Raw genomic sequence first — 112,882 nt, 5'->3', positions numbered from 1 at the left:
ACGGCAAGCTGCGCGGCGCCGCACCAGCGCTGTTCGGTTCGGCCATCGGCGATCATTCCGCACCCGGCGTCGCCAAGCTTGCCCTGAGCGCGATTCCCGGCCACGACCGCACCACGCCTGCGGGCCGCTTCATTGGTGCCTATGGCCCCTCCGACGATGCCGGGCGCGTGCTGTGGGTGGACTACGATTCCGCCGTGTCGATGCATCCGCTGCCGCCGGGCAGCCCGAAGGAAAAGCGTGCCGAACGACTGGCAACGCCGACGCCGGACGACAATCGCGTCACCCACGGCTGCATCAACGTCTCGCCGGCGTTCTACGAGCAGATTGTGCACTCCACGTTCGAGAAGGGCGGCGTGTTCTACATCCTGCCGGACAAGGATTCGATCGCGAAGACGTTCCCGGCGTTCGCGCAGAGCCGTGCCGCCGCGGATGGCGACGAAAAGAAGACCGCACAGCACGCTGGCGAGTAGTGCGTTTGTGCGTCCGCTCTGGGCGTTGTGGGCACATGCCTGGGCCATGCCCGGCCGCCGGGGCGGCTGCGATGCACAGTCCGCTCGTGGAAAGCCGCCTGCCTATGAGACCGGGTGCCCCCCGAGGCGCGGCGCGCTGGCATACTGCGCCCGTTGATGATCCTGCGAGGCAATGCCTGCCTCGTCCAAGAGGCCGCCGGTGGACCCACTCTTCCAGTTTCTGCTGAGCACGATGGGTGGCGTATTCGTCTTCCTGTTCTTCGTGGCGCGCGAGTACCTGCGTGGCCTGGGATGGCTGCTCGGTTCCTGGGATCCGAACATGGGGCACGCGACCGAAGATGAGCTCATTTCGAAGGCCAATCGCAGCGCCTTGCTGATTGCGGCGGTGCTTCTGGCGTGGGCCTTCATGGGCCCTTCTCCCTACCGCCGCAACTGGGAAATCGAAGTAATGGGCATCGGCACCGGCATGTTGCTGGCTTATGTGGTGATCATCCGCCTTGCAGCTTCAAGGGTGAAGAGGCTGCTTGGGTGAGCGTGCCTCACATCGGCACCAATGAGGATCAGGAAGCCGTAGCCTCTGCAGCCCGCGCCAATGCCGCGGCGTGCGCGTCGCCCTTCCGCTCGCTGTAGCGGTCTACCAGGTAGTCCGACCGGCCCCGCGTCAGCAGCGTGAACTTCACCAGCTCTTCCATCACATCCACCACCCGATCGTAGTACGGCGAGGGTTTCATCCGGCCGTCGTCATCGAATTCCTGCCAGGCCTTGGCCACCGACGACTGGTTGGGGATGGTCAGCATGCGCATCCAGCGGCCGAGCACGCGCAACGTGTTGACCGTATTGAACGACTGCGAGCCGCCACTCACCTGCATCACCGCCAGCGTCCTGCCCTGCGTGGGCCGCACGCTGCCATCTTCCAGCGGCAACCAATCGATCTGGTTCTTGAACACGCCGGTGACCGTGCCATGCCGCTCGGGGCTGACCCAGACCTGCCCTTCCGACCACTGCGACCAGGCGCGCAGCCGCTGCACTTCGGGATGACTCGAATCCACGCTGTCCAGCATCGGCAGCGCATGCGGATCGAACACCCGGGTTTCGCACCCCAGGTGGCGCAGCAGCCGCTCGGCTTCCAGCACCAGCTTGCGGCTGAACGACTGGGGCCGCAGCGAGCCGTAGAGCAGGAGAATGCGTGGCGGCCCCAGATCTGCCGCGGCGAGCTGGTGATGATCGGGCTGGGGCAATGACGATTCCGCCAGGTTGGGCAGGTCCGGGCTTGTGATTGGCGAATTCATTCGACTATTCTAGAAATATGGAAACGTCGAATGCAATCACCGCCCTGACCGCCCTCGGCCATGCCACCCGCCTGGCCGCCTTCCGCCTGCTGGTGGAGGCGGGCCCGGCAGGGCGCATGGCGGGCGACATCGCCACGGCCCTGCAGGTGCCTCCAGCCACGCTCAGCTTCCACCTGAAGGAGCTGGTGCAGGCCGGGCTGGTGGAGAGCGAAAGCCAAGGTCGCCACGTCTGCTACCGCGCCAACTTCGATGCGATGAACGGCTTGATCCAGTACCTGACGCACAACTGCTGCGCGGGCTCCCCGGATGCGCGGTGCGCGGTGAGCGAACCGGCATGCAGGTGCTGAGATGAAACCCGACCCGGTGATTCGTGCAGGCACGCGCGACGACGTGTGCTCCATCCGCGACCTTCTGCAGCAGGCGCAGTTGCCCGTGGCCGATCTGGAAAGCAGCGAGGTGGCGTTTCTCGTCGCAGACCTCGACGGCGTTCCGGTGGGTGCCGTTGGATTGCAGATCTTCGGCGCGTCGGCCCTGCTTCGCTCCCTGGTGGTGTCCGATGACCGACGCAATACCGGCCTTGGGCGCGCGTTGCTGTCAGCGGCCGAGGACATGGCCCGCCGCATGCAGGTCTGGGAACTGGTGTTGCTGACAACGTCGGCAGGCCCGTGGTTCGCGCGGCACGGCTATGCCGGATGCGATCGCGCGCAGATAGCCGAGGCGATCCGCAGCTCTGCCGAGTTCACTTGTCTCTGCCCGGCCAGCGCGCTGTGCATGTCCAAGCCACTCACTGACCACGGAAGCCACATGACCCGCAATGTCCTGTTCCTCTGCACCGGCAACAGCGCGCGCAGCGTGCTGGCTGAAGCCACCCTGCGCGCCTGGGGCGGCGATCGCTTCAGGGCTTTCAGTGCGGGCAGCCAGCCCACTGGCCAGATCAATCCCTTCGCGCTCGCCCAGTTGCACGCCGAAGGAATGCCCATTGAGAGTCTGCGCAGCAAGTCGTGGGATGAGTTCGTGGATGCAGCCCCGATGGACCTGGTGATCACCGTGTGTGACGCGGCCGCTGCCGAAGCCTGCCCTGTGGTGTTCGGTGACTTCATCCGCAGCCACTGGGGCCTGCCCGATCCGGCCGCCGTGGAAGGCACCGGTGCCGACAAGGCCGCAGCCTTCGCACTGGCCCATGCCATCGTGAAAACCCGCCTGCGTGCGCTGCTCGCACTGCCCGAATCGGTGTGGTCCGAACGCGAAGCGCTGCAGCACGCGCTGGACCGGATCGGCCAGCTGCTGCCGACCGACGGCGCGCAGTGACGGTGCCACTGCCATGAGTCTGTTCGAGCGCCACCTGACGCTGTGGGTTGTGCTGTGCATTGCGATGGGCACGCTGCTGGGCCACGTCCTGCCTGGTGCTTTCGCGGCGCTGGCCTCCGCCGAAGTGGCCAAGGTCAACCTGCCGGTTGCCGCGCTGATCTGGCTGATGATCATCCCGATGCTGCTGAAGGTCGACTTCACTGCGATGCGCCAGTTGCAGCAGCACTGGAAGGGTATCGGGGTGACGCTGTTCATCAACTGGGCCGTGAAGCCGTTCTCGATGGCGCTGCTGGGCTGGCTGTTCCTGCGCCATGCTTTCGCCGTCTGGTTGCCCGCAGCACAGATCGACAGCTACATCGCCGGGCTGATCCTGCTGGCAGCCGCGCCCTGCACCGCCATGGTGTTCGTGTGGAGCAACCTGTGCCGTGGCGATGCGAATTTCACCCTGAGCCAGGTGGCGTTGAACGACGCGATCATGGTGGTCGCTTACGCACCGGTGGTTGCACTGCTGCTCGGCCTGTCGGCGATCACCGTGCCGTGGGACACCCTGCTGTTGTCGGTTGGCCTCTACATCGTGGTGCCGGTGCTGGTGGCCGCGTTGCTGCGGCCCTGGATCCTTTCGCGTGGCGGCGAGGCGAGGCTGCAGCGTGCGCTTCGACGGCTGGGCCCGCTGTCGCTGTCCGCCCTGCTGCTGACGCTGGTGCTGCTGTTCGGGTTCCAGGGCCAGCAGATCGTGAAGCAACCGCTGGTGATCGCGCTGATCGCCGTGCCGATCCTGATCCAGGTCTATTTCACTTCGGGCCTGGCCTACCTGCTCAACCGCCGCCTGGGCGTGGCACATTGCGTGGCGGGCCCGTCAGCACTGATTGGCGCCAGCAACTTCTTCGAACTGGCGGTGGCGACTGCGGTGGGACTGTTCGGCGTGCATTCGGGTGCTGCGCTGGCGACGGTGGTGGGCGTGCTGATCGAGGTGCCGGTCATGCTGTCTGTGGTGCGGATCGTGAATCGTACTCAGGCTTGGTACGAAAGACCCGGAGAGCGCTGACAGCCAGAGTGGGCGAGTTCGATCTACGTTCTTCGCTCCGCACTGTCGTCATCGGCTTGATGAGGTACCCACATCCCTTGTCATCAAGTTCGAACCATGTCGCATATTCCCCATGCTGCTACGGACGTTGCGGCACCTGCGTCCGCGACGGCTTAACAGCATGCAAGAATGCTGAAAGCGTCTTCGATCAAACGCTGTTTGCAACTTGTCTGATTGGCGTTTCGCAGCGACAGCGGTACAGATGGCGGGCCACCGGAAGATGGGTGGCCGGGCCTCGAAAACCCGTGGCAATGCGTACGTTGTATGCGCCTGCCCGTCGGCGTCACCTAGTGTGGCGCCGGCGGGCAATTCGTCTGCCGACTATGGCGGGCGGAGCGTGGAGGCCTTGTGCCTGCCGGCCTTGTACGCACTGTCCCGGTTTTCGAGCCACGTCTCCGCCCGCCACCTTTGCGTGGCGGCTGCCGTCTGTCCTGCACGGAGCACTGCCATGACATCACCGGACTTCCCCCGCCTGCATCCGCATCGCACATCCGCCACTGACGGTGAGCCATCAGAGCACGCGCCTGCGACCGATCCGAATGCCTTCATCGCCACGCTTCGCCGCATCGGCAAAGGCGCGGCCGCCGATGGCCAACCCTGGCCGGAGCGTCACCAGATGCCGGGCCGTTGCATGGCGCTGGCCGATGCGGACTGTGCGCTGGCCGGCCAACGCGTGACGCTGGAGCTGCTGCTGGCGGCCGAGCGCGTGCGTCAGAACGGCACGGAGGCCGAGTACGTGGGCGACCGGGTGATGGAAGGGCTGATCCTGGCGTGCCTGACCATGAACGCACAGGCCAGCGCGCGCATGCAGCCGGAAGGATGACGCGGGCGCCACATCACTCGCAGAGTGCGCTGTCTTCCTTCAACGCGGCATCCTGCAGTGGCTGGCGTTGTTCGATCTGCGCACGCTGTTCCGCCGTCGGCTCACCCAGCCACCACACACGACAACGCGCGGTCAGACGGCCGACCATCTTCGCCTCCGTCGGCGAATACAGCATCGCCAAGGCGGTGCCGGGGCAGTCGTGGGCCTGGCAGGCGGTATAGAACCACCACGGCTCGCCCTGCAGCACCACCAGCTCGCCAGGTCCGCTGGGCCCGCTCAACAGGCGTTCGCGCAGCGTGGGAATCTCCTTGTCGCTGGATTCGGCTGCCGCGGTGTCCTTCATCAGCGCGTTGAAGGCGGCCAGCACCTTCGGGTCCTTGCGGCCGCAGTCGTCCACGGTGTTACCGCCCACCAGGGTGAAGAAATGCGTCGCCAGCGGATTGTCCGCGCAGGTGAGTTCGCCGCCGGCGCCCGGGTCTTCCGGCTCGCCTTCGTTGTCCCACACTGCGGGGTCCACACCGTCTTCGACGGACGGTTCCTTTTCGACCACCGTCGCCGCGGTGGCCGGTGCTTCGGTGGTCGGCGCTGGCGCCACAGCAGGTGCAGTCTCGCCAGTGTTCTCCGGTGCCTGTCCGCAGGCTGCCAGCAGCGCGGCCATCATCGCCATCCCTGTGATTCGCATCTTCATTCCGTGTCCTTGTCTGATCTGCGCCGCGTCCACCGAATCGGCGGCCGCGTGATTCTAAACAGCGGCGCGGCGCTAGGATGCGTCTGAAGCCTTCCCATCATCGCCAGGGCCTGGACGCATGCGCCGCACACGACTCGCCATGATCTTCTGCGGTGCCCTGCTGATGGCATCGCCGGCAATTGCCCACGATGCAGAAAGCGCGAAGCCTGCACAACCTCTCCCGGATGCAGCCCTGCCCGCGCCGCTGGACCGTGTACTGCGCGACTACGAGCAGGCGTGGCGCACGGGTGATGCCAGGGCACTGGCTGCGCTGTTCGCCGAGGATGGCTTTGTGCTGCAGAGCAACCAGCCGCCGGTGCGCGGCCGCAGTGCGATCGAGGCCGCGTATGACGGCCAGGGCAGCAGTCCGTTGCGGCTGCGTGCCTTGGCGTATTCGATGGAGGGCAACACGGGCTGCATCATTGGTGCGTACGGCTACGGCAACACCGTGGGCGATACCGGCAAGTTCACGCTCACGTTGAGGCGCGCGGGTGATGGGCCGTGGCTGATCTTTTCGGACATGGACAACACCAGCGCGCCGCCACGGGCGCGGTGATGGATTCCGCCGGGCATGGCCCGGCGTTACCGGGCGCCAACCAAGGTTGGCAGCTACCAGAAGCAGGCTCCGTCGTAGATCCACGCCATGTGTGGATGGCACGCGCACAAAAAAAAACCCGGCACGTGGCCGGGGTTTTTCGATTCACTTGAACAGCGTGTCCGGATACTCCGGTTTCTGTTCCCGCGCCAGCAGTGCGCGCAGGCCTTCTTCCGGGGTCTGCTCGCCATGCAGCACGGCACGCACACCGTCGGAGATCGGCAGGTCGATGCCATGACGGCGCGCCTGTCGCATCACTTCATCGGCGGTCTGCACCGACTCGACCACCTGGCCGATTTCGCGCACCGCATCCTGCAGCGTCTGGCCGCGGCCCAGGGCCAGGCCCAGGCGGCGGTTGCGCGACAGGTCGCCGGTACAGGTCAGCACCAGATCGCCCAGGCCGGCCAGGCCCATCAACGTTTCCGGCTTGGCGCCGATCGCAGCGGCCAGGCGCAGCATCTCGTTGAGGCCACGGGTGATCAGGCCGGCACGGGCGTTGAGGCCCAGCTGCATGCCATCGGCCACGCCGGTGGCCACGGCCAGCACGTTCTTCATCGCGCCGCCCAGCTCGGCACCGACCATGTCGTCGCCGGTGTAGGCGCGGAACGCCGGGCCATGCATCGCCTCGGCCACCGTCTGCGCGAACTCGGGTATGTCGCCGTGCACGGTGATCGCGGTCGGCAGGCCCTGGGTGACTTCCTTGGCGAACGACGGCCCGGTGACAACGGCCAGCGGCACATCCTCACCCAGCACTTCGCGCGCCACTTCATGCAGGAAACGGCCCGAACCGGGTTCGAAGCCCTTGGTGGCCCAGGCCACGCCGGCACCGGCCGGCCGCAGCGGCGCCAACGCACGCACGGTCTCGCCGAACGCGTGCGACGGCGTCACCACCAGGATCCAGGCCGCGCCCTGCACCGCCGACGCCAGGTCGGTGGTAGCCCGCAGGCTGTCCGGCAGCGGGATGCCCGGCAGGTAACGCGGGTTCTCGTGGCGCTGGTCGATGGCGTCGACCACGGCAGCATCGCGCCCCCACAGCACGGTCGGGTGACCGTGCCGTGCGAGCAGGCTGGCCAGCGCGGTTCCCCAGGAGCCGGCGCCCAGCACGGCGATCTTGTCAGCGGGAGTGCTCATCCGTGACGTCGCGGCAGGAATCAGGCGTTGCCGGCCGGCTCGGAGTCAGCCAGCGACGGTGCGTCGCCCTGCTCCTGGCGCTGGCGCAGGGTTTCTGCGTACAGGCCTTCGAAGTTGATCGGCTGCAGGAAGAACGGCGGGAAGCCGCCGGCCTGGATCAGGTCGCTGATCAGCTGGCGCACGTACGGGAACAGGATGTTCGGGCACTGGGTGCCGAGCAGCACGTCGATCGACTGCGGGTCCAGGCCGACCAGGCCGAACACGCCGGCCTGCTTCACTTCGGCCACGTAGGCGGTGCGCTCACCGGCCTGGCAGGTCAGGGTCACGGCCAGCACGACTTCGAAGGCGTTCTCACCCAGGCGCTGCACCTGCTGGTTCAGGTTCAGCTGCAGCTCCGGCTGCACCTGGTCATTGAAGATGGTCGGCGCGTTCGGCGACTCGAAGGAGACGTCCTTGACGTAGATCTTCTCGACGGTGAAAGCGGGGCCGGTAGCGGCATCGACCGGCGCAGCGGCGCCGTTGGTGATCTCTTCGGACATTTCCAGTAACTCCAGGTGAATGCAATGAAAACGATGGTCGAACTACTGCGATGGGGGCGGGACCAGGCCCAGACAAGGCCGGATCCGCCACCTGCGACAATCAGTTGCGGCCCTTGACCAGCGGCAGTTCGGCCTGCTGCCAGGCGGGAATGCCGCCATCGAGCACGTAGACCTTTTCGAAGCCGGCCTTCTTCAGCGCCTTGGCGGCGGTTTCCGAAGCGTTGCCGCTGCGGCACACCAGCACCACCGGCGACTGCTTGGCATTGGCCACCAGCTTGTTTTCCGGGCCGAAGGCACTGGCCTGGGCATTGCGGCTGCCGGCAATGTGGCCCTTTTCGAAGTCACCGCTGGCCGACAGGTCGACCACCACCGTGCCGCCCGCGTTGATCAGCTGGGTCAGTTCGGCGGGCTTGATGCCCTTGAAGCCCCGGAACAGGCGGCGGATCTCGGTGACGATGATGGCCACGGTCAGGCCGACCAGGGCCGCGGACAGCATCGGGTTTCGGCCTGCAAAGGCCAGCAACTCTTCGTAATTCACTCAGGTCACGGGTCGATTAAGCGGGCACCGATTGTCGCACAAGCCGGACGCGGCCCGTCACTGCCCCTTCCACAGGTCCGGCAGGCCGGCGGTCTGCCACCAGCGCTTGGCCTCCGGGTCCCAGCGCCAGCGCTCGACCACGACCACGGTGCGCTCGGCCTGGGTGTTCTGGTTGATCACCCCGATCTCAACCCGGCGCTCGACCAGGCCACCGTCCAGCGAGGCGCTGCTGCGCTCGCGATAGGACGACACGCGCAGCTGCGCGTAACGGTTGAGCTCGAACTCGGTGGGCGGCTTTTCCTTGCGCAGCTTGGGGTCGAGATAGCCGATGGCATCGTCCATGCTGCCCCAGCGGATGGTCGCGCCGTAGGCGATCTGGGTCTCTTCCAGCAACTTGCGCTGCTTGCGGCTGAGGTCGTCGGCCGAGGCCACGGTGCTGACCAGCAGCAGGGAACAGATCAGGAACTGGATGAGGCGGCGCATCGGTGGTTTCCCCAGGACGTCAGCCTGCCATCCTACCCTTTGGCGAAGGCAACAAAGCGACCGCTGAACTCGGCGGCAGGCCGGCCATCGGCGCCGGGCTGGGTGGCGATGATGCTGATGCGGGCCTTGCGGCGCTGCCGGAAGGTGTTCAGGAAGGCGTCCCAGCCGGTGGCCTCGGCCGCTTCGGCGTGGGCGTGCAGGTCTTCGTAGACCGGGGCCAGGTAGCGCAGGTTGCTGTCGGCCACGTAGACCTCGGCATCGTGGCCGGCCAGGCGCAGGCGCAGGCTGACCAAGGCCCAGCCGGACAGGGTCAGCACCGAGGCCAGGCTGCCGCCGAAGGCGTTGCCCTTGTCGTTGACGTTGGCAGCGAGCGGCGCGGTGATGCGCAGCACGCCATCGGCATAGCCATCCAGGCGGATCTGCATGGCGCGCACTGCCGGCATGCAGTCCAGCACGTCCTGCAGGGCGGCCAACGAGGAAGTCAGGGCATCAACGGACATCGGAGCAGCGACCACGACAACGAAGGGCCCGCATAATGCAGGCAATGGTCGACCATACGATACCCACTGGCGCCACCCGTTCCGGCGCGCGCTGGACCCTGATCTCGCTGCGCCCGCGGGGCCAGAACGTGGCGCTGCGCCGCGCCGTTGCCGGGCTGGGCGGGAATGTCCTGGCCCTGGCGCCCTGGCGCCTGCAGCGCCTGCATGGCACGGCTGTGGTGCGCCAGCTGCAACGCGCGCTGAACTGCGACCGGGTGGTGTTCACCAGCCCGGCCGCTGTCGCCGCAGCGGCATCGCTGCTGCCGTTGGCCGAAGCGCAGTGCAGCCCGTGGCTGACCGTGGGCGACGGCACTGCGCGTGCCCTGCAGGCACTGGGCGTCGACGAGGTGCATGCGCCGCAGCGGATGGACAGCGAGGGGCTGCTGGCGATGCCGGTGCTGGCCGACGTACGCGGCCTGCGCATCGGCCTGGTGACCGCCCCCGGCGGGCGAGGCCTGATCGCTGCGCAGCTGCACGCAGCCGGCGCCACGATCGAACGGGCCGACGTCTACCAGCGTCGCCTGCTGCGACTGCCCCCGCGAACGCTGGCTCGATTGGCGCATTCAGCGCAGCCGTGGGTGCTGGCCGTGAGCAGTGGCGAAGCGCTGCAGCATTTCTGGCAACAGCTTCCGCCGGCCGGGCAGCAGCGCCTGCGGGCGTCTGCCCGCGTGGTGGTTGCCAGTGACCGCCTCGGCGAACAGGCGCAGGCGCTCGGCCTGCAGCGCATCACACGCAGCGCCGGCCCCACCGCTGCGCAGCTGGCGGCCGCTGCACACGCGACGCTCACCGTCCCGGCAGCGACCTGAACAGGGACGTGGATCACGCTTGCCGCTGCCGTCGGCAACGGTGATGCTGTGCACAACGCAGCCTGCCGGCACCCCGACCGGCGACGTTGCCGACAAGGAAGCCCGATGAACGATACTCCGCCCGCAACCCCACCCCATCGACCCGTGCGCTGGCTGCTGCCGCTGGCCGCCGTGGTCGTGCTCGGCGCGGGCGGTTATGCCGGCTGGTACGTCTGGCAGCAGCAACAGCGCGAACAGCAAGCGCAGGCACAGACCACGGCCGTACAGCTGAAGGGCCTGGAGGCCACGCTGGATGCGCTGCGCCGTGACCAGCGTGCGACCAGCCAGCGCCTGCAGGACGCGGCGACCACCAACCGCGTGCTGCGCGACGAGATGCTGGGGCTCTCGCAGCGCAGCGCTTTGCTGGAAGAGAACCTGGCCAAGCTGGCCGACAGCGCCAACCAGGGTCGCCAGGCGGTGCAGCGCGACGAGGCCGAGCTGCTGCTGACCCAGGCCGCACAGCGCCTGAACTACGCCGACGACGTGGACGGCGCACGCCGCCTGTATGCACAGGCCGCCACCGCGCTGGCCGAACTGCCCGACACTGAGGGACTGAACCTGCGCCAGGCGCTGGTGCAGGAGCGCGAGGCACTGGATGCGCTCGGCAGCGGCCCGCGCGTGCAGTCGCTGCAGCGCCTGGATGCTGTGGCCCGGGCGCTGCAGGGCCTGCCCTCGCAGATCACCGGCACGACCGGCAGCAGCACCGCCAAGCCCTGGTGGCAGGCCACGCTGGCACCGTTCGTGGACATCACCCCGAGCCGCCAGAACGGCCCACTGACTGCCGCCGAACAGCGCAACGCCGACGATGCGCTGCAGCTGGAACTGACCTTGGCGCGCGCCGCGATCGAGCGCGGCGACCGCGCGGGCCGCAACACCGCATTGGACCGCGTGGAACAGTGGGCACAGCAGCGCTGGCCGGATTCACCGGCCCTGCGCGCACAACGTGCTGAACTGAAGGCCCTGCGTGAACTTCCGCTGCAGGCCAGCGACGCTGTTCTTGGCAGCACCCTGCAGCAACTGCGCACCCAGACCGACCGGAGGTAAGCCCGCATGAAACCCCTGCAATCCCTGGTCGTGCTGTTGCTGGCCGTGGCCATCGGCGTAGTCGCCGCGCAATGGCTCGGCGCCGATGACCTTAACCGCTTCGGCGAGGTGACCCTGCGCTACGGCGGCTACGACTATCACAGCAACCTGCCGAAGGTAGCGCTGCTGGCGGTGATCACGGTGCTGGTGCTGTGGTTGCTGTGGAGCCTGATCGCTGCACCGTTCCGTGCCTGGGGCCGCTACCGCCGCAAGCAGGGCCGGGTGCGCCTGATCGACGGCCTGCAGGCCTACGAGCATGGCCAGTGGCAGCGCGCGGAAAAACTGCTGGACGGCGCCGCCAGGGACCCGGAAGTGAGCGCGGTGGCACTGGCCACCGCCGTGCGCAGCGCGCAGGCACGGGCCGACGGCCCCGCCGGAGAGGCGCTGCTGCAGCGCCTGGGCGAAAGTGACGCCACCCTGCAGGCGCTGCTGCGCGCCGAACAGCTGCTGGCGCGCGATCTGCCAGTCGATGCGATCAACGCGCTGGACGTAGCGGCGATCCAGCCGCTGCCGCCACGCGGCCTGTGGCTGCGTACGGAAGCGCTGGCACAGGCCGGCCGCGCCCACGAAGCGTATGGCCAGCTGGGTGCGCTGCGCCAGAGCAAGGTGCTGCCGGCCGACGCGAACAGCGAACTGGAAGCACGACTGGCCGCACAGGCGCTGCTGGAAGCGGCCGACGTCAACGCACTGGCCGCGCAATGGGAAGCCACGCCGAAGGCGCTGCGCCCGACCCCGGACGTGGTGGGCGCCTATGCCAGCCGCGCCGTGGCGCTGGACTGGGACGAGCCTGCGCTGCTGGCGCTGGAACAGGCCCTGGACCAGCGCTGGGATGACGAACTGGTGGCGCTGTATGGCCGCCTGCCGGCCGAGCGCCTGGCCACCCGCCAGGCCAACCTCGCTCGCTGGCGCAACGTACATGACGGCTCGGCCGCGCTGCGCCTGGCGCAGGGCCGCGTGGCCCTGGCCCAGCAGCAGTGGGAGGCCGCCGATGCGTTCCTGCACGAGGCCATCGCCGCGGGTGCCGGTGCACCAGCGTGGGAAGCGCTGGGTGAACTGTTCGCCCAGCGTGGCGAACACGCGCTGGCCGCACAGTGCCTGGCCAATGCCCTGCGCCTGCAGCGTGGCGAGGACAGCGTGGCGCTGGTGCGCGGCAGCGAAGCGCCGCTGCGTGCCACGGTGGAAGAGCAGCCGATCGCGGTGCAGCCGCCAGTGTATGACGCCAACGAAGAGCGCGACGAATTCGGCAATCCGCGGTTGCCGTGAAGCGTGCCGACCAACGGTCGGCACCCACCGATGCAAAAAAAAACGCCGCCCATTGGGCGGCGTTTTCGTACCAGCGCTGCCGGCCAGCGGCCGGCACTACCGTGATGCTCAGCGTTCGACGATCGCCACCACGCCCATGCCGCCGGCGGTGCAGATCGACACCAGTGCGCGGCCACCGCCGCGTTCGGCCAGCTGCTTGGCTGCCGTGGCGATCACGCGGGCGCCGGTAGCAGCGAACGGATGGCCAGTGGCCAGCGACGAGCCCAGCAGGTTGATCTTGTCCGGGTCGATGCGGCCCAGCGGCGCGTCCAGGCCCAGGCGGTTGCGGCAGTAATCCTCGCTCTCCCACGCACGCAGGGTGCACAACACCTGCGCGGCAAAGGCTTCGTGGATCTCGTAGATGTCGAAGTCCTGCAGGGTCAGGCCGTTGCGCTTGAGCATTTCCGGCACCGCGATGGTCGGTGCCATCAGCAGGCCTTCGCCATGCACGAAGTCCACCGCGGCCACGTGCGCGTCACGCAGGTAAGCCTGGGGTTCATGGCCATGCGCGCGTGCCCACTCTTCGCTGGCCAGCAGTACTGCAGCGGCACCGTCGGTCAGCGGGGTGGAGTTGGCGGCGGTGAGCGTGCCACGCCCGGAAACCTTGTCGAACGCCGGCTTCAGCGTCGCCAGCTTTTCCAGCGAGGTATCCGGGCGCAGGATGTTGTCACGCTCGACGCCACGGAACGGTGCGATCAGGTCGTTGAAGAAGCCACGCTCGTAGGCGGCGGCCAGCTTCTTGTGCGACGACACCGCCCACTCGTCCTGCGAGTCGCGCGAGATGTTCCACTCCTTGGCCATGTCCTCGCAGTGGTCGCCCATGCTCTTGCCGGTGCGCGGCTCGGCCACGCCCGGGAACTCGGGCTTGAGCTCGGAGAACTTGAAGCCAGCGGTGAGCGCGCGGATCTTGTCGCCGGTGCTCTTGGCGCGGTTGGCCGCCAGCAGGCGTGCACGCAGCTTCTTGCCGTAAACGATCGGCACGTCGGAGGTGGTGTCCGAACCGCCACCGATGCCCGATTCGATCTGCCCCAGTGCGATCTTGTTGGCAACGGTGATGATGCTGTCCAGCGAGGTGCCGCAGGCACGCTGCAGGGTGATGCCCGGGGTCAGCGGCGACAGGCCGGACGACAGCGTCGCTTCGCGGCCCAGGTTCCAGTCGCTGGAATGCTTGATCACCGCGCCCATCGCCACTTCACCCAGTTGCTGGCCATGCAGGCCGAACCGTTCGACCAGCGCGCCCAGCGTACGGACCGACATGCCGAGGTTGCCGACATCCGAATACGCGGTGTTCTGGCGGCAGAACGGAATGCGGACGCCACCGAGGATGGCGACGGGACGAGCGTTGGGCATGGAGATACCTGGCATGGATGAGGGTGTCTGCAACATGGCCTGCACGACGGAGCAGGCATAATGGAGCCAAGTGTAGCTGCCGCCCTGTGATGGGCCAACCGTGGAACCATGAGCAAACCCGACCCCGCGATGAATGCCCTTGGCGTGCTGGCCCTGGAACTGGCCGGCGGCGAAATCCCCCGCCAGGCGGTGCTCAGCGCTGAACAGGCCGGTGAACTGGCCGAACGCGTCGGCCGTGACCTGGCCAAGCTGGTGCCGCAGGTCGCCGAGCTGGACCTGGTGTTCGCCGCCGCGCATTTCGACCCGGCCGAAGTGCTGCGTCCGGGCTGGCCGATCCATCGCCGCCTGGAAGAGCTGCAGATGCGTGCCCCGGGCCGCAACCAGGGCCCGCGCCTGCTGGCCTTCGGTACCGATGCCGAGGGTGACGTGCCACTGCCGTTCCAGGCCGATGCCACGCTGGTGGGCGGTGGCCTGCGCGTGGTGCCGTTCCTGCTGACCGGCAGCGATGTAGCCACCACCAACGCGGTCGCCGATGCGCTGGAAGAAACCTTGCTGGCCAACGGCATGGCGCATGCCGACACCGCGCTGATGGCGCAGAACACCTTCGGTGCCCGCATCGAGCACGCGCGCTATTTCACCGTGAACGACCTGGCCGCGATGATGTCGATGCAGTACGACAACCAGGGCCTGGCCGCACTGTGGCCGCTGATCGAGACCGCGATCATGGCGCCGGGCGAGGACGAGTGGCTCAATGCCGCGCCCGAGCCGCTGCTGCGCTATACGCATGGCGAAGCACGCATGGCGCTGTTCGACCCGGCCGGGTGGTGCGCGCACTACAGCCACAGCAAGAACGACTGCGATCGCCTGCAGGGCATCTACGAGCAGTTCCTGATGCGCCAGCGACAGATGGCTGCGGTGCTGGAAGCACACGGCGTGCCGGTACTGTTCGTGCACTGCGAGGCCGGGCAGGACGCGCGCGAACTGCTGGCGCGCTGATCCGGGTGATCTGTGGGTAGTGCCGGCCGCTGGCCGGCACCTCCGGATCTGTGATTGCCGGCCAGCGGCCGGCACTACCCATCAGGAAAAACGCCGGCTTGCGCCGGCGTTCTTTGTTTCTTACGGGGCCTTCTGGATCACCGCACAGGCCAGGCGCGCGCCGGCGTTGCCGGTTGGCTGGGTCTTGTAGTCGTCCGCATCGGCGTGGACGATCAGGCCACGGCCGATGATGTCGAAGTCATCACCCTTGCCGATGTTGACGTTGCTCGACACCGGGCCGTCGATGGTGGCCACGCCCTTGTCGTCGGCCTTGATGTTTGGCATGTCGCCGCCGTGGTGCGGATCGGTGGCGACGTTGCCGTGATCCTGCTTGCCCGGGTTGAAGTGGCCGCCGGCGCTCATGCCGTCCGGCGCGCTGCAGTCGCCCTTCTCGTGAATGTGGAAGCCATGTTCGCTGCCTGGCTTCAGGCCGGTGATCTGGCCGGTCACGTGGACCTTGCCATCAACCACCTTGAAGGTGACGCTGCCCTTGGTCTCGTTGCCCTGGGTCGGTACCAGCTCGGCCGTTGCCGAAGCATCGGCCGCCGGTGCCGCAGCCGGTTCAGGAGTTGCAGCCGGCTCGGTGGTGGCGCCGTCAGCCGGCGCGGCCGGCGGAGTTTCAGTCTGCGGCGCGGCGGGCTGCTGGTTACAGGCCGCCAGGCCCAGCGCGGCGATGGCCGCAAACAGCGAAGTGTGGATCAGACGCATTGGAATCTCTCCCTCGATGATGCCTGCAGTGATCAGCGGACGACCCGGATCACGCCACAGGCGATGCGGACGCCGGCATTGCCGGCGGGCTGGCTGCGATAGTCGTCGGCGTTGGCATGCACGACCAGTGCGCGTCCGGCGATATCGGTGGCGGCGCCTCCGCCAAGGGTAACCCCCTTGAGGTGGATATCGACGTTGGCGCGGCCCTGGGCATCGGCACGCAGATTGTCCATGTCGCCCAGGTGGTGCTTGCCGGTGCCGGCGCGGCCATGCGCAGCGCCACCGGGATTGAAGTGATTGCCGGCACTGCTGGCATCCACCGCACTGCAGTCGCCGCGCTCATGGATGTGGAAGCCGGCCTGCTGCATCGGCTGCAGGCCACCGACCAGGCCGGTGATGTGGATGCCACCGGGTTCCACCATCAGCGCGATGCGGCCACTGACGATGCTGGCCGAGGCCGGCGCGAGATTGGCCTCGCCCTGCTTCGCAGCACTGACCACGGTCGGCGGAGGCGGCGTGGGCTCAGCCTTCTTCGGCGCACTGCCACAGGCAGACAGCAGCACGGCGGCGGACAACGGGAGGATGGCAAAGGACAGACGCATCGAAGACTCCTTGCAGGTGACACTAAGCATTGCATCGTCCATGAACGATCAACGGTTCGGCAAGCGGGCGCGAGGATCGCGTGCAGGGACCGTTCAATGGCCCCCGCGGCGGCGCCCGGCGCCCAGCTTGCGGGTAAGCGTATTGCGGCCCAGGCCCAGGCGGGCAGCGGCTTCGGCGCGGCGGCCATGGGTAATCTGAAGCGCCGCCTCCAGCAGCGCATGGTCGACCCGCTCGCGCACCTGCGCATGCAGCCCTTCCACGCCTTCGGCCAGCTGGCGGCGCGCCCATTCGGCCAGCAGCGCTTCCCACTGGCCTGGATCGGCAGCGCTGATGCTGCCGCGACGGCCCCGCGTACGGTTCAGCGCGGTATCGACGTCGGCCACGCCGATGGTGTCAGCGGCGGCCAGCGCGGCCATCCGCCAGCACACGTTTTCCAGTTCGCGCACGTTGCCGGGCCAGTCGTGTTCGCGCAGCGCCTGCAGGGCCGCGGCGGTGAGGCGCTTCGGTGGCGTGTCCAGCCTGCGTGCGGCGGCGGCCAGGAAGGTGCTGGCCAGCTGCGCGATGTCCTCGCGGCGCTCGCGCAGCGGCGGCAGCTGCAGGCGCACCACGTCCAGGCGATGCAGCAGGTCGGCACGGAACTTCCCCTGTGCGACCAGCCCTTCCAGGTCCTGGTGGGTGGCGGCGACCACGCGCACATCGACGCGGATCAGTTCGCGGCCGCCGACGCGGAAGAACTCGCCCTGCGCCAGCACGCGCAGCAACCGGGTCTGCAACGGCAGCGGCATGTCGCCGATCTCATCAAGGAACAGCGTGCCCCCGTTGGCCTGCTCGAAGCGGCCAATATGGCGGCGCTGCGCACCGGTGAAGGCACCGGCCTCGTGGCCGAACAACTCGCTTTCCAGCAGCTCGGATGGGATTGCAGCGGTGTTGAGCGCGACGAACGGACCCTGCGCGCGCGGCGATTCGCGATGCAACGCATTGGCCACCAGCTCCTTGCCGGTGCCGGTCTCGCCGGTGATCAGCACCGCCAGCGGTGCCTGCGCCAGGCGACCGATGGCGCGGAACAGCGCGCGCATCGGCGGTGTATCACCGACCAGCTGCGGCGGCTGGTCGCTGCCGGTTTCGAGCGCAGGGGTGGGCGCTGCCATGGCCGGTGCAACCGCCGGCAGCACGCGTTGCGCCAACGCCACCGCATCGTCCAGGTCGAACGGCTTGGACAGGAATTCATGCGCGCCGCCGCGGAACGCGCCGGCCGTGCTGGCGACATCCGTGTAGGCCGACATCACCACCACCGGCAGCTGCGGCAGCGCGGCCTTGAGCTTGTCCAGCAGCACCAGGCCATCGTCGCCGGGCATGCGCACATCGGTGAACAGCAGGGCCGGCGGCGGGCCCTCGCTCAACGCCTGCAGGGCCGGGGCGGCGCTGTCGAAATCGACGACCTGGTAACCCGCCTCGCGCAGCGCGGTGCACAGCACGAAGCGCACGGCACGGTCATCGTCGACCACCCAGATGCGCTGCGCGGTGGTGGGGGACTCAGACATCGCGCGGGGCCTCCTCGGCCGGAGCGGCGCCGTTGCCGATCGGCAACAGCAGGGTGAACACGGTATGGCCCGGACGCGAGCGGTAGGTCAGCGTGCCGCGATGCTCGCGTGCCACCTGCTGGGCCAATGCCAGGCCGAGTCCAGTGCCTTCGGCACGGCCACTGACCAGCGGCAGGAACAGGTGTTCGGCCAGTTCCTCGGGCACGCCACGGCCGTCGTCAGCGATTTCCAGGCGCAAGGCCAACGTGTGCAGGTGTTCGGCGATGCGCACGCCATGCTCCACGCGGGTGCGCAGGGTGATGCTGCCGGCACCGGCCTGGATCGCGTTGCGCACCAGGTTCCACACCGCCTGGGTGAGGCGGTCGACGTCGCCATGGAACTCGGGAATGCTGGGGTCGTAGTCGCGCTGCAGGCGTACCGCCCAGCCGGCCTCGTTCTCGGCCAGGCGCAGCACGCGCTCGAGCGCGGCATGGATGTTCAGTTCGGCGTGGGGTGCGGCCGGGGCCGGCGACAGCAGCTGGTCGAGCAGGCCGTTGAGACGTTCGATCTCCGAGCCGATCAGCTCGATCAGTTCGCGTTCGCTGGCATCGCGCTGTGCGGCCCGGCGGGCCAGCAGCTGGGCCGCGCCCTTCAACCCGGCCAGCGGGTTGCGCAGCTCATGGGCCAGCCCCTTCAGCGCTGCACTGAGCGCGCTGGGCAGGGCCTGGGTCGGGTCGAGCCCGGGGAATTCATCGACCGGATGCGCCTCCAGCAACCAGCCGCCATCGTCGCGCCGGCTCATCCAGCCCTCGGCGAAGCGCGGCGCCTCGCCGGGCACCGCCAGCGCCAGCCGGTTCAGGCGCAGACTGTCGCGCTCATCGCGTGCCAGGAAGTGGGCCAGGGCTTCGCCCTGCACTTCCAGTGCGGCCAGTGGCTGGCCCAGCAGGCGGCGACCGCTGACGCCCAGCCAGCGCCCGAAGGCCGGGTTGCAGCCGATGATGCGGCCATCGGCCCCGGCCCAGGCCAGCGGCGTGCCCAGGGCATCGAGGGACGGCGGGGGTGCGGGGTCGGACATTGCACCAATGTAGTGCAAAACGCGGGGTTCGGGGTCAGAGCCCTTTCCTCGCGGAAAGGGATCTGACCGCAGGCGCTGCGGGGTCCGGGGTCGGATCCCTTTCCGCCTGGAAAGGGCTCTGACCCCTGCCGCAGGTCGAGCAAGCTCGACCACTACCAGATGCGTGGCCGGTTACAGCTTCATGTTGAGGCCGACGAACACGCTGCGACCCGGGGCCGGCGAGAACATCGGGCGGGCGCTGTCCCAGAAGAAGCTGTCGTACCAGGCGTAGGCGTACTCGCGGCCGGTAACGTTCTTCAGCTGCAGGTCCACGCTGAAACGCGGGGTGAGTTGGTAGGCCGCGCTGAGGTCGAGCACGGCGAAGCCTCCGAACTTGCCGGCCACGTTGCGCTCTTCCAGGTAGTAATCACCCTGTGCACGCGCCTGCAGGCCCAGCCGCAGCGCATCCGTGGCGCGGTAGTCCACGCCCAGATTGCTGATGTGGCGCGGGGTGGCGGCCACTTCCCGGCCCTGCAGGGAAATGCTGGCATCGCGGTCGTCGCGGGTGATCTTCGCTTCCTGGTAGGCGTGCGACGCCCATACCGTCCAGTCGTCGCCCAGTTGCAGGCTCAGCTGCGCATCCACGCCGCGCCGGCGGGTCTTGCCCAGGGTGACCGTGGTGCCGGTGGCCGGCATGTTGGACACCTCGTTTTCCGCGTCCTGCTGCCACACCGCGAGGCGTGCCTGGCTGCCGGCAAACGGCTGGAATTTCAGGCCCAGCTCCATGCCGGTGTTGGTGGACGGCTGCATCGGTGCCTGTCCCGGGGTGAGGTAGGCCGGTGCGGTAGACCCGGTCAGCACCTGGAAGGTGCGGCCCCAGTTCGCGTAGACGTGAGTGGTCTGGCCCAGGCTGTGGATGATGCTCAGCTTGGGCTGGCCGATGCTGCCGTAATCCTGCAGCCGAGCGGTGATGCCGTTCATCAGGTGCGTGCGGCCACTGAAACGGTCGACGCGGTAGGCCGGCACGATCTTCCAGGCCTCGACCGGCTGGTAGATGGCCTGTACGTAGGCACCCCAGTTGTCGAAGCTGTGGCGATCGTTGTTCTGCACCCGCGCCGGGGGCTGGCCGAAATCAGTGGGTTCGGCGTAGGCGTAGCGCTCGCGGAGGTAGCCGTTGTCCTGCTGCTCGTAGTTCAGGCCGCCCTCGACAGTAAGCGTGGGGCTGGCCTGCCAGGTCAGCGTGCTGAGCAGGCCATGCTGCCGCTCGTCCCACACGCGGCGCTGGCGCGGCAGGTTGCCGGTGGGCAGGTCGCTGAAGGTCACGCGGCGGTCGTCTTCATAGCGGTTGTAGTACAGCCGCGTGCCGAAGGTGAGCGCGTCGGACAGCTTCAGGTCGAGGTGCACGGCGATCTGGCGCATGTCGCGGTCATCGCCATCGTTGCCGTTGCGCAGGTCGCTGCCACGGCGATGCGTGCGCAGCTCGTCGGCGGTCATGAAGCCGGGTTCGTCGGCTTCGTGGTGGTACGCGCGCGCGGTCAGTCCCACGCGCAGGCCGTCGTCCAGCGAGCCGTAGAACCACTTGCCGCCCAGCGAATATTTCTTCGAGGTGTCGTGGTCGCGGTAGCCGTCGCTGGCCTGGGTGCCGACGAAATAGTTCTGCGCGAAGCCATTGGCTTCACGGCCGACTGCCAGCTGCGCATCGCGGGTGTTATAGCTGCCGTAGGCCAGCCGCGCATCGGTGTAGCTGCCGCCCTGGCGCGTGCCGAAGTTCACGTTGCCGCCGATGTTGTGCAGGCCGTAGCGCGGGTCGTTGGTACCACGCACCACTTCGATGTAGCTGATGTCCAGCGGAAACAGCATGTCGATGAAGCGCTGGTTGCCGCTGTTGACGTTGCTGGGGATGCCGTCGATCAGCGTCTTGATGGCGTTGAGGTAGCCCTCGCCGTTGAAGGCGCGGAAGCTGACCTTGCCCGATTCGGCGCCCTGCCGGGTTTCGGTGAGCTGGATGCCGGGCATCTGCCCGAGCAGTTCCCAGCTGTGCGAGACGTTGCGGCTTTCGATCTGGTCTGCACCCAGCACGTCCACCGAGGTCAACACCTGGTGCGCGCTGAGCTGGCCTTCGCCGTGCTGATGTACCTGCACCTTGCCGAGGGTGAGCGCGGCGTCGGCAGACTGTGCGAGTGCTTCAGGGGCGAACGGTGCGGCCGCGAGGGCGGCCACCAGGGTGGGAGTCTTCATGGGAAGGGGCGGTTACGGTGAAATGTAATCATATAACATTTCACACGCCCGCTTTTGCAGCGTCGAGCAAGGCTCGGCGCTGCAAGGGCGGGTGCCGGGGGGATTACACCGGGTAGCCGGTGGCTTCCCGGGCCTTCTTCCAGGCGCTTTCGAATTCGCGCGCGGAGATTTCGTCGTCCTCGTCGAAATCCAGGAACGACACCGGCTGGTCGGCCAGCAGGAAGCGGTCGTCGCTGTGGGCATGCTCGTCGGCCCAGACCATCTTGGTGCCGTAGATTTCCACCTGCCGCACGATCTTCTCGCCGCGCGCTTCCATCAGCACGTTGCCCTTGCCCAGGCCCGATTCGGCCCAGTGCTTGTAGTACTTCTTTGCGGCGGATTTCGCGCCGGATCTTGCGTTGTGCTTTGCGTAGGTCATTGCAGGAGCCCTGGCCGCAGGCGCGGCCGGAAAGTACGGAATGGCGCCATTATCAGGCATCCGGGGTCAGAGCCCTTCCCTTTGGAAGGGATCCGACCCCTGCTGCTTCAGTTCGGCAGGGGCACGCCCTTCGGCCACAGCATCCAGATGTTGCCCTTCTGCTTCATGTCGCCAGCCAGCTTGCCGGCGGCATCGCCGCTGCCCCAGTACAGGTCGGCGCGCACTTCGCCGGCAATGGCGCCGCCGGTGTCCTGCGCGGCCACCGGGCGCACCACCGGGCTGCCGTCCGGGCGCGTGGTGGACAGCCACAGCAGGCTGCCCAGTGGCACCACGGTACGATCAACCGCCACGCTGTAGCCGGCGGTGAGCGGCACGTTCAGCGAACCGCGCGGGCCCTCCGGGCTGTCCGGGTTGCGCACGAAGAACACGTAGCTGGGGTTGCTGCGCAGCAGCTCAGGCACCCGCGCGGGATTGGCCCGGGCCCAGCTGCGGATCGCGTCCATGGTGACGTCTTCCTTCTTCAGCTGACCCTGGTCCACCAGCCAGCGACCGATGGCGCGGTAGGGGTGTCCGTTCTGCTCTGCGTAGGCCAGCCGAATCTGCGTGCCGTCGCCCAGGCGCACGCGGCCGGACCCCTGGATCTGCAGCAGCTGCAGGTCCATCGGGTCGGTCAGCCAGGCCAGTACCGGCGCCTTGGCGCCCTTGCTGGCGATGGTGCCGGCATCGTCATAGGGCTTGAGCACCTTGCCTTCGACGCGCCCGCGCAGGCGCTTGCCCTTCAGTTCCGGGTAGAGGCTGTCCAGCTGCACCACGATCAGATCATCGGGCGTGCCGTAGACCGGTACCGTCGCCTTGTCGGTGCGGGTCAGGCTGCCGGGGTAGATCGGCTCGTAGTAGCCGGTAATCAACCCGTCGGCCTGATGGCCACCGGCACGCAGCGCGTAGGCATCGAGGTCGCGCTGCAGGAACTGGCGGATCGCGGCCGGGTCCTTGTCTGATACCGCGGCGGCGGTGGCGCAGGGTTTGGCCCAGACCGCGTCGTTTTTCAGGCGGGCGCAGCTGCTGCGCCAAGCCACGAAGCCGGCCTGCAGATCGCTGTCGGAGACCGCTGGCAGGGCTTTCCAGTCGACCTTGGCGTAGGTGGCCGCCGGCGGCGAGGTCGGCGTGGGCGCTTCGGAGCCCGTGCGGGGAGCGGTGGTGGCGCAACCGGCGAGCACCGCCGCTGCCAACAGGGTCCAGTGCTTGCGCTTGAAGAACGTAGCGGAATCGATCATGCCGCCATGGTGGAGTGCCGGCCGCTGGGCGGCAACCCAGCGCGGGGTCAAGCGTTCATGCGCGGGGTCACGGTATCTGCAGCAGCAACGAATGCAGGATGCGCGCGTCCTCGGCATCCAGTGTCTTCGGCAGGTCGTCGCGGCCACGGAAGCGGCGATGGAACGCGGCGACGGTGGCCTCGCGGTTGCCGAGCGGGTAACCGAAGCGCGCCAGCGCATTCCACGCGTCGAAACCCTCCGGTGCCGCGCCGTCGGCCGCGCGCGGCCAGACGCCGAAGCCGGCCTCGGCCAACTGCTGCCAGGGGAAGAAGCGGCTCGGATCCTGCTTGCGCGTCGGCGCCAGATCGGCGTGGCCAATCACCTGGCGCGGTGGGATGTTCAGGCGGGTGGTGAGGTCGCGCAGCAGCAGGACCAGTGATTCGATCTGTGCCGCACTGAACGGGCTGCGGCCATCGTTGTCGAGCTCGATACCGATCGAAGCCGAGTTGAGATCGGTGATGGTGCCCCAGCGCCCGGCGCCAGCGTGCCAGGCGCGGCGCTCATCGGCCACCAGCTGGTAACGATGGCCATCGGCGCCGATCAGGTAGTGCGCACTGACCGGCCCACCGCTGTTGGCCGTGCGCAACGTATGCAGGCTCTGCTGCACCGATTTCTGCTCGGTGTGGTGGATGACGATGATGACCGGCGTGCGCGCGTTCTGGTTGGGTGACGGCACCCAGGTGGCGAGCGGGTTGCGCGTCTCTCGTGGCGTGAAAGCGCAGGCGGCCAGCAGCAGGCAGGCCGAGAGCATCACAGTGGTGCGGATCGGTTGCATGGCCTGATTGTGCGCGATTGCGCTTGATGATGCATACCAGGGTGCCGACCAACGGTCGGCACCCACCACGTCAGTACGCCGCTACCTCAGGCCTCGTAGGCAGACTCGCCGTGCGAAGTCACATCCAGGCCGGTGCGTTCGGCCTCTTCGGTCACGCGCAGGCCGACCACGACCTTGACCATCAGCAGGATGACCGCGGTCACCACCGCCGACCACAGTACGGTCAGGCCGACGCTGACCACCTGCACCCACACCTGGTGGGCAATATCCAGATCGGCCTTGGTACCGCCCAGCGACTGTGCACTGAACACGCCGGTGAGGATCGCGCCGACGATGCCGCCGACACCATGCACACCGAACACGTCGGCCGTGTCGTCCACTTTCAGCAGGCGCTTGAGACCGGTCACGCCCCACACGCAGACCACGCCGGCGACGAAGCCGATCACGATCGCGCCAAGCGGCCCGACGGTGCCACAGGCCGGGGTGATGCCGACCAGGCCGGCCACCGCACCCGACGCCGCACCCAGTGCCGACGGCTTGCCCTTGCCGATCGCTTCCACCAGGGTCCAGCCGAGCACGGCGGCGGCGGTGGCCAGCACGGTATTGAGGAAGGCCAGCGAGGCCACCGTATCGGCCGCAGCGGCGGAACCGGCATTGAAGCCGAACCAGCCCACCCACAGCAGCATGGCGCCGATGTAGGTAAACGGTACGTTGTGCGGCTTCAGCGCGGTCTGGCCGTAGCCCAGGCGCTTGCCGACGAACCACGCGCCAACCAGGCCGGCCACGCCCGCGTTGATGTGGACCACGGTGCCACCGGCGAAGTCGATCGCGCCCAGTTCACCCAGGTAGCCGCCGCCCCAGACGATGTGTGCCATCGGGATGTAGCTGAGGGTGAACCACAGCGCCGAGAACAGCAGCACCGCGCGGAACTTGATGCGCTCGGCGAATGCGCCGACGATCAGCGCGGTGGTGATGCCGGCGAAGGTCGACTGGAAGGCGACGAACAGGTAGTCCGGCAGGCCCTTGATCGGCGTGTTGCCCACCGAGTCGGGCGTGAAGCCCTTGAGGAAGGCGAATTCGGTGAACGAACCGAAGAATGGATTGCCCGCGCTGAACACCGCGCTGTAGCCGTAGGACACCCACAGCAGCAGCACCAGCGAGAACACCACCAGGATCTGGCTGAGCACCGACAGCACATTCTTCGAACGCACCAGTCCGCCGTAGAACAGGGCCAGGCCCGGCACCACCATCAGCAGCACCAGCAACGTGGAGGTGAGCATCCAGGCGACGTCGCCACGATCGTAGGCGGCGGCCGCTTCGGCCACGGCCGGCGCAGCGGCGCTGGCGGCCGGATCGTGCAGCGGCTCGACCGCAACGGTTTCGCTCGGCAGCGGCGACACCTGTGCCTGGGCATGGGCGCTGCCCGGCCACGCACCTGCAGCCAGCGCGCTGAGCAGCATCAACAGGCACACCAGGTGGAACCGGGCCTGCCACCCGGTGAGAAGGCGCATCTTCATTGGGGAGTCTCCGGAAGGGGGTTACAGCGCGTCGGCACCGATTTCGCCGGTGCGGATGCGGATGACCTGTTCGACGGCGGTGACGAAGATCTTGCCGTCACCGATCTTGCCGGTGCCTGCCGACGACTGGATCGCTTCGATCACCGCGTCGGCACGCTCGTCGGTGACCACCGTTTCGATCTTGATCTTGGGCAGGAAATCGACGACGTACTCGGCGCCGCGATACAGCTCGGTGTGGCCCTTCTGGCGACCGAAACCTTTCACTTCGGTCACGGTGATGCCCGACACGCCTGCATCGGACAGGGCCTCGCGGACCTCGTCGAGCTTGAACGGTCGGATGATGGCGGAGATCAGTTTCATGCGCATGTCCCGATGGTGGATGGGGCCAGCGCGCCAGCGCGCGTTGGCATCAGGCAACCACAGGTCATCAGGGTGATGACCGTGGCTGTTGCACCGGACACGTACAGGGCCGGGACGGCCGTGCCTCTCTCCTTGCACGACCGACGCGGGAGGGAGGGCGGCCCTGGTCGCGTATCCGGTCTCTCTCTTGCCCCTGGGGTGGGGTCAGAGCCCTTTCGCGGCGCGAAACGGATCTGACCCCCTACAACCGCGGCTCCCCAGCCGCGAAAACGGAAGCGATGGCGGCGGGTGGGAGGGGGAACCCACCGCCATCGCGTCCGGTCAGCTGGCGTAGTACAGTTGGTATTCCAGCGGGTGGGTGGCCGCGCGGAACTTGGTCACTTCCTGCATCTTCAGCGCGATGTAGCCGTCGATGAAGTCATCGCTCATCACGCCGCCGGCCTTGAGGAACTCGCGGTCCTTGTCCAGCGCTTCCAGCGCCTGGTCCAGCGAGGAGCAGACCTGCGGGATCAGCTTCTCTTCTTCCGGCGGCAGGTCGTACAGGTCCTTGTCGCTCGGTGCACCCGGGTCGATCTGGTTCTTGATGCCGTCCAGGCCGGCCATCATCAGCGCGGTGAAGGTCAGGTAGCCGGACTGGATCGGATCCGGGAAGCGCATTTCGATGCGGCGCGCCTTCGGGTTGGAGACCCACGGAATACGGCACGACGCCGAACGGTTGCGGGCCGAATAGGCCAGCATCACCGGCGCCTCGAAGCCCGGCACCAGGCGCTTGTAGCTGTTGGTGCCCGAGTTGGCGAAGGCATTGATGGCCTTGGCATGCTTGAAGATGCCGCCGATGTACCACAGCGCCAGCTGGCTCAGGCCACCGTAGCCGTCACCGGAGAACAGGTTGGTGCCGCCCTTGGACAGCGACTGGTGCACATGCATGCCGCTGCCGTTGTCGCCGACGATCGGCTTGGGCATGAAGGTGACGGTCTTGCCGTTGCGGTGCGCGACGTTCTTGATGACGTACTTCATGCGCAGCAGCTCGTCGGCCTTCTGCACCAGGGTGCTGAACTTGGTGCCGATCTCGCACTGGCCGGCGGTGGCCACTTCGTGGTGCTGCACTTCCACTTCGATGCCGACCTGTTCCAGGGTCTTGCACATCTCGGCGCGCAGGTCGTGCAGGGTGTCGGTCGGCGGAACCGGGAAGTAGCCGCCCTTCACGCCGGGACGGTAGCCGCTGTTGGCGCCGTCATACTTGGCGCCGCTGTTCCACGCCGCTTCTTCCGAGTCGACCTTGAAGAAGGTGTTGCCCATTTCGTTGGCGAAACGGACCGAGTCGAAGATGAAGAATTCCGGCTCCGGGCCGAAGAACGCGGTTTCGGCGATGCCGGAGGACTTCAGGTAGGCCTCGGCACGCTTGGCGATGCCGCGCGGGCAGCGGCCATAGGCCTGCATGGTGGCCGGATCGAGGATGTCACAGCTGATCACCAGGGTCGGATCGGCGTAGAACGGATCAACGTAGGCGCTGGACGGGTCCGGCAGCAGCACCATGTCCGATTCGTTGATGCCCTTCCAGCCGGCGATCGAGCTGCCGTCGAACATCTTGCCTTCTTCGAACAGCGACGGTTCGACGATGCTGACCGGGAAGGTGACGTGCTGCTCGACGCCACGCATGTCCACGAAACGCAGATCGACGAACTCGATCTGGTTGTCCTTGATCAGCTTCTCAACGTTTTCCACGGACATCGGTACGACCTCGGATGGGGATGAATGCCTGCTGAGGTACAGCAATGACCGTGCCAACTTTTCGAAGGCCGCAAGTCATTGATTTTTGGCCGAGCGCCCCGTACCGGTGCATTGCCCCGCGCACCAAACGGGTGCACTTGCCAACAGACGCACCCGTTTGGTGCAGCAGGGATCGTCTATCCTCTCGACCTTCTTCCTTCCTGCCGCGCGTGCCCGCACCGTCCATGTCCGACCTGCTCTCCGCCCTGCTGCTGGGCATCCTCGAAGGCTTGACCGAATTCCTGCCGATCTCCAGCACCGGCCACCTGCTCATCGCCCAACACTGGCTGGGTGCCCGCTCGGACTTCTTCAACATCGTCATCCAGGCCGGCGCGATCGTGGCCGTGGTGCTGGTGTTCCGCCAGCGCCTGCTGCAGCTGGCCACCGGCTTCAACCAGCGCGAGAACCGTGAGTACGTGTTCAAGCTGGGCGCTGCGTTCCTGGTTACCGCCGTGGTCGGCCTGGTGGTGCGCAAGGCCGGCTGGTCGCTGCCGGAGACGGTCAGCCCGGTGGCCTGGGCACTGATCATCGGTGGCGTCTGGATGCTGCTGGTGGAGGCCTACACCGCGCGGCTGCCCGATCGCGACCAGGTGACCTGGACAGTGGCGATCGGCGTGGGCCTGGCACAGGTCGTGGCCGGCGTGTTCCCCGGAACCTCGCGCTCGGCCTCGGCGATCTTCCTGGCCATGCTGCTGGGCCTGAGCCGTCGCGCCGCTGCCGCCGAGTTCGTGTTCCTGGTCGGCATTCCCACCATGTTCGCCGCCAGCGCCTACACCTTCCTGGAACTGGCCAGGGACGGGCAGCTGGGCAGCGAGAACTGGACCGAGGTGGGCGTGGCCTTCCTTGCCGCGGCCATCACCGGCTTCGTCGTAGTGAAGTGGCTGATGGGCTACATCAAGTCGCACAGGTTCACGGCCTTCGCCCTCTACCGCATCGCGCTGGGCGCGGCGCTGCTGCTGTGGCTGCCCTCTGGCAGCTGAACAGCACTGGGGCACGGTAACCCCATGGCCGGCCCCACCCCGTTTCCCCCACGGTTCCCCAAGGAGAATCACCATGAACCGCAAGCTCACCCTGCTCCTCCCGCTGGCCCTGATGGCCGCCTGCAGCCAGACCCCGGCCCCGGCCGGCACCGGCGGCGACGACGTGGCCCCGGCCGCAGCCAAGGCAGCAGATCAGCAGACGCTGGCGCACCTGGATGCGCAGCGCCTGCAGAGCCAGCACTGGCTGCTGCAGCAGGCCACCGGCGCCGACGGCAAGCGCATCGACGCGCTGTTCGCCCGCGAAGGCAAGCCGGTCACTCTGGACTTCGCTGACGGCCGCCTGTCGGTCAGCAACACCTGCAACCGCATGGGCGGCGGCTACACCCTGGCCGACGGCAAGCTGACGGTCAGTGCGATGGCCTCGACCATGATGGCCTGCACCGACAAGGCGCTGATGGCGCTGGACGAAGCCGTGTCGAGCCGCCTGCAGGGCGAACTGAAGGCCGAGCAGGATGCCGATGGCAAGCTGACCCTGACCAACGCCAAGGGCGACGTGCTGGTGTTCAACCCGGAACCGACCGCTGAAACCCGCTACGGCGGCGCCGGCGAAACCGTGTTCCTGGAAGTGGCCGCGAAGACGCAGAAGTGCTCGCACCCGCTGATTCCGGACTACCAGTGCCTGCAGGTGCGCGAAGTGAAGTTCGACGACAAGGGCCTGAAGCAGGGTGAGCCGGGCAAGTTCGAGAACTTCTACGGCAACATCGAGGGCTACACCCATGAAGACGGCGTGCGCAACGTGGTGCGCGTGAAGCGCTACGAAGTGAAGAATCCGCCGGCCGATGCGCCGTCGCAGGCGTATGTGCTGGACATGGTGGTCGAGTCGGCCATCGAGAAGTGATGCAGAGCCGACTGTCAGTCGGCTGATGGGTGGAGGGCGGCCGCAAGGCCGCCCTTCTTCGTTGTGGGTAGAGCCGGCCGCTGGCCGGCTGCCATGCGCGGATCCGGCAGCACACGGGCGTTGCCGGCCAGCGGCCGGCACGACCCGTTATGCCGCCTCAGCCCAGCGCCGGATTCAACGTGTAGGTGCCGTGCAGTGCCGCCTCGGCCAGCACGTGGCCGTGCATGGCGCGGTAGGCGTCGGCGGCGGTGAAGCGTGCCGGCAGCTGCAGCGACGCCACGTCCAGCGCGAACACGCGGAAGAAGTAGCGGTGCACGCGCTCGTCGTTGAACGGCGGGTAGGGGCCGTCGTAGCCCAGGTAGTCACCGGCCATGTCCGGGTTGCCGGCGAACCAGCCGGTGAAGTCGTTCAGGCCCTGGCGGCTGCCGGCCGGCCCGGCCGGCGTGGTCTTGCCCTTCACCACGAAGCCGTCGCTGCAGCTGCCTGCGGCGATCTCCTGCACCGAGGCCGGGATATCGGCCATCACCCAGTGCACGAAATCGCAGCGTGGCTGGTCGCGTGGCACGCTCATGTCGGTGCGGCCGACCGTCTCCGGCACGGTCGGCACGTCCGGATCGACGCATACCAGCAGGAACGAACGGGTGCCCTCCGGCACATCGCTCCAGGCCAGGTGCGGATTGCGGTCCGGTGCGAAGCCTGCGGCATCGCCGGCGGCGAATTCGCGGTCGATCGGTGCACCGTTGGTCAGGCTGTGGCTGCTCAGTTGCATCGGCGTGTCCTCACTCTTCCGGGTAACCCAGGCGCACCGCGATCGGGGTGAGCTTGGCGAAGGCGGCGCTCATCACGTCGCGGTAGTTGCGCCAGTGGCCCGGCGGGAAGCGCGGCGCGCCCAGCTGCGCGGCCGGCGGCATCGGCCGCTCGAACAGGCGGCCCAGCAGATCGGCCATCGCCTGCGGATCGTTGCCGATCTGGTCGATGCGCAGCAGCACCTGCGGGTACAGATCATCCTCGTGCAAAGCGGCGACCTGGGCCAGTGCGCGCGTCAGCCATTCGCTGGCTTCGGCCAGCGAGGTCATCGCCAGCGGCGCGGCCGCACCGTAGGCCACCCAGTCCAGCAGCATGTCGCGCGGGTCGCGCAGCACCACCAGCAGGCGGCCCTGCGGCAACTGCGGGCGCAGCGCCCACAGCAGCGCGTTGTCCCACCACAGCAGCCAGTCGATGATCGCGTCGTCCTGCACGCCGCGCGACGGCAGCTGTTCGCGCCAGCGCTGCACCAGCCGCTCCGGCGTCAGCACGCCCGAAGCGAGGTCCTGCAGCGTGTGGTAGTTCTGGAACGCGTCGTCGGGTGCGTTGGAGGTATAGCGGTCGCTGCGCAGCACCGGGCTGGCCGCGGCCAGGCCGGTCGCCACGCGCTCCACACCCGACCCCGGCGCCCCCCACAGGAAGATCGGCGCGGAAGTGGCATCACCGTCGATCTCGCCCTTGTCCGGCCAGCTCGGCGGTGCCTTGGCCTGCGGCGGCAGCGGCAGGCGCTGCGGGGCCTGGTCGGCCTGCAGGGCCAGCCAGGTCTGCAGTGCGTCTTCGTGCTGCCCGGCGCGATCCTGGATCTCGCCCAGCCAGGTGCGCAGGTCGGCGCGGTGGCCTTCCGGCGCCATGCCGATCAGCGCCTGCACGCGGGCGATGGCGGCCGCCGGATCGCGCTGCAGCAGGCCTTCGACCAGGCGGGTCTCGCCGCTGACGCGGCCCGGCTCGAGGCTGACGATACGCTCGGCGATCGCTTCGGCCTGCGCGTGTTCGCCCACCATGTCGTGCAGCCGCAGGCGCGCTTCCAGCGCCGGCAGGTGGCCCGGCATCGCGTCCATCCAGCGCTCGACCGTAGCGGCGGCGGTGGCACTGCCGACCTCCTCCACCGCCAGGCGTGCCAGCCACAGGTCGTGCAGCTGCGGGTGCTGCTCCAGGGCGGCATCCAGGCGTGCGCGGGCCTCGTCTTCGCGGCCCAGGCGCTGCCAGGACATCAGCAGCAGCTGCAACACATCGCGGTCGCCGGGCGCCGATTCCAGCAACGGCAGCAGGTGTTCCAGCGCCTGCAGCGGCTGGCCGCTGCGCAGCGCCAGTTCGCCGGCCAGGCGGCGCATCGACGGCGTATCCAGGCCTTTCTGCTGCAGCGCGATCTGCATCGCCTCCGCCGCAGCTTCCAGGTTGCCCTGGCGCATGGCCAGCTGCACCACCAGGCCATGCAACGAGGCGATGGTCGGGTTCAGTTCCAGCACGCGGCGGAACGCCTGCTCGGCGAAGGCCAGCATGTTCTTGCCCAGGTAGGCGAAGCCCAGTGCGTAAAGCACGCGGATGTCGTTGGGCAGGGCCTGGTTGGCGGCCGACAGCAGCGTCAGCGCGCGATCGGCATCATCGCGGCGCAGCGCGATCATGCCATCGATGGTCAGCAGCTCCGGGTGGTCCGGTTCGACGCGCGAGGCCAGCGTGGACAGGCGCTGCGCTTCATCGAAATCGTTGCGACCGATCGCCAGGTGGGCCTGCATCAGGTACGCGGCGAATGCGTTCGGGTCCAGCCCGGTGGTGCGCGTCAGTGCTTCGCCTGCGCCGTCGAACTGGCGCAGGGCCAGCAGCAGGCCGGCGTGCTGCAGGTGCAGCTGGGCATTGTCCGGGGCCAGCTGCAGCGCCTGCTGCAGGGCCTCCATCGCGTCCTCGGCCTTGCCCTGCTGCTGCAGCGCAAGCGCCAGCCAGCGGTGGGCCTCGGCCTGGCCGGGTTCATCACGGGTCCACGCCTGGGCCAGCTGCACGGCCTGGTCGGCCTCGTTCTGGCGCAACGCTTGGATGATCTGGTCTTGCATGGCGGTCCGGTTCAAGGGCAAACCCGCATTGTAGCGGCCTGCGCGCCCGTGCCGGTTCAGCCTTGCAGCACGCGCTGCAGGCGCTGCGCCACCCAGCGCTCGGAGAAGCCGTCACCGCGCCAGTTTTCCAGGAAGCCACAGTGTCCGCCCCAGCTGGCGGTTTCCAGGTGCGCCTGGTGCGGCAGCTGCCAGTCGCTGAAGGTCGCGTAGGGGATCACCGGGTCGTCCTGCGCCATCAGGATGTCGGCCGGCACCTGCAACGTGGACAGCCGATCGCCGGCAATCGAGTAGCCATCGAAATAGGCCTGCAACGAACCGAAACTGGTGTGGCGCTCGACCAGCCAGGCGGTCAGCGCGCGGATGTCCAGTTTCAGTACGCGGTCGTCGCAGTCGCTCAGTTCGGGGAACAGGTCGCGCTTGCGCCGCAGCGAACCGGCCCACTTGCGGCGGAAGTACCAGTCGTACATCGCCGGACCGTTCTCGATGTTCTCCATGGTCAAGCCTGGGTCCAGCACCGGGCATACCGACGCCACGCGCAGCAGCGGCACGCCGGCCGCCGGCGCGCGCAGGGCCAGGCGCAGCACGAAGTTGCCGCCCAGCGAGTAACCGGCGGCCACCAGCGGCAACTGCGGCCAGCGCTGGGCGATATCGCCCGCGGCATGCACCACTTCGTCGATCAGGTTGGAGTGGAAGATGCCGGGGTTGAGATGATGGGTATTGCCGTGGTCGCGGAAGTTCAGCCGCACCACGTCGAAGCCCTGTTCGAGCATGCGCGCGGCCGCCATGCGCATGTAGCTGGATTCGGCGCTGCCTTCCCAGCCGTGCAGCAGCAGGGCCATGCCCTTGGGTTCGCGGCCTTCGATGTGGCTGTGCCAGCCTTGCAGGCGCACGCCATCACCGCCGTCGAGGATCAGTTCTTCGCTGATCGCGCCGGTCGCGGCCAGCAGCAGCAGGCCGCGCTGCAGGCGCATGCGGCTGGAGCTGAGCATCGATTGCAGGTGCGGGTTGCGCAGCCAGCGCGGCGGCTGGTAGTCAGCCGCGTGCAACGTCGGCGTGCCGGCGTCCAGGACGGGTGGCGGGATCAGGGCCACCGCACCCTCACCCGGTGCTCATGGCCGCCACGATGCGCGCGCGCGACGTCTCCGCGATGCGCCGACGGCCTTCCAGGTCCTGCGCACCGATCGGTGCCAGGAAGTGCACTTCTGCACGCCGCGCCGGCTCACCGAGCAGGCGCAGGAAATTGGCGAAGAAGCTCTCACCGGGGCCGAACGCGACAATGGTCTGCGCATCGCCCTTGAGCCCGTACACCAGCGCCACCGGCTGCACCGGCACGCCGGTTTCAACCGCGGCCTGGAAGATGCGGGCATGGAACGGGCCTACTTCGTGGCCGCCGCGGGTGCGCCCTTCCGGGAACACGCCCACCGCCTTGCCTTCGCGCAGGCGGTCAGCCATCACCTGCATCACGCCACCGAGCGATTCGGTGTTGCCGCGCTGGTGGAAGATGGTCTGGCCACGCGCGGCCAGCCAGCCGACCAGCGGCCAGCTGGCGATCTCGCGCTTGGCGACAAAGCCCATCATGCGCTGGCTGTGCAGGATGCAGATGTCGACCCAGCTGACGTGGTTGGCGACGAACAGCACGGCGCCGGGCAGCGGCGTGCCAATCTGCACCAGGCGGAAGCCGAAGATCCACATCAGCCCCCCCTGCCACCAGTTGACCACTTTGGCCCCCAGGGTCGCCTCGCCCACGCGCAGTTCGCCCCACGGCCGAAGCATGCCGATCAGGATGAGCGGCAGGAACACGATGATGTGGACCAACAGCAGCGGTACGCGGTACAGGTAACGGCACACACGCGCCACGCCGCCGCGGGGGGCCGGAGTGGGGGAAGTCATCCGCGCACGATACCGGAGGGCCGTCATCGCTGCCAGCCGATTTAGGCCATAACACCCATCGACCGGGGCAATCGGCGGGGAACGCTGGGTTCCGCTGCCGTCACCGGCCGTCCGGGGCTCAGCCGTGGCCGGCCGCCACCACCGCCAGGGTCAGCCGCGAGATGCACACCAGGCGGCCCTGCTCGTCCTCGATGCGGATCTCCCACAGCTGGGTGCTGCGGCCGACGTGCAGTGCGCGTGCGGTGCCGGTCACGGTGCCCGAGCGCACGGCGCGTACATGGTTGGCGTTGATCTCCAGCCCTACGCAGATCTGTTTGGCAGTATCCACGCACAGGTTGCCGGCGCTGCTGCCCAGGGTCTCGGCCAGCACCACCGACGCGCCGCCATGCAGGATGCCGTAGGGCTGGCGGGTGCGCTCGTCCACCGGCATGGTGGCCTGCAGCCAGTCATCACCGGCCGCGCTGAAGACGATGCCCAGCGACTCGATCGCGGTGTTGCGGCTGAGCGTGTTGAGCTGCTCGAGGGAAACGGCTTCGCGGAACACCAGGGTCATGCGGGCACCTTCAGAGGATGGGAACGAGGCCGGCGCCGAATGCGGTCAGCATGCGTACCAGCAGCCATTTCGGGCCGACATTGACTTCGGGGAAATCGCCCACGGCGACATAGCAGCGGTGGAAGTCCGGGTCCTGCCGGGGCAGCGGCCGCGGGCAGTCCGGGCCGGGCTTGAACTCGTAGTCGGTGGCATAGCGCCACGGCCAGAAGTCGAGGATCGGCAGTGCTTCGGAGGCCTTGCCGACGCTGTAGTTGAGCCCGGACAGCACCGGCGGCTTGGCCCGCGGCGCCACCGTCCACGAATTCTGCGGGTGGGTGTCGCGCAGGATGCTCTCGGCCAGCTGCTCGGCGAAGGCCGGGTCATCGATGATCACCGCACCTTCGGTGTTGTAGTTCTCGCTGCGCGGATCGAAGTTGTGGGTGCCGACCACGCCGATGCGGCGATCGACCACCAGCGACTTGGCATGCAGGCCCATGCGCGCGCCCTTGCGGGTGACCGGCAACGGCTTGTTGACCGCCTTGCTGCCCAGGAAGGAGGGCCGGGTCTCGGTGCGCAGCAGGCGGGTCTCGACCTCGCTGCCGGCCGCGCGGCGGCGCTCGCGTGCGTTCTGGTAGGCACTGCCGGTGCGCGGGTGGTTCACCGCCCCCTGCTTGCCGGCGGGTGCCGGGTGCTCATCGCGATCGCGGCTGTCGCCGGCATTGCTGCCCGCGGCGCTGCCGCCGATCAGCGGATTGCGCCCGCCGTCGTCGTCACCCCCGGGCGCGGCGATCGGATCAGGCAACAGGTTGCGGTAGTCGACCGGTGCATCCAGCGGGAACGGCTTGTACTCGAAGATGTTGAAGCCCAGTTCGCGCATGTTGCGCCGCTTGTACTTGTACGACAGCGCATACACGATCGGGTTGTCGGTGGCCGCCAGGCTGTTGCTGGACACCACTACCCGCGGCGGCTGCGGGCGCTTGCGCAGCTCGCGGAACAGCTTCTGCGCCGGCTTGGACAGCACCAGGTACGGGGTCTGCAGGATCACTTCCTCCTGCGCGCCGGCGATCAGCGCATCCAGCTGCGGCTCGGTCACGTGCTGGCCCGCCAGTGGCGCATCGGCCTTCTCGCGCCGGTGCTTGCGCGGCAGGTCGGCGACATAGCGCACCGAGGCCACCGGCAAGGCGGTATCGACGAAGGAACGGCTGACGAAGTCGATGTCATTGGCTTCGGCGCTGACCCGCTGCACCCGCTCGGGGCGGCGGAAGCTGGCCGGCGGCAGGGTCGGCACGCCCTCGCGCAGCAGGGTGCGGCCGACATCGTTCAGGCGCTCGGCCGGCACGCTGCGCCTGGCATGCCAGAAGGCATCGAAGTTGGCGGCCATCGCCCGCGCCTCCGGGCCGGCGATCAGCACGTCGCGGTCGCGGAAGTTGTACTCGCGGTCCCAGTCGTAATAGTCGTCCTGGTAGTTGCGGCCACCGACCACGCCGATCGCATCGTCGATCACCAGCAGCTTGTTGTGCATGCGCTGGTTGAAGCGGCGGAAGCAGCACAGCACGCTGCCGGCATAGTCGAAGTAGTTCAGCCGGGCCTTGCCGAAGGTCGGGTTGTAGACCCGCAGCTGGAAGTTCTGGTGCGCGCCGGACAGCGCGCCGAGGATCTGCAGGTCGGAGATCGCCGAGAGCTGGTCGATCAGCACGCGCACCTTCACCCCGCGCCGCGATGCAGCCAGCAGCTCGTCGATGACCAGCCGGGCGCTGTCGTCCTTGTCGAAGATGTAGGTCTGCAGGTCGATGCTGCGGGTAGCGCTGCGCAGCAGGTTCAGGCGCGCCACCAGCGCACCTTCGCCCTCGTCGAGCAGGGTGGCGTAGTGGCGCGGCTGTTCGGGGGTGGATTCGGTGAACGCCCGGCCGGCCAGCGCTCGCAGCGGTGAGTCCTGCGCGCAGCGGTCGGCGCGCTGGCAGCCGACCACGGTCGAGCGCGCCTGCACGGCGATCGCTTCGGCACGATCGCGCTCGGCATGCGAAAGCGATGCACAACCGCTGCCCAGCAACACCGTTGCCAGCGCCAGTAAACGCAGCAGGAGGTTCACGGTTTCGGCGCCTCGCTCAGGCGCGCACGTAATACGAAGGTCACTCGGTCACTCAGGGCTAGCTGCCAGCTGTCCATTCCATACCGGCCTCGCTGCACGGTACCGCGGCTGACGACATCGCAATCATAGCCGGGTCGGGCGCACTCCGCCTTCTCGACCCGCAGCGACTCGGGGTGGCTGACGCCGCGCAGGGTCAGCCGGCCGTTGATGTCGCCGCCCTGTTCCACCGTCTCCGGCCAGTACGGCAGCGAGTCGAACTCGACCACCGGATGGCGCCCGGCATCGAAGAACTCTTCGCCGCGCATCCAGCCGGTGTAGCGCGCCTTGCCAGGGATCTCCACCGAACGGGTGAACATCTTCAGGTGCACCTGGTGGCGCCCGTCGGACAGGATCTCGATGCGCCCCTCGAAGTGCGGGAACACGCCTTCGATGCGCTGGCCGAAACGGGTCCGCACCTCGAAACCGATCCGCGAGCGCTGGGTATCCAGGCGCAGTACCCGCGGCGCTTCGGCGGACACCGGCGGCAACGGGGTAGGTGGGGGCACAGCGGCCCAGGCCGGGCCAAGCGCCAGCAACGCGGGCAGCAGAAAGCGGCTGCGCCGCGCCTGGCTCATCGGATCACGGCCACCAGAACGCGTTCAGGCTGGCCACGCCCGGTTCGATCGAGACCTCGCGCGGGAAGCCGAGGACCGCCACGCCGCCCGGCGGCATGCCGCGGTAGTCGCTGCTGGTGCCGTCGGTCATCAGGGCCACCAGCTGCTCCAGGCCCGGGTTGTGGCCCACGATCAGCACCCGGTCCAGGTCGCGACGCTCGTCCACCAGCGCCGCCAGGGTGCCCGGGGTGGCTTCGTAGATCCGGTCTTCCAGGCGCTTCTCAACATAGCCGATGGCCGTCATCACCGCTTCCAGGGTCTCACGGGTACGTCGCGACGGCGAGCACAGCACGCAGTCCGGCAACAGGTTGTTTTCCTTCAACCACTTGCCGGCGGCTTCAGCTTCGGCCAGCCCTACCGGCGACAGCGGCCGGTCGAGGTCGGCCTGGCCGGAAACGGCGGGTTCGGCATGGGCATGGCGCAGCAGGATCAGTTCACGCATCGCGGGTTTCCATGGAGAAGAGGATGCAGCAGGAGAAGTGAGGCAGGCATCAAAGCTTGAGCCAGGACAGCAGCGGTTCCCAGTCGGCCTGGTGTTCACGCACCTGGGCGGAGCGATAGTCGAACAGGCTGCGGCCCAGGCCGGTCATGACCACGTAGCTCTGGCTGTCACGCAGCTGCGCGACCACCGGGTACGGCCATTCGGCCAGCATCTGCAATGCCTGCTGCGAGGTCTGCGTCCAGGGTTTGGTGCGGTTGAGGACCAGCCCCACCGGCAGCTTGCGGCTGTGCACGCGCGGGTTCTGGGCCAGGCTGTTGAGGAAGCCGACGATGGCTTCGATATCCAGCGCCGAGGGCAATACCGGCACCACCACGGCATCGGCCGCGTCCAGGAAATGGGGGATATCGTCGGCCAGCGCACCGGCTGGTGCATCGATGATGACGGTATCGGTACCGTCGGGCAGCTTCTGCGCCCACTGCTTCTTCCGATACACATCGACGGGGAGCACCGCGCTTTCCAGCCCGGCACGCCGTTGTGCCCAGCGGGTGCTGGAGCCCTGCGGGTCGGCATCGGCGATCACCGTGGCCTTGCCCTGCAATGCCGCGTACGCGGCCAGGTGGGTGGCGACGGTGGTCTTGCCCACCCCGCCCTTGGAACCGGCCACCAGGATCGTCTTCATGCCAGCCTCGCTTCCGGGTACGTGCCCCGAGCGTACACCGGCGGTGGTGACGGGAGGTAGCGCCGTGCTGAACCAGTGGCCATCGCCTTTGCTATCGTGGCGCCCCCGAAGGATCGAACCGGCATGAGCGAACTGCAGGACCTGAGCGCACTGATCCGCGCCAATACCCCCCTGATCGTGATCGAGACCCAGGATGAGGGGCGCATCGTCGAACTGTTCCGGCAGACGCTGATGCACGTGTGGCGGGCCCTGCACCGCTGGTCCATCACCGAGGGCCTGCGCCGCATCGACCTGGACCGCGAGGATCCTCCTGTCGGCCCGCCCGATGCCAGCGCCGCGCTGCAGATGATCCGCCAGGCCGACCAGCGCGGTGTCTACCTGCTGCTCGATTTCCACCCCTACCTGGGCTATGCCAGCCACCAGCGCGCACTGCGCGACCTGATCCAGCGCCGCCACAGCGAACCGCACGTGCTGGTGCTGATCGGCGCCAAGGTCGAGCTGCCGGCCGAGCTGGAAGCACTGGCGGTGCGCTTCAACCCGCGCCTGCCCGATGCCAACGCCCTGCTGAAGATGCTGCGCGAGGAGGCCGATGCCTATGCGCGCGAACACGGCGGCCGCCGTGTCGAGGTCGACAGCGAGGCGGTGAAGAAGATCCTGAAGAACCTGCAGGGCCTGAGCCTGGTCGATGCCCGCCGCATCGCCCGCCAGCTGATCTACGCCGATGGCGCGCTGCGCGACGACGACCTGCCGCAGCTGGCACGGCTGAAGTTCGAGCTGCTCAACCGCAGCGGCCACCTGTTCTTCGAGCACGACAGCGCGCGCTTCGGCGACGTGGCCGGCGCCAACCGGCTCAAGCGCTGGATCAGCCAGCGCCGGGTGGCCTTCATCGCCGGCTCGGCACCGGCCGGCCTGGACCCGCCGCGCGGCATGCTGCTGCTGGGCGTGCAGGGCTGCGGCAAATCAATGCTGGCCAAGGCCACCGCCGCCGGCTTCGGTGTACCGCTGCTGCGCCTGGACGTGGGTGCGCTGTACAACAAGTATCACGGCGAGACCGAGGCCAACCTGCGCCAGGCGCTGGCCTCGGCCGAGCAGCTGGCGCCCTGCGTGCTGTGGATGGACGAGATCGAGAAGGGCCTGGCCAGTGGTGGCGAGGACGGTGGCGTATCACGCCGTGTACTCGGCTACCTGCTGACCTGGATGGCCGAACGCAAGGCGCCGGTGTTCATCGTTGCCACGGCCAACCAGGTGCACGAGCTGCCGGCCGAACTGCTGCGCAAGGGCCGTTTCGACGAGATCTTCTTCGTTGACCTGCCCACGCCGGAGGTGCGCGTGGAACTGCTGCGGCTGCACCTGGGCCGGCGCCAGCTCAATGGTGACGACTTCGCGCTGCCGGCGTTGGCGGCCGCGGCGAATGGTTTCTCCGGCGCGGAGATCGAGCAGGCGATCGTGGCCGGGCTGTATGCAGCGCACGCCGAAGGCCGGCCGCTGGACACCGAGCTGCTGATGAATGAGATCCGCGCGACCCGACCGCTGTCGGTGCTGATGGCCGAGCAGGTAGAGGCACTGCGGGCATGGGCGTCGGGGCGGACGGTTTCCGCAGACGATTGAGGGGTTTCCAGCGAACGGCGCAGCCCCTCGTGGCGGCTGGTTGGCTGTGAACATCAAAAGCCGCGCTTGGCCGGGCGGGGTGGATTCGCGTTGGCTGGCCGCTCTTGAGCGCATGGGGTCAGATCCGTTTTCCTCTGGAAAACGGATCTGACCCCAGTTCGATTTCTATCCCGGGCAGATCAGTGAGCCGCATGGATGCGGCGACCAAGCCCCCATGGATGGGTTTACGGCGGCCCCGCAAACCCACAGTGCCCCGCCATCCCTCAGGAAACCCGCTTTGGCTTTGGCTTTGGCTTTGGCTTTGGCTCCAGCCCTTGCTTCTGCGGGTGCCGGGTGCAACCCGGCCCCCCCTTCCCTCAGGGCCAGGCCGGCGGGGCGGCCGCCCAGGCCTGCTGCACTTCCGCCAGCGAAGCACGCTCGTCGTCGCGCCACAACGGCAACAACTGCGCATAGCGGCTGCTGTCGCTCCATTGCGTCGGCTCGGTACGCACTGCGGCGGCATACCACTGCACCGCCTCCTGCTTCCGCCCGGCCCGCCACAGCGCCAGCGCATAGGTCGGTGGCAACCAGCCCGGCTTGCTCAGCGAACCACCGGCAGCCGCCTGCCATTGCTCCAGGGCGGCTTCGGGCTGGCCCTGACGCAGCAGGTCCCACCCGTAGTTCCAGCGCACGCCACGGCCCAAGCTGCCCTGCACCGGCGCATCCTTCAGCGCTTCGCGATACAGCTGTTCACCCAGTTCGGTACGGCCCTGGGCAATGGCCACCGACGCCAGCTGCACGGTGGCCTCCACGGTCCGCCGGCCGCGCTCGCGCTGCTTGAGCAGCTGCGCCACCAGCGCATCCCCGTCGGACTGGACCACGATCATGGGCACGGCGGCCGCATCGCTGTCGAAGTAGAACTCCTGTGGTGCCGGCACCGCCGGCGCGGCCCACACCGGGGCCGCTCCCGAGACCAGCAGCATGCTGCCCAGGATCTTTCCTGCAACTGACATCCCTTCTCCCCAGGCCGCAACTGCAGCCTCCCTCTCTCTCTCCCCGATCCTAACCCCAGCATGGCCGCCGGCGCGAGTGCCGGGGCGGCCGGGCCTCGCTGCTACAATTCGCGCCTTTCCCGCCGCGTGCCTGCACGCGGCCGGTGCCAGCCGATCCTGACCGGGCCAGCCATGACCAGTACCGCGCAACTCACGTCGCCCTCCTCCACCGACCTGATCGACCGTGACTACACGCTCGACCACAAGTACACCCGCAACGAGGGGCGGATCTATCTGAGTGGCGTGCAGGCGCTGGTGAAGCTGCCGCTGATGCAGCGGCTGCGCGACGCGCACCAGGGCATCGACAGCGCCGGCTTCGTCAGTGGCTACCGTGGCAGCCCGCTGGGCGGCTTCGACCTGGAGCTGTGGCGCGCACGCAAACACCTCGACGCCGCCAAGGTGAAGTTCACCCCCGGCCTGAACGAGGACCTGGGCGCCACCATGGTGTGGGGCACCCAGCAGACCAACCTGTTCCCCGGCGCCAACGTGCAGGGCGTGTTCGGCATGTGGTACGGCAAGGGCCCGGGCGTGGACCGCTGCGGCGACGTGTTCAAGCACGCCAATGCCGCTGGCACCTCGCGCTACGGCGGGGTGCTGGCACTGGCCGCCGATGACCATGCCTGCCGCAGCTCGACCCTGCCGCATGGCAGCGAGGACGAGTTCGTCAGCGCGATGATGCCGGTACTGAATCCGGCCGGTGTGCAGGACATCCTCGACATGGGCCTGCTGGGCTGGGCGATGAGCCGCTATACCGGGCGCTGGGTCGGCTTCAAGACGATCGCCGAGACAGTCGAATCATCGGCCTCGGTCGAGGTCGACCCGATGGCGCGCCGCATCGTGCTGCCGGAGGACTTCGAGATGCCTTCGGGCGGTCTCAACATCCGCTGGCCGGACCCGCCGCTGGACCAGGAAATGCGCCTGCACCGCTATGCGGTGAAGGCCGCACAGGCGTTCGCCCGCGTCAACGGCATCGACAAGGTGGTGATGGACGCGCCGCGCGCGCGGCTGGGCATCGTCACCACCGGCAAGAGCTACCTGGACGTTCTGCAGGCGCTGGAATACCTGGGCCTGGACGAAGCCGCCTGCGCCGACATCGGCATCCGCGTGTACAAGGTCGGCATGACCTGGCCGCTGGAGCCGCAGGGCATCGCGCGCTTCGCGCAGGGCCTGGAAGACATCATCGTGGTGGAGGAAAAGCGTGCCTTCATCGAGCGCCAGATGAAGGAACAGTTCTTCAACTGGCCGGCCAGCTGGGGCCAGCGCCCGTCCATCGTCGGCAAGTATGACGAGAGCGGCGAATGGATCCTGCCGTCCACCGGCGAGCTGACCCCGGCCACCATCGCCGGCGTGATCGGCCGCCGCATCCAGAAGTTCTTCAACAACGCATCGATCGAGCAGCGGCTGCAGTGGATGCAGGAAAAGGAAGCCGAGCTGGCCCTGCCGCGCGCCAGCTTCCCGCGCGTGCCGCACTACTGCTCGGGCTGCCCGCACAACACGTCCACCAACGTGCCGGAAGGCTCGCGTGCGCTGGCCGGCATCGGTTGCCATTACATGGTGACCTGGATGGACCGCAGCACCGACACCTTCACCCACATGGGCGGCGAAGGCGTGACCTGGGCCGGGCAGGCGCCGTTCACCGACACCCCGCACGTGTTCCAGAACCTGGGCGACGGTACCTATTTCCACAGCGGCTCGCTGGCGATCCGCCAGGCGGTGGCTGCCGGGGTGAACATCACCTACAAGATCCTCTACAACGATGCGGTGGCGATGACCGGCGGACAGCCGGTGGACGGCCCGTTGAGCGTGCCGGACATTGCGCGGCAGATGCGCGCCGAAGGCATCCACACCATCGTGGTGCTGTCGGACAACATCGGCAAGTGGACCGCCCAGCGCGAACACTTCCCCAGCGATGTCGAGTTCCACGACCGCAGCGAACTGGATGAGGTGCAGAAGCGCCTGCGCGAGGTGAAGGGTGTTTCGATCCTGATCTACGAACAGACCTGTGCCACCGAGAAGCGCCGTCGCCGCAAGCGCGGCAAGCTGGAAGATCCGCAGAAGCGGGTGATGATCAACTCGCTGGTCTGCGAAGGTTGCGGCGACTGCGGCAAGAAGAGCTTCTGCGTGTCGGTGCTGCCGAAGGAAACCGAGTTCGGGCGCAAGCGCGAGATCGACCAGTCCAACTGCAACAAGGACTATTCCTGCGTGAACGGGTTCTGCCCGAGCTTCGTCACCGTGCACGGCGGCCAGCCGCGCAAGGGCAGCAAGCGCGATGCCTCCACGCTGCTGGACAACCTGCCGGCACCGACTCTCCGCGGCAGCCTGGAACAGCCCTGGAACATCCTGATCACCGGCGTCGGCGGTACCGGCGTGGTGACCATCGGTGCGCTGCTGGGCATGGCCGGCCACCTGGAAGGCAAGGGTGCGACCGTGCTCGACCAGACCGGCCTGGCGCAGAAGGGCGGCGCGGTGACCACGCATATCCGCATTGCCCGTCGCCCTGAGGACATCCATGCCGTGCGTATCGCCGCTGGCGAGGCCGACCTGGTGCTGGGCTGCGACATGGTGGTGGTCAACGACTACTGGGCGCTTTCGAAGGTGCGCGCCGGCCGTTCGCAGGTGGTGCTGAACACCTACGAAGCGATGCCGGGCACCTTCACCACCCGCCCGGACATGCAGTTCCCCGCCGCCGACATCATCGCCGGCGTGCGCGTGGCACTGGGCGGCCAGGAGCCGCTGCTGCTCGATGCCACCCAGCTGGCCACCGCGCTGCTGGGCGATGCCATTGCCGCGAACCTGTTCATCCTCGGCTACGCCTGGCAGCAGGGCCTGGTGCCGCTGTCGTTCGACTCACTGATGCGCGCCATCGAGCTCAATGGCGCCGCCGTGGCGATGAACCAGCAGGCCTTTGCCTGGGGCCGCCTGGCCGTGGTCGATCCGCAGGCCGTGCAGCAGGCGGCCGGCCTGGTGCGCAACCGCCATACCGATACCGAATCCACCCCGGGCCCGCTGCATCCGCTGCCGCCGGGCGAGTGGGAGGGCAATGAATGGGGTGCCACTGCGGCACCGCGCAACACCGGCGACGAGCGCGAACTGCGTGGCCTGCCCTCGCACGGTGGCGACGTGGCGTTCCTGCCGCTGGACGACGCCCGCCTGTCGCGCTCGCTGGATGAAATGATCGAGCGCCGCGCCGCGTTCCTGGTCGAGTACCAGGATGCCGCCTACGCCAAGCGCTACCGTGACCTGGTAGCGCGCGTGCGCGCCACCGAAGCCGACCGCATCGGCGGTTCCACTGCGCTGACCGAGACCGTGGCGCGCTACCTGTTCAAGCTGATGGCCTACAAGGACGAGTACGAAGTGGCGCGCCTGTACACCAGCGGCGACTTCCAGCGCCGCTTGCAGCAGCAGTTCGAGGGCGACTACCAGCTGCGCTTCCATCTGGCACCGCCGCTGTTTGCGAAGAAGGACGAGCAGGGCCGGCTGCTGAAGAAGGAATACGGCCCGTGGATGTTCAAGGCCTTCGGTCTGTTGGCGAAACTGAAGTTCCTGCGTGGCGGCCGCTTCGATGTGTTCGGACGCACCGAGGAGCGCCGCATGGAGCGCAAGCTGATTGCTGATTACGAGGCGACGGTGCAGGTGCTGCTGGACGGGCTGGAGGATGACCGTCTGTCGCTGGCGGTGGAGATCGCCAGTATTCCCGAGCACATCCGCGGCTTCGGCCATGTCAAGGAAGCCCACCTCGAACAGGCCAAGGCACGCGAAGCGGCCCTGCTGGCGCAGTGGCGCAACCCGAAGGCGCTGCATATCGTGCAGGTGGCTTGAGGCCGCGGAACAGGTAATGCCGGCCGCTGGCCGGCATCCGTCCTGGCAATCGGTGCCGGCCAGCGGCGGCACTACCGGCGATTCAGCCCAGCCGCCACAGCAGCAACCGGTTGTTGGCCGGCATCGCCACGTCACCCAACCGGGTAAACCCGTTGTCCGCCGCCAGCGCCTGCACCGCTTCGCTGTCGCGGATACCGCTGCGCGGGTCGCGCGCCTTCAGCCAGGCATCGAACTGCGCGTTGCTGTCGCTGGTGTAGCGACCGCCGTAGTTGAACGGGCCATACACCGCCAGCAGCGCGCCATGACGCAGTACCGCAGGCAGTGCGGCGAACAGTGCCTGCACGTGCGCCCAGCTCATGATGTGCAGGGTGTTGGCGCTGAATGCGGCGTCGAACGCGCTGCTTCCTGGAAGGTCCAGGTCCGTTGCAGGTGGCAGCTCCACCTGCAGCGCCACCGCCGGCAGCAGGTTCAGCAGCGCGGCCTCTGCACGCCAGGCCTCGATGCCGGGCAGATGGTCCGGATGGTCGCTGGGCTGCCAGCGCAGCCACGGCCAGCGCTCGGCGAAGAAGGCTGCGTGCTGGCCGGTACCACTGCCGATCTCCAGCACCCGATGGCGGTCGCCCATCCACGGGTCGAGTGCGGTGGCGATGGGTTCGCGGTTGCGCTCGCAGGCTTCTGAATACGGCTTGCTCGACATCAGGACGGTGTCCAGGCGGGGTCGGCCCCATTGTGCACGAGGGGGGTGCCTGCAGGGCTTGCAGCCCTGCACCCGCAGGAGCAACGGCAAAGGCCGAAGCAACGTCAAAAGCGGACTTGCTGTGGGTTGGCGGGGTGGGTCCGATTGCGGGGGACGCCGTAAATACGTCCCTGTAGGCTCGGTCGCGGCATCCATGGCGCTCACGCCCCCGCAACCGGACCCACCCCGCCTTCGACAGATTTCCGCCATCTGTCGGAAGTGCTCTTGGGGTCAGATCCGTTTTCCACAGGAAAACGGATCTGACCCCGGATTCATTTCGATACCTGACAGATGTGTCGACCAAGGTCGACACCTACCAACAGCCGCAGGAATCTGTCAGAGGTGGGGCGGTGTCGGATTGCGGGGTGTCAGCCGCATGGATGCGGCTGCCAAGCCTCCATGGACGGATTCACGGCGTCCCCGCAATCCGACGCCGCCCCGCCCACCCACGGAATGCCGCTCTGGCTCTGGCTCTGGCTTTGGCCGTTGCCGTTGCCGTTGCCGTTGCATTGAGCAGGTGCAGGGCGCAGCCCTGCCGAAACCCTCCCCAACCATGACTGCAGTCACTTGCCCGGTTGCGCCGCGCTGGCGAAAGTCGAGGAGTTGACGTGATCGGTCCGGCGCGTTGCCGACCGCACGCAAGCGAGAGAGAGAAACGCTGTGCAACGACGTGAGTTCCTGGCTTTTTCCGGTCTGGGCCTGGCCGGCCTGCTGCTGCCGCATTCCCGTGCCATCGCCGCCGAGCAGCTGCTGGCGCCGGTCGATACCGCCCAGCGCCGGCGCTTGGCCGAGGTCGCGCTGGCCACCGCGCGCTCGGCCAAGGCCAGCTACTGCGATGTGCGCATCGGCCGCTACCTCAACCAGTCGGTGATCACCCGCGAGCACCAGGTCGGCAATGTGACCAACCGAGAATCGTCCGGCGTGGGCGTGCGGGTGATCGTCAACGGTGCCTGGGGCTTTGCTGCAACCCACCAGCAGACCGAGGCCGCCGTGCGCGCGGCAGTCGAGCAGGCGGCGGCAATCGCCCGCGCCAACGCCAGCATCCAGACCCGCCCGGTGCAACTGGCACCCACGCCATCCGTTGGTGAAGTGCGCTGGCAGACGCCCATCCGCAGGAACGCGATGGCGGTGCCGATCCAGGACAAGGTCGAGCTGCTGCTGGCCCTCAATGCCGCTGCGCTGGATGCGGGCGCCGACTACATCAATTCCACCCTGTTCCTGGTCAACGAACAGAAGTACTTCGCCTCCAGCGACGGCTCGTTCATCGACCAGGACATCCACCGCATCTGGTTGCCGTTCACCGCCACCGCCATCGACAAGGCCAGCGGCAAATTCCGCACCCGCGCCGGCCTGTCCTCGCCGATGGGCATGGGCTATGAGTTCCTCGATGGCGATGCGCGCGGCAAGGTGCAGCTGCCCGGCGGCATCACTGCCTACCGCGATTCCTACGACCCGGTCGAGGACGCCATTGCGGCCGCCCGCCACGCACGCGAGAAACTGAAGGCGCCGTCGGTGAAGCCCGGCAAGTATGACCTGGTGCTGGACCCGTCCAACCTGTTCCTGACCATTCACGAGAACGTCGGCCACCCGCTGGAGCTGGACCGCGTGCTCGGTTACGAAGCCAACTACGCCGGCACCAGCTTCGCCACGCTGGACAAGCGCGATGCGGGTTTCCGCTGGGGCAGCGACATCGTCACCTTCTTCGCCGACAAGACCCAGCCCGGCAGCCTGGGTGCGGTCGGCTACGACGACGAAGGCGTAAAGACACAGCGCTGGGACCTGGTGCGCGACGGCATCCTGGTCGACTACCAGGCCACCCGCGATGAAGCCCACATCCTCGGCCGCGATGCATCGCATGGCTGCAGCTATGCCGATTCCTGGTCCAGCGTGCAGTTCCAGCGCATGGCCAATGTCTCGCTGGCGCCGGGCAAGCAACCGCTCAGCGTCGAGGACATGATCAAGGACGTGGAGAACGGCATCTACATCCACGGCCGCGGTTCGTATTCGATCGACCAGCAGCGCTACAACGCGCAGTTCGGCGGCCAGCTGTACTACCAGATCAAGGACGGAAAGATCGCCGGCATGGTTGAGGATGCGGCCTACCAGATCCGCACGCCGGAATTCTGGAACGCCTGCACCGCCATCTGCGATGAACGCGACTTCCGGCTGGGCGGTTCGTTCTTCGATGGCAAGGGCCAGCCCGGACAGGTCTCGGCGGTCTCGCACGGTTCGTCCACCACCCGCTTCAACGGCATCAACATCATCAACACCGCGCGCAGTCTCGGCGCTTGAGCCACCCATCCTTCGACATGGAGAGCAGCCTTGCAAAGACGTGACTTCCTGGCCCTGACCGGGCTTACCGCGGGCGGGCTGATCGTGCCCTCCTTCTTCGGCAAGGTGATCGCCGCCGAGCAGCTGCAGAGCACGCTGGACCTGGGGCTGAAGAAGCGCCTGGCCGATGCGGCGCTGGCCGCCGCCCGCCAGGCCGGTGCCACCTACTGCGACGTGCGCATCGGCCGCTACCTGCGGCAGTTCGTGATCACCCGCGAGGACAAGGTGCAGAACGTGGTGAACACCGAGTCCACCGGCGTCGGCATCCGCGTGATCGTCAATGGTGCGTGGGGCTTTGCCGCCACCAACGCGCTGGGCACCGCCGACGTGGCCAAGGCAGCGCAGCAGGCGGCCGCGATCGCCAAGGCCAACGCCGGCGTGCAGACCGCGCCGGTGCAGCTGGCCAAGGCGCCGGGCGTGGGTGAGGTGAGCTGGCGCACGCCGATCCGCAAGAATGCGATGGAGGTGCCGATCAAGGACAAGGTCGGCCTGCTGCTGGACGTCAACGCCGCCGCAATGGGCGCCGGTGCCAGCTTCGTCAACTCGATGCTGTTCCTGGTCAACGAGCAGAAGTACTTCGCCTCCACCGACGGCTCCTACATCGACCAGGACGTGCATCGCATCTGGGCGCCGATGACGGTCACCGCCATCGACAAGGCCAGCGGCAAGTTCCGCACCCGTTCGGGCCTGTCCTCGCCGATGGGCCTGGGCTACGAGTACCTGGACGGTGCCGCCGCGGGCAAGGTGGTCAGCCCCAATGGCGTGGTCAACTACAGTTCTTCCTACGACATGAAGGAAGACGCCATCGCCGCCGCCCGGCAGGCGCAGGAAAAGCTGAAGGCACCGTCGGTGAAGCCGGGCAAGTACGACCTGGTGCTCGATCCGTCGCACACCTGGCTGACCATCCACGAGTCGATCGGCCACCCGCTGGAACTGGACCGCGTGCTCGGCTACGAAGCCAACTACGCCGGCACCAGCTTCGCCACCCTGGACAAGCGCGAACAGCGTTTCCAGTACGGCAGCGAGCTGGTCAACATCTTCGCCGACAAGACCCAGCCGGGCAGCCTCGGCGCCGTGGCATACGACGATGAAGGCGTGAAGTGCAAGCGCTGGGACCTGATCAGCAACGGCAAGCTGGTGGACTACCAGACCATCCGCGACCAGGCCCACATCCTCGGCAAGACCGAGTCCGACGGCTGCTGCTATGCCGACTCGTGGTCCAGCGTGCAGTTCCAGCGCATGGCCAACGTGTCGATGGCACCGGGCAAGAAGCCGCTGAGCGTGCCGGACCTGATCAAGGACGTGGAGAACGGCATCTACATCATCGGTGATGGTTCGTTCTCTATCGACCAGCAGCGCTACAACGCGCAGTTCGGCGGTCAGCTGTTCTACGAGATCAAGAACGGCCAGATCACCCGCATGCTGGAAGACGTGGCCTACCAGATCCGCACGCCGGAATTCTGGAACGCCTGTACCGCCGTGGCCGACGAGCGCGACTACCGCCTGGGCGGCTCGTTCTTCGACGGCAAGGGCCAGCCGGGCCAGGTCTCGGCGGTCTCGCACGGCTCGTCCACCGCGCGCTTCAACGGCATCAACGTCATCAACACCGCACGCAGCCTCGGCTGACCGGTCAGGAGCCCTTACACATGAGTATCTTCACCGAAGCCCAGGCCAAGGCCATCCTCGACAAGGTCATCGCCCTGTCCAAGGCCGACGAGTGCACCGCCGTGCTGGCCGGTGCGATCAGCGGCAACATCCGTTTCGCGCTGAACAATGTCTCCACCAGCGGCATCGTCGACAACACCGAGCTGGCGGTCACCGTCGCCTTCGGCAAGCGCGTGGGCACCGCCTCGATCAACGAGTTCGACGACGCCGCGCTGGAACGCGTGGTACGCCGTGCCGAAGACCTGGCCCGCCTGGCCCCGGAGAACCCGGAGTTCATGCCGGCCATCGGCAAGCAGAGCTACCGCGCCAGCCCGACCTTCAGCGAATCCACCGCCGCGATCGATCCAGCCTTCCGTGCCAAGGTCGCTGCCGATTCGATCGCCCCGTGCCGCGGCCACGGCCTGATCGCCGCCGGCTTCCTGGAGGACGGCCAGGGCTTCCAGGCCACCGCCAACAGCAACGGCAACTTCGCTTACCAGCGCACCACCAACTTCGACTACACCTGCACCGTGCGTACCGAAGATGGCCGCGGTTCGGGCTGGGTCGGCCGCAACCTGAAGGATGCTGCCGACTTCAAGGCCGACCAGGACATCCGCATCGCCATGCGCAAGGCCACCGAGTCGGCCGAAGCCAAGGCGCTGGAACCGGGCAAGTACACGGTGATCCTGGAGCCGGCCGCGGCGGCGGGCCTGATCAGCTTCATGATGAACTTCTTCAGTGCACGCTCGGCCGATGAAGGCCGCAGCTTCCTGTCGAAGAAGGGCGGCGGCAACAAGCTGGGCGAGCAGGTCTACGACCCGCGCGTGACCATGATCGCCGACCCGTGGCATCCGGAGGCGCCGGTGCTGCCGTGGGACAACGAGGGCCTGCCGCGCGAGCGCATGGCGATCATCGAGAACGGCAGGATCGCCAACCTGGACTACTCGCGCTTCTGGGCGCAGAAGCAGGGCAAGACCGCCAAGGCCTCGCCGGGCAACCTGCTGATGAGCGGTGGCGACAAGAGCACCGCCGAGCTGGTGCGCGGCACCCAGAAGGGCATCCTGGTCACGCGTACCTGGTACATCCGCATGGTCGATCCGCAGACCGTGCTGCTGACCGGCCTGACCCGCGACGGCACCTTCTATATCGAGAACGGCCAGATCAAGCACCCGGTGAAGAACTTCCGCTTCAACGAGTCGCCGGTGATCATGCTCAACAACATCGAAGAGCTGGGCAAGCCGGTGCGTGTGGCCGGTGATGAATCCAGCTTCGTGATGATGATCCCGCCGATGAAGCTGCGCGATTTCACCTTCACCTCGCTGTCCGACGCGGTCTGATGGATCGCCGGGCCTGCCTGCGCTGGTTGGCCGCTGCCGCTTCGGCGGCGGCGCTGCCGGCCTGGGCACAGGCAGGCCCGCGCAGTTCGCGCTACGACTTCTGGTTCACCCGCCTGCAGTACGACTCCGGTGACTGGGACGTGGACGCGCGCATGCCATCCAACCTGATCACCTCGCTGATCGACTACACCTCGCTGCGGGTGGACCCGCAGGAACACGTGGTCGCCCTGGCCGACCCGCGCATGCTGGAAGCGCCGTTCTGCTACCTGGCCGGGCACACGCTGGTGGAGTTCAACGCCGCTGAACGGCAGAACTTCGTGCGCTACGTGCGCAATGGCGGCTTCGTCTTCGTCGACGACTGCAACCATGACATCGACGGCCTGTTCGCCACCTCGTTCGAAGCACAGATGGGCCGGCTGTTCGGCCCGAAGGCATTGCAGAAACTGCCCAACAGCCACGCGCTGTACCGCAGTTTCTTCCGCTTCCCGGACGGTCCGCCCGCCACCAGCTTCGAACTCAACGGCTGGGGCGACGACCTGGTGCACGACTATCTGAAAGGCATCGAGGTCGATGGTCGGCTGGGCCTGCTCTACAGCAACAAGGACTATGGCTGCGAGTGGGACTACGACTGGCGCAACAAGCGCTTCCTGGCCGAAGACAACACCCGCTTTGGCGTCAACATCGTGATGTACGCGCTGAACAATTGACAGGACCTGCACGCCCATGAACGCCTCCGACCTCGATTCCCTGCTGCCGCGCCTGGATGAACTGCGCGCCGCGCTCGCACGCGCGGTGGTGGGCCAGCACACGGTGGTCGAGCAGCTGCTGATCGGTCTGCTGGCCGGCGGCCACTGTCTGCTGGAAGGTGCGCCCGGGCTCGGCAAGACCCTGTTGGTACGGTCGCTCGGCCAAGCATTGGAACTGCAGTTCCGGCGCGTGCAGTTCACCCCCGACCTGATGCCCAGCGACATTCTCGGCACCGAGCTGCTGGAGGAAGACCACGGCACCGGCCATCGCCATTTCCGCTTCCAGCAGGGCCCGATCTTCACCCACCTGCTGCTGGCCGACGAACTCAACCGCACCCCGCCCAAGACCCAGGCCGCACTGCTGGAGGCAATGCAGGAACGCACCGTCAGCTACGCCGGTACCACCTACGCACTGCCCGCGCCGTTCTTCGTGCTGGCCACGCAGAACCCGATCGAGCAGGCCGGCACCTACCCGCTGCCGGAGGCGCAGCTGGACCGCTTCCTGCTGCACGTGCTGGTGGATTACCCCAGCGAAGACGAGGAGCGGCGGATCCTGGAACAGACCACCGGCGGTGCCACCGACGCGGTGCCGAAGGTGATGGATGCCGAGGCGGTGATCGCCCTGCAGGCCGCCGTACGCCAGGTGCATGTCAGCCCCGACGTGCTGGCCTGGATCACCCGCCTGGTGCGCGCCAGCCGGCCAGGCGACGGCGCCCCGGCAGCGATCAACCAATGGGTGAAGTGGGGCGCCGGCCCGCGCGCCGGGCAGTCGCTGGTGCTCGCGGCAAAAGCGCGCGCATTGCTGCAGGGCCGCTTCGCCGCCACCCGCGAGGATGTGCAGGCGCTGGCCGCACCGGTGATGCGCCATCGCCTGCTGCTGTCGTTTGCCGCCGAGGCCGAGCAGAAGCGTGCCGACGACGTGGTCGCCGCGCTGCTGCAGGCCGTGCCGTTCCCGGGTTGAGCCACACGTGAACGCAGCTGCCGCCCTGACGTTGCCGCCGGAACTGCGTGCGCGCCTGCGCCTGCTGCAGCTGCGGCCACGCCTGGCCAGCGGCGCCAGTGGCATCGGCCAGCACGCCAGCCGCAGCCGCGGTGCCGGCCTCGAATTCGCCCAGTACCGTGCCTACGAACCAGGCGATGAGCTGCGCCAGATCGACTGGAAGCTGTACGCGCGTTCGGACCGCTTCTTCGTGCGCGAATCCGAACGCGAAAGCCCGATCACGGTCTGGCTGCTGCTCGATGCCACCGCCTCGGCCGGCCAGGCCGATCGCGCGGCACCGCAGCGCACGCGCCTGGATCACATGCGCGGCGTGGCCGCCTGCCTGGTGGAACTGGCCCTGCAGCAGGGCGACCGTTTCGGCCTGCTGGCGATCAATGGCGATGGACTGCAGTTGGTGCCGGCAGCGAACGGCGCACGCCAGCGTGACCGCGTGCATCTGCAGCTGCATGCCCTGCAGGCACGCGGCGCCTGGCCTGCGGCTGATCGACTGCGCCCGCTGTGGGAGCGCGTGCGCCCGGGCGACCTGCTGCTGGCGATTGGTGATGGCTTCGACGCGGCCTGCATCGTGCTGCTGGAGCAACTGGCCAGCGCACGCCGTGAAGTGGCACTGCTGCAGATCCTGACCGCCGACGAGCGCGACTTCCCGTTCGACGCAGGCCATCGCTTCCGCGATCCGGAGACCGGCGAGGAACTGCTGAGCGATGGCGCGGCGATCCGCACCGACTACCTGCAGCGCTTCGCTGACGCACGCAACGCATTGCGGTCGCGCCTGCAGGCCAGTGGCATCGCCAGTGCCACCGGCTGGCTCGACCAGCCGCTGGACCAGGCACTGCAGGCGCTGTTCGGCCGTGGGGGCGGTGCATGACCCTGCTGTTCCCGTTGGGCCTGGCCGCGCTCGCTGCAGGCTTGCTGCCGCTGCTGATCCACCTGGCCCGGCGCCATCCGTACATGCCGCTGGATTTCGCCGCGCTGCGCTGGCTGCGCGCACAGATCCGTCCGCGCCAGCGCATCCGCTTCGATGACGGGCCGTTGCTGCTGATGCGCCTGTTGCTGCTGGCTGCATTGGCCTTGCTGCTGGCACGCCCTGCATTGACCGGCCCCGCTCCCATCCCCACCGCGTGGACGGTAGTGGCTCCCGGATTGGACGCCGCCGCACTGCGCGGGAGCGCCGAAGCGGGCAACTGGCACTGGCTGGCACCCGGCTTCCCCGCTATCGATCACGCACCACCTGCGTCCAGCACATCGCTGCCCAGCCTGCTGCGCGAGCTGGACGCACAGCTGCCCACGGGCACCGCGTTGACCGTGCACGTTCCCGATCCCCTGCCCGGTCTGGACGGCGCCCGCCTGCAGCTGTCGCGCGAAGTGCAGTGGCGGCCGCAACCGGTACCGGCCACTCCGCAACCGAGTGCCGCGACGGTGCCGCGCCTGCGCGTGCACAGCGGCGCGCCGGCCGCCGCCCAGCACTGGGTGAACGCACTGCAGCGCGCGTGGGGCATGCCGGCGCCGCTCTCTCCTCTGTCGGCCGGTGCCCTGCCCGAACGCGGCGAGATCGGCGTATGGAGCCGCAGCGATGCACTGCCGGCAAGCTGGCAGGCATGGCTGCGCGACGGCGGTCGTGCAGTGAGCGCCGGCAAGCCTGCTGGCGACGCCAGCATCCTGCTGCGCAACGCCGACGGCACGCCACTGCTGTGGCAGCAGCGCATCGGCCACGGTGTCCTGCTGTCACTGCCCGGCGACTGGGATGCCTCAGGCAACGCTGCGCTGCGCGACCCGCAGTTGCCGCGTGCCCTGCTGCTGGCGCTGCAACCGCCAGCGTCACCGCGCCGCGGCGATGCACAGGACCAGGCACCACGCCGGGCCGCCCTGCCCGCCATAGCGCCTCCAGCGCGTGAGCCAACCATGTGGTTGCTGCTGGCCATCGTGCTGCTGTTCGCACTGGAGCGCTGGATGGCCAGCAGTCGCCGGCGCAGGGTGGCCACATGAACACCCTGCAGCACGCCTGGCAGCGCGCACGCCGTCGCCGTGCACTCACCACCCTGCTGCTGGGCCTGCCGTGGGTGCTGGCCGCGACGACGCTGGCGCTGCGCCTGGTGGGCTTCGATATCGCCTGCGTGGTCGGCACGGTCAGCCTGCTCGCCTGCGCAGCGCTCGCCACGGCACGTGCCCGCCAGCTGGACCCGCAATGGTTGCAGCGCCACCTCGATGCCAGTGGTGCCAGCGAGGACAGTGCCGACCTGCTGTTCGCCGATGCCGCCACGCTCAATCCGCTGCAGCACCGCCAGCGCGCGCATGTGCTGGCGACGCTGGAGCGCGGGACACCGGACCTGCGTCCGCGCTGGCCGCGCAAGGCGTTGGCCCTGAGCTGGGTCGCAGGCCTGGCGATCACTGCGCTGGCATTCGGCTGGCCACGTTCCGGCCCCGGCTCCGCGCCGGCCCGCACATCGGCGCCTGTCAGCACGGCTGCCGCCGGCCCGCTGCACCTTCAGTCCACCCGCCTGCGGATCGACGCACCGGCCTATACCGGCCAGGCCACGCGCACCCAGAACACGCTGGATGCCAAGGTCGCCGCCGACAGCCGGCTGTCGTGGTCGTTGCGCTTCAATCGCGCGCCGGACAAGGCATGGCTTCAGTTCCACGACGGCCGCCGGCTGCCGCTGAGCGAGCAGGATGGGCAGTGGCTGGCGCAGGATGTGGCGCGCGTGCCTGTGCTGTACCGCGTGGTGAGCGAACCTGCACTGGCCCAAACCCGCCTGCATCGCCTGGATGTGGTCGCTGATCGTGCGCCCAGCGTGCGCGTGCTGGAGCCCGCCACCAGCCTGGTGCTGGGCACGCCCGGGCAGCGCCAGTGGTCGCTGCGGTTCGAAGCCAGCGATGACTACGCCGTGGCCACGCAGGCAACGCTGTCGATCACCATTACCCAGGGCAGCGGCGAGAACATCACCTTCGCTCGCCGCAGTGTCGGCCTCACCGGTAGCGGCGAAGCGACTGCACGGCGATTCGCGCACACCCTCGACCTGGCTGCGCTGGGCGCGCAGCCCGGCAGCGATGTCATCGCCCAGCTGGAGGTGCGCGACAACCATGCGCCGACGCCGCAGGCCGGGCGCAGCAGCAGTGTGATCCTGCGCCTGCCCAGCGCCGAAGTCGCGCTCGGTGCTGAGCTGGAAGGCCGCATCAAGAAGACGCTGCCGGCCTACTTCCGCAGCCAGCGGCAGATCATCATCGATGCCGAGGCGCTGATCCGGCAGCGGCGCAGCCTCGCCGCCGAGGACTTCGTGAAGCGCAGCGATGCGATCGGTGTCGACCAGCGCATCCTGCGTCTGCGCTACGGCCAGTTCCTGGGTGAGGAAAGCGAAGGCGCACCGAAGCCGCCGCCGACCAGCGACCTGCCCACCAGCGATGCGCCAGCTGCAGGCAACCGCGACGACGAGCACGAGCACGACCATGGCGTCGAGGCCGGAGCACACGATGAGCATGGCCACGATCACGGCGGCAAAGCGTCCAATGCCGATGCCCCACCGGTGTTCGGCAGCGCCACCGATGTGCTCTCCGAATACGGTCATACCCATGACCATGCCGAGGCCGCGACCCTGCTCGACCCGCAGACCCGGGCCACGCTGAAGGCCGCGCTGGACCAGATGTGGTCGGCCGAAGGCGAGCTGCGCCAGGGCCGTCCGGAGCAGGCACTGCCGTTCGCCTACAAGGCACTGGGGTTCATCAAGCAGGTGCAGCAGGCCGAACGCATCTATCTGGCGCGGGTGGGGCCGGAGCTGCCGCCGATCGATGAAGGCCGTCGGCTGGGCGGCGATCGCACCGGACTGGCCAGTCGCGAACTGCCGCTGGCCGCACGCACGCCGCCCGACCCGGCCATCATCGAAGCCTGGCAGCGCCTCGGTGATGACACCAGCGCGCCCGACCTCGACGCACTCGCTGCCTGGCAGCAGCGCAATGCCGCCTACCTGCCCGATGCGCTGGATCTGGCTGCCGCCATCGAGCAGCTGCGCATCGAGCCCGGTTGCCGCGACTGCCGCCAGCGCCTGCGCGCTCAGTTGTGGCGGGCGCTGCAGCGTCCACTGCCGCAGGCGATGCGGCGCAGTGCCGCCGATGCGATGGGCCAGCGCTACCTGGACGCGCTGGAGGCGCAGCCATGAACCCGTCCGGCCTGAACCTGTGGATCGCCCTGGCACTCGTTGTGATCGTGGCGATCGCCAGCGTTCGCCAGTCGCGCGGCAATACCGCGCACCGTGGCCGCCGCTGGGGGGTGATCGGGCTGCAGGTCATGGTCGCCACGCTGCTGTATTTCTGCCTGGTGCCGCCCACCCGCCAGCAACCCGCAGCCGGGCTGGTTGTGCTGGGAATCGATGCCGGCAAGGCCGGCGCGTTCCCGGCCAGCGCAGGTCCGCTGTGGCTGTTGCCGGAAGCTGCCGATGTGCCCGGCGCAAAGCGCGTACCCGACCTGGCCACCGCGCTGCGGCAGCATCCGGCCTCCACGCTCACCCTGGTCGGTGCCGGCCTGGTCGCACGCGATCGCGATGCGGTACTGCCACGCGACGTACGTTGGCAGCCGGCGGCACCGCCGCGCGGCTGGGTCGCCTTGCAGCCACCGGCCGACAGTGCGCCCGGCGCACGCTTCGAGGTATGGGCGCAGGCGCGCGGCGTTGCCAGGGCAAAGGCGGAACTGCTCGACCCCGCCGGCAGCGTGGTCGATCGCGCGGAGGTGGCCGACGACGGCCGCGTGCAGCTCAGTGGCATCGCCCGGGCCGAAGGCCGCAGCGTGTTCCAGCTGCGCCTGCTCGATGCCGACGGCCATGTGGTGGACAGCGTGCCGGTGCCGCAGCAGACCCTGCCGGCGGCGCCGCTGCGCCTGCAGGTGCGTGCCAGCGCGCCGGGTCCCGAACTGAAGTACCTGCGCCGCTGGGCAGCCGATGCCGGCATCCGCGTGCAGGTGCAGGCCGATACCGGTGCCGGCCTGAGCGTCGGCGACGGCGCCTTGCCGCTGGACGCGGCGTCGCTGGCGCGCAGCGATCTGCTGTTGCTGGACGAGCGCAGCCTGGCGGCATTGAATGCCGCCCAGCTGGCCGCTGTGCGGCAGGCGCTGCGCGAGGGACTGGGCGTGCTGGTACGCAGTGCGGGCGCCCCTTCGGCCAGCGCGCGCCAGCGCCTGCACGATCTGGGCCTGCCGCTGCGGGGTGATGGCAGCAGCCAGGTCCTCGAACTTCCCGGTGACGGCGAGAGCGCGGTCCTCGCCGCACGACGTGGCCCGCTCGCCGCGGGTACGCTGCCGACCGGCTACAGCGAAGAGGCAGACCGCAGTTCGCACGACGCCGCGCTGCCCACACTGGAAGCACTGGCGCTGCAGGTACCTGGCAGCAACGCGCTGCTGCATGATCGCACCGGCAAGGCTGTCGGCGGCTGGCGCGCTGCCGGCAAAGGCCGCATCGGCCTGCTGCCCATCACCGACAGCTGGCGCTGGGTGCTGGCCGGCCGCGATGACCGCCACGGCGAACTGTGGAGCGGCGTGGTTGCCACGCTGGCGCGGGCGCAGGGCAGCGGTGAGGCGCTGTGGTCGCCACAGCCGATCAGCTGGGCGGGCGAACGGCAGGCGCTGTGCGGCGTGCAGGCGCCGCTGCAGGCCTTCAACGCACGCGGCGAAGGCACGCCGCTGATCGTCGATGGCGCGACGTCAGACCTGCGTTGCGCGGGCTGGTGGCCGCGCGAGGCCGGCTGGCAGCGCCTGCAGCACGGTGACGCTGCCGTCTGGCGCTATGCATTCGACCCGAAGGACGCGCCCGCGCTGCATCGGCAGGCAATGATCGATGCAACCACGCGAGCGCTGGCGGGCCGCTCCCCGGCAACCGCGTCGGTGATGCAACCCGTGCCGGGATCGCGCTGGCCGTGGTGGCTGGCGTTCGTGCTGTGCGCATCGCTGCTGTGGTGGTTGGAGCGGCGGCGCTGACCGCGACGATGGGATCGCGGGCGGCATCCACGCATGGCGCGGATCTACTGGCCGGTTGCCCTGATGAACGCCAACCTTGGCGGGCGTCTTTCGGCGGGGTCAACGCGTTCCCGCGCGCCGGTACACGCCATTGAAGCGCACGTTCATGCCACCGCATTCGCTGTTGTCGGCCACGATCAGCACCTCACCCAGCGAGTGCACACGCACCCGGCACGTGTCCTCGGCGAACTCGACATCGGCACCCTGCGGTATGGCACGCGCTTCCACCTGGCCCAGGTTCGGCCCATACGGGCGCTGTTCCGGCGTGGGGTTGGCCGAGGGCCAGTAAGCGTCGCCATCCACATGCAGTTGTCCACCCTGCACGGTGATGCGCAGGCCGTTGTCGCCATCCTTCCAGTGGCCCGTCCAGTCCTGCAGCGTGGGCACGGCCACCGGCAACGGTTGCAGCCTGCTGCGGTCGACCCAGCCGGCGCTGCCGCCCACCTTGTTCGGGAAGAACGCGCAGCGGTAACGGCCCAGGTCGCGACCGGTCACCACCGTATCGCCGTTGACCACATAGCTGCGCTGGCGGCAAGCCGGTTCGCCCTTGGCGGGGCAGCCATCCATGTCGCCGAGCAGGTACAGGCGCGGGGCGTCGACCACGCGCGCCAGCGCGAACCCGCTCTGCTGGGAGGGGAATGCGCCGTTGCGGCAGGCGCCGCCATCGGCGATATCGGACGCGAAGGCGGAGGCCGGCAGCAACGCGGCCAGCAGGCAGAATGAACGCAGGGACATGACAGCATTACCGGTGGGGGAGCCCGCAGGATATACCGGCCTACTTTACTGGCGCTGTGTCGCCGGCATCCTGCTCCTGTGAGAACCGCAGCGCGCGCTGCTGCTGTTCGGCACTGAACTCTGGCGGTGGCCGCGCCACGGCCGCCTGGATCTGGTCCGGCCCGCCGGTAAGTTTGTTGATGCCTTTGGCTGCCGCCAGCACACCCTTGACCACGCCCATCATGATGTAGCCACCGCCCATGCTGACCTGCTCCGGCGATGGCGGTTCGCTCCAGTCGCGGCTGAAGCGGTTATCGCCGAACTTCACCGGGTTCTTGAAGCGGTACAGGTCCAGCGGCTCGTCATCGGGCTTGAGCGCACGCACTTCGCCGAGGGTGGTGACGTTGTCCTGCGGCAAGGTGGTGGAGATCGGTGCGGTGGGGGCGGGCGGCGCATCTGCAGGGGGAACGGGTGCAGGATCGGGCACCGCCACCGGCGCGGCCTGCTGCGCCTGTGCGATGCCGGCCAGCAGCATGCCGGCCAGGAGTGCTCCCTGCGTTCCACGTCGTGCCACAGCCATCCACCCTGTTGGTTGCGTCCAGCGCCCAAGCATACGGATGCCGGCTTCAGATTTCGTTGGCAACGGCGGGGGCATTCAGGCTGTGTCGCGCATCATCGCTGCGCGGCCGGGACACCGAAGTTTGCAATGAACTTCATTCCCCCCGGGGGGCGGGGACGGCATCCTGCCGTTCTCCCGGTACGGCGCTCCCTCATGACAGCTCCCTCCACAATCCCGCCACGGCAGCCGGTCGCCTGCTGATGTCGCGCGCAGCAGTACTGGTTGGTTTGGCAATCGTGCCCCTGATGGTCATCGCGGCCGTTGCCGAATGGACATCACGTGTCCACGCAGGCATGGCTTCGCTGCGCCGGAGCAGCACGCTGCGTACGCTGGGCGCGGACGAACACAGGGCACTGGCACCGTTGCGCGCATTGGCCGGCTGCGACCATGACGACCAGATAAAGCGGCTGCGTGGAGCATTCACCGGCGGTGCGTGCCGGAACAGCTTCCCGGTCGGTGAAGGCCTGCTGGGTGGCGTTCCCGCACTGGTGCCAAAGCAGGCGTGGCCCTACCTCGCGGAAGACAATGAAGCCGAAGTGGTGTTGGGCAAACGCGCGGCCGTGGTGGTATGTCTCAACGGCTTCACTATCGCTGCTGCACGGCCGGATGCAGCCACCAGCCGCGTCTGTGGCGAGCGCCTGGAGACGCCCGAAGAAGTTTCAATGCGACGGGGACCCGGCCTGCGCCCTTCCCCGCTGGTGATTGCCGCACTGGCGTCATGGGCGGCCGCTGGCGCCCCAGGGCTGCTGGCCATGCCGTTGCTCGCCATCGCCGGGCTGGCGGCCTGGCTGGCACTCCCTCGCCGCAACAGCCCCGCGACGGCTCAGCGCGTACTGCAGGTTCGCGGACGCCTGCGCGCTTACCAGCGCATTGCCCAGACTTCGCGGGTGTGGTTGCTCGGCAATGACCGCCGTGTGCAGCTTCCAGCGGAATGGGAGCACGCTGCGGCATTCTCCCGCGGACGCTCGATGGTGCTGGAAGTGCGCGCCTGTGATGGATGGGTGCTGGGCGCAGGAACGGCATGGTGCCTGGCCAGCGACCGACGGCGCTATCCGCCCACAGGAGGGTCGTGGCATCTGGCATGGCTGGGCCTGCTCCTGTGCGTGCTCGTGTTCGGCGCTGGCGGAATGCCGCCGCCCCGTCCGGATCCTGCATGGGCGGCTGCCTATGGCTGGGGGGTGCTCGCAGTGCTTGCATCGGGCTGGCACGCGGTGCAGGTCGTGGTCTGCACCGTGCAGTTCCTGCTCCGCCGCCGCGCGTTTGACGCAAACATCGCGCAGCGTCCCGACCCGTGGCACTGAACGGTTCACGCGTTCCCATGCTGGTGTCTCACATCCTGAGACATGGATGTGGTGCCATGTGACCCCTCGCAATCCGTCCCGGCTCCATCTTCCATGGCTTACGAACTCGCCAAGCGCACCGCCGATGCCGAGCAGAAGCTCGCCACCCGCGATGGCCTGCCCGCCCGCGACGGCGCCCTGCTCAGCGCGCGCCTGCAGCGCCGCTACCAGGACCGCATCACCGGCAGCTTTGCCATTCCCGGCCGCGAAGGCCGCTATGCGCCCATTCCCGATTCGGTTCCGCCTGCCCTGGCCGCCGCGCTGAAGGCACGTGGCATCGAGCAGCTCTACAGCCACCAGGCCGAAGCCTGGGAGGCCAGCCAGCGCGGCGAGCACGTGGCCATCGTCACCCCCACCGCCAGCGGCAAGTCGCTGTGCTACACGCTGCCGGTGGTCAGCGCGGCCATGCAGGACAAGGCCAAGGCGCTGTACCTGTTCCCGACCAAGGCGCTGGCCCAGGACCAGGTGGCCGAGTTGCTGGAACTCAATCGTGCCGGCGACCTCGGCGTCAAGGCCTTCACCTTCGACGGCGACACCCCCGGCGATGCGCGGCAGGCGATCCGCCTGCATGGCGACATCGTGGTGTCCAACCCGGACATGCTGCACCAGGCGATCCTGCCGCATCACACCAAGTGGGCGCAGTTCTTCGAGAACCTGCGCTACATCGTCATCGACGAAGTACACACCTACCGCGGCGTGTTCGGCAGCCACGTCACCAACGTGCTGCGCCGGCTCAAGCGCATCTGCGCGTTCTACGGCGTGCAACCGCAGTTCATCCTGTGCTCGGCCACCATCGGCAACCCGCAGGCGCATGCCGAGGCGTTGATCGAGGCACCGGTCAGCGCCGTCACCGAATCCGGCGCGCCCACCGGGCCGAAGCAGGTGCTGCTGTGGAACCCGCCGGTGATCAACCCCGACCTGGGCCTGCGTGCCTCGGCGCGCTCGCAGAGCAACCGCATCGCCCGCATCGCGATCAAGTCCGGGCTGAAGACCCTGGTGTTCGCGCAGACCCGGTTGATGGTCGAAGTGCTGACCAAGTACCTGAAGGACATCTTCGACCACGACCCGCGCAAGCCGCCGCGCATCCGCGCCTACCGCGGCGGTTATCTGCCCACCGAACGCCGCGAGACCGAGCGTGCGATGCGCGCCGGCAACATCGACGGCATCGTCAGCACCTCGGCGCTGGAGCTGGGCGTGGATATCGGCAGCCTGGACGTGGTCATCCTCAATGGCTACCCCGGCAGCGTGGCCGCCACCTGGCAGCGTTTCGGCCGTGCCGGTCGCCGCCAGCAGCCCGCGCTGGGGGTGATGGTGGCCAGTTCGCAGCCGCTGGACCAGTACGTGGTGCGGCATCCGGACTTCTTCGCCGAAGCCTCGCCCGAACATGCGCGCATTGCGCCAGACCAGCCGCTGATCCTGTTCGACCACATTCGCTGCGCGGCCTTTGAACTGCCGTTCCGGGTCGGCGATGGCTTCGGCCCGATCGATCCGGAAGTGTTTCTGGAAGCGCTGGCCGAAACCGAAGTCATCCACCGCGAAGGCGAACGCTGGGAATGGATCGCCGACAGCTATCCGGCCAACGCGGTCAGCCTGCGCGCGGTGGCCGACGGCAACTTCGTGGTGGTCGACCGCAGCGACGGCCGCCAGCAGATCATCGCCGAGGTCGATTATTCCGCCGCCGCACTCACCCTGTACGAAGGCGCCATCCACATGGTGCAGTCCACGCCCTACCAGGTGGAGACGCTCGACTGGGAGGGCCGCAAGGCCTACGTCACCCGCACGCATGTGGATTACTACACCGACAGCATCGACTTCACCAGGCTCAAGGTGCTGGACCGCTTCGATGGTAGCGTGGCCGGGCGCGGTGATTCGCACCATGGCGAAGTGCACGTGGTGCGGCGCGTGGCCGGCTACAAGAAGATCCGCTACTACACCCACGAAAACATCGGCTACGGCCCGGTGAACCTGCCCGACCAGGAACTGCACACCACCGCAGTGTGGTGGCAGCTGCCGCAGGCACTGCTGCTGCGCGCGTTCGCCAGCAGGCAGGATGCGCTCGATGGCTTCCTCGGTGCGGCGTATGCGCTGCACATCGTCGCCACCGTGGCGGTGATGGCCGATGCGCGCGACCTGCAGAAGTCGGTCGGCAACGGCGATGGTTCCTGGTTTGCGATCGCCGACCAGAGCGGCCGTGGCCAGTTGCGCGGCAGCGAGGGTGATCCTGGCGTTGTCGAACTGCTGCAGGAATTCGTGCCCACTGTGTATCTGTATGACAACTTCCCCGGTGGCGTCGGCCTCAGCGAGCCGTTGTGGCAACGCCAGGCGGAGCTGGTGCAGCGCGCGCGTGAACTGGTGCAGCGGTGCGACTGCAAGGCCGGTTGCCCGGCCTGTGTCGGCCCGGTGCTGGCCGCACAGGAAGAGGACGAAACCTCGCCGCGTGCGCTGGCGCTGCGTGTGCTGGACCTGTTCGATGCCGAGGCCTGCCGGCACGTCCCCGACGTGGTGGTGACCGCGCGCGACCCGATGGAGCTGCTGGCCCCGTGAGCCTGAGCCTGGACAAGCTGCGCCTGCTGCGGAAGCAGGCCGGCGACCCGAAAGCAGTCACGCCGGTGGCGCCCGAGCCGCCCCCTCCGGCGCCGGCCCCGGTAGCCGCCAACGATGCGCGGCAACCACCGGCCGAGCGTTCGGTGTTCGCCTGGGTCGAGCAGGAGATCCGCCACAAGCCCACGGGTGCTGCAGCGGCCACATCGGCACCTACGCCGGCCCCACTTCGGCGGCCGGAAGTGGGCAGCCTGCATCGCCTGCTCGGCCTGCGCACGCGGAGCGGCGCCACGCCGGCACGTGCCAGCGCGCAGGATCGCCAGCTGCCGGGCGAGGAGATCGCGCCGGGTCTGTTCCTGATCGAATCGCTGCAACCTCAGCCGATCCCAACCGCGCCGCTGTCGCTGGCCTTCGCCAAGCGCGAAGACCAGCACGTGGCTGCACGCGATCTGCTGTTCTTCGACACCGAGACCACCGGGCTGGCCGGCGGCACCGGCACCCGTGCCTTCATGATCGGCGCAGCCGACTGGCATGTGTGCCCGCAGCGTGGCGAGGGCCTGCGCATCCGCCAGTTGCTGATGGCCACCATGGCCGCCGAGGACGCGATGCTGGCCACCTTTGCCCGCTGGCTGCAACCGTCCACCGTGTTCTGCAGCTACAACGGCCGCAGCTACGATGCGCCGCTGCTGAAGGCGCGCTACCGGCTGGCCCGGCAGCCGGATCCGATCACCGCACTGGACCATGTCGACCTGCTCTACCCCACGCGCCGTCGCTATCGCGGCAGCTGGGAGAACTGCAAGCTGTCCACCATCGAACGCCAGCTGCTGCGCGTGGTGCGCGAGGACGACCTGCCCGGCTCGGAAGCACCCGGTGCATGGCTGCGCTTCCTGCGCGGCGGCGATGCGGTGAACCTGCGCCGGGTGGCCGACCACAACCACCAGGACGTGGTGACCCTTGCCCTGCTGCTGCAGCGGCTGGTGCGCGAGGAACAGCGCGAGCGCGAGACGCTGGCGCTGATCGGGCACTAATGACACGGGGCCGCGTTGACATGCCCTGACGGCGGTTGCGGTGACACTGCCGCCACCATCCACGCCTGGAGCCCGACGATGCGCCTCAATCCGCTTGCCCTGCTTGCCATCCTGCCACTGGCCGCCTGCAGCCACGCCGGCAGCAGCACCGCCCTCGATGCCGCGCCAGCGCCAGCACCCGTGGCCGACGCCGCGCACGAATGCAAGCCGGAGGCGCTCGAGGCCTTCACCGGCAAGACGGCTGACGAAGCCACCATCAAGAAGCTGGTGGCCGCCAGCGGCGCGCGCGGTGCACGGGTGGTCAAGCCGGGCATGGCGGTGACCATGGACTTCCGCCAGGACCGCGTGACCGTGCAGGTGGATGCGCAGAACCGCATCGAACGCGCCAGCTGCGGTTGATCGGCCCAGGGCAGTGCCGGCCGCTGGCCGGCACCCCACATTGCCAGCCAGCGGCCGGCACTACCGTCAGAGTCGCTCGGCCTTGCCACTGGCCAGGGCGCGTGCGATCACCTGCTGCGCCTGCTGCGATGCCTGCGCATGCACGCGTGCCTGGCGCTCGCCCAACGCGGCCTGCTGGCTGCCCAGCGCTGCCTGGCGGCTGGCCAGTTCGGACTGCTGGCTGGCCAGGCGCTGCATGTCGCGGGTGTGGCTGGCCCGCGCGGTTTCGTTGTCCACGTCCCGCATCGCACGACGTGCCTGTGCGGCGGCCTCACGTGCAGCCTCGCGGGCAACGGCCGCATCGTGGGTCGCGCCCCGCGCCGCCTTTGCCGCTTCCGCCGCCGCCTCGCGGTTGATGTCATGCGCGGCCATCGCACTGCGCGCGGCCTCGGCGGCGATCAGTGCGATGCGGCGCGATTCCTCGCCCTGCAGGCGGCCCATTTCACCCATCTGCCTGCCGAGTTCGCCCTGCTGGCGACCCAGCACGCTTTGCTGGCGGCCCAGTTCGCTCTGCTGGCGGCCCAGCTCTACGGCACCGCTGTAGGCACGCTGCAGGGTCTGGATCAGCATCGGGTCACGCACCACGTAGCGCCTGTCGCCCTGGCGGAACCACAACGCCGGGCCTTTGCCGAGCTGCCTGCGGGCCACCGTCACGTCATCCATGCCGCCGTTGGCGAAGGTCGAATCACCATCAACCAGAACGAAGGCCTCCCGGGGCGACCTGCCCAGGTCGAGGCGACCGTAGGTGGTGATGGAGGTGGCGGCCGACGTCGCGCCTTCATCGTCTTCGGCCATGCCCGTGGCATCGTCGACTTCGGCCACATCGGCATCGTCGGGCCCGGTCGCGTCAGCGGGTTCGGCCGGCGCGGCCGGTGCTGCAGGCGCGGCCGGGGCCGCCGGCACGCCCGCGGCGGAGGGCGGTGCGGCCGGAGCCTTGGGAGCCTTCGGCGGTGGTGGCGCCACGACCTTGGGTGCCGCCGGTGGCGCGGGCGGTGCCGGCGGTACCGGCGCAGCGACCAGCCGCATCGGCGCCACACCCACCAGTACCACGGCCGCCGTCAACGCCATCGCCAGGATGCGGGGGCAGGCACGGCGTGGCTGCAACGAGAGCAGGCGACGCTTGAGGCTGGTGGCATCCGGCGCGGCACTGGCCACGCCCAGGTGCGGCTGCGGTGCCACCCCCAGCTGCAGCAACAGTCGGCCATAGGCCTGGCGGCTGGCAGCGTGCTGGCCCACCACCGCTGCGTCCACCGCTTCTTCGCGCGCTTGTGCATATTCACGCACCGACAGGCGCAGCAGCGGATGGAAGAAGAACAGGTGCTGGGCCAGCGCAGGCAGCAGGCCCCACTGCAGGTCCCGCCGCTGCAGGTGCTGCAGTTCGTGGGTCAGGGCCAGGTCCAGCGCGTCGCCCTGCAGGGCATTGTCGCCAGCCGGCAACAGCAGCACCGGGCGGAACGGACCGACCAGCTGCGGTGCGTCCACCTGCGTGCTCATCCACAACCGCGGCGCAGGCCGCACACCATGTGCATCGGAAGCCAGCTGCAGGGCCTGCACCAGCGCCTGGTCCTCGCAGGGATAGGCCGCAGCCAGCAGTGCGCGGCAGCGGCGCCACTCACCGAAGGTGCGCAGCGCCATCAGCAGCACGCCGGATGCCCACAGCGCAGCCAGTGCAACGGCCCACCACGCCACTGCCGGCACGTCCGGCGCCGGCATCGGCATTGCGGCCAACAACTGTGCCGAGGCCTCCGGGGCCAGCGGGTAGACCATGTCGGCGGCCACATCGGTCGCGCTCATCGCCACCGCCTGCGGGGCAGGCAGCCAGGCCAACTGCAGCGGCTGGCTCCAGAACAGGCCGAGCACGGCCTGCAGCGAGACCAGCCACCACAGGCGGCAGCGGGTCGCCGCCGGCAGCGACGGCAGCGCGCGGCACAGGCCGTACACCAGGGCCACCAGCAGCACGGTCTGCAGGCTCGTCCAGCCCAACCGTTCCAGCATCGGGATCAGCATCGTGGTGTCCATGGCTCAGCCCTCGTGGCGACGCGATTGGAGTTGGGCGACCAGCGCTTCCAGCTCGGCCAGCTCGTTGTCGCTGACCTGCTGCCGCTGCGACAGATAGGCCACGAACGGCGACACCGAGCCCTGCAGGGTGTTGTCGACGAACTGGGCCACGGCGCCCTGCAGCACGCTCTGCGGGCCACGGGTGGCTTGGTAGCGGTAGACGCCGTCCTGCTGCCGGCGCTGCAGATACCCCTTCGCCCGCAGCCGCTCCATCATCGTCAGCACGGTGGAACGGGCCAGGCCACGGACCTCTCCGTAGCCACTGGCGACCTCGCCGACGCTGGCCGGCGCATGTTCATCGATGTACTGCAGAAGGGCCAGTTCCTGGTCCCCGATGGTCTTGCCGCGCATGACACCACTCCCTTGACTACACGTGTCGTCAGTGTCAGCTTGACGACAGCTGTAGTCAACCCCCCGGAAGTCATGGGCCGACGAACGGTAGGGGCGCCGAGCTCTTAAACCTTTGGCGCGGCGTCCGCATCCGATCCGCAACGCCCGCTGGAATTCCGCATGTTCCGTCCAACGCTCCGAGTCGTGCTCATGCTCATCAGTGCCCTGCCCTTCACCGCCGTCTCTGCCAGCCAGGACCAGGCCAATGACCAGACCCGCCGCCTGATCCGCCAGATCATGCTGGAGCAGCGCATCCCCGGGCTGCAGGTCGCGGTGGTCAAGGACGGGCAGATCGTGCTGTCCGAAGCCTACGGCCTGGCCAACGTCGAGAACGGCGTGCTTGCCTCGCGCCACACCCGCTTCCCGCTCAACTCGGCCACCAAGGCATTCACCGGCGTGGCGGCTGCGCAGTTGGCGCAGGAGGGACGACTTGATCTGGACGCGCCGGCCTCGCGTTACCTGGATGATCTTCCACCAGCGTGGAGAGACGTGCGCGTGCACCAGTTGCTGGCGCATACCTCAGGCCTTCCGGACATCCTTGATGCGAACGGACTGCTGGGCGGTGGCTCCGAAGCACAGGCATGGGCGGCGGTGACGACCCGGCCACTCGAAGCGGCGCCCGGGCAGCGCTTCGCCTACAACCAGACCAACTATGTACTGCTGGCACGGATCATCGCGAAGCAATCCGGTATGTCCTACGAACGTTTCCTGGCCACGCGCCAGTTCAGCAGCGCGCGCATGGCCCGCACCACCTTCGGCGACAGCTACGACCTGATTCCGGACGCGGCAACGATGTACAGCCTGGCCCCGCGTGCCACCGATGCTGCGGATGCACCGTCCCGCCTGTCGCACTGGTTCTACGACATACCGCCTTCGCTCTGGGCCGGTGGCGGCATCCTCACCACCGCCGACGACGCCGCGCGCTGGCTGGCCGCGCTGACCGAAGGCCGCCTGCTGCCGGAAACGGCCCTGCGGCGGATGTGGAGCGCAGAGCGCCTCGCTGATGGCCGTGCCGGCCCGTGGGCGGGTGGCTGGGCGGTACTACGCGCATCGCCCGACCTTCAGGTGGCCGGTATCGGCGGTGCGCGCTCGGCCTTCGTGGTCTATCCCGAGCGCGGCGTGGCGGTCGTGGTGCTGACCAATCTTGTCGGTGCCAATCCGCAGCAGTTCATTCCGCGCATTGCCGATCTTTATGCGCCTGCGGTGACCGTGCCCTGAGGCTGCAGGCCAGCGGCCGGCACTACCGGCAGTGCTTGTTCACCCACGCGGTCCACCCATCACCGGCAGGATCACCCCACTGATGTAACTGGCACAGGCCGGAGAGGCCAGGAACACATACGCCGGTGACAGCTCTTCAGGCTGTGCAGGCCGGCCCATGTCGCTGTCCTTGCCGAACTCCGCCACGTCTTCGGCCTGCTTGTCGGCGGGGTTCAGCGGCGTCCATACCGGCCCCGGCGCCACGCAGTTCACGCGGATGCCGCGCGGCAGCAGCTGGCTGGCCAGCGCCTTGGTGAATGCATGGATCGCGCCCTTGGTGGCGGAATAGTCGATCAGCGCCTTGCTGCCGAAGATGCCCGTTTCCGAACCGGTGTTGATGATGCTCGCGCCCTCGCCCAGATATGGCAGTACCGCACGCGCCATCTGGATGTAGCCGCCGATGTTGGTCTGCAGCGTTTCCTGCAGGTGCGCGTCTTCCAGATCTTCCAGGCGCTCGCAGTGCAGCTGGAACGCGGCGTTGTTGACCAGGATATCGATGCCGCCGAACGCCTTGGCCACCTGCTTGACGGCCTTGTTGCAGAAGCGCGGATCGCGCACATCGCCAGCGATTACCACGCAGCGGCCGCCTTCGCGTTCCACGTGCTGGCGGGTGATGTCCGCGTCTTCGGGCTCGTCCAGGTGCAGTACCGCCACATCCGCACCTTCGCGCGCGAACAACACTGCCACCGCACGGCCAATGCCGGAGTCGCCACCGGTGACGATCGCACGCATGCCCTGCAGCTTGCCGCTGCCCGCGTAGTCGGGCGCAAGGAAACGGGGCGCCAGCTCCAGTTCGTGCTCGTGTCCGGGCTTGGCCAGCTGCTGCGCCGGCATCGCCTCCGGCTGCCGGCGTGCGCCGGCCTGGGTCGCGGTCTTCTTCGTTGCCTTCTTGGCCGCGCGGGCGTCCTTGGCCTTCTCCTGGTCCTGCAGGCGCCGCTGCCGTGCAGCGACGCGTGCCGCCCGTGGATCACTGGCGGCTGCCTTGCGGGTTGCGGTCTTCACCACGCGCGGGCGATCAGGGTCGGCGACCGCCTTGGTCGAGGTGCTGCCTTTACGCACTTTCGGCGATGCCTTACGGCGGGCGGGGGTCTTCCTGGTGGTGGCCATGCAGGTCTCCTCGGGAGGGAAAGGGGCTGCCGGCCAGCGGCCGGCACTACCGGGGGGCGGCCCATGCCGCTCCTGCAGTGTCTCCACCCACGCTGTTGGCGGCGGTGAGCGCGCCGTGTCCACGATGTGCACGGCATTCATTCCGCCACCACGTCTGACGTCGCACCCTGCACGCAATCACACAAGGAGTGCCTCCATGAAACATGCCATCGCCACCGCCGCCGCCTGCTTTGCCCTTGCCGCCTGCAGCAGCACGCCGATGGCCCAGGTGCAGCCGATCGACGGCGTGATTTCCGGCCAGTGCCACAGCGACAGGGTGCGCGGCGCGGTGGGCCTGGCCGCCTCGGACGCCACCGTGGCCCGCGCACGCGTGGACAGTGACAGCCTGCACGTACGGGTACTGCGCCATGACGGCCCGCGGGTGCCGCCGGCCAGCGAAGGCGGCGACCGCCTGACCATCGAGAAGGGCCGGACCAACAACATCGTTGCGATCTACTGCGGCTGACGACTGCGACTGAGCCGCCGCGCCCGGCGCAGCACTTTCAGTGTGGCCTGCTCCCACTGCCGCGGGCCGCGCAGGCCAGCCAGCGAGGCCAGCTCACCGCGCTCCCAGCCGGCAAACACGCACGGGTCGATGTAGGCCTTGCGGCACACGGCCGGCGTGTTGCCCAGCCGTGCCGCCACTTGGCATACCACTTCGCGCTGCGCCTTGGCCAGCGCGCGCTGGCTGGCCGGTTCCGGCAGTTCGGTGGCGGCGAATGCCTGTACCGCCGCCAGCGTGCCGCCCCAGGTGCGGAAGTCCTTGGCGGTGAAGTCTTCGCCCATCACCTCGCGCAGGTAGTCGTTCACTGCGCCGGAATCCACCGGCTGCAGCGCGCCTTCGTCGTCGCGGTACTGGAACAGCGCCTGCCCGGGCAGCTGCTGGATGCCGCGCACCAACGTGCCCAGCCGCCGATCGCCCACCACCACCTCGTGCAACTGCCCGGATTTGCCCCGGAAGCGCATGCGCACGCGGCCACCGCGCAGCAGGTCCAGGTGGCGGTTGCGCAGCGTTGTCAGCCCGTAGGATTTGTTTTCCTGTGCATAGCTTTCGTTGCCCACCCGCACCAGGGTGTCGGCCAGCAGGGCCACCACCACCGCCAGCACCTTGTCGCGCGGGAAGCCGGGCTGCTTCAGATCACGCGACAGCCGCCGCCGCAACGTGGGCAACGCCTCGCCAAAGGCGATGATGCGGTCGAACTTGCCGGCATCGCGTTCCTTCGCCCAATCGGCATGGTAGCGATACTGCTTGCGTCCACGCGCATCGCGGCCGGTGGCCTGCAGGTGGCCGTTGGCGTGGGCGCAGATCCACACGGCGGTATACGCAGGTGGAATCGCCAGCGCACGGATGCGCTGCAGGGTGGCGGCATCGCGAACCGCGTGGCCATCGGCATCGCGGTAACTGAAGCCCTTGCCGGCGCGGCGCCGGCTGATGCCGGGCTGGGTGTCATCGACATAGCGCAGGCCGGCCGCGCGCGCGGCCTGTCGTTCGGGGGTAGAGGAGGTTGGCATGACCGCAGTGTCGCCGTCGCGATGCCGCGAGCCTGTCGATAACAGAAGACAAACACGTGAGGGTCGGTTCGCCGCTATGCTCGGGCTTTCACAATCCCTTCCGGAGTCATGATGTCGTTCCCGATTCGCGCCCGTTCGCTCTCCGCCCTGCTGCTGCCGGCCGTGCTGGCCCTGACCGCCTGCCAGGCTCCGGCGCTGGATGAACAGGATTCGGCCACGGCCCATGCCCAGCAGGCGGCCGAAGCCGCCAAGGCGCCGGCCGACGAAACCGGCAAGGCCACCGAGGCACCGCCGGTCGGCACCTGCGATGCCAGCCAGGTGCAGAGCCTGGTCGGCCAGGCCTACGCCGACGCGCTGGGCAAGCAGGCGCAGGAAGATGCCGGTGCCAACCAGCTGCGCGTCATGAAGCCCAATGACGTAGCCACCATGGAGTTCCTCGGCGACCGCCTGAACATCGAAGTGGACGACAAGGGCCTGGTCAGCGGCGTGCGCTGCGGCTGAGGCCGACCCCGCGCCGGCACGGGGTTGCCGGCGCGTTCTGTTGCACCTGCAACCGTGTATTGCGGCGCTGCAGCAACCTGTGATCTAGTCGAGGCATCCGGTGGCCTCACGATGCGCTCCAGGGAATGAGCGGGGACGAGTGTCGCCGCCAACCCTATACGCATCGAGGTAGAGATGGCCCCCCGCAACCGCCAAGGGCTTTACGACCCGCGCTCCGAGCGCGATGCCTGTGGATTTGGCATGGTCGCCCAGCTCGACGATCAACCTTCGCGCCTGTTGGTTGATACCGCCATCGCCGCGCTTTCGCGCATGACCCACCGTGGCGGCGTCGCCGCCGATGGCCTGACCGGCGATGGCTGTGGCCTGCTGCTGCGCCGCCCCGATTCATTCCTGAAACTGCTGGCCAGCGAAGCCGGCATCACCACCACCGCGCGCTTCGCTGCCGGCCTGGTGTTCCTGCCGCACGACACCGAGGCCGCCGACGCCTGCCGCACCCAGCTGCAGGCGCAGGTCGAAGCGGTCGGCTGCAAGGTCGCCGGCTGGCGCGAGGTACCGACCGACGACAGCGTCTGCGGCCAGCTGGCGCGCGATACCCTGCCGCGCATCGAGCAGGTGTTCGTCGACGCCGGCGTCGGCCAGGATGATGCCGGCTTCGCGCTGGCGCTGTTCCTGGCCCGCCGCCGCAGCGAACAGCAGCTGCGCGACCATGCCGACTTCTACGTCACCACCCTCACGCCGGATGCGATCAGCTACAAGGGCATGGTGCTGCCGGACAAGCTCAGCCGCTTCTTCCCGGACCTGCAACGCCGCGAACTGGCCTCCAGCGCGATCGTGTTCCACCAGCGCTTCTCCACCAACACGCTGCCGCGCTGGCCGCTGGCCCACCCGTTCCGCATGCTCGCCCACAACGGCGAGATCAACACCATCGAAGGCAACCGTCGCTGGGCGCAGGCGCGCAGCAAGGTGTGGAAGACGCCGCGCTTCGACATCGCCGAGTTCGATCCGGTGATCTCCATGCACGGTTCGGACTCGCAGAGCCTGGACAACATGCTGGAGCTGATGGTCGCCGGTGGCATGGAGCTGATCCAGGCGCTGCGCATCCTGGTGCCGCCGGCCACCCAGTCGCTGGAGTTCAAGGACCCCGACCTGGCCGCGTTCTACGAATTCCACGGCCTCAACAGCGAGCCGTGGGACGGCCCGGCCGGCATCGTCGCCTGCGACAGCCGCTACGCGGTGTGCACGCTGGACCGCAACGGCCTGCGCCCGGCGCGCTGGATGCTGACCGCCGACCGCCACTTCCTCGTCGCCTCCGAAGCCGGCGTGTGGGAAGTGCCGACCGAGCGCGTGGTGCGCAAGGGCAAGCTCGGCCCCGGCGAAATGGTGGCCATCGACCTCAAGCGCGGCGACCTGCTCGATTCGGACGCGGTGGACCGCATCAACCGCGGCCGCGCGCCGTACAAGCAGTGGCTGCAGCAGGGCGTCACCTACCTGCAGACCGAACTGATCGACCCGTCGCTGGTGGAAGAGCCGTTCGACGAAGCCACCCTGCGCAGCTACCACAAGCTCTACCAGCTCAGCAGCGAGGAAGTGGAACAGGTGCTGCGGCCGCTGGCCGAGACCGAGCAGGAAGCCACCGGCTCGATGGGCGACGACACACCGATGGCGGTGCTGAGCCAGCGCAGCCGTCCGCTGTACGACTATTTCCGCCAGGCCTTCGCGCAGGTCACCAACCCACCGATCGATCCGCTGCGCGAAGACTGCGCGATGTCGCTGTCCACCCAGCTTGGCAAGGAGACCAACATCTTCCATGCCGGCCCGGAGACGGTGAACCACGTCATCCTCAATTCGCCGGTGCTCAGCCAGCGCAAGCTGCGCCAGTTGCTGAAGATGGACCAGTACGTGCAGGCCAACCGCCTGCTCGACCTGTCCTACAGCGAAGACGAGGGCCTGCGTGCCGGCATCGAGCGCATCTGTGCCGAGGCCGAACAGGCCGCGCGCGAGGGCATGGTGATGCTGCTGCTGTCCGACCGCTACCCGGTGGCCGGTCGGCCGATGGTGCATGCCCTGCTTGCCACCAGCGCCATCCACCACCACCTCTCGCGGCTGGGCCTGCGCTGCGACGTGAATCTCATCGTCGAGACCGGTACCGCGCGCGACCCACACCACATGGCCTGCCTGCTCGGCTTCGGTGCCACCGCGGTGTATCCGTACCTGGCCTATCAGACCCTGTTCGACCTGGGTCGACGCGGCATCCTCAAGCTCAGCAAGGGCGGCGAGCAGTCGCAGATCGGCCGCCGCTACCGCAAGGGCATCTACAAGGGCCTGTCGAAGATCATCTCGAAGATGGGCATCTGTACGGTGGCCAGCTATCGCGGCGCGCAGCTGTTCGAGATCATCGGCCTGGAACCCGAGGTTGTGGACATGTGCTTCCCGGACACCGCTTCGCGCATCGGCGGCGCCGGCTTCGCCCGCCTGGATGCCGACGCGCGCGAGCTGTGCGCGCAGGCGTGGGATGCGCAGCAGGGCGTGGATGTGGGCGGCCTGCTGAAGTACGTGCACGGCGGCGAGTACCACATGTACAACCCCGACGTGGTCACCACCCTGCAGCGCGCCGCGCGCAGCGGTGACCCGCGTGCGTGGCAGCAGTACTGCGATGCGGTGCACGCGCGCCCGCCATCGGCGCTGCGCGACCTGCTGGAACTGGTGCCGGCCGCTACGCCGGTGCCGCTGGACGAGGTCGCCCCGGCCAGCGCCCTGTTCCCGCGCTTCGATACCGCCGCCATCAGCCTGGGCGCGCTGTCGCCGGAAGCGCACGAGGCGCTGGCCATTGCCATGAACCGCCTCGGCGGCCGCAGCAATTCCGGCGAAGGCGGCGAAGATCCCGCACGCTATGGCACCGCGAAGCGCAGCAAGATCAAGCAGGTGGCCTCGGGCCGCTTCGGCGTCACCGCCGAATACCTGGTCAATGCCGAAGTGCTGCAGATCAAGGTCGCGCAAGGCGCCAAGCCCGGTGAGGGCGGCCAGCTGCCGGGGCACAAGGTCAACGAGCTGATCGCACGCCTGCGTTATGCGCGTCCGGGCATCGGCCTGATCTCGCCGCCACCGCACCACGACATCTATTCGATCGAAGACCTGGCCCAGCTGATCTACGACCTCAAGCAGGTCAACCCGACCGCGCTGGTGTCGGTGAAGCTGGTCAGCCATGCCGGCGTCGGCACGATTGCCGCAGGCGTGGTCAAGGCCGGTGCGGACCTGATCACCATCTCCGGCCATGACGGCGGCACCGGTGCGTCGCCGGTCAGCTCGATCCGCTATGCCGGCGTGCCGTGGGAACTGGGCGTAGCCGAAGCGCACCAGGCGCTGCTGGCCAACGACCTGCGCGGGCGCACCCTGCTGCAGACCGATGGCGGCCTGAAGACCGGCCTGGATGTGGTCAAGGCCGCGCTGCTGGGGGCGGACAGCTTCGGCTTCGGCACCGCGCCGATGATCGTGCTGGGCTGCAAGTACCTGCGCATCTGCCACCTCAACAACTGCGCCACCGGCGTGGCCACCCAGGACGAGCGCCTGCGCGAGAACCACTTCACCGGCCAGCCCGAACGCGTGGAGAACTTCTTCCGGCTGCTGGCCGAGGAAGTGCGCGGCTGGCTGTCGTACCTGGGCGCGCGTTCGCTGGAAGAGATCGTCGGCCGCACCGACCTGCTGCGGCAGATCGAGGCCGCGCCGCGCGACGGCGTGCGCGTGGACCTGTCGCGGCTGCTGGCCGACAGCCGCTACGAAGGCAGCCACTGCGCCGCGCAGCGCCTGTACGAATCGCCGGACAGCCTGGCCACGCAGATGGATGGGCTGCTGGCCCCGGCCATCGAGCACAAGCGCGGCGGCGAGCACCGCTTCCTGATCCACAACACCGACCGCAGCATCGGCACCCGCCTGGCGGGCGCGGTGGCGCGCGCGCACGGCAACCAGGGCATGGCCGAGGCACCGCTGGAACTGCGCTTCCGCGGCAGTGCCGGGCAGAGCTTCGGCGCCTTCAACGTCGGCGGCCTGCACCTGGAAGTGGAAGGCGAAGCCAACGACTACGTCGGCAAGGGCATGGCCGGCGGCCGGCTGGTGGTGCGTCCGCCGCGTGGCGCCCGCTTCGAGGCACGCAGCACCGCCATCATCGGCAACACCTGCCTGTATGGCGCTACCGGTGGCGAGCTGTTCGCCGCGGGCCGCGCCGGCGAGCGTTTCGCGGTGCGCAATTCGGGCGCGCTGGCAGTGGTGGAAGGTGCCGGTGACCACTGCTGCGAGTACATGACCGATGGCGTGGTGCTGGTGCTGGGCAAGGTCGGGCTGAACTTCGGCGCCGGGTTCACCGGTGGCCTGGCCTACGTGCTGGACGTGGATCGCGATTTCGTCGACCGCTACAACCACGAGCTGATCGACATCCATCGCGTCTCCGCCGAAGGCTTCGAGAACTACCGCCAGCACCTGCACCGCCTGATCGGCCGCCACCGCGAGCTGACCGGCAGCATCTGGGCGCAGCAGATCCTGGACGAGTTCCGCGATTACATCGGCAAGTTCTGGCTGGTCAAACCGAAGGCCGCCAGCATCGAGTCGCTGACCGAAACCCTGCGCCGCGCCGCATAACGGTAGTGCCGGCCGCTGGCCGGCATCCCAGGATCACGTAGTGCCGGCCGCTGGCCGGCATCCGGAAAACACCACAGAGTCCGCCATGAGCCGCAAGCACGCCTTCCAGTTCCTCGACCTGCCCCGCACCATGCCGCAGCGCATCCCGGTGGAACTGCGCACCTCCGGCGACTGGGGCGAGCTGTACGGCAAGTTCGGCAAGGAAGACGCCCAGTACCAGGCGGGCCGCTGCCTGGACTGCGGCAACCCCTACTGCAGCTGGAAGTGCCCGGTGCACAACGCCATTCCGCAGTGGCTGCAGCTGGTGCAGGAAAACCGCATCCACGAGGCCGCCACGCTGTGCCACAGCACCAACCCGCTGCCGGAAGTGTGCGGCCGGGTCTGCCCGCAGGATCGGCTGTGCGAAGGCAGCTGCACGCTGGAGGAATTCGGCGCGGTCACCATCGGCGCGGTGGAGAAGTACATCGTCGATACCGCACTGGCCAGTGGCTGGCGCCCGGACCTGGGCGCGGTGCAGCCGACCGGCCACAGTGTGGCGGTGATTGGTGCCGGCCCGGCCGGGCTGGCCTGTGCCGACCGCCTGGCACGCGCCGGCATTGCCGCCGTGGTCTACGACCGCTACGAGCAGATCGGTGGCCTGCTGCAGTTCGGCATTCCCAGCTTCAAGCTGGACAAGGACGTGATCCATCGCCGCCGTGAAGTACTGGAAGGCATGGGCGTGCAGTTCCGCCTCGGCGTGGAGATCGGCCGTGATGTCAGCGTGCAGCAGTTGCTGGACAGCCACGATGCGGTGTTCATCGGCACCGGCGCCTACCGCTATACCGATGGTGGCCTGGTCGGCCAGGACCTGAAGGGCGTGCTGCCGGCGCTGCCGTTCCTGGTGCAGAACAGCCGCATCGTCGGTGGCGATGATCCGAAGGGCCGGCCGATCGCCGGCTGGGAAGACACCATCGCCCTGCCCGACCTCAACGGCAAGCGCGTGGTGGTTCTGGGCGGAGGCGATACCGGTATGGACTGCGTGCGCAGTGCGGTGCGGCTGGGCGCGGCCAAGGTCACCTGCGCCTATCGCCGCGACGAAGCCAACATGCCCGGCAGCGCGCGCGAAGTCGCCAATGCACGCGAGGAAGGGGTGCGCTTCCTGTTCAACCGGCAGCCGCTGTCGATCGAAGCCGGCGCCGACGACGAGGTGATCGGCGTGACCGTGGTCGAGACCCGGCTGGGCGAGCCCGATGCCAATGGCCGCCAGAACGCGGTGCCGATCGAAGGCAGTGAATCGCTGCTGGAGGCAGACGTGGTGATCATCGCCTTCGGCTTCTCGCCGAGCGTGCCGGCGTGGCTGGCGGAACTGGGGGTGGAAGGCCAGCCCAATGGCCGCATCCTCGCCGGTGGCAGGGACCGCCTGCCGTTCCAGACCGCGCATCCACGCCTGTTCGCCGGTGGCGACGCGGTGCGTGGTGCCGATCTCGTGGTAACTGCGGTGGCCGAAGGCCGCGACGCCGCTGCCAGCATCGTCCGCCTACTGGCGCACTGAGTCCGGCAACAGCAGCACTTCCAGCAGCGCGCGCAGTTCGTGCGCCTCCACTGGCTTGGCCAGGAAGTGGTCGATGCCCGCCTCACGGCAGGCCTCGCGCGTGCGTTCCAGCACGCTGGCGGTCAACGCAATGATCGGCACCGGAGCACGGGCAGCGCGGGTATCGCGACGGATCGCGCGCGCCAGCGCGAAGCCATCCATGTGCGGCATATGGCAGTCGGTGATCACCAGGTCGAACGGTTGCGCCTGCCAGGCCTCCCATGCCTGCAGCCCGTCGCTACAGGTGTAGACCTGCAGCCCCAGCTCGCACAGGCGCTGCTCCAGCAGCTGCAGGTTGGTCGGATGGTCTTCGACAACCAGCAGCCGCGCCGGCGGCAGCGCCCGCGGCGCAGCCCTCGCGGGCACTGGTGCGTCCCTGGCTGCCACAGAGGCCGCCAGATCCAGATCCAGCCCTACCGTGGTGCCCTTGCCCTGCACGCTGCGCAGGTGCAGCTGCCCGCCCATCGATGCCGCCAGCTCACGGCAGATCGACAGGCCCAGCCCACTGCCGCCGAAGCGACGCGTGGTCGAGGTCTCGGCTTGTTCGTAGGCGGCGAACACCGCCTGCTGGCGCTCCACGCTGATGCCCACGCCCGTATCGGTCACCTGCAGGCGCAGTCGCTGGCCGCCGTCGCGCTGCTGCAGCACGTGGACCTGCAACACCACGCTTCCCTGCAGGGTGAACTTGAGCGCATTACCGGCCAGGTTGAACAGGACCTGCCGCAGGCGCAGCCCGTCAGCCAGCGACCAGGGCTGCAACGCCGGGTCGATCTCGCTGCACAGGTGCAGCCCGCGGCTGGCCGCGACGGGCATCAACAGCTGCTGCACCGCGCGCACCAGCGCCGCCAGATCGGTCGGACGCAGCTGCGGGGGCGCCGGCTGCAGACGCTGGCTGTGCAGCACATCGTCGAGGATCTGCCGCAGCATCTGCGCAGCGTCACCCACGGTGGTCAGCACCTCCCGCTGGCCCGCATCCAGGTCAGTGCCAGCCAGCCGCTCCAGCATGCCCAGCAGGGTGCTCATCGGCGTGCGGATCTGGTGGCTCATGGTCGCCAGGAAATGGCCCTTGGCCAGCGCCGCCTGCTCGGCCGCGCGGCGCGCCTCGGCCAACGCCGCTGCACGCGCCTGGGCTTCGCTGACGTCCATCCAGTAGCCGCTCCACTCCACGCTGCTGTCATCGCACGGCAACGGTCGTCCCTGTGATCGGACCCAGCGCCAGCCCTGCGCCGACCGGGTGCGGAAGGTAACGTCGATCGGACCGCGCACGAGCGCGGCCGCTTCGATGCTCGCCATCACCCGGCTGCGGTCACCGGCATGCACGGCCGCCAGCAGCTGCAGATGGTCGATCCGCTCAGTTTCCACGGCCACGCCGAACAGCGCCTGCACGTCGCCGGCGATCTGCGCCAGGCTGTAGTGGCCGGTTGCCGAACGGCGCGCCTGGTAGACCACCGCCGGCAGGTTCGCGGTGACTTCATGCAAGCGCTGCTCCAGTACCCGGCGACGCACGCTCTCGCGATGCACGCGCCAGTAGCCGAAGGCATGCAGCAGTATGAGCGCGAGCAGGATCAGCGACACCGGCACCAGCCAGCGCAGTGCCGAACCGGCGGGCCGCGCACGTGACAGGTCCGGCAGCCAGGCACTGCGAACCGACGCCCGACGCGCATCGCCCTCCCGCTGCAGCTCCCGGTCGAAGGCAGCGACCACCGCGGCGCAGGCCGGTACGGCGGCCAGCACCAGTGCATCGCCGAAGCCAGCGGGTGCTGCGATCACCAGAGGGTCACCCGGCACGGCGCGAAGCGCGGCTTCGACCTCAGCGAGATTGGCCACCACCGCATCGACCAGCCCGGCGCGCAGCAGTGACAGCGCGTGGTCCAGCGGCGCCGGTGCCAGCAGCTGCGCACCCGGGGCCTGTTCGGCCAGCAGTGCCTCCAGCGGTAGCCGGTCCGGACTGGCCACGCTGCGCCCACGCAGGTCCTCCAGCCCCAGCACGGCTGCCGCGCTCTCGCGCCGCACGATCACCTGTGGCACTTCCAGATAGGGGCTGCTGGCCACCCAGCCGGTCGGCAGCTGTGCGCGCGGCCAGCCCAGCAGCACCTGGGTGCCAGCCGGCAGCGGGTCATCGGTAAGCACCGCTGCGGGCAACGGCTGCGCATGCTGCAGCGCCTGCGGGCCCAGCAGCGGCAGGTAATCCGCAGCCACCCCCGCAAGGTCGCCCTGCACGCTGTATGACAGCGGCGGCCGATCGGAACGCCATGCCACCTGCAGTGGGCTCGCGCAGTCGGACGCAGCAGCGATGCCGGGCAGCAACAGCGATGCCATGACAGCGGCGACGGCGCGGCGGCCGGCGACATTCACGGTAGACATCCTCATTTCGCGGGCAGGAACCACGGCCGCGCAGCGGTACCGCTGCCAGCCACGCTAGCGAGGCGCGCTTCCGCGACAATGAGAAAAATTGGAAAAACATCCCTATCGGCGAATGCCGACATACACTGCCGCTTCTACCCGTCCCTACGGAGCGCTCGATGCGTATCGGCCTGGCCGCCAACCGTCTCCATCACCACGATGCGCGCGCCGCGCTGTTCCGCTGGCTGCGTGCCAGCGAGGCCGGGCTGCGTGAACTGGGGGTATCGCTGCACGCGGTCGGGCGCACCCACGATGCGATCGAACGGCAAGGCTTCCTGGCCGGCTACGGCGGCCTGCACCGGTATCCCTACGGACGCGAGGGTGGCCTGATGAAACTGGTGGCCGAAGTGGTTGGCATGGGGCCGGAGCGCACCCTGGACGGCGCGATCTACCTGATCGACCCGGTCGATCCTTCCTCGGTGTTTCCGGAGGCAACCGCGCTCAAGCGGCAGTGCGTGATCCACGGCAAGCCGTTCATTTCAACCGTGGCCACTGCGCGTGACTGGATCGAGGTGGAACGCGTCCACGCCGGGCTGGCCGCTGATGCCGGTGCCGACGATCTGCATGCCTTCCAGCACCAGACGCTGGCGCTGATCGCGCACGACGCGATGAAGCCGGCAATGCTGGCCTTCGCTGACGAGCACTTCGATGTGCTGGCACGGTTCGGCGAGCGCGTGGCGACCGGCACCACCGGCCAGCGCTTGAACGAACTGGCCTGGAGCCGCGGCTGGCCCAGCGATACGCCGTGGGTGACGCGCTACCAGAGTGGCCCGATGGGCGGCGATGCGCAGATTGCTGACCGTGTGCTGGAGGGGCGCTGCCAGCGCGCGATCTTCTTCGAGGACCCGCATGTGGCACGCCAGCACGAGGCCGATATCCAGCTGCTGGAGCGCGCGGTGACAACGGTGACCGACCAGGCGGTGTGCATCACCGCGCCGCGGGTGGCGGCGCGGTGGGCGGCCGCGGCGGCATTGCGGGCGGGGTGAGGGTTTCGGCCAACGGCTGAGTCCCTCGCGGTGGGTGGGGCTGCACGATCATGAGGTTGGGTCGCGCTTTTGCAGAGCCGAGCCGATGCTCGGCTGCTGTTGATCGCGAGGGCTGGATATCTGCGCCACCCGCGTCAGCCGAGCATCGGCTCGGCTCTACAGCAGCTGGCGAAGCATCGCCTTCAGTCGGCGCCCTTCCAGCTGGAAGTAATCGCGCTGTTCGCGCCAGGCGGGGAAGCGTTGTTCGACTTCATGCCAGAACGCGGGCGAATGATTCGGCTGGATCAGGTGGCAGAGTTCATGCACCAGCACGTACTCGAACGCTTCCGGACGACCGAGCACCAGGGCCAGGTCCAGGGCCATGCTGCCATCGGGGGCGAGCGAGCCCCACTGCGAGGACATCACCTTCAGGCGCAGGCGGCTGGGGGTGCGCGGCAGGGTGGGCAGGTACTTCGGCAGCCAGCGGCCGACGTCGGCGCGGGTCTGCGCTTCATAGAACTCGCGCAGCAGGCGGCGCAGGGTGGCGTCACCACCACGGGTCGGCCACTGCACGCAGGCGCCGTGCGCGTCGATCTCCAGCCGCGCGTAGCGACCTTCCTGCCAGCGCAGCGGCAGCAGTTCGCCGCGCAGGGGCAGCACGCCGTCTTCGCCGGGCTGCAGCGGTGGCGGCAGGCCCTGCCCCTGGTACTGCCGCAGCTGCAGCGCCAGCCAGTCGCGGTGCTGTTCCAGGAAGCGTTCGCCCATCACCAGGCTTGCGCGCGGCGGCAGGGTCAGGCGTGCGCCGCGCTCGTCCACGCTCAGCTTGATGCGGCGCGCGCGTGGATCGCGCACGCGCAGCACCTCGATCTCGGCATCCTCCAGGCGCAGGCGAACGGTATCGCGCTGTACGGTGGCGGGCGGGGTCGGAGTGATCAGGCGGCGCAGCAGACGGCTCATGCGCCCAGCATAGCGCTGCTTCGGGCCGCCGGATGACCGGCGACCGTCGGGCTGCCTGTTCAGTCAGCCTTGCTGAGCTTGAACGCTTCTTCCAGCAACAGGAACAGGCGGCGGATCTCGGCGCTCTGCAGGGCGAAGCGGGCATCGAACTCGGCACGGCGGCCGTCTTCGTCGGCATGCTCCAGCTGGTCCAGGGCGCCGTCGAGGAACTTCAGCTTGCGCACGATCAGGTCGTCGCCGATCACGAAGGACAGGTTGTCCTCGAAGATCAGCGCCAGCTTGGTCACCTGCTTGCCGGCGTCCAGGTGCTTGTCGATCTCGTCGCAGCGCAGTTCCTGGTGCTGGCACTTGACCACCGCGCCGCCTTCGACCGGATCCTTCATCTCGCACTCTTCGCCCAGGCTCAGCCCGGTCGGCAGCGGCTCGCCGGCGATCCAGCCGGTCAGGATCGAGCGCGGCGCGACTTCGGCGTTCAGCGGCATCGCCGGGAAGCTGCCGAGCAGCCCGCGGATGTCGGACATGAAGTATTCGCCGGTCTTGCGGCTGGAGGTATCCACCGCCACGTAGCCGTGCTGCAGGTCGATGAAGGCGTCGTTGCGCGAGGACTTCACGAAGGCGCGCGGCAGCAGTTCATGCAGCAGGTCGTCCTTCATGCGCTTGCGCTCGCGGCCACCCGGGCGCCGCCCTTCCTTCTCCTCGATCTCCTCCAGCTTGCGCTCGAGCAGGTCGTTGACCACCGCCGCCGGCAGGATCTTGTCCTCGCCGCCCACGGTCAGCCACAGGTGTTCGGCGATGCGGTGGGAGAGCAGTTCCTTCTCCTCGCGGCCGAACGGCGAAATGAAGCCGCGGGAATTCATTTCCAGCGCGCCAACAGGCTTGAGCACGGCGTGCGGCAGCAGGGTATCGACTTCGGAAAAATCGGTGGTGGTCGGGAAACGGAAGAACGTCAGGTTGCGAAAGAACATGGAATTCCGGATGGCGAAGAGGAAGGGCGACCGACCTTAAACGGTGGGCGTCTCGGGATCTGCGTCGGCGTCGGCCGGGGAGCCGGCCAGCCAGGCATGGGCGTCGGGCAGCGGCGTGTCGTCGCGACGGCCCAGCGCCATGAAGTCGAACAGGGTGGTGTCGGCCAGCTGCGAGGGCCGGACTTCACCCATGGCGCGCGCGATCTGCTCGATGCGGCCCGGATGGTCCTTCTCCCACTGCTTGAGCATCAGGCCGACCTGGCGGCGCTGCAGGTTCTCCTGGCTGCCGCACAGGTTGCAGGGAATGATCGGGAACTGGCGTGCCTGCGCGTAGTCGACGATGTCGCTCTCGCGCACGTAGGCCAGTGGCCGGATCACCACGTGCCTGCCGTCGTCGCTGCGCAGCTTCGGCGGCATGCCCGCCAGCTTGGCGTGGTGGAACAGGTTCATGAAGAACGTGGCCACCATGTCGTCGCGGTGGTGGCCCAGCGCGATCTTGGTGAAACCGTGGGTCTCAGCGTAGTTGTACAGCGCGCCACGACGCAGGCGCGAGCACAGCGAACACATCGTCTTGCCCTCCGGGATGACCCGGCTGACCACCGAATAGGTGTCCTGCTCGATGATGTGGTACGGCACGCCCAGCCCTGCCAGGTATTCCGGCAGGATGTGCTCGGGGAAGCCCGGCTGCTTCTGGTCCAGGTTCACCGCCACCAGCTCGAACGGCACCGGCGCCTTTTTCTGCAGCTGCAGCAGCACGTCCAGCAGGGTGTAGCTGTCCTTGCCGCCGGACAGGCAGACCATCACCTTGTCGCCGGCCTCGATCATGCCGAAGTCGGCAATCGCCTCGCCGACCTGGCGGCGCAGGCGCTTGGCCAGCTTGTGCTGCTCGCGCTCGGCCACGCGCGGATCGCGGGCGGCGCGCGGCTGGGGATCGGGAAGGGAAATCACGGCACTCATGGGTTCCATTCTAACGGCTCGGAGCCGCCCCGGCCGGGGGTCGAGTTTCCCCTCTCCCGGCAGTCATCAACGCTGTGTATGCTCGGAGGCTGTGGATACCTACAGCCCCGCCGAGATCGTCGAGCACCTCGCCGCCCTGCGCGCCGAGCATCGCCTGCTGGATGAACAGATCACCCGCATGGCGGCCAACGGCGAGGACGAACTGGAAGCCAAGCGCCTGAAGCGGCGCAAGCTGCAGCTGAAGGACTGCATCGCCAGGCTGGAAAGCCTGCAGATTCCCGACGAGCCGGCCTGAGCCGGGTTCGGATGGGTGCCAACCCTGGTTGGCACGGCTGGAAGGTGTGGACCGAGGTCCACACCCACCGCATTGCCCGGCGCTGCCTTCAATCCTGCGGCGCAGGCTCGTCCGGGCGCGCTGCTTCCGGGCTGACCCGCTCGATGGTGTGGCGCAGCTCGCGCCCCAGGATGAACTTGGCGTCCTTGGCCCAGGCATCCAGGCGTTCGTCGAACAGCAGCTTGCTGTTCTCGTCCGGCCACACCAGGCGCAGTTCGCGCAGCTTCTGGATGAAGCCACGGAACAGGGCCTTGTCGAAGAACTCGGGAGCGGCCGGCGCATAGAGCAGGCTCAGGCGCTGCGCGGCCTGCTGGCACAGGCTTTCCAGCTCGGCCGCGCCGAGCACGCCGGGGCCGTTCTTCACCAGCACCGAGATGGCGATGTAGTAGCGCTCGAACGCCTGCTGCAGCGAATGGCCGATCGCCCGCAGGCGGAACACCTCGTCGGTCTGCCCGGTGTTGCGCGCCAGGATGCCGCCGTCGTCATCGTTGACGTTCTGCAGCAGGCCTTCGCGCACGAACACGTCGATGGTGCGGTCAATGCGCTGCGCGAACTCGTCCTCGCTCCACGGCAGGAACAGCTCGGCCTGCAGGAACGGGTACACCGTGCGGCCCAGCTGGACCAGGCCGGTACGGCTCATGCGGCGGTTGTTCTGGAAGCAGCAAGCCACCCACGACGAGGCGGTGAACAGGTGCACCACGTTGTTGCGGAAGTAGCTCAGCAGCACCGCGGTGTCGCCGCTGACGCTGAGCACATCGCCCAGCGGATGCTTGATGCGGGTGAGGACGTTGATTTCCTCGGCATGGGCGATGATCCGCTCCGGCGAGTGCGGGGTCACCGTCACCCGGTCCGAGTACGGCATCTCGACCAGCAGCGTCTTGCAAAGTTCGATCTGCGCGATCAGGTCGGCCTCGCCCATCGCGTGCTTCGGCGTCGACAGCAGGGCCAGCGCCAGCAGGTTGATCGGGTTGACGTCGGCGGCGCCATTGATGCGCACCTGGATGCGTTCGGCCAGCGTATCCACCGTGGTCGACAGCCAGGCTGGCTTCTCGTCCTCGGACACCGCCTCGCCCTTCCACTCCGGGGCCTTCTCGGCCAGCACGTCGTTCAGCGCGATCGGCTCGCCGAAGTTCACCACCACCTGGCCGTAGTTCTGCTTGAGCACCTTGGGGATGCCCCACAGCAGCGACCAGATCGATTCCTTTTCCTTTGGCCGGCCGGACAGTTCGTCCAGGTAGCTGCCGCCCTCCATCAGCTTCTCGTAGCCGATGTAGATGGGCTGGAACAGTACCGGCTTGCGCGGCTGGCGCAGGAATGCACGCAGCGTCATCGAGATCATGCCGCCCTTGGGCTGCAGCAGGCGCCCGGTACGCGAGCGGCCGCCTTCGACGAAGTACTCCAGCGAGTAGCCACCGGCCACCAGCTGCGCGACGTACTCACTGAGCACCGCAGAGTACAGCGCATTGCCACGGATCGAACGGCGGATGAAGAACGCACCGCCCTTGCGCAGCAGGGTGCCGACCACCGGCAGGTTCAGGTTGATGCCGGCCACGATGTGCGGCGGCACGATGCCACGGTCGTACAGCAGGTAGGACAGCAGCAGGTAGTCCATGTGGCTGCGGTGGCTGGGCACGTAGACCACTTCGTGGCCCGGCGCGGCGGCCTTGAACTTGTCCAGGTGGTGTACCAGCACGCCCGCATAGATGCGGTTCCACACGTGGCTGAGCATGAAGCTGGCCGAGCGCACGACCGGGCTGGAATAGTCCGCAGCGATTTCCCAGGCGTAGGCGTGTGCCTTCTTCCAGGCATCGGCCGGCTTCGAGTTGTCGCGCTTGGCCTGTGCGGCGATCGCTTCGCGGACCGGCTCGGCGGCCAGCACCTGGTCCACCAGCAGGCGCCGGGTCGACAGGTCCGGGCCGATCACCGATTCACGGATGCGGCGGAAATGGGTGCGCAGCACGCGCTGCAGCTTGCGCACCGTGCGCTCCGGTTCCAGGCCTTCGTCGACGGTGCTGCGCAGCGAGATCGGCGGAGCGAAGCGCACGATGGTATTGCGCCCGTTCAGCAGAAGCCCCAGCAGGCGGCGGAAGCGGCCCACCAGCGCCCAGTTTTCCGAGAACAGCACCGCGAACCAGCCGCTCTGCTTGTCCGGCGCGCGGCCGACGAAGATCGACACCGGCACCAGGTGCACGTCCAGGTCATCGCGCACGCGGTGCGCCTGCAGGACCTTGGCCAGCGAATCGGAGTGGGTCTTGGCGCCGCGCTGCTCGGGAATCAGCGAGTTGCTGGAGCTGCGCCGCGACAGCGCCAGGTAGGCGCGCTTGCGGCCGGTCGGATCACCGGCCAGCGGCACCAGCGGCGACGGCAGGCCGGCCTGGCGGCAGGCCTTGTCCAGGATCAGCGCGTTGGACAGGCCGTAGTCTTCCAGCACGTACATGACCGGGCGGCCATCGTTGTACTGGCCCGGGTCTTCCGGTTCGATCTTCAGCGACAGCCACGGCTCGACCAGGCGACCGAGCAGGCGGGCCCACAGTGGACGGCGTCCGGCCGGACGCGCGTGCGCGGGCGGCGGTACCGGGTTCGGGCCGGTACCGGTCGAGGGGGACGCCGACACCGTATCGGCGGGCGTCGACTGGGATTCTTCGCCGGGGAACGGCAGCGGGTTCTGTTTCGACATCGGCGCCATTATGGCTTAGGCGGCGGTGTTGCCGCTTCCCCACCCTCGGCGGGGGCTTCAGCCGGTGCTGGCGACGCCGCCGCGCGGGCCGCATCGGCCTTGCGCAGCAGCGCGTCGGTGTCGGCCAGGGTGCGGGTCAGATACCAGTGGCCCTCGCGCCGGCTCAGTGGCAGCTGCAGGGTCATCTCGCGACCGGCCAGGTCGTAGTGCAGGCGCACCAGCGCATTGTCGCCCTGCACCGACAGCAGTTCGCCGCGCACGCTGCGCAGCGCGTCGTCCACGCCGAGTCCGTAGCTGCCCAGCACCGCCTTGAGGGTGTGGATGAACGGCGCCAGCTGCTGCAGGCTGCCTTCCATGCCGGCCGCCTGCAGGCCGGCTTCATCATCGAAGCCGACCTTGCTGGCGGCGCCGACCAGCGCGGCGATGGTGCTGCGGGCACGTGCGCGGTCGCTGATGGGGGCAGCCTGCGCCCACCCCGCCAGGGTCTCGACCAGGGCGATGTAGTGGGCCTGCTGGCTGGGCGTGTAGCCCTTCTGGTGGCGCAGGTACTGCACACCGAAGTTGCCCATCGACTGTGCGGCCTGGCGCACGGCGCCGGCCTGGCCAGCCAGCTGGCGATCGAAGCTGCGCTGCAGTTCGGCGCTGGCACCGGGCTTGCGCAGTGCGGCCAGCATCGGCAGCAGCTGGTCGCCCAGTGGCAGCTCGGTCAGCGGCCACTGGCTGTGGCCTTCCACCCACGCCTGCTGCAGGCGCTGGTACTGGGCCGGCGGCACCGACAGCTTTGCGTAGCCGACCAGATCATCTTCGGCCAGGCGCAACGCCATCGCCTGTACTGCAGCCACCGGCTCGGCCGCCGGCCTGGCCGGATCGTTGGCAGACTCGCGGCACCCCGCCACGGCCAGCAGCAGCATGGCCGCCAGCCCCCATCCACGCGCAGACTTTCCTCGCACCGCCACGCTCATGCACTCGGACTCCCCGGACCGGCCCGCATCTTGCGGCCTGCGACGTGACAGCGGCAAGCCGGGACGTCACGGTTTCCAGCCAAGGGGGCCACCGGGATAAAAAAAGAGCCCGGATCACGGGGATCGCAGGCTCTTCAAGCCGGCACGGGGCCGGAGGACAGTGTTGTGGCGCATGTCCGGTCAAGGACCGGATGGCGGCGATCCTACGCTGCCGCCCAAGTTAAGGCAACACTTTACGTAATGCATTGTATCTATTTGATTTTAATGGATCAGTCCCGTTGCCAAACCGCCTCAATGAAATCTACGGCATGTTTTTCGGCGATTCGGGCATAAACCCCGGGATAGCCGGCCAGCGCGCACCCCTCGCCCCAGCTGACGATGCCGAACTGGGTCCAGCCCTCGCGCAGGCGCAGCAGCAGCGGGCCACCGGAATCGCCCTGGCAGCTGTCCACGCCTTCACGGCCGGCGCAGATCACCTTGCCGCGTGCGAGTTCACCGCCGTAGGCCTGCTGGCAGTCACTGAAGGACACGAACGGCACCTGCGCGGTCTGCAGCTGGGTGGGGTAGATCCGGCCATCGCCGATGTCGGTGTCGCCCCAGCCAATCACGGTGAACTCGCGGCCCGGCTTGAGGTAGCCGGCGTCGGGCCGCAGCCGCAGTGCCACCGGCTGTGCGCCATCCAGGGGCGCGCTCAGCTGGACCAGGGCAACGTCGTGTTCGAGCGAATTGCCGCTGTTGAAGGCCGGATGGACGTGGATCGCCTTGACGTTGGACGGTCGTGGCGCGGCGTCGGTGGACAGGGTCGTGACCTTGCCGACAACGGCGATGCCACCAGGCGCTTCGCCCTGCACGCAGTGCGCGGCCGTCAGCACCCACGAGGGTGAGATGAGGGTGCCCCCGCAGAAGTGGCGGTCGTGGTCCGAATCGCCGTCGAAAATGCCCTGGATGCTGACCATGAACGGGTACTCGCCGGCGAGTGCCGCTTCGCCGCCGATCACGCGCGGCGCATCGCGCACCTGTGGCGCAGCAAAGGCGGGTACGGCGGACGCGGCCAACAGCAGGCCGATGAACAAAGAGGTGCTGCGATACATTTCCCTGTACTCCTCTGTCGATGGTTGGAACCGGCGCGGCCGCGGTCCGTACCGGTGCATCGATTGGGGAGCAGTGGAGAGGCCCGCAGCGCGAACCTGCGCACAGTTCTCGTGGCTGGCGCTGCGTGCGACAGATGCAGCCCCACAAATGCGAACGCCATCCCGCATGGATCGGGATGGCGTTCGTGGTGCCAGCGTGATCGGCGTCGGCTGTGGGCTCAGCGTGCAGCCAGAGCCGACGCGATTTCCTGCTGGATCGCCCGCGCTGCGGCCTGCGGATCGGCGGCCAGGCGGATCGGGCGACCGACCACGATGGCATCGGCGCCATCGGCAAAGGCCTGCGCTACGCCAACGGTACGCTTCTGGTCATCGCCGACCGGGCCACCGGGGCGGATGCCCGGACAGACGATGGAGAATCCGCTGCCGGTGGCAGCGCGGATCGGGCCGGCTTCCTGGCCCGAAGCGATCACGCCATCGATGCCGGCGGCCTGGGCGGCCAGCGCGCGCTCGACCACCACGTCCACCGGTTCGCGGTCGATGCCCATCCGTGCGAGGTCGGGGCGACCCATCGAGGTCAGCACGGTCACTGCCAGCAGGCGCATGTCGCCGCTGTTGGCGGCCGCGCACGCCTCCATCATGGCCGGGTGCCAGCCATGGATGGTGGCGTAGCTGACCGGCCACTGCGACAGGCGCTTGATCACCGCCGCAGCGGTGGCCGGAATGTCGAAGAACTTCAGGTCGACGAACACGCGCTTGTCGCGGCGGGCCAGCTCATCAAGCACCTGGAAGTACTCGCCGGAGGCGAGCAGTTCCATGCCGATCTTGTAGAAGGCCACGCTGTCGCCAAGGCGGTCGACCCACTCCAGCGCCTGCGCGCGGTCAGGCACGTCCAGCGCGAAGATCAGGCGCTCGTCGTCGCGCAGCGGCAGCGGTGCGCGGCTCATGGTGCGTAGTCCAGGGCGGCGCGCTTGGCGTCGTGGCGGGCCTGGCGCGACTGGCTGTAATCGTTGTTGAACTGCGCCGGCTCGAAGCCACCGTAGGTCGGGTTCGGCAGCATCCACCAGCGCTCGCCGAACCAGTCGTGGTACTGCTGCAGCAGGGCGTCACGGCCTTCGTTGGTGTTGGCGGTCACTTCCACGAAGTCACCCAACTGGTCGCCGAACTGCATCAGCACGCGGTACTTCTGCCCGGCCAGGCGGCGGCGGCAGTTCTTCTCGCTGCCGGCCTGCTCGCAACCCTCGACCACGGTGCCCAGGCCCAGGAACACGCTGTCATCGGCCACCGGCAGGCCCTGCTCGCGCAGGTTGGCCAGGGTCGCGTCCTTCAGGTGCACGGCACGGTTGGAGATGTACAGCAGGGTCACGCCCTTGGCGTTGGCCGCCTTGGCGAAATCAACCACGCCCGGGATCGCCTTGGCCTTCTTTTCGGCCACCCACTGGTCCCAGCTCAGCTCGTCGTATTCCTTGCCGTCGCGCACCAGGCGCGCCTGGTAGGGCGAGTTGTCCAGCACGGTCTCGTCCACGTCCAGCACCACGGCCGGCTTCAGGCCCTTGGCCTCGTTGCCGCGTTCTTCCGGCACCAGTGCGTCCCAGTGGGCCTCCTTCAGCGCGGCATCCAGGTGGTCGGCGGCGGCACGATAGGTCTGCTCGGTGATGGCCTTGTACTCCTGCGCGCGCTGCATCCACAGCACCGCATTGAGATTGTCGTTGGCGGTCGCATCAAGCGCGCCATCGGCCTTGGCAGCGGCAGCGGGCGCCTGCGGGGCAGCGGCTTCGGCGGCAGGCGCCTCCACGCGCTTGCAGGCGGACAGGCCCAGCGCCGCGGTAGCGAGCAGGGTCAGGGACAGGGAAACGGGACGACGCATGGATTCACCGGCAATCAGATATACCGGCGCATTTTACCGGCAAAGGCGGCCCCGGGACGGCTATGCTTGGCGGTTGACCCGTTGCCCTTCCGGAGGCCGCCATGACCGATTCCGTCCAGACCCCCGACGTCCCCCTGCTCGACGCCGTGCAGGCCCGCCTGCTGGGCTGCCTGGTGGAAAAGGAGGCGACCACCCCGGACACCTACCCGTTGACCGTCAATGCCGCCCAATCGGCAGCCAACCAGAAGACCGCCCGCGAGCCGGTGATGAACGTGGACGCCGGCAGCGTGCAGCATGCGCTGCGCCAGCTGGAAGCACTGGGCCTGGCGCGCCAGCACTTCTCCTCGCGCGCCGACCGCTACGAGCACCGCCTGCAGGCCGCGCTGGACCTGACCCGGCAGCAGACCGTGCTGCTGGCACTGCTGTTGCTGCGCGGCCCACAGACCCTGGGCGAGCTGGTGTCGCGCAGCGAGCGTCTGTACCGGTTTGCGGATATCGACGAAGCCCGCCACGCCGTCGAGCGCCTGCAGCAGCGCGCGCTGCTGGTGGTGCTGCCGCGCGCCAGCGGCCAGCGCGAAGACCGCTACATGCACCTGCTGTGCGGTGAAGTGGACGGCGCGGCGTTGGCAGCAAAGTACGCCAGCAGTGGCGGTGGCAGCGGCGATGCGGCCGATCCGGGCCTGGCCGAGCGCGTGGCCCAGCTGGAAGCGGCCGTGGCCGAGCTGCAGGCACAACTGGCCGAACTGCGCGGTTGAACGTCCACATCCGGTAGTGCCGGCCGCTGGCCGGCAACCCGGTGATGCCTGGATGCCGGCCAGCGGCCGGCACTACCCGACCTGCGCCGCCCCCGGCGTGGCATACAGGCGGCTGGCGCTTTCGATGCCCGGCAACTGGATCACCCCGCGCTCCAGCATGCCCAGGCCCAGCAGGATCTTCCCGGACACCACGTTGTCCAGGTCGGTGATGCCATACAGATCGTGCAGGCCCAGCGCTCCGCGTGCATGCGCGAACACCGCCCGCGCTGCCTCGCTGGCATAGCCCTGCCCGGCGAACTGCGAAAGCACCGCATAGCCGATATCCGGCCCCGGCAGGCCGTCACGCCGCACCAGCCCGGCATTGCCCACCCAGGCACCATCGGACAGCCGCTCGATGGCATACATGCCGAAGCCGTTCAAGGCGTAGCTGTGCAGCACGCGCAGCGCGATGTACTCCCGCGCCTGTTCCTCGCTGTGCACGTTGCGGTCGCCGATGAAGCGCACGAAGCCTGGATCATTGAGCAATGCCAGCATCGGCGCAGCATCCCGGTCTGGTTCCAGGCGGCGCAGCCGCAGGCGTTCGCTTTCGATGGGATGCATGGGTGGGCTCCGGAAGGAATACCTCGATTTTGCAACGCCAGCGCCCGCCGTGCAGCACGCTCAGGCCAAGTGGGCCACTACGATGCCCAGCCTAGCCATATGCCCCGTCACGCTGGCCGAACAGGATCGGCCAGTAGCGCACGCACAGGCGATGGACGCATGCGGCGATCAGGCAGAACCCCATGCCCATCAGCGCCAACAGCAGCGGTGCGCCCCAGCGCAATCCCGGGTGCTGGATACGAGCCTTGGAAGGCATGCCGCCGGGATATAGCACCTGTACCTGTTCGCCGACCACGTACAGTGGTGCCCCGGTAGCAAAGGACGCGGTGAACTGAATCATCTGCCCCTGTGCGGTCTGGAACCTCACCACCGGGCGATGCAGGGTGATGTCACGTGCGGGCATCCCCTCCATTTCCGACCGGGCATCCTCTGCCTGGACGGCCACGACCGTTCCGGTTACGGAAACGGCCTTGCGCGCGAAACGCTGGACGTCCACGAACAGCCAGGCGGCGGCCAGAAGGATCAGCAGGCCCACGGCAAAGAAGAACAGCAAAAAACATCTGAGGAGGGTGGGCATGGTGCTGGCCGGGTTGATCGATCAGCGTGCAGGTGCCGGCGCTGATCGAATGAAGGAGATATCGACATGGTAGTGGCGCGGATTGCCCGGCATGACATGGACATCCAGTTCACGCCCACTCACCTGTGCACGGGGATCGGCCCAGAGATACGCACTGTGGAAGACATGCCATCGAGTGGTTTCAGGATCGCGCCAGGCGCAGACGATGACGAACGGATGCCTTCCCCCCGAGAATACTCCGCGATCGCGCTTGATCGCCCGGACCTTGGCTTGCACCCGTGTCCCGTGGCGAAGGAGCTGCCTGCGCCGCCATGCCCTCGCCGCCTGCGGCAGGTGCAGAAGTCCCACCCCCAGCAAGAATGGGCCGCCGGTCACTCCCAGTATGACGCTCAGGCCCCAGGGTGATGAGAGCGAACGCACCAGGGCCTTGTCCGGGCGGTCCGGCAGGTACAGCACATCTACATGATCGCCCGTCATGTAGGCACGATGGCGGGTACGACCTGCGAAGAACCGCATCACTTGCCCGCTGCTGGTAGTGAAGTCCACCCAGTACAGGAACTTCACCCCTGAAGTGCGCGAACCACCGCGATCAACGCTGACGGCATCCACATGGGTGATCCTGCCATCGGCAATGACCGCCGCATCGAGGAAGCGCCTGGCCCCAACGTAGGCCAGAAGCGCTGAAACAAGCAGGACCAGGCCCAGCCCGAGGAAGGTACGGGTGAGAACAGCAGGGATATCGTTGGACACGATGAAAGACACGGCGCGCACTTCGGGTGCGCTCACACTAGGCCTTAACCCGATGCAGGCTCAAGGCCAGAAGCGTCAATCGGACGGATTGGAATACCACTTTAGTGGCTTTTCGATCCTCAATCGAACAGCGCCTCGATCGCGGCCAACCCCGCCGTCGCGCGCTCCTTCTTCCGCGCCGCATCCGCCACCGGGTCCGCGCCATCGCGCTGGATCTCCTCGGCCGGAATCTCCTCGAAGAACCGGCTCGGCTTCAGGCGTACGTGTTCGCCGAACTTGCGCGTCAGCTTGCTGTAGCTCATCCACAGCTGGATCTTGGCGCGGGTGATGCCCACGTACAGCAGGCGCCGTTCTTCCTGCAGGTTGCCCTCGTCCAGGCTGACCTGGTGCGGCAGCACGCCGTCTTCGCAGCCGACGATGAACACGTACGGGAATTCCAGGCCCTTGGAAGCGTGCAGGGTCATCATGCGCACCTGGTTGCCGCCCTCGTCCTTGTCGCTGCGCGACAGCAGCGCCAGCTGGCCGGCCAGGTCGGCGGCGGTTGCACCGCGCGGGCCGCCCTCGAACCACTGCGCCAGTTCCTCGATGTTGTTTGCGCGGCGCTGGTAGCTGGCCTCTTCCTTGGCCTGCTGGCGCAGCTCGCTCAGCAACCCGGATTCCTTGGCCACCTTGCGGATCATGTCGCCGGACGTCACCTGGCGCATCTGTGCACGCAGGTCGCGCAGGATGTCGGTGAAGCGCGCCAGGCTGTTGGCCGCGCGCGGTGGGAGCTGCTGCAGGGCACCGATGGTTTCTGCCACATGCGCCATCGGCATGTCCTTTTCCTGGGCCAGCTCGGCCAGCTTGGCCAGCGTGCCGGCACCGACGTCGCGCTTGGGCGACTGCACCGCACGCATGAACGCGGTGTCGTCATCCGGGTTCACCAGCAGGCGCAGCCAGGCCAGGGTGTCCTTCACTTCCTGGCGTTCCAGGAACATGGTGCCGCCGGTCAGGTGATAGGGAATGCGCAGCAGCTGCATCGCCTTTTCCAGCGGGCGCGACTGGAAGTTGCCACGGAACAGGATGCAGAAGTCACTCCACGGCACGTTGCGCGATTGCGCCACGAAGGCGATCTCGGCGGCGACCTTCTCCGCTTCGTGTTCGCTGTTGCGGCATTCCCACACCCGGATGCGCTCGCCGTCGGCCTGGTCGCTCCACAGCTTCTTCAGGTGCTCATGCGGATTGTTGGCGATCAGCGCGTTGGCGGCGCGCAGCACGCGGTTGGAGCAGCGGTAGTTCTGCTCCAGCTTGATGATTTCCAGCGTGGGGTAATCGCGCCCCATCTGCTGCAGGTTTTCGGGATTGGCGCCACGCCAGGCGTAGATCGACTGGTCATCGTCGCCGACGCAGGTGAAGTTGCCCTTCTCGCCGGCCAGCTGCTTGAGCAGGCGGTATTGCGCGTCGTTGGTGTCCTGGCATTCGTCCACCAGCAGGTAGCCGATGCGCTCGCGCCAGGCCAGGGCGATCTCGGGGTTTTCTTCCAGGATCTGCACGGGCAGGCGGATCAGGTCATCGAAATCGACCGCATTGAACGCGGTCAGCCGCAACTGGTAGCGCTCGTAGACGCTGGCCGCTTCCTTCTCCCGGTTGCTGCGTGCGGCGGCCATCGCCTGCTCGGGCGACAGGCCGGCGTTCTTCGCGCGCGACACCAGGTTCTTCATGTCCTCGATGTCGTCGGGCTTGGCCCCGTGCATCAGGTCCTTGATCTGCGCAGCGGCATCGTCGGCGTCGAAGATCGAGAATCCACGCTTCAGGCCCACCGCCGCGTGCTCGATCTGCAGGAACTTCAGGCCCAGCGCATGGAAGGTGCAGATGGTCACCTCGTCAGCGTCCTGCTCGCGCAGGCGCTTGGCCACACGCTCGCGCATTTCCTTGGCCGACTTGTTGGTGAAGGTGATCGCCGCGATGCGGCGTGCCGGGTAGCGGCCACAGCTGATCAGGTGGGCGATCTTTTCCACGATCACGCGCGTCTTGCCGCTGCCCGCGCCGGCGAGCACCAGCAGCGGACCTTCGATGTGCAGGACGGCGGCGGCTTGGGGGGGATTGAGACCGTGCATGGGGACAGGATTGTAGCGGGGTGCCGGCGGGCCGACCTGACTTGCATGACGCATGGCCGTAAGGTATTGAGTCGACACCGGAACACAGGAGCGTGGTCCATGTCCTTGAACATCATCGCCCGCCCGTTGGTGGCCACCCTGCTGGGCCTGCTGGCCGTGCCTGCGGCCGGGTCCAGCCCGGCACCGCCTGCCGACGCCTATGAAGCGATCGTGCTGCAGTCGCACGAGTTTCTTGTCTACCATCCGGACCTGCGCTTCCGTGGGCTCGGCATGCAGGCCCGCGAGCGGGGCCGCCACGAAGAAGCCCGCAACGACTTCCGCAATGCCGCGCGCTACGGCGACAAGCTGTCACAGGCAGCGCTGGCCGACATGCTCTGGAACGGGCAAGGCGGTCCGGTCGACCGCGCCCTGGGCTATGCATGGATGGACCTGGCGGCCGAGCGCGGCACCGAGTGGCTGGTGGTACAGCGCGAGCGCTTCTGGGAGGCGCTGTCCGCCGACGAGCGCGAGCGCGCGGTGCGCGAGGGCCGCGCGCTGTATGCCGAGTTCGGCGACCCGGCGGCGACGCCGCGGCTGGAACGTGAACTGCGGGCCGGCAGCATGCAGCAGACCGGCAGCCGCGCCGGCTGGAACGGCGCCATGCGCAGCCAGGGCCGTGGCGATGCCGGGGTCCGTGTGCTGCAACCGGAAAAGCACCAGCTGGCCCGCTACTGGGACCCGGTGGCCTACCGGCAATGGCAGGACGAGGCGCTGGCCAGATCGGGGCGATGAGCCACGCCTGCCAGGCCATCGTTGCCTCGGCGCTGCATGGCACCGGGATACGCGACAGCTGGCACGTGATCGCCCGGCCACGGCCGATCCGCGACGGCGGGCCGGGTGGCGACTAGAATTGGCCGATGGCCAAGCTCTACTTCTACTACTCGGCGATGAACGCCGGCAAGACCACCACCCTGCTGCAGAGCGCGCACAACTACCGCGAGCGCGGCATGCGGGTGGCGATCCTGACCCCACGCCTGGACGATCGTGCCGGCGCCGGCGTGGTCGCCTCGCGGATCGGCCTGCGCGCTGACGGCATGGCCTTCGACCGCGATACCGACCTGCAGCGCTGGGTGGAGCAGGATCTGGCAGCCAACGGCCCGATGGGCTGCGTGCTGGTGGACGAGGCGCAGTTCCTGACCCGCGCCCAGGTCTGGCAGCTCAGCGAGGTGGTCGACCAGCTGCGCATTCCGGTGCTGTGCTACGGCCTGCGCACCGACTTCCGCGGCGAGCTGTTCGAAGGCAGCCAGTACCTGCTGGCCTGGGCCGACGAGATGCAGGAGATCAAGACCATCTGCCACAGCGGCAAGAAGGCGACGATGACCGTGCGCGTGGACGAGCATGGTCACGCCGTGCAGGACGGCCCGCAGGTGGAGATCGGTGGCAACGACCGCTACGTATCGGTCAGCCGCGCGGAGTTCAAGAAGATCACGCGCGGTGAAGGCCGGATCGACCCGGCGCAGGCGCCCCTGCCGCTGTAAGCGGTGTTCTTTTGCAGGGCTTGCAGCCCTGCACCCGCGGTAGTGCCGGCCGCTGGCCGGCAACAGCAACAGCAAGAGCTGGCATTGCGTGTGATGGCGGGGCGGTGTCGGAGTGCGGGGACGCTGCAAGTACGTCCCTGTAAGCTTGGCAGCCGCATCCATGCGGCTGACACCCCGCACTCCGACACCGCCCGCCTCTGACAGATTTCCGCAGCTGTTGGTAGGTGTCGACCTTGGTCGACACATCTGTCAGATATCGAATGAAATTCCGGGGTCAGATCCGTTTTCCTTCGGGAAACGGATCTGACCCCAAGAGCAATTCCCACAGATCGCGGAGATCTGTCGAAGGCGGGGTGGGTCCGGTTGAGGGGGCGTGAGCGCCATGGATGGCGCGACCGAGGCTACATGGACGTATTTACGCCGCCCCCCCCTCAACCGGACCCACCCCGCCATCCCACGGAATGCCCGCTTTTGACGTTGACGTTGACGTCAGCAGGTGCAGGGCTGCAAGCCCTGCCCCCCTCTTAGTACAGCGTGCGCTCCGGCGCTCCGGCCGGCGGCGGGGTGTACTGGTATAGCCAGGTCTCGGTGAGGGTCTTGCCACCACTGCGCAGGAACAGGCGGATGTCGATCTGCTCGGTACTGCCTTCCGGCGGCACCAGGTCGAACATCGCGCGGTAGCCGTTGATCTCGCGCAGCGGGCGCGCCGACACGATCTCGACCCGGCCACGGCTGGCTTCCACCACCGCTTCGACCTCGGCCTTGTCGATCAGCCTGGCCAGTTCGCCACCTTCGAAGTCCACCGCGAAGCGCCAGCTGAAGTACTCACGCTTCTTGCCGACCACGCCGCCCAGGCCGGTGCGGCTGGCCACGCACTGCGCCAGCGGCGGGCGCGCCGGCGGTTCGGCGCCCCAGTACAGGCGGTAGCCGACCAGCAGCTCCTGGCCCGGCTGCGGCTTTTCCTTCGGGTTCCAGAACGCCACGATGTTGTCGAAGGTCTCGTCCACGGTGGGAATCTCCACCAGCTGCACCGAGCCCTCGCCCCATTCGCCCTTCGGCTCCACCCACAGGCACGGGCGCTTCTCGTAGAACACGCCGTCGTCCTGGTAATGGTCGAAGTTGCGGTCGCGTTGCAGCAGGCCGAAGCCGCGCGGGTTGCGGTCCACGAACATGTTGAAGCGCAGGTTGCGCGGGTTCAGCAGCGGGCGCCAGATCCATTCGCCGGCACCGGTCCACAGCGACAGGCCATCGGTATCGTGGATCTCCGGGCGCCAGTCCCAGCCCATGCGGCGGTCGTTCTCGCCCACCTGGTACATGCTGGTGCACGGGGCGATGCCCAACCGCTCGATCGCCTTGCGCGGGTACAGCGCGCTGTCGATGTCCATCAGCAGCACGTCACCGTTGGTGATCGCGAAGCGATAGGCACCGGCCACGCTGGGCGAATCCAGCAGGCCATAGACCACGATCGTGTCCGAATCAGCCGACGGCTGTTCCAGGTAGTAGGCGATGAAATCCGGGAATTCCTCCGGCTTGCCCATGCCGGTGTCGATCGCCAGGCCACGCGCGGACTGGCCGTACTGGCCTTCCTTGCCGACCGCGCGGAAGTAGCTGGCGCCCAGGAAGGCGGCGAAGTCGCGGTCGGTATCCTTGCGGGTGTTCAGGCGGAAGCCGGCGAAGCCGAGGTCGGCCGGCAGCTCGCCATCCTTGATGCCGCTCTTGCCGTAGTTGAACGCCGCGCCGTCATACGCCAGTTCCTGCGCCTTGCCGTCGACCACGTCGAACATGCGCACCGGCGAATGGAAGTACAGGCCCAGGTGGAAGAACTTGGCCTGGAACTTGCCCGGCTGGTCGGCCCACAGCGCATGGTCCTGGCGGTAGCCGATCGACTGGTACTGGTCCCAGTCCAGTCCTTCCAGACGGCCCGGCAGCACCCGCTTGTGACTCTTGTAGGGCGCCTGTGCCAGCGCGCGCGCCTGGCCCTTCAGGGTGGCGAAGTCGAACGGTTGCGGCTGGCCGAGGCGGCGCAGGCCCATCTGGCCGCTCCGGCTGGCCGCGCACGCGGGCAGGGACGGCAGGCCGAATGCAGCCAGGGCGAGGGAGGCATTGCGGATGAAGTCGCGTCGTTGCATGCAGGCGCGTCAGGCACAGGAAGGAAGGTCGGCCATCATAGGCAGACAAACGTTAACGGGCAGCGGAGACGCGCCCTGCCCGTTCAGCTGCCGCTGGCCGCCGGCTCAGCGCTGGCAGTGGCTGCACCAGACACTCGCGCGCTGGCCGATGGTGGCGTGCTTCAGCGCGCGGCCACAGTTCGGGCAGGGCAGCCCGTCGCGGCCGTACACCAGCAGTTCCTGTTCGAAGTAGCCCGGCGCGCCATCGGGGCTGATGAAATCGCGCAGGGTGGTGCCGCCGCGGGTGATGGCGTAGCCCAGGATCTCCTTCACCGCGTCGGCCAGCCGCTGGTAGCGTTCTCGCGAGATCTTTCCTGCCTCGCGCAACGGGCTGATGCCGGCCTTGAACAGGCTCTCGGCGGCGTAGATGTTGCCCACGCCCACCACCACCGCCTGGTCCATCAGGAAGGTCTTCACCGGCGCGCTGCGGCCCCGGCTGCGGGCGAACAGGTAGTCGCCGTCGAACGCGTCGTCCAGTGGCTCCGGGCCCAGCCCCTGCAGCAGCGGGTGGATCTCCCCAGCCGGCTGCCAGAGCAGGCTGCCGAAGCGGCGCGGGTCGTTGAAGCGCAGCAGGCGGCCGTTGTCCAGGCTGATGTCGACGTGGTCATGCGCCCGCAGCGGGGTATCACCGGGCAGCACGCGCAGGCTGCCGGACATGCCCAGGTGCAGCACGGCGCTGCCGATGGCGGTATCCAGCAGCAGGTACTTGGCTCGCCGGCGGATGTCCTCGATGCGTTGCCCCGGCAGCAGCTCGGCCACTTCCGGCGGAATCGGCCAGCGCAGATCGGCGCGGCGCAGGATCACGCCATGCACACGGCGGCCCTGCAGGTGCGGCGCCAGGCCGCGGCGGGTGGTTTCGACTTCGGGCAGTTCGGGCATGGGGCGATTCTACGCGGGGCCGTGCAAAGCCGCTGGCATGGCCCCGCCGCCCTATGAATCCAGACCCGCCGCTTCCACCAGGAACGCGCCCTCGACCAGTGCGCCGCGTCCGCCCAGGCGCCAGAACGCCAGATAAGGCGCGAAATCGACGGCAGCCGGGGACAACGGCTGGGCGATGTACCAGCCCAGGTAGAGGTCCGAAGCGATGTGGTACAGCGCCTCGTCCAGTGCGGCCATCTGAGGGGTATCCAGCGTGCGGGCCTCGCGCACCACATCGCAGACGACGTCGTGCAGATAGGCGCTGGGACCCGATTCGCGCCATGCGGCCTGCAGCTGCTCTGCGGGCGCTGCCATCACCCGCACGTCGCGCAGTGTGGCCTGCAGCGCGGACTCACCCGCCATACCTGCCACCCTCGCCAGTTCGTCCAGCCAGGTGCGCGCGGCGGCCGCCACTGCCTGCACGTCGCCAGCGATGGCCGGCTGCAGGTACAGGTGCCCGTCCCAGCGCCCTGCGCCAAGCACGTCCAGCGCGCGCGACTGCAGCGCATCGGCATGCGGGAAGCCTGCGAATACCGCCGCCAGCGTATCCGGGTCGGTCACGCCCTGCAGCAGGCCGGAGAAATACCAGTCCTCGCGCTCGCTGCGCCCAGCGCAGAATTCAAGCCATTCGGCGAACAGTTCCTCGTCGATCCGGTCATCCATGGGGGAACTCCTTGGGGAACATGGGCCCGCGATGATCGCCCGGCAGCGGGTACGCAGGCCAGCATGGGCTCAGCGCGGAGGCGCCGCCAGTTCGCGCGCGTCCAGGAAACCATCACTATTGGCATCCTGCTTATGAAAGCGCTGCACGATCACCAGCCGCTGCTGCTCGCGACTGATCGCCCTGCCCTTGCCGCCGGGCAGCTCGTCGGCGCTCAGCACGCCATCACCGTTGCGGTCCATGCGATCGAAGGCATACAGCATCCACTGCACGTACTCGGCCTCGCTGACCTTGCCGTCGCCATCGCTGTCCATCCGCTGCAGATAGCTGGCGGTGTCGGTGACCTGGGCCAGCGCCGCACCCGGCAGCAGCGCCGCCAGCAGAAGCCCGTACCCTGCCCTCACGCGCCCACCAGGCTGTAGCCCTTCAACCGTGCGGCGTAGGCCTGCAACGCCGCGATACCGCTTTCCTCGGCCTCGCGGCACCACGCCTGCAGCTGATGCAGGCGCTCGGCGGCGTCGTGGCCACGGGCTTCCAGCAGCGCAGCCAATCGCCCGCGGTACTCGACCAGGGTGCGGATGCGCGGCCGCTGTGCCACCCATGCGCTGAGCTGGGCGCGGCTGTCCGGCTTCAGCCAGCGGCCATCGTTGACCAGGCCACGGCGCAACCGGCGTGGCAGCAGCCGGCGCAGCTTGGCCCCGGCCTGCGCGGCCTCCTCGCGCAGGGCCGGCATGAACACGTTGCGCTGGTAATCGGTCATCGCCTGGAAGCGATGCGACAGCAGCGCCTTCAGGGTTTCGGCATCGGGCACGGCGATGTTCGGGCGCACGTCCATGGCCGGTGCCACCCGCAGCACCCTGGCCAGTCGCAGCGCCTGCAGCAGGCGGATCGCACTCCAGCCGATGTCGAACTCCCAGCGCCGCATCGCGAAGCGCGCCGAACTGGGGAAGGCATGGTGGTTGTTGTGCAGCTCCTCGCCACCGATCCAGAACCCCCACGGCGTAAGATTGGTGGAGGTATCGGCCGACTCGTAGTTGCGGTATCCCCACCAGTGACCCAGGCCATTGACCACGCCCGCCGCCCAGAACGGGATCCACGCCATCTGGATCGCCCACAGGGCCACGCCGGGCAGGCCGAACAGCACGCTGTTGATCGCCAGCAGCAATATCGGCCCCAGCGTGGCGTGCGGGGCATACAGATGGCGCTCGATCGCGTCGTCCGGCGTGCCGCGCCCGTACTGCTCGATGTCCGCGCGCATGCCGCGCGCTTCGCGGTACAGCTCCACGCCGTGCCAGAACACCTTGCCGATGCCGCGGGTGACCGGGCTGTGCGGATCGTCCTCAGTCTCCACCTTGGCGTGGTGCTTGCGATGGATGGCCACCCACTCGCGGGTGATCATCGACGTGGTCAGCCACAGCCAGAAGCGGAACAGGTGGGCCAGCGCCGGGTGGAAATCGACCCCGCGATGGGCCTGGCTGCGGTGCAGGTACAGGGTTACCGAGAAGATGGTGATCTGGGTGAAGACCAGCAACACCGCCAGCATGGCCCACCCTCCCAGGCCGAGCACACCACCGGTCAACAGGGACATCAGGGCATCAGACATGGCAGCACTCCGGATCGACGCGGGGATGGCAGACATGATGGGCGCTTGCGTTGCAAACTGCATCCCTGCGGCGATGTATCGCATCGCCATCCGTGGCACCGTTCACAGTTGGGGACCTGAGTTGTCGAGCCTTGATCCACGCGCCAGCGCCATGACCGCCGCCCCGCCCGTCGCGGAGCAACCCCCGTTGATCGAACTGGACCGTGCCACCGTGGTGCGCGGCCAGGTGAAGGTGCTGCACGGGCTCAGCCTGCGCATCGCACAGGGCCAGCACACCGCCCTGCTCGGCCCCAACGGCTGCGGCAAGTCGACCTTCATCAAGCTGATCACCCGCGAGCTGTACCCGCTGGCGCAGGTCGACGGCTCCGTGGCGGTAAGGGTGCTGGGGCAGAACCGCTGGCAGGTGGACCGGCTGCGATCGCAGCTGGGCATCGTCACCGGCGATCTCAGCAGCAATCTGGCCGACATGCCGGGCCTGACCGTGGAACAGGCCGTGCTGTCCGGCTTCTTCGCCAGCTACGTGGTGCCGGCCTTCCGCGAAGTGACCGCCGACATGCGCGCACGCGTGGGCGAGACACTGGCGATGACCGGCGCCCTGTCCCTGCGCGACCGCGCCTACGCCGAGTTGTCCGCTGGCGAGACCCGCCGCGTGCTGATCGCCCGCGCGCTGGTCAACCGGCCACAGGCACTGCTGCTGGACGAACCCTCCACCGGGCTGGACCTGGTCGCCCGCGAGCAGCTGGTGGCGACGATGCGGGTGCTGGCGCAGCAGGGCATTACCTTGGTGCTGGTGACCCACCACATCGAAGAGATCATTCCCGAGATCGAGCGCGTGGTGCTGCTGCGCGACGGCCGTGTACTGGCTGACGGTACCCGCGCCGAGCTGCTGCGCAACGAACCGCTGTCGGCGGTGTTCGGCGGCGCGATCACCGTGTGCGAGCAGGAAGGCCGGCTGACCGCATACGCGGGATGATCGGCATGCCGTTGTAGAGCCGAGCCCACGCTCGGCTGCTCGTGATCACGGCAAACAGCAGCCGAGCATGGGCTCGGCTCTACCCAGGAGGGAGCAGCGGGCCGGACCCCGGCCCGCCGCCCGCAACCTCAGAACCGCAACGCCAGCGCGCGCGACTCGATCGGTGCCATCCGGCTCTGGTCCTGCAGCTGCAGGTCGCGCAGCTCGTACGGTGCGCCGAAACCGGCCGGCAACGCAGCCTGGTCGAACGGCAGCACCAGCTGGCCGGCGCCTGGGCCGTCGAACCACGCTGCTGCATGTGCCTGCGCGACCGGCTTCATCCGGCCATCGCGGGCCGTGGCATACAGCGTGCCGCGTGCCTCGTAGCGGCCTGCCGCAGCCACCTGCAGCGGCAGCGCCACCTGGCGGCTGGACGGGTCCGGTGCTGCCTGGCCACTGAAACGCGCGGTCGGCCGTGCCACCGCGAAGGCCACCTTGCCATCGCGCAGCACGCCATCGGCCTGGGCGAACACCTGCAGCTCCCACAGCCCCTGCACGGTGCCGACGTCGGTCGGGATCCGCACCTGCGCGCGCAGGCTGCCATCGGTGGTGCGCAGCAGGCGCTGCGGCCAACTGCGGCCATCCGGTGCGACCAGCAGGGCTTCACCACCCAGGCCGCCACGACGCGATGCCAGCTGCGCGGGGGTGGCGCCGTCTTCCAGCAGGCGTGCCTGCAGCTGCACGTTGCCACCGGCCAGCACCTGCGCCTGGTTGGCCTGCACTTCCAACCGCAGCGGGCTGTTCGGCTCCAGCACCTGCACCACATAGCGGCCCTGCGCCTGCGCGCTCTGCAGCGTGTACGCACCGGCCGCACTGGTCGCGCCGGTGCGCAGCATGCTGCTGCCATCACTCACCGGCATGCCGGCATCCTGCAGGGCGCGCGCATCGACACTGCGCGCCACGCTGCTGCGGCCGGCCGGGTCACGCACCTGCAGGGCGCTGGCCGGCAGCACGCGGGCACCTGCGACCGGGCTCAGCTGGATCACCGCATCGGCCGCCGTCAGCGGCAGGTCCAGGCCGCGCTGCAGTTGGGTGCCATCGACCTGCTGCCAGTAGCTGCGGCTGACCGAGGCATACGGCGTAGCCGCCTGCAGCGATTGCGCCGGGTCCAAGGCCCAGGCGAAGGACAGCGGTGCGCGTTCGCTGTCATCGGCCGGCAACGGCGCGGCAACCAGCGCAGCGGGCACCTGGTCGCCCGCGCGGGCGGCCTGCAGCGGCTGCGCGGCCTGCGCGGCGGAAAGGGACAGCACTGCCAGCACGGCGCTGGCCAGCAGGGTGGAATGGATCGTCATGGTCATCTCCCTCACTGGGTCAGGTCGTTGCGCAGCAGGGTGCCCAGGCCGAAGCACTCACGGCGGCTCTGGTTGTGGCTGAGCGGCTCTGCCCCCTGTGTACGCTGCGTGTCGGTGAACCAGGTGGTGCCTGCGGCCTTCTGGCTGCTGCACTCCAGGAAGCCATCGGAGCAGGACGACAACCAGTTCTGGGTGAACTCCAGGCCGACGTTGGCGGCATAGCCACCGCAGTAGCTGTTGCTGTCCCACACCGCTGATTCCACGTCACTGCCGACCACCGCGCGGAACGGCTTGGGCAGCGCCGGGCGACCGGCCGTGCCGTACAGGTTCTGCGCGTTGTAGGTGGCCATGCTGGCCACCTGCTGCTGGCGCACGGCGTCGTTCTTGTAGCCCAGCAGCCAGCCCAGCGAGGTTTCGAAGGTATTGCCGTTGAGCACCGCATCGGCCAGTGGCGTGCCCGCCGAGGACGGTGCCAGCGCGGTGACCTTGCGCACCGTGCGGATGATCTTCGGATAGCGGCTGTCGTAGGTCGGGTTGGACAGGATCCAGCGCACCACGTTGCCGCCGTTGGAATGGGTGATCACCACCAGCTGGGTGATGCCACGGCTGTCGATGAAACTGGTCAGCTGGTTGGCCAGGCAGCCGGCGGCCTCCGGCTTCCACATGTACTGGGTGAAGTCACAGTTGATGACAACGTAGTTGCTGCTGTTCGGCAGGCCCTGGCGCACGGTGTCGATGATCGCCGGCTGCCAGTAGTCCTGGGTGGCATTGGTCTGCGCGCCGGTGCCATGCACGAAGGCCACGCCGACCACGTCGGCGGCCTGCGCCGGTGCTGCTGCCAGCCCCAGAAGCAGGGCCAGGACGGTACTTCCTGTTGCGGTGCTGCGCATCGCTTCTCTCCCTCTGTCTTCGGATCCCCCCGACCCGGCTGGAACTGGACGGCCCCTGGTGCCTGCCGATGTGCCGATGCTCACGGCGCGGCCGCGTGAAAGTCCGTGCGCTGCGCCCGGATTCAGCAGACTGGCACGCTTCGATGACGTTCTTCATCTCCTGTGATGACCATGCCGGGTCTGGCCGTATGACCGATGGCCACTGCGGTGCCGCATACGGGCTGCGATCATGACGCGATGTTTTTCCTCCGGAGCCCGTCCATGTCGTTGATTTCCCACCCCGCCCGCCCGCTGCTCGGCCTCGCCGTTGCCGTGGCCCTGGCCGGCTGTGCTGCCTCGGCCACCATGCCGACCGCCGTCGAAGCCAACATCACCACCAAGGCGGTGGGCTATCTGGACAAGAGCGCTGTTCCGGCCAGCCTCGATCTGGTGCCGGCACCGCCGGTGGCCGGTTCGGCCGCCCTCGCCCTGGACGAACAGGTCAGCCGTGAAGCCCGCGCGCTGCGTGGCAGCCCGCGCTTCGCCCAGGCCGGCGTCGATGCGGAACTTGGCTTCCCCGAAGGTGCAAACCACTTCTCCTGCGCCGCCGACATCGACATCGATGCGGTGAAGACTCCGGCGCTGTATCGACTGCTGGAGCGCAGCCGGATCGACGCCAGCGCCGCCACCAAGGCGGCCAAGAACCACTACCAGCGCCCGCGCCCGTTCATGGTCAACGGTGAGCCGACCTGCTCGCCGAAGGACGAGGATGGCCTGCGCAAGAATGGTTCCTATCCATCCGGCCACACCTCGATCGGCTGGGCCTGGGCACTGATCCTGTCGGAGATCGCGCCGGACCGCGCCGATGCCATCCAGGCCCGCGGCCGCAACTACGGCGAGAGCCGCCTGGTGTGCAACGTGCACTGGCAGAGCGACATCCTCGAAGGCCGCTTCATGGGCGCCGCCGCCGTCGCCCGCCTGCATGACAACGCGGCGTTCAACAAGGACCTGCTGGCCGCACGCAAGGAGATCGAGGCGGCGCGCAAGGCCGGTCGGCACTCCAGCCGCGACTGCGCCACCGAGAATGCGGTGCTGAGGGTGCGCCCGCAGAGCGCGCTGTAGGCGCCTGCGCGATCGGTCATTGCCGGCCAGCGGCCGGCACTACCGGTGGGTGCGAAGCAGAAGGGCCGGCAGTGCGCCGGCCCTTCTTCATTGCACTACCGCAGCGACCGCATCAGAACTTCGCGGTGAACTCCACGCCCCAGGTCCGCGGCTCGTTGAGGAAGCCGGTCAGGTTGTTGAAGTCGATCGCACCGACCACGCGGGTCTGGTTGGTCAGGTTGCGGCCGAACACCGCCACGTCGTACTGGCCATAACCCCAGTTGTAGCCCAGGCGCAGCCCGCCTTCCAGCGAACTACGGCCGCGGAATTCCGGCGACTCGTAGATGAAGAAGTTCACCGCGCTGCGGTAGGCCCAGTCGGTGTAGGCGTACAGCTCGCTGCCATCGCTGAGCGGGAAGCCCACGCGCAGGGTCGCGTTGTGGATCCACTTCGGCGCCTGCGGCAGCGGGTTGCCGTTCACCAGCGCATAGGTCTGGCCGTTGATCACCGTGGTCGGGTCGTTGATGGTGCAGCCACCGCCGCAGATCGCCACCGCCAGGCTCTTGTCCTTGATCTCGGTGTCGTTGTAGCTGCTGCCGAAGGTCAGCAGGACGTTGTCGGCCAGGTAGGCCTCCAGGTCCAGCTCGACGCCCTGGCCGATGGTCTTGTCGGCGTTGAGCAGGGTGGCGGTGTTGTTGGAACCGCCCACGGCGATCAGCTGCTGGCCATCGACGTCGTAGCGGAACACGCTCAGGCCCAGGCGGGCGCGGCGCTCGAACAGGTCGGCCTTGATGCCGGCCTCGTACGAGATGACCTTCTCCGAATCGGCCTGCGACAGACCCGGCGCAAAGGCCAGGCGGCCCTGGATCGACGGCGCGCGGAAGCCCTTGGCCACGCGGGCGTAGGCGTTGATGTCGTCGGTCAGCTTGTAGACGCCGCTCAGGTCCCAGCTGACGTCGTTGACGTCGGTGTTGGCCAGGTACGGGCCACTGACCGTGGTGCCGAACGGAACGGCCTGCAGCACGCTGGCGCTGAAGTCCTTCTTGTCCTGGGTGTAGCGCACGCCGGCACGCAGCTTGAAGCGGTCGGTGACGTCGAAGTCACCCGAGGCGAACACCGCCCAGGCCTTGTTGCGCTGGTTCTGCACCACGTGGCCGGTCTGCGGATTGCCCGGGGCCAGCGAGTCGTAGTTGAAGTTGTTGATGGTCACGTCTTCATCGAAGTAGAAGACGCCGGCCTGCCAGTCGAAGCGGCCCCACTCGTTGGATTCGACGCGGAATTCCTGCGTCCACTGGCGATGGTGCGGCAGGCCGTCGGCCGACTCCGAGGAGAACGGAATCAGGCCCGGACCGTAGTTGCCGGCACCGAGGAAGGCTGCACCGTAGCCGCCGTCGATGTCGCCACGGTTGAGCGATTCGGCGGTCTCGTAGCCGGTGATCGAATGCAACGTCACCGAGCCGAGGTTCCACTGCAGGCGCGCGCTGCCGCCCCAGGTCTCCAGGTCGGAGAAGTTGACGCCGTCGTTGGCCACCTTGTCGCGGTCGAAGTTCTCGACCAGCGAATTGCCACCCTTCTGGATGATGTTGGCACGGAACAGGCGGGCGGTGCCGTTGAGCTTGCGCTTGTGCAGATTGAACAGCGCTTCGAAGTCATCGCCTTCGTACAGGAACTGCACGCGGCCGGCGGCTTCGTCGTAGCCTTCGAAGCCGCTGTTGGGCGCGCCGACACGGGTGTTGTCGACCCAGTCGTCGCGGCGCTGGTAGATCGCCGAGACGCGTGCCGACCAGCGGTCGGTCAGCGGGCCGCCGTAGGCGCCCTGCACGTTCCAGCTGTTGTAGCTGCCGTAGCCCACGCGCACGTAGCCATCGGCATCCTGCGACGGTCGCGCCGAGTCGAACTTGACCACGCCGGCCGGCGTGTTGCGGCCGAACAGGGTGCCCTGCGGGCCACGCAGCACTTCCACGTTGGCCAGGTCGAACAGCGGGAAGCCCTTCAGCAGCGGGCTTTCCTGCACGACGTCGTCGTATACCAGCGACACCGGCTGCGAGGCATTGAGATCGAAATCGGTGTTGCCCAGGCCGCGGATGTAGAAGCGCGGGAAGGCACGGCCGTAGGACGACTCGATGTTGAGGCTGGGCACGCGTGCGGCCAGGAAGCGGATGTCATCGCCGGCCGAACCGAGCACATCCAGCTTCTCGCCCTGGATCGCGCTGACTGCGACCGGTACGTCCTTGGCGTTCTCGACGCGGCGCTGCGCGGTTACCTGCAGGGTGTCGAGGGCAACCGGATCCTTGGCGGCAGGGGTTTCCTGGGCGGCTGCTACCAACGGCAGCAGGGCGGAAAGAGCGGCAACGAGAGGGCGCGCGACCGGAAGGCGGCCACGGGAAGTGCGGGTCGGGGACATGGCGGTAGGCTGTGTTTGGAGGGGTGGTAAAACGGCGCTACCAGATAATTGTTGCAATACAGCACCTGCCCCGCAAATGCCCGCCGTTCATGGCCCCGTCGCCCTGCCCCCGGGGCGCTCGCTAGACTCGGGGTTTTCCAGCGCCGCGGAGCCGCCGCAATGACCCAGTGGTACTTCCATCCCTCGGCCCAGGCCGACCGAATCGGACCGCTCGATGACCAGGCCGCGCGCCGCTACGCGCAGGCCAACCCGCGCGCGCTGGCCTGGTGCCAGGGCATGAGCGGATGGACCTCGATTGCCGAAGTGCCCGAACTGCAATCAGCGGCCCCGGGCATGCCCCACACCCCACCCCCGGTCCCCGCCACCGCCAGCGGCCGCGCCGACGACATCGAATTCCGCATCGTCGGCCATGAAATGCAGTTCGTGGAAATCGAGCTTGATCCCGGCGAGAGCGCCATTGCCGAGGCCGGCGCGTTGATGTTCAAGGACGCCACGGTGCAGATGGATACCGTGTTCGGCGCCGCCAATGGCGACCAGGGCGGCGGCTTCATGGGCAAGGTGATGGCTGCCGGCAAGCGCGTGCTGACCGGCGAAAGCCTGTTCGCCACCGTCTACACCCAGAGCGGCCATGGCAAGGGCAGGGTCGCCTTCGCTGCGCCCTACCCTGGGACGGTGCTGGCGATGAAACTGGACCAGCACGGCGGCCGCCTGATCTGCCAGAAGGACAGTTTCCTGGCCGGCGCGCGCGGCGTGCAGATCGGCGTGCAGTTCCAGCGCAAGATCATGACCGGCCTGTTCGGGGGCGAGGGTTTCATCATGCAGAAACTGGAGGGCGACGGCTGGGTGTTCGTCCACGCCGGCGGCTGCGTGGTGGAGCGCGAGCTGGCCGCCGGCGAACGCCTGGACGTGGATACCGGGTGCGTGGTGGCCTACCACCCGACGGTGGACATGGACGTGCGTCGGGTGGCCGGCATCAAGAGCATGCTGTTCGGCGGCGAGGGCGTGTTCCTGGCCACGTTGACCGGCCCCGGCAAGGTCTGGCTGCAGTCGCTGCCGTTCTCACGCCTGGCCGGCCGCATGTGGATGGCCGCACCGCAGGGCGGCGGCCAGAACCGCGGCGAAGGCTCGGTGCTGGGCGGCCTGGGCCGGATGCTGGATGGTGACAACCGGTTCTGACCGGCTCCGGTCGTGCCGGCCGCTGGCCGGCAACCTCCTGCACTTCGCGCGCATCCCGGTAGTGCCGGCCGCTGGCCGGCAGCCCCATGGACCGTTGCCAGTTTCCCTATGGTTGCCGGCCAGCGGCCGGCACTACCTTTATGAATGGGCGATATTTCCCACCCTGCCCGCCCCGCCGCGGCTTCGGTATGCTGGCGCCCTTTCCTGAATCCGGCGCCGCGCGCGCACTGCCGATGAGCCTGTTCCGCCCCCGCATGCTGCTGTCTGTCGCCCTGATCGGCCTGCTGGCCGGCTGCGGTGGCGATCCGGTCCGCCCCACGCCGCCGCCGGCGCCGACCGTGGTCCCGCAGGCCAAGCCGGTGAAGATCGGCATCGCCCTGGGCGGCGGTGCGGCCAAAGGCTTTGCCCATATCGGCGTGATCAAGATGCTGGAGGCCAACGGCTTCGAGCCGGCCGTGGTCGCCGGCACCAGCGCCGGCAGCGTGGTCGGCGCCCTGTATGCCAGCGGCATGGATGCCTTCCAGATGCAGAGCAGGGCCGTGGCGCTTGATGAAGCCAGCATCCGCGACGTTCGCCTGTTCTCCGGTGGCCTGGTGCAGGGCCAGAAGCTGCAGGACTACGTCAACGAACAGGTTGCCAACCGTCCTGCCGAGCGCCTGAAAAAGCCGTTCGCCGCCGTCGCCACCCAGCTGGAAACCGGCGAGCGCGCGATCTTCGTGCGCGGCAATGTCGGCCAGGCGGTGCGCGCATCGAGCAGCATCCCCGGCGTGTTCGAACCGGTGAAGATCGGCGGCCGCAACTACATCGACGGTGGCGTGGTCAGCCCGGTGCCGGTGGACGCTGCCCGCCAGCTCGGCGCCGACTTCGTGATCGCCGTCGACATCTCCAGCAAGGCCAGCGGCAAGGCGCCGACGGACATGCTGGGCATCGTCAACCAGTCCATCTCGATCATGGGCCAGCGCCTGGGCGAGCAGGAACTGGCGCGCGCCGACATCGTCATCCGGCCGAAGGTGCTGGACATCGGCGCCGCCGATTTCAGCCAGCGTGGCACCGCGATCCTGGAAGGCGAAAAGGCGGCGATGGCGGCCATGCCGCAGATCCGTGCGAAGATCCAGCAGCTGCAGCGCGCACGCGCCGCCGCAGCGGCACCAGCGCCGGTGGCCGCACCGAAGTGCGAGGAAGCCTCGCGCCTGGGCAGGCTGATGGGCCGCAAGGACAAGTGCTGATCCATTGATGCCATGCCGCCGGGCACGCCTGGTGGCTGCTCAGGGCTCCAACTGCGACAACGGCAGCGCCTGGAAGCCCTTCACCGTGCGCAGCACGAAGCTGGAATTGGCATCGGCCACGCCACCGGCATTGAGCAGCCGATCCAGCAGGAAGTGCGAGAAATGCTCCAGGTCGCGCACGTAGACGTGCAGCAGGTAGTCCATGTCGCCGGTCAGCGCATGGCAGGCCACCACTTCATCCCAGCCCTGAACGCTGTCCACGAAGTGGCCGATGGCGGCCTGGTCGTGTTTTTCCAGCTGCACGCGCACGAAGGCCTGCAGGCCCAGGCGCAGTTGCCGTGGCTCCAGGCGCGCACCATAGCCGACGATCACGCCCTCGCTTTCGAGCCGCTGCAGGCGGCGCAGGCAGGCCGAGGGCGACAGATTCACCCGCGCCGCCAGTTCGGCGTTGGTAGCGCGCCCGTCCCGCTGGATTTCAGCCAGCAGGCGTATATCCGTGCGATCGAACTGGACTTCTCCGGCCATTGTTGCCCCGCAACATGGTGAGTACGCAAGGATATTGCGCC

100 protein-coding genes and 1 pseudogene (1 of these 101 running past the window's edge) are annotated in these 112,882 nt (G+C 68.2%); 43 read left to right on the top strand and 58 right to left on the bottom strand.

Annotation, left to right across the window (positions count from 1 at the left end; translation table 11 throughout):
• Together ACMGRF_RS19205 and ACMGRF_RS19200 are read left to right on the top strand one after the other, a co-directional pair.
• On the top strand, nt 1-470 hold the 3' portion of the coding sequence (locus ACMGRF_RS19205; protein WP_049416581.1) for a L,D-transpeptidase. The gene continues 217 nt to the left of window position 1, outside the view; the window shows 470 of its 687 coding nt (coding positions 218-687); the start codon falls outside the window, past its left edge; it ends in the stop codon at nt 468-470.
• 199 nt (nt 471-669) lie between these two features.
• Nucleotides 670-1,002 (top strand): hypothetical protein, encoded by a 333-nt coding sequence (locus ACMGRF_RS19200; protein ID WP_238378540.1) that lies wholly within the window; start codon nt 670-672, stop codon nt 1,000-1,002.
• A gap of 28 nt (nt 1,003-1,030) precedes the next feature.
• Here the strand turns inward: ACMGRF_RS19200 and arsH are convergent, their stop codons facing one another.
• A complete protein-coding gene (arsH, locus tag ACMGRF_RS19195; protein WP_049416579.1) occupies nt 1,031-1,759 on the bottom strand; it encodes an arsenical resistance protein ArsH in 729 nt (242 codons plus the stop codon).
• Between the two features lie 17 nt (nt 1,760-1,776).
• Here arsH and ACMGRF_RS19190 point away from each other — a divergent pair, with 17 nt between their 5' ends.
• The 5 genes and pseudogenes from ACMGRF_RS19190 (at nt 1,777) to ACMGRF_RS19170 (ending at nt 4,974) form a co-directional block, all read left to right on the top strand.
• On the top strand, nt 1,777-2,106 hold the full coding sequence (locus ACMGRF_RS19190; protein WP_049416577.1) for an ArsR/SmtB family transcription factor: 330 nt from the start codon (nt 1,777-1,779) through the stop codon (nt 2,104-2,106).
• A gap of 1 nt (nt 2,107) precedes the next feature.
• A pseudogene (locus ACMGRF_RS19185) lies at nt 2,108-2,479 on the top strand (GNAT family N-acetyltransferase); the annotation flags it as partial.
• Nucleotides 2,480-2,563: 84 nt separating this feature from the next.
• Nucleotides 2,564-3,067 (top strand): arsenate reductase ArsC, encoded by a 504-nt coding sequence (locus ACMGRF_RS19180; RefSeq protein ID WP_049416626.1) that lies wholly within the window; start codon nt 2,564-2,566, stop codon nt 3,065-3,067.
• Between the two features lie 13 nt (nt 3,068-3,080).
• Nucleotides 3,081-4,112 carry an ACR3 family arsenite efflux transporter gene (gene arsB / locus ACMGRF_RS19175; protein ID WP_414485487.1) on the top strand — a complete coding sequence of 344 codons (1,032 nt, stop codon included), beginning with the start codon at nt 3,081-3,083 and terminating at the stop codon, nt 4,110-4,112.
• A 487-nt stretch (nt 4,113-4,599) separates the two neighbouring features.
• Nucleotides 4,600-4,974, top strand: coding sequence for a hypothetical protein (locus ACMGRF_RS19170; RefSeq protein ID WP_049439243.1), 375 nt, complete (start codon nt 4,600-4,602; stop codon nt 4,972-4,974).
• Nucleotides 4,975-4,987: 13 nt separating this feature from the next.
• On the opposite strand, the gene ACMGRF_RS19165 is transcribed toward ACMGRF_RS19170, so the two are convergent.
• Nucleotides 4,988-5,662 (bottom strand): Ivy family c-type lysozyme inhibitor, encoded by a 675-nt coding sequence (locus ACMGRF_RS19165; protein ID WP_049439240.1) that lies wholly within the window; start codon nt 5,660-5,662, stop codon nt 4,988-4,990.
• A gap of 118 nt (nt 5,663-5,780) precedes the next feature.
• On the opposite strand from ACMGRF_RS19165, the gene ACMGRF_RS19160 reads away from it, so the two are divergent.
• Complete coding sequence (locus ACMGRF_RS19160; RefSeq protein WP_414485486.1) at nt 5,781-6,257, top strand: YybH family protein; 477 nt, start codon at nt 5,781-5,783, stop codon at nt 6,255-6,257.
• Between the two features lie 144 nt (nt 6,258-6,401).
• Here the strand turns inward: ACMGRF_RS19160 and ACMGRF_RS19155 are convergent, their stop codons facing one another.
• The 5 genes from ACMGRF_RS19155 to ACMGRF_RS19135 all read right to left on the bottom strand — a co-directional run bounded on the left by ACMGRF_RS19155 (nt 6,402) and on the right by ACMGRF_RS19135 (nt 9,487).
• Nucleotides 6,402-7,427, bottom strand: a complete 1,026-nt coding sequence (locus ACMGRF_RS19155) for an NAD(P)H-dependent glycerol-3-phosphate dehydrogenase (protein ID WP_049439236.1) — start codon at nt 7,425-7,427, stop codon at nt 6,402-6,404.
• 20 nt (nt 7,428-7,447) lie between these two features.
• Nucleotides 7,448-7,966 carry a protein-export chaperone SecB gene (gene secB, locus ACMGRF_RS19150; protein ID WP_005407596.1) on the bottom strand — a complete coding sequence of 173 codons (519 nt, stop codon included), beginning with the start codon at nt 7,964-7,966 and terminating at the stop codon, nt 7,448-7,450.
• A gap of 100 nt (nt 7,967-8,066) precedes the next feature.
• A complete protein-coding gene (locus ACMGRF_RS19145; RefSeq protein WP_049416566.1) occupies nt 8,067-8,504 on the bottom strand; it encodes a rhodanese-like domain-containing protein in 438 nt (145 codons plus the stop codon).
• A 57-nt stretch (nt 8,505-8,561) separates the two neighbouring features.
• On the bottom strand, nt 8,562-8,987 hold the full coding sequence (locus tag ACMGRF_RS19140; RefSeq protein ID WP_049416565.1) for a hypothetical protein: 426 nt from the start codon (nt 8,985-8,987) through the stop codon (nt 8,562-8,564).
• 32 nt (nt 8,988-9,019) lie between these two features.
• Nucleotides 9,020-9,487 (bottom strand): YiiD C-terminal domain-containing protein, encoded by a 468-nt coding sequence (locus ACMGRF_RS19135; protein ID WP_049439234.1) that lies wholly within the window; start codon nt 9,485-9,487, stop codon nt 9,020-9,022.
• A 35-nt stretch (nt 9,488-9,522) separates the two neighbouring features.
• Between ACMGRF_RS19135 and ACMGRF_RS19130 the strand changes: the two genes are divergently transcribed.
• The 3 genes from ACMGRF_RS19130 (at nt 9,523) to ACMGRF_RS19120 (ending at nt 12,717) form a co-directional block, all read left to right on the top strand.
• Entirely contained in the window at nt 9,523-10,332 is an 810-nt protein-coding gene (locus ACMGRF_RS19130) for a uroporphyrinogen-III synthase (RefSeq protein ID WP_414485485.1), read from the top strand.
• A gap of 105 nt (nt 10,333-10,437) precedes the next feature.
• Complete coding sequence (locus ACMGRF_RS19125; RefSeq protein ID WP_414485484.1) at nt 10,438-11,415, top strand: uroporphyrinogen-III C-methyltransferase; 978 nt, start codon at nt 10,438-10,440, stop codon at nt 11,413-11,415.
• Between the two features lie 6 nt (nt 11,416-11,421).
• Complete coding sequence (locus ACMGRF_RS19120; RefSeq protein WP_099488158.1) at nt 11,422-12,717, top strand: heme biosynthesis HemY N-terminal domain-containing protein; 1,296 nt, start codon at nt 11,422-11,424, stop codon at nt 12,715-12,717.
• A gap of 108 nt (nt 12,718-12,825) precedes the next feature.
• Here the strand turns inward: ACMGRF_RS19120 and ACMGRF_RS19115 are convergent, their stop codons facing one another.
• Nucleotides 12,826-14,121 carry an acetyl-CoA C-acetyltransferase gene (locus ACMGRF_RS19115; protein WP_005420942.1) on the bottom strand — a complete coding sequence of 432 codons (1,296 nt, stop codon included), beginning with the start codon at nt 14,119-14,121 and terminating at the stop codon, nt 12,826-12,828.
• Nucleotides 14,122-14,214: 93 nt separating this feature from the next.
• On the opposite strand from ACMGRF_RS19115, the gene ACMGRF_RS19110 reads away from it, so the two are divergent.
• Nucleotides 14,215-15,102, top strand: a complete 888-nt coding sequence (locus ACMGRF_RS19110; RefSeq protein ID WP_049439230.1) for a hypothetical protein — start codon at nt 14,215-14,217, stop codon at nt 15,100-15,102.
• Between the two features lie 120 nt (nt 15,103-15,222).
• Here the strand turns inward: ACMGRF_RS19110 and ACMGRF_RS19105 are convergent, their stop codons facing one another.
• The 11 genes from ACMGRF_RS19105 to glnA all read right to left on the bottom strand — a co-directional run bounded on the left by ACMGRF_RS19105 (nt 15,223) and on the right by glnA (nt 27,378).
• Nucleotides 15,223-15,849 carry a superoxide dismutase family protein gene (locus tag ACMGRF_RS19105; RefSeq protein WP_100479066.1) on the bottom strand — a complete coding sequence of 209 codons (627 nt, stop codon included), beginning with the start codon at nt 15,847-15,849 and terminating at the stop codon, nt 15,223-15,225.
• A 32-nt stretch (nt 15,850-15,881) separates the two neighbouring features.
• A complete protein-coding gene (locus tag ACMGRF_RS19100) occupies nt 15,882-16,451 on the bottom strand; it encodes a superoxide dismutase family protein (RefSeq protein ID WP_049439225.1) in 570 nt (189 codons plus the stop codon).
• A gap of 93 nt (nt 16,452-16,544) precedes the next feature.
• The gene (ntrC, locus tag ACMGRF_RS19095; protein ID WP_049416552.1) at nt 16,545-17,993 is read right to left on the bottom strand and encodes a nitrogen regulation protein NR(I); all 1,449 of its coding nucleotides are present in this window, start codon (nt 17,991-17,993) and stop codon (nt 16,545-16,547) included.
• Complete coding sequence (locus tag ACMGRF_RS19090; RefSeq protein ID WP_414485483.1) at nt 17,986-19,047, bottom strand: two-component system sensor histidine kinase NtrB; 1,062 nt, start codon at nt 19,045-19,047, stop codon at nt 17,986-17,988. Before ACMGRF_RS19090 ends, ntrC begins: the two co-directional genes overlap by 8 nt.
• Nucleotides 19,048-19,218: 171 nt before the next feature.
• On the bottom strand, nt 19,219-21,264 hold the full coding sequence (locus ACMGRF_RS19085) for a TonB-dependent receptor (RefSeq protein WP_414485482.1): 2,046 nt from the start codon (nt 21,262-21,264) through the stop codon (nt 19,219-19,221).
• A 103-nt stretch (nt 21,265-21,367) separates the two neighbouring features.
• Nucleotides 21,368-21,682, bottom strand: a complete 315-nt coding sequence (locus tag ACMGRF_RS19080; protein WP_008268793.1) for a hypothetical protein — start codon at nt 21,680-21,682, stop codon at nt 21,368-21,370.
• 107 nt (nt 21,683-21,789) lie between these two features.
• Nucleotides 21,790-22,956: a murein transglycosylase A gene (locus tag ACMGRF_RS19075; protein ID WP_111191727.1), complete on the bottom strand. Its 1,167-nt coding sequence runs from the start codon at nt 22,954-22,956 to the stop codon at nt 21,790-21,792.
• A 67-nt stretch (nt 22,957-23,023) separates the two neighbouring features.
• Nucleotides 23,024-23,770 (bottom strand): N-acetylmuramoyl-L-alanine amidase, encoded by a 747-nt coding sequence (locus tag ACMGRF_RS19070; RefSeq protein WP_111191716.1) that lies wholly within the window; start codon nt 23,768-23,770, stop codon nt 23,024-23,026.
• 86 nt (nt 23,771-23,856) lie between these two features.
• Nucleotides 23,857-25,287 carry an ammonium transporter gene (locus tag ACMGRF_RS19065; protein ID WP_049439776.1) on the bottom strand — a complete coding sequence of 477 codons (1,431 nt, stop codon included), beginning with the start codon at nt 25,285-25,287 and terminating at the stop codon, nt 23,857-23,859.
• A 21-nt stretch (nt 25,288-25,308) separates the two neighbouring features.
• Nucleotides 25,309-25,647: a P-II family nitrogen regulator gene (locus ACMGRF_RS19060; RefSeq protein WP_004134334.1), complete on the bottom strand. Its 339-nt coding sequence runs from the start codon at nt 25,645-25,647 to the stop codon at nt 25,309-25,311.
• Nucleotides 25,648-25,968: 321 nt separating this feature from the next.
• Complete coding sequence (gene glnA / locus ACMGRF_RS19055) at nt 25,969-27,378, bottom strand: type I glutamate--ammonia ligase (protein ID WP_019661939.1); 1,410 nt, start codon at nt 27,376-27,378, stop codon at nt 25,969-25,971.
• 224 nt (nt 27,379-27,602) lie between these two features.
• Between glnA and ACMGRF_RS19050 the strand changes: the two genes are divergently transcribed.
• Complete coding sequence (locus ACMGRF_RS19050; protein WP_049414464.1) at nt 27,603-28,397, top strand: undecaprenyl-diphosphate phosphatase; 795 nt, start codon at nt 27,603-27,605, stop codon at nt 28,395-28,397.
• Nucleotides 28,398-28,470: 73 nt separating this feature from the next.
• A complete protein-coding gene (locus ACMGRF_RS19045) occupies nt 28,471-29,295 on the top strand; it encodes an META and DUF4377 domain-containing protein (protein ID WP_049414463.1) in 825 nt (274 codons plus the stop codon).
• Between the two features lie 157 nt (nt 29,296-29,452).
• On the opposite strand, the gene ACMGRF_RS19040 is transcribed toward ACMGRF_RS19045, so the two are convergent.
• The 9 genes from ACMGRF_RS19040 to ACMGRF_RS19000 form a co-directional block, all read right to left on the bottom strand.
• Entirely contained in the window at nt 29,453-30,064 is a 612-nt protein-coding gene (locus tag ACMGRF_RS19040; RefSeq protein ID WP_049414462.1) for a YbhB/YbcL family Raf kinase inhibitor-like protein, read from the bottom strand.
• 10 nt (nt 30,065-30,074) lie between these two features.
• Complete coding sequence (locus ACMGRF_RS19035) at nt 30,075-32,144, bottom strand: tetratricopeptide repeat protein (RefSeq protein WP_414485481.1); 2,070 nt, start codon at nt 32,142-32,144, stop codon at nt 30,075-30,077.
• A 56-nt stretch (nt 32,145-32,200) separates the two neighbouring features.
• Nucleotides 32,201-33,190, bottom strand: a complete 990-nt coding sequence (locus tag ACMGRF_RS19030; protein WP_049414470.1) for a YheT family hydrolase — start codon at nt 33,188-33,190, stop codon at nt 32,201-32,203.
• A 52-nt stretch (nt 33,191-33,242) separates the two neighbouring features.
• Nucleotides 33,243-34,034, bottom strand: a complete 792-nt coding sequence (locus tag ACMGRF_RS19025; protein ID WP_032954710.1) for a lysophospholipid acyltransferase family protein — start codon at nt 34,032-34,034, stop codon at nt 33,243-33,245.
• Nucleotides 34,035-34,152: 118 nt separating this feature from the next.
• A complete protein-coding gene (locus ACMGRF_RS19020) occupies nt 34,153-34,587 on the bottom strand; it encodes a hotdog fold thioesterase (protein ID WP_049414459.1) in 435 nt (144 codons plus the stop codon).
• A gap of 10 nt (nt 34,588-34,597) precedes the next feature.
• A complete protein-coding gene (locus ACMGRF_RS19015; protein ID WP_049414458.1) occupies nt 34,598-36,655 on the bottom strand; it encodes a phospholipase D family protein in 2,058 nt (685 codons plus the stop codon).
• The gene (locus ACMGRF_RS19010; RefSeq protein WP_005420984.1) at nt 36,652-37,269 is read right to left on the bottom strand and encodes a YceI family protein; all 618 of its coding nucleotides are present in this window, start codon (nt 37,267-37,269) and stop codon (nt 36,652-36,654) included. The genes ACMGRF_RS19015 and ACMGRF_RS19010 overlap by 4 nt, the downstream gene beginning before the upstream one ends.
• Nucleotides 37,270-37,273: 4 nt before the next feature.
• Complete coding sequence (locus ACMGRF_RS19005; RefSeq protein WP_005420985.1) at nt 37,274-37,750, bottom strand: SixA phosphatase family protein; 477 nt, start codon at nt 37,748-37,750, stop codon at nt 37,274-37,276.
• Between the two features lie 49 nt (nt 37,751-37,799).
• Nucleotides 37,800-38,429 (bottom strand): ParA family protein, encoded by a 630-nt coding sequence (locus ACMGRF_RS19000; protein ID WP_049414457.1) that lies wholly within the window; start codon nt 38,427-38,429, stop codon nt 37,800-37,802.
• A gap of 123 nt (nt 38,430-38,552) precedes the next feature.
• On the opposite strand from ACMGRF_RS19000, the gene ACMGRF_RS18995 reads away from it, so the two are divergent.
• Nucleotides 38,553-40,037 carry an AAA family ATPase gene (locus tag ACMGRF_RS18995; protein ID WP_005420987.1) on the top strand — a complete coding sequence of 495 codons (1,485 nt, stop codon included), beginning with the start codon at nt 38,553-38,555 and terminating at the stop codon, nt 40,035-40,037.
• 356 nt (nt 40,038-40,393) lie between these two features.
• Here ACMGRF_RS18995 and ACMGRF_RS18990 read toward each other — a convergent pair whose 3' ends face one another.
• Nucleotides 40,394-41,029: a tetratricopeptide repeat protein gene (locus tag ACMGRF_RS18990; RefSeq protein WP_049414456.1), complete on the bottom strand. Its 636-nt coding sequence runs from the start codon at nt 41,027-41,029 to the stop codon at nt 40,394-40,396.
• A 171-nt stretch (nt 41,030-41,200) separates the two neighbouring features.
• On the opposite strand from ACMGRF_RS18990, the gene ACMGRF_RS18985 reads away from it, so the two are divergent.
• Complete coding sequence (locus ACMGRF_RS18985) at nt 41,201-44,887, top strand: indolepyruvate ferredoxin oxidoreductase family protein (protein WP_414485480.1); 3,687 nt, start codon at nt 41,201-41,203, stop codon at nt 44,885-44,887.
• 82 nt (nt 44,888-44,969) lie between these two features.
• Here ACMGRF_RS18985 and ACMGRF_RS18980 read toward each other — a convergent pair whose 3' ends face one another.
• Nucleotides 44,970-45,584, bottom strand: a complete 615-nt coding sequence (locus ACMGRF_RS18980; protein WP_414485479.1) for a DUF938 domain-containing protein — start codon at nt 45,582-45,584, stop codon at nt 44,970-44,972.
• Nucleotides 45,585-46,283: 699 nt separating this feature from the next.
• Here ACMGRF_RS18980 and ACMGRF_RS18975 point away from each other — a divergent pair.
• From ACMGRF_RS18975 to ACMGRF_RS18935, 9 genes are read left to right on the top strand one after another with little or no spacing between them, the layout of a single operon-like run.
• Nucleotides 46,284-47,915: a TldD/PmbA family protein gene (locus ACMGRF_RS18975; protein ID WP_061479899.1), complete on the top strand. Its 1,632-nt coding sequence runs from the start codon at nt 46,284-46,286 to the stop codon at nt 47,913-47,915.
• A gap of 30 nt (nt 47,916-47,945) precedes the next feature.
• Nucleotides 47,946-49,580, top strand: coding sequence for a TldD/PmbA family protein (locus ACMGRF_RS18970; protein WP_061479900.1), 1,635 nt, complete (start codon nt 47,946-47,948; stop codon nt 49,578-49,580).
• A gap of 20 nt (nt 49,581-49,600) precedes the next feature.
• Entirely contained in the window at nt 49,601-50,935 is a 1,335-nt protein-coding gene (locus ACMGRF_RS18965; protein WP_049416132.1) for a TldD/PmbA family protein, read from the top strand.
• Complete coding sequence (locus tag ACMGRF_RS18960; protein WP_005421001.1) at nt 50,935-51,642, top strand: DUF4159 domain-containing protein; 708 nt, start codon at nt 50,935-50,937, stop codon at nt 51,640-51,642. Before ACMGRF_RS18965 ends, ACMGRF_RS18960 begins: the two co-directional genes overlap by 1 nt.
• Nucleotides 51,643-51,658: 16 nt before the next feature.
• Nucleotides 51,659-52,642, top strand: a complete 984-nt coding sequence (locus ACMGRF_RS18955; protein WP_049416131.1) for an AAA family ATPase — start codon at nt 51,659-51,661, stop codon at nt 52,640-52,642.
• A 7-nt stretch (nt 52,643-52,649) separates the two neighbouring features.
• A complete protein-coding gene (locus ACMGRF_RS18950; RefSeq protein WP_414485478.1) occupies nt 52,650-53,546 on the top strand; it encodes a DUF58 domain-containing protein in 897 nt (298 codons plus the stop codon).
• Nucleotides 53,543-54,664, top strand: coding sequence for a BatA domain-containing protein (locus ACMGRF_RS18945; RefSeq protein WP_099488182.1), 1,122 nt, complete (start codon nt 53,543-53,545; stop codon nt 54,662-54,664). Before ACMGRF_RS18950 ends, ACMGRF_RS18945 begins: the two co-directional genes overlap by 4 nt.
• Nucleotides 54,661-56,829 carry a hypothetical protein gene (locus tag ACMGRF_RS18940; RefSeq protein ID WP_414485477.1) on the top strand — a complete coding sequence of 723 codons (2,169 nt, stop codon included), beginning with the start codon at nt 54,661-54,663 and terminating at the stop codon, nt 56,827-56,829. Before ACMGRF_RS18945 ends, ACMGRF_RS18940 begins: the two co-directional genes overlap by 4 nt.
• On the top strand, nt 56,826-58,634 hold the full coding sequence (locus ACMGRF_RS18935) for a hypothetical protein (protein WP_414485476.1): 1,809 nt from the start codon (nt 56,826-56,828) through the stop codon (nt 58,632-58,634). Before ACMGRF_RS18940 ends, ACMGRF_RS18935 begins: the two co-directional genes overlap by 4 nt.
• A 99-nt stretch (nt 58,635-58,733) precedes the next feature.
• Here ACMGRF_RS18935 and ACMGRF_RS18930 read toward each other — a convergent pair whose 3' ends face one another.
• Complete coding sequence (locus ACMGRF_RS18930) at nt 58,734-59,408, bottom strand: hypothetical protein (RefSeq protein WP_414485475.1); 675 nt, start codon at nt 59,406-59,408, stop codon at nt 58,734-58,736.
• A 40-nt stretch (nt 59,409-59,448) separates the two neighbouring features.
• The gene (locus ACMGRF_RS18925; RefSeq protein WP_099582631.1) at nt 59,449-59,967 is read right to left on the bottom strand and encodes a hypothetical protein; all 519 of its coding nucleotides are present in this window, start codon (nt 59,965-59,967) and stop codon (nt 59,449-59,451) included.
• 239 nt (nt 59,968-60,206) lie between these two features.
• Here ACMGRF_RS18925 and ACMGRF_RS18920 point away from each other — a divergent pair, with 239 nt between their 5' ends.
• The 4 genes from ACMGRF_RS18920 (at nt 60,207) to ACMGRF_RS18905 (ending at nt 65,314) form a co-directional block, all read left to right on the top strand.
• The gene (locus tag ACMGRF_RS18920) at nt 60,207-61,307 is read left to right on the top strand and encodes a hypothetical protein (RefSeq protein ID WP_414485474.1); all 1,101 of its coding nucleotides are present in this window, start codon (nt 60,207-60,209) and stop codon (nt 61,305-61,307) included.
• Between the two features lie 93 nt (nt 61,308-61,400).
• Nucleotides 61,401-63,890: a DEAD/DEAH box helicase gene (locus tag ACMGRF_RS18915; RefSeq protein ID WP_049438727.1), complete on the top strand. Its 2,490-nt coding sequence runs from the start codon at nt 61,401-61,403 to the stop codon at nt 63,888-63,890.
• Nucleotides 63,827-64,915: a ribonuclease H-like domain-containing protein gene (locus ACMGRF_RS18910; RefSeq protein WP_414485926.1), complete on the top strand. Its 1,089-nt coding sequence runs from the start codon at nt 63,827-63,829 to the stop codon at nt 64,913-64,915. Before ACMGRF_RS18915 ends, ACMGRF_RS18910 begins: the two co-directional genes overlap by 64 nt.
• A gap of 78 nt (nt 64,916-64,993) precedes the next feature.
• Nucleotides 64,994-65,314: an I78 family peptidase inhibitor gene (locus tag ACMGRF_RS18905; RefSeq protein WP_049416109.1), complete on the top strand. Its 321-nt coding sequence runs from the start codon at nt 64,994-64,996 to the stop codon at nt 65,312-65,314.
• Between the two features lie 66 nt (nt 65,315-65,380).
• Here the strand turns inward: ACMGRF_RS18905 and ACMGRF_RS18900 are convergent, their stop codons facing one another.
• Together ACMGRF_RS18900 and ACMGRF_RS18895 are read right to left on the bottom strand one after the other, a co-directional pair.
• The gene (locus tag ACMGRF_RS18900) at nt 65,381-67,372 is read right to left on the bottom strand and encodes a M56 family metallopeptidase (protein ID WP_111191403.1); all 1,992 of its coding nucleotides are present in this window, start codon (nt 67,370-67,372) and stop codon (nt 65,381-65,383) included.
• 3 nt (nt 67,373-67,375) lie between these two features.
• Entirely contained in the window at nt 67,376-67,762 is a 387-nt protein-coding gene (locus tag ACMGRF_RS18895) for a BlaI/MecI/CopY family transcriptional regulator (RefSeq protein ID WP_049416106.1), read from the bottom strand.
• Between the two features lie 189 nt (nt 67,763-67,951).
• Here ACMGRF_RS18895 and ACMGRF_RS18890 point away from each other — a divergent pair, with 189 nt between their 5' ends.
• Nucleotides 67,952-69,019, top strand: coding sequence for a serine hydrolase domain-containing protein (locus ACMGRF_RS18890; RefSeq protein WP_111191416.1), 1,068 nt, complete (start codon nt 67,952-67,954; stop codon nt 69,017-69,019).
• A gap of 39 nt (nt 69,020-69,058) precedes the next feature.
• Here ACMGRF_RS18890 and ACMGRF_RS18885 read toward each other — a convergent pair whose 3' ends face one another.
• Entirely contained in the window at nt 69,059-70,165 is a 1,107-nt protein-coding gene (locus ACMGRF_RS18885; protein ID WP_414485473.1) for an SDR family oxidoreductase, read from the bottom strand.
• Between the two features lie 196 nt (nt 70,166-70,361).
• Between ACMGRF_RS18885 and ACMGRF_RS18880 the strand changes: the two genes are divergently transcribed.
• Nucleotides 70,362-70,670, top strand: coding sequence for a hypothetical protein (locus ACMGRF_RS18880; protein WP_005421049.1), 309 nt, complete (start codon nt 70,362-70,364; stop codon nt 70,668-70,670).
• Here ACMGRF_RS18880 and ACMGRF_RS18875 read toward each other — a convergent pair.
• The gene (locus tag ACMGRF_RS18875; RefSeq protein WP_049416098.1) at nt 70,658-71,716 is read right to left on the bottom strand and encodes a DNA topoisomerase IB; all 1,059 of its coding nucleotides are present in this window, start codon (nt 71,714-71,716) and stop codon (nt 70,658-70,660) included. The genes ACMGRF_RS18880 and ACMGRF_RS18875 overlap by 13 nt on opposite strands.
• Before the next feature lie 111 nt (nt 71,717-71,827).
• Here ACMGRF_RS18875 and ACMGRF_RS18870 point away from each other — a divergent pair, with 111 nt between their 5' ends.
• The 3 genes from ACMGRF_RS18870 to ACMGRF_RS18860 all read left to right on the top strand — a co-directional run bounded on the left by ACMGRF_RS18870 (nt 71,828) and on the right by ACMGRF_RS18860 (nt 78,377).
• A complete protein-coding gene (locus ACMGRF_RS18870; protein WP_049416095.1) occupies nt 71,828-72,217 on the top strand; it encodes an I78 family peptidase inhibitor in 390 nt (129 codons plus the stop codon).
• A gap of 174 nt (nt 72,218-72,391) precedes the next feature.
• Nucleotides 72,392-76,846: a glutamate synthase large subunit gene (gene gltB, locus ACMGRF_RS18865; RefSeq protein WP_180879491.1), complete on the top strand. Its 4,455-nt coding sequence runs from the start codon at nt 72,392-72,394 to the stop codon at nt 76,844-76,846.
• 85 nt (nt 76,847-76,931) lie between these two features.
• Entirely contained in the window at nt 76,932-78,377 is a 1,446-nt protein-coding gene (locus ACMGRF_RS18860) for an FAD-dependent oxidoreductase (protein ID WP_049416089.1), read from the top strand.
• Here the strand turns inward: ACMGRF_RS18860 and ACMGRF_RS18855 are convergent.
• Nucleotides 78,363-80,771 (bottom strand): response regulator, encoded by a 2,409-nt coding sequence (locus ACMGRF_RS18855; RefSeq protein WP_049416087.1) that lies wholly within the window; start codon nt 80,769-80,771, stop codon nt 78,363-78,365. The two genes, ACMGRF_RS18860 and ACMGRF_RS18855, sit on opposite strands and share 15 nt — an antisense overlap.
• Before the next feature lie 167 nt (nt 80,772-80,938).
• Here ACMGRF_RS18855 and ACMGRF_RS18850 point away from each other — a divergent pair, with 167 nt between their 5' ends.
• Complete coding sequence (locus ACMGRF_RS18850; protein ID WP_049416084.1) at nt 80,939-81,805, top strand: methylglyoxal synthase; 867 nt, start codon at nt 80,939-80,941, stop codon at nt 81,803-81,805.
• Between the two features lie 156 nt (nt 81,806-81,961).
• Here ACMGRF_RS18850 and ACMGRF_RS18845 read toward each other — a convergent pair whose 3' ends face one another.
• Genes ACMGRF_RS18845 through ttcA form a run of 3 tightly spaced genes read right to left on the bottom strand, consistent with a single transcriptional unit; the run spans nt 81,962 to nt 84,663 of the window.
• Nucleotides 81,962-82,741: a M48 family metallopeptidase gene (locus ACMGRF_RS18845; RefSeq protein ID WP_049416082.1), complete on the bottom strand. Its 780-nt coding sequence runs from the start codon at nt 82,739-82,741 to the stop codon at nt 81,962-81,964.
• A 59-nt stretch (nt 82,742-82,800) separates the two neighbouring features.
• Complete coding sequence (locus ACMGRF_RS18840) at nt 82,801-83,706, bottom strand: recombination-associated protein RdgC (protein WP_005421064.1); 906 nt, start codon at nt 83,704-83,706, stop codon at nt 82,801-82,803.
• 36 nt (nt 83,707-83,742) lie between these two features.
• A complete protein-coding gene (ttcA, locus tag ACMGRF_RS18835) occupies nt 83,743-84,663 on the bottom strand; it encodes a tRNA 2-thiocytidine(32) synthetase TtcA (RefSeq protein ID WP_170944947.1) in 921 nt (306 codons plus the stop codon).
• A 91-nt stretch (nt 84,664-84,754) separates the two neighbouring features.
• Here ttcA and ACMGRF_RS18830 point away from each other — a divergent pair, with 91 nt between their 5' ends.
• Nucleotides 84,755-84,958 carry a YdcH family protein gene (locus tag ACMGRF_RS18830; RefSeq protein ID WP_005421068.1) on the top strand — a complete coding sequence of 68 codons (204 nt, stop codon included), beginning with the start codon at nt 84,755-84,757 and terminating at the stop codon, nt 84,956-84,958.
• 88 nt (nt 84,959-85,046) lie between these two features.
• On the opposite strand, the gene plsB is transcribed toward ACMGRF_RS18830, so the two are convergent.
• The 5 genes from plsB to ACMGRF_RS18805 form a co-directional block, all read right to left on the bottom strand.
• Nucleotides 85,047-87,683: a glycerol-3-phosphate 1-O-acyltransferase PlsB gene (plsB, locus tag ACMGRF_RS18825; RefSeq protein ID WP_049416076.1), complete on the bottom strand. Its 2,637-nt coding sequence runs from the start codon at nt 87,681-87,683 to the stop codon at nt 85,047-85,049.
• The gene (locus ACMGRF_RS18820) at nt 87,683-88,636 is read right to left on the bottom strand and encodes a hypothetical protein (RefSeq protein ID WP_049416073.1); all 954 of its coding nucleotides are present in this window, start codon (nt 88,634-88,636) and stop codon (nt 87,683-87,685) included. The genes plsB and ACMGRF_RS18820 overlap by 1 nt, the downstream gene beginning before the upstream one ends.
• A 269-nt stretch (nt 88,637-88,905) precedes the next feature.
• Nucleotides 88,906-89,727 carry a S1 family peptidase gene (locus tag ACMGRF_RS18815; RefSeq protein WP_049416072.1) on the bottom strand — a complete coding sequence of 274 codons (822 nt, stop codon included), beginning with the start codon at nt 89,725-89,727 and terminating at the stop codon, nt 88,906-88,908.
• A gap of 218 nt (nt 89,728-89,945) precedes the next feature.
• On the bottom strand, nt 89,946-90,671 hold the full coding sequence (gene pyrF / locus ACMGRF_RS18810; RefSeq protein ID WP_049416068.1) for an orotidine-5'-phosphate decarboxylase: 726 nt from the start codon (nt 90,669-90,671) through the stop codon (nt 89,946-89,948).
• Entirely contained in the window at nt 90,668-91,591 is a 924-nt protein-coding gene (locus ACMGRF_RS18805; protein ID WP_049416065.1) for a 5'-nucleotidase, lipoprotein e(P4) family, read from the bottom strand. Before ACMGRF_RS18805 ends, pyrF begins: the two co-directional genes overlap by 4 nt.
• A 101-nt stretch (nt 91,592-91,692) precedes the next feature.
• Here ACMGRF_RS18805 and ACMGRF_RS18800 point away from each other — a divergent pair, with 101 nt between their 5' ends.
• Complete coding sequence (locus tag ACMGRF_RS18800; protein ID WP_049416063.1) at nt 91,693-92,346, top strand: YceH family protein; 654 nt, start codon at nt 91,693-91,695, stop codon at nt 92,344-92,346.
• 72 nt (nt 92,347-92,418) lie between these two features.
• On the opposite strand, the gene ACMGRF_RS18795 is transcribed toward ACMGRF_RS18800, so the two are convergent.
• From ACMGRF_RS18795 to ACMGRF_RS18780, 4 genes are all read right to left on the bottom strand, one after another.
• A complete protein-coding gene (locus ACMGRF_RS18795; RefSeq protein ID WP_049416060.1) occupies nt 92,419-92,946 on the bottom strand; it encodes a GNAT family N-acetyltransferase in 528 nt (175 codons plus the stop codon).
• Between the two features lie 91 nt (nt 92,947-93,037).
• On the bottom strand, nt 93,038-93,523 hold the full coding sequence (locus tag ACMGRF_RS18790) for a DUF3592 domain-containing protein (protein ID WP_080353004.1): 486 nt from the start codon (nt 93,521-93,523) through the stop codon (nt 93,038-93,040).
• Nucleotides 93,524-93,544: 21 nt separating this feature from the next.
• On the bottom strand, nt 93,545-94,285 hold the full coding sequence (locus ACMGRF_RS18785; protein WP_262257449.1) for a DUF3592 domain-containing protein: 741 nt from the start codon (nt 94,283-94,285) through the stop codon (nt 93,545-93,547).
• 107 nt (nt 94,286-94,392) lie between these two features.
• Entirely contained in the window at nt 94,393-96,369 is a 1,977-nt protein-coding gene (locus tag ACMGRF_RS18780; protein WP_049416054.1) for a UvrD-helicase domain-containing protein, read from the bottom strand.
• 99 nt (nt 96,370-96,468) lie between these two features.
• Here ACMGRF_RS18780 and ACMGRF_RS18775 point away from each other — a divergent pair, with 99 nt between their 5' ends.
• Together ACMGRF_RS18775 and ACMGRF_RS18770 are read left to right on the top strand one after the other, a co-directional pair.
• Complete coding sequence (locus tag ACMGRF_RS18775; protein ID WP_111191812.1) at nt 96,469-97,140, top strand: SEL1-like repeat protein; 672 nt, start codon at nt 96,469-96,471, stop codon at nt 97,138-97,140.
• A 125-nt stretch (nt 97,141-97,265) separates the two neighbouring features.
• Nucleotides 97,266-97,886: a thymidine kinase gene (locus ACMGRF_RS18770; protein ID WP_008264720.1), complete on the top strand. Its 621-nt coding sequence runs from the start codon at nt 97,266-97,268 to the stop codon at nt 97,884-97,886.
• A gap of 524 nt (nt 97,887-98,410) precedes the next feature.
• Here the strand turns inward: ACMGRF_RS18770 and ACMGRF_RS18765 are convergent.
• The 5 genes from ACMGRF_RS18765 to ACMGRF_RS18745 all read right to left on the bottom strand — a co-directional run bounded on the left by ACMGRF_RS18765 (nt 98,411) and on the right by ACMGRF_RS18745 (nt 103,236).
• Nucleotides 98,411-100,015 carry a glucan biosynthesis protein gene (locus ACMGRF_RS18765; RefSeq protein WP_049416230.1) on the bottom strand — a complete coding sequence of 535 codons (1,605 nt, stop codon included), beginning with the start codon at nt 100,013-100,015 and terminating at the stop codon, nt 98,411-98,413.
• 105 nt (nt 100,016-100,120) lie between these two features.
• Nucleotides 100,121-100,933 carry a bifunctional DNA-formamidopyrimidine glycosylase/DNA-(apurinic or apyrimidinic site) lyase gene (mutM, locus tag ACMGRF_RS18760; RefSeq protein WP_005421105.1) on the bottom strand — a complete coding sequence of 271 codons (813 nt, stop codon included), beginning with the start codon at nt 100,931-100,933 and terminating at the stop codon, nt 100,121-100,123.
• A gap of 51 nt (nt 100,934-100,984) precedes the next feature.
• Nucleotides 100,985-101,635, bottom strand: coding sequence for a hypothetical protein (locus ACMGRF_RS18755; protein WP_049437893.1), 651 nt, complete (start codon nt 101,633-101,635; stop codon nt 100,985-100,987).
• Nucleotides 101,636-101,704: 69 nt separating this feature from the next.
• Nucleotides 101,705-102,037 carry an EF hand domain-containing protein gene (locus tag ACMGRF_RS18750; protein ID WP_049437895.1) on the bottom strand — a complete coding sequence of 111 codons (333 nt, stop codon included), beginning with the start codon at nt 102,035-102,037 and terminating at the stop codon, nt 101,705-101,707.
• Nucleotides 102,034-103,236, bottom strand: a complete 1,203-nt coding sequence (locus ACMGRF_RS18745) for an acyl-CoA desaturase (protein WP_111097347.1) — start codon at nt 103,234-103,236, stop codon at nt 102,034-102,036. The genes ACMGRF_RS18750 and ACMGRF_RS18745 overlap by 4 nt, the downstream gene beginning before the upstream one ends.
• Nucleotides 103,237-103,387: 151 nt before the next feature.
• Here ACMGRF_RS18745 and ACMGRF_RS18740 point away from each other — a divergent pair, with 151 nt between their 5' ends.
• Nucleotides 103,388-104,209 (top strand): ABC transporter ATP-binding protein, encoded by an 822-nt coding sequence (locus ACMGRF_RS18740; protein WP_049416214.1) that lies wholly within the window; start codon nt 103,388-103,390, stop codon nt 104,207-104,209.
• A 128-nt stretch (nt 104,210-104,337) separates the two neighbouring features.
• Here the strand turns inward: ACMGRF_RS18740 and ACMGRF_RS18735 are convergent, their stop codons facing one another.
• Together ACMGRF_RS18735 and ACMGRF_RS18730 are read right to left on the bottom strand one after the other, a co-directional pair.
• The gene (locus ACMGRF_RS18735) at nt 104,338-105,540 is read right to left on the bottom strand and encodes a DUF4785 domain-containing protein (RefSeq protein WP_099485335.1); all 1,203 of its coding nucleotides are present in this window, start codon (nt 105,538-105,540) and stop codon (nt 104,338-104,340) included.
• 11 nt (nt 105,541-105,551) lie between these two features.
• Nucleotides 105,552-106,430, bottom strand: coding sequence for a hypothetical protein (locus ACMGRF_RS18730; protein ID WP_049416212.1), 879 nt, complete (start codon nt 106,428-106,430; stop codon nt 105,552-105,554).
• Nucleotides 106,431-106,691: 261 nt separating this feature from the next.
• Between ACMGRF_RS18730 and ACMGRF_RS18725 the strand changes: the two genes are divergently transcribed.
• Nucleotides 106,692-107,531 carry an acid phosphatase gene (locus tag ACMGRF_RS18725; protein ID WP_099485333.1) on the top strand — a complete coding sequence of 280 codons (840 nt, stop codon included), beginning with the start codon at nt 106,692-106,694 and terminating at the stop codon, nt 107,529-107,531.
• Between the two features lie 112 nt (nt 107,532-107,643).
• Here the strand turns inward: ACMGRF_RS18725 and ACMGRF_RS18720 are convergent, their stop codons facing one another.
• The gene (locus tag ACMGRF_RS18720) at nt 107,644-109,914 is read right to left on the bottom strand and encodes a TonB-dependent receptor (protein WP_414485472.1); all 2,271 of its coding nucleotides are present in this window, start codon (nt 109,912-109,914) and stop codon (nt 107,644-107,646) included.
• 159 nt (nt 109,915-110,073) lie between these two features.
• On the opposite strand from ACMGRF_RS18720, the gene ACMGRF_RS18715 reads away from it, so the two are divergent.
• Nucleotides 110,074-111,090, top strand: a complete 1,017-nt coding sequence (locus ACMGRF_RS18715; protein ID WP_049416204.1) for a TIGR00266 family protein — start codon at nt 110,074-110,076, stop codon at nt 111,088-111,090.
• 233 nt (nt 111,091-111,323) lie between these two features.
• Nucleotides 111,324-112,316 carry a patatin-like phospholipase family protein gene (locus ACMGRF_RS18710; protein WP_049416200.1) on the top strand — a complete coding sequence of 331 codons (993 nt, stop codon included), beginning with the start codon at nt 111,324-111,326 and terminating at the stop codon, nt 112,314-112,316.
• Between the two features lie 39 nt (nt 112,317-112,355).
• On the opposite strand, the gene ACMGRF_RS18705 is transcribed toward ACMGRF_RS18710, so the two are convergent.
• A complete protein-coding gene (locus tag ACMGRF_RS18705) occupies nt 112,356-112,841 on the bottom strand; it encodes an Lrp/AsnC family transcriptional regulator (RefSeq protein WP_014035441.1) in 486 nt (161 codons plus the stop codon).
• Nucleotides 112,842-112,882: the final 41 nt, after the last annotated feature.

The sequence above is a fragment of the Stenotrophomonas sp. EMP41 genome (assembly GCF_047495535.1).
Taxonomy (GTDB): Bacteria; Pseudomonadota; Gammaproteobacteria; order Xanthomonadales; family Xanthomonadaceae; genus Stenotrophomonas; species Stenotrophomonas sepilia.
This window is presented reverse-complemented; position numbering and strand designations above follow the sequence as displayed.

Bases quoted from the DNA above. Each gene is read 5' to 3' on its own strand.
- arsH (WP_049416579.1), bottom strand. From the start codon at position 1,759: ATGAATTCGCCAATCACAAGCCCGGACCTGCCCAACCTGGCGGAATCG.
- ACMGRF_RS19190 (WP_049416577.1), top strand. From the start codon at position 1,777: ATGGAAACGTCGAATGCAATCACCGCCCTGACCGCCCTCGGCCATGCC.
- ACMGRF_RS19180 (WP_049416626.1), top strand. From the start codon at position 2,564: ATGACCCGCAATGTCCTGTTCCTCTGCACCGGCAACAGCGCGCGCAGC.
- arsB (WP_414485487.1), top strand. From the start codon at position 3,081: ATGAGTCTGTTCGAGCGCCACCTGACGCTGTGGGTTGTGCTGTGCATT.
- ACMGRF_RS19170 (WP_049439243.1), top strand. From the start codon at position 4,600: ATGACATCACCGGACTTCCCCCGCCTGCATCCGCATCGCACATCCGCC.
- ACMGRF_RS19165 (WP_049439240.1), bottom strand. From the start codon at position 5,662: ATGAAGATGCGAATCACAGGGATGGCGATGATGGCCGCGCTGCTGGCA.
- ACMGRF_RS19160 (WP_414485486.1), top strand. From the start codon at position 5,781: ATGCGCCGCACACGACTCGCCATGATCTTCTGCGGTGCCCTGCTGATG.
- ACMGRF_RS19155 (WP_049439236.1), bottom strand. From the start codon at position 7,427: ATGAGCACTCCCGCTGACAAGATCGCCGTGCTGGGCGCCGGCTCCTGG.
- secB (WP_005407596.1), bottom strand. From the start codon at position 7,966: ATGTCCGAAGAGATCACCAACGGCGCCGCTGCGCCGGTCGATGCCGCT.
- ACMGRF_RS19140 (WP_049416565.1), bottom strand. From the start codon at position 8,987: ATGCGCCGCCTCATCCAGTTCCTGATCTGTTCCCTGCTGCTGGTCAGC.
- ACMGRF_RS19135 (WP_049439234.1), bottom strand. From the start codon at position 9,487: ATGTCCGTTGATGCCCTGACTTCCTCGTTGGCCGCCCTGCAGGACGTG.
- ACMGRF_RS19130 (WP_414485485.1), top strand. From the start codon at position 9,523: ATGCAGGCAATGGTCGACCATACGATACCCACTGGCGCCACCCGTTCC.
- ACMGRF_RS19125 (WP_414485484.1), top strand. From the start codon at position 10,438: ATGAACGATACTCCGCCCGCAACCCCACCCCATCGACCCGTGCGCTGG.
- ACMGRF_RS19120 (WP_099488158.1), top strand. From the start codon at position 11,422: ATGAAACCCCTGCAATCCCTGGTCGTGCTGTTGCTGGCCGTGGCCATC.
- ACMGRF_RS19115 (WP_005420942.1), bottom strand. From the start codon at position 14,121: ATGCCAGGTATCTCCATGCCCAACGCTCGTCCCGTCGCCATCCTCGGT.
- ACMGRF_RS19110 (WP_049439230.1), top strand. From the start codon at position 14,215: ATGAGCAAACCCGACCCCGCGATGAATGCCCTTGGCGTGCTGGCCCTG.
- ACMGRF_RS19105 (WP_100479066.1), bottom strand. From the start codon at position 15,849: ATGCGTCTGATCCACACTTCGCTGTTTGCGGCCATCGCCGCGCTGGGC.
- ACMGRF_RS19100 (WP_049439225.1), bottom strand. From the start codon at position 16,451: ATGCGTCTGTCCTTTGCCATCCTCCCGTTGTCCGCCGCCGTGCTGCTG.
- ntrC (WP_049416552.1), bottom strand. From the start codon at position 17,993: ATGTCTGAGTCCCCCACCACCGCGCAGCGCATCTGGGTGGTCGACGAT.
- ACMGRF_RS19090 (WP_414485483.1), bottom strand. From the start codon at position 19,047: ATGTCCGACCCCGCACCCCCGCCGTCCCTCGATGCCCTGGGCACGCCG.
- ACMGRF_RS19085 (WP_414485482.1), bottom strand. From the start codon at position 21,264: ATGAAGACTCCCACCCTGGTGGCCGCCCTCGCGGCCGCACCGTTCGCC.
- ACMGRF_RS19080 (WP_008268793.1), bottom strand. From the start codon at position 21,682: ATGACCTACGCAAAGCACAACGCAAGATCCGGCGCGAAATCCGCCGCA.
- ACMGRF_RS19075 (WP_111191727.1), bottom strand. From the start codon at position 22,956: ATGATCGATTCCGCTACGTTCTTCAAGCGCAAGCACTGGACCCTGTTG.
- ACMGRF_RS19070 (WP_111191716.1), bottom strand. From the start codon at position 23,770: ATGCAACCGATCCGCACCACTGTGATGCTCTCGGCCTGCCTGCTGCTG.
- ACMGRF_RS19065 (WP_049439776.1), bottom strand. From the start codon at position 25,287: ATGAAGATGCGCCTTCTCACCGGGTGGCAGGCCCGGTTCCACCTGGTG.
- ACMGRF_RS19060 (WP_004134334.1), bottom strand. From the start codon at position 25,647: ATGAAACTGATCTCCGCCATCATCCGACCGTTCAAGCTCGACGAGGTC.
- glnA (WP_019661939.1), bottom strand. From the start codon at position 27,378: ATGTCCGTGGAAAACGTTGAGAAGCTGATCAAGGACAACCAGATCGAG.
- ACMGRF_RS19050 (WP_049414464.1), top strand. From the start codon at position 27,603: ATGTCCGACCTGCTCTCCGCCCTGCTGCTGGGCATCCTCGAAGGCTTG.
- ACMGRF_RS19045 (WP_049414463.1), top strand. From the start codon at position 28,471: ATGAACCGCAAGCTCACCCTGCTCCTCCCGCTGGCCCTGATGGCCGCC.
- ACMGRF_RS19040 (WP_049414462.1), bottom strand. From the start codon at position 30,064: ATGCAACTGAGCAGCCACAGCCTGACCAACGGTGCACCGATCGACCGC.
- ACMGRF_RS19035 (WP_414485481.1), bottom strand. From the start codon at position 32,144: ATGCAAGACCAGATCATCCAAGCGTTGCGCCAGAACGAGGCCGACCAG.
- ACMGRF_RS19025 (WP_032954710.1), bottom strand. From the start codon at position 34,034: ATGACTTCCCCCACTCCGGCCCCCCGCGGCGGCGTGGCGCGTGTGTGC.
- ACMGRF_RS19020 (WP_049414459.1), bottom strand. From the start codon at position 34,587: ATGACCCTGGTGTTCCGCGAAGCCGTTTCCCTCGAGCAGCTCAACACG.
- ACMGRF_RS19010 (WP_005420984.1), bottom strand. From the start codon at position 37,269: ATGAGCCAGGCGCGGCGCAGCCGCTTTCTGCTGCCCGCGTTGCTGGCG.
- ACMGRF_RS19005 (WP_005420985.1), bottom strand. From the start codon at position 37,750: ATGCGTGAACTGATCCTGCTGCGCCATGCCCATGCCGAACCCGCCGTT.
- ACMGRF_RS19000 (WP_049414457.1), bottom strand. From the start codon at position 38,429: ATGAAGACGATCCTGGTGGCCGGTTCCAAGGGCGGGGTGGGCAAGACC.
- ACMGRF_RS18995 (WP_005420987.1), top strand. From the start codon at position 38,553: ATGAGCGAACTGCAGGACCTGAGCGCACTGATCCGCGCCAATACCCCC.
- ACMGRF_RS18990 (WP_049414456.1), bottom strand. From the start codon at position 41,029: ATGTCAGTTGCAGGAAAGATCCTGGGCAGCATGCTGCTGGTCTCGGGA.
- ACMGRF_RS18985 (WP_414485480.1), top strand. From the start codon at position 41,201: ATGACCAGTACCGCGCAACTCACGTCGCCCTCCTCCACCGACCTGATC.
- ACMGRF_RS18980 (WP_414485479.1), bottom strand. From the start codon at position 45,584: ATGTCGAGCAAGCCGTATTCAGAAGCCTGCGAGCGCAACCGCGAACCC.
- ACMGRF_RS18965 (WP_049416132.1), top strand. From the start codon at position 49,601: ATGAGTATCTTCACCGAAGCCCAGGCCAAGGCCATCCTCGACAAGGTC.
- ACMGRF_RS18960 (WP_005421001.1), top strand. From the start codon at position 50,935: ATGGATCGCCGGGCCTGCCTGCGCTGGTTGGCCGCTGCCGCTTCGGCG.
- ACMGRF_RS18955 (WP_049416131.1), top strand. From the start codon at position 51,659: ATGAACGCCTCCGACCTCGATTCCCTGCTGCCGCGCCTGGATGAACTG.
- ACMGRF_RS18945 (WP_099488182.1), top strand. From the start codon at position 53,543: ATGACCCTGCTGTTCCCGTTGGGCCTGGCCGCGCTCGCTGCAGGCTTG.
- ACMGRF_RS18940 (WP_414485477.1), top strand. From the start codon at position 54,661: ATGAACACCCTGCAGCACGCCTGGCAGCGCGCACGCCGTCGCCGTGCA.
- ACMGRF_RS18935 (WP_414485476.1), top strand. From the start codon at position 56,826: ATGAACCCGTCCGGCCTGAACCTGTGGATCGCCCTGGCACTCGTTGTG.
- ACMGRF_RS18930 (WP_414485475.1), bottom strand. From the start codon at position 59,408: ATGTCCCTGCGTTCATTCTGCCTGCTGGCCGCGTTGCTGCCGGCCTCC.
- ACMGRF_RS18925 (WP_099582631.1), bottom strand. From the start codon at position 59,967: ATGGCTGTGGCACGACGTGGAACGCAGGGAGCACTCCTGGCCGGCATG.
- ACMGRF_RS18920 (WP_414485474.1), top strand. From the start codon at position 60,207: ATGTCGCGCGCAGCAGTACTGGTTGGTTTGGCAATCGTGCCCCTGATG.
- ACMGRF_RS18915 (WP_049438727.1), top strand. From the start codon at position 61,401: ATGGCTTACGAACTCGCCAAGCGCACCGCCGATGCCGAGCAGAAGCTC.
- ACMGRF_RS18905 (WP_049416109.1), top strand. From the start codon at position 64,994: ATGCGCCTCAATCCGCTTGCCCTGCTTGCCATCCTGCCACTGGCCGCC.
- ACMGRF_RS18900 (WP_111191403.1), bottom strand. From the start codon at position 67,372: ATGGACACCACGATGCTGATCCCGATGCTGGAACGGTTGGGCTGGACG.
- ACMGRF_RS18895 (WP_049416106.1), bottom strand. From the start codon at position 67,762: ATGCGCGGCAAGACCATCGGGGACCAGGAACTGGCCCTTCTGCAGTAC.
- ACMGRF_RS18890 (WP_111191416.1), top strand. From the start codon at position 67,952: ATGCTCATCAGTGCCCTGCCCTTCACCGCCGTCTCTGCCAGCCAGGAC.
- ACMGRF_RS18885 (WP_414485473.1), bottom strand. From the start codon at position 70,165: ATGGCCACCACCAGGAAGACCCCCGCCCGCCGTAAGGCATCGCCGAAA.
- ACMGRF_RS18880 (WP_005421049.1), top strand. From the start codon at position 70,362: ATGAAACATGCCATCGCCACCGCCGCCGCCTGCTTTGCCCTTGCCGCC.
- ACMGRF_RS18875 (WP_049416098.1), bottom strand. From the start codon at position 71,716: ATGCCAACCTCCTCTACCCCCGAACGACAGGCCGCGCGCGCGGCCGGC.
- ACMGRF_RS18870 (WP_049416095.1), top strand. From the start codon at position 71,828: ATGTCGTTCCCGATTCGCGCCCGTTCGCTCTCCGCCCTGCTGCTGCCG.
- gltB (WP_180879491.1), top strand. From the start codon at position 72,392: ATGGCCCCCCGCAACCGCCAAGGGCTTTACGACCCGCGCTCCGAGCGC.
- ACMGRF_RS18860 (WP_049416089.1), top strand. From the start codon at position 76,932: ATGAGCCGCAAGCACGCCTTCCAGTTCCTCGACCTGCCCCGCACCATG.
- ACMGRF_RS18850 (WP_049416084.1), top strand. From the start codon at position 80,939: ATGCGTATCGGCCTGGCCGCCAACCGTCTCCATCACCACGATGCGCGC.
- ACMGRF_RS18845 (WP_049416082.1), bottom strand. From the start codon at position 82,741: ATGAGCCGTCTGCTGCGCCGCCTGATCACTCCGACCCCGCCCGCCACC.
- ACMGRF_RS18840 (WP_005421064.1), bottom strand. From the start codon at position 83,706: ATGTTCTTTCGCAACCTGACGTTCTTCCGTTTCCCGACCACCACCGAT.
- ttcA (WP_170944947.1), bottom strand. From the start codon at position 84,663: ATGAGTGCCGTGATTTCCCTTCCCGATCCCCAGCCGCGCGCCGCCCGC.
- plsB (WP_049416076.1), bottom strand. From the start codon at position 87,683: ATGGCGCCGATGTCGAAACAGAACCCGCTGCCGTTCCCCGGCGAAGAA.
- ACMGRF_RS18820 (WP_049416073.1), bottom strand. From the start codon at position 88,636: ATGAGCGTGGCGGTGCGAGGAAAGTCTGCGCGTGGATGGGGGCTGGCG.
- ACMGRF_RS18815 (WP_049416072.1), bottom strand. From the start codon at position 89,727: ATGTATCGCAGCACCTCTTTGTTCATCGGCCTGCTGTTGGCCGCGTCC.
- pyrF (WP_049416068.1), bottom strand. From the start codon at position 90,671: ATGAGCCGCGCACCGCTGCCGCTGCGCGACGACGAGCGCCTGATCTTC.
- ACMGRF_RS18805 (WP_049416065.1), bottom strand. From the start codon at position 91,591: ATGCGTCGTCCCGTTTCCCTGTCCCTGACCCTGCTCGCTACCGCGGCG.
- ACMGRF_RS18800 (WP_049416063.1), top strand. From the start codon at position 91,693: ATGACCGATTCCGTCCAGACCCCCGACGTCCCCCTGCTCGACGCCGTG.
- ACMGRF_RS18795 (WP_049416060.1), bottom strand. From the start codon at position 92,946: ATGCATCCCATCGAAAGCGAACGCCTGCGGCTGCGCCGCCTGGAACCA.
- ACMGRF_RS18790 (WP_080353004.1), bottom strand. From the start codon at position 93,523: ATGCCCACCCTCCTCAGATGTTTTTTGCTGTTCTTCTTTGCCGTGGGC.
- ACMGRF_RS18780 (WP_049416054.1), bottom strand. From the start codon at position 96,369: ATGCACGGTCTCAATCCCCCCCAAGCCGCCGCCGTCCTGCACATCGAA.
- ACMGRF_RS18775 (WP_111191812.1), top strand. From the start codon at position 96,469: ATGTCCTTGAACATCATCGCCCGCCCGTTGGTGGCCACCCTGCTGGGC.
- ACMGRF_RS18770 (WP_008264720.1), top strand. From the start codon at position 97,266: ATGGCCAAGCTCTACTTCTACTACTCGGCGATGAACGCCGGCAAGACC.
- ACMGRF_RS18765 (WP_049416230.1), bottom strand. From the start codon at position 100,015: ATGCAACGACGCGACTTCATCCGCAATGCCTCCCTCGCCCTGGCTGCA.
- mutM (WP_005421105.1), bottom strand. From the start codon at position 100,933: ATGCCCGAACTGCCCGAAGTCGAAACCACCCGCCGCGGCCTGGCGCCG.
- ACMGRF_RS18755 (WP_049437893.1), bottom strand. From the start codon at position 101,635: ATGGATGACCGGATCGACGAGGAACTGTTCGCCGAATGGCTTGAATTC.
- ACMGRF_RS18745 (WP_111097347.1), bottom strand. From the start codon at position 103,236: ATGTCTGATGCCCTGATGTCCCTGTTGACCGGTGGTGTGCTCGGCCTG.
- ACMGRF_RS18740 (WP_049416214.1), top strand. From the start codon at position 103,388: ATGACCGCCGCCCCGCCCGTCGCGGAGCAACCCCCGTTGATCGAACTG.
- ACMGRF_RS18735 (WP_099485335.1), bottom strand. From the start codon at position 105,540: ATGACGATCCATTCCACCCTGCTGGCCAGCGCCGTGCTGGCAGTGCTG.
- ACMGRF_RS18730 (WP_049416212.1), bottom strand. From the start codon at position 106,430: ATGCGCAGCACCGCAACAGGAAGTACCGTCCTGGCCCTGCTTCTGGGG.
- ACMGRF_RS18725 (WP_099485333.1), top strand. From the start codon at position 106,692: ATGTCGTTGATTTCCCACCCCGCCCGCCCGCTGCTCGGCCTCGCCGTT.
- ACMGRF_RS18720 (WP_414485472.1), bottom strand. From the start codon at position 109,914: ATGTCCCCGACCCGCACTTCCCGTGGCCGCCTTCCGGTCGCGCGCCCT.
- ACMGRF_RS18715 (WP_049416204.1), top strand. From the start codon at position 110,074: ATGACCCAGTGGTACTTCCATCCCTCGGCCCAGGCCGACCGAATCGGA.
- ACMGRF_RS18710 (WP_049416200.1), top strand. From the start codon at position 111,324: ATGAGCCTGTTCCGCCCCCGCATGCTGCTGTCTGTCGCCCTGATCGGC.
- ACMGRF_RS18705 (WP_014035441.1), bottom strand. From the start codon at position 112,841: ATGGCCGGAGAAGTCCAGTTCGATCGCACGGATATACGCCTGCTGGCT.